We start from the raw sequence: 115,343 nt of genomic DNA on the forward strand, positions 1-115,343 counted from the left end.
CTCCCTGAAAACGTCGTTGATTTGCTCTTCAATAAAGGGGATTTGAATATTATTTATACGTCGAAATACTTCATCAGGAACCTCGACGATTATGACGATAGTTTTCTTTTCATCGGGCCACCTGTCTACAAGAAGCCATACGACGTAGCGTTTCCGTTTGACAAGTTGGAAGGAAAAAAAGTCATTTATATCTCGTTGGGAACCGTATTCGGTAACCATTCAGCCACCCTTAATCAGCTTTTCTTCGACAGTTTTGCGGATACGGATTTCGTGGTTGTAATGGCGGCTCATCACGTGGACGTTTCCGAATTTAAGATCCCCGACAACTTTATTATCCGGGACTACGTACCACAACTGGAGCTGCTGACATATACTACTGTCGCCATTACGCATGCGGGTATGAATAGCATTGGCGATCTGTTGTACAATACCATTCCGTTCGTCTCGATACCGCTAGGCGCCGACCAGTTTTATCTGGCCAACCGAGCAGCCGAATTAGGCGCTACAATTGTTCTGGACGCCAACACACTTACGGCCGAGCAAATCAAACAAGCTGTTGACAGTGTACTGACCGATCCGACATATCTTGGCAATATCAGGAAAATTAGCCAGTCGTTTATGGAAGCGGGCGGCTATGAAAAAGCAGCCGCAGAAATTCTCAAATTGGCCCAAAAGGCTTCTGTTTCGATTTAAAAGGAACACGCTACTGTTGCAAAAAAGCGGCAATTTCCATGCACCAGGCAATGCCTATGTGAATCAGTAACCCGCCCCATATACTGCGCGTGCTCAGTGCCAGCACGCCAAGAAGGTAACCGCCAAATATGGATGAAACGGCTTCGCCTAAAGGTCGCCCAAAGTGAATAGAGCAATACCAGACCACCATCGGTAAAACCGCCCCATGGCCTAACACTCGATTCATGCCAATGACCAGAAAGCCTCGAAATAGCAATTCTGTTGGTACAAAATCCCAGCCATAGCAGAGCTCATAAATGAAGGCAGTTACCCACTCTGACACACCGAAAAATTCATTAGCGTTTGTATCGTGATACGTTGGATACGATCGTAGAAAATCCGGCTGGAAGGAAGCGATGGTAATCAGCGGAATCATCAATGCCAGCATCAGGGCATAGAGCACTAAGCCTTTCCGTTTTGGCGTCATGCCATAGAAACTGCTCGGATACGGATCAATGAATTTATAGAACAGAAACAGAGGAAGCACAATCGTTAAGGCCGATTGCAGGTTATGCAGACAGTAGTAGGCAAATACATAAATCTGCCCATCGAAGATTTGACGACTCCATTCGCTATGTGCGTAGAATCCGGCGTAAATCGAATAGAAAACAAGGGCTACTCCACTCCGAAGCCAGAACCATCGATTTCGCCATATGTCGGGCCGACGGTGAAAATGCGTCCAGAGCCAAACGCTGACGTAATAAGTTGTAGCATATAACGCGAAATAGAGAACTGGCCAGAGGGGTTTTCCTTGATGCGAATCGATATAGGTATCCTCAACGTCGAAGGTAAAATTGACAATCAGGAGTATCGTAACCCAGATCGCTGTTGCGATGTAAAGATCGGGCCGGAAATCGATGCGGAAATGAGTACGAAGGTCTTGCCAGAGGGCTTTCATTGATTCATTTTTCAACAAAGTAGAAATCTAACTCTCAATTCTACGATTCCTACTTTGTTGAAACGACAAAAAATGCGCTTAAAACCCTTCTTTCTCTGCTTCCTTGTCTTTTTTCTTCTCGTCTTTCTTTTTCTCCTCCTTCACGACTTTCTGTCCGGGTTGGAGTTTGGGTTTTGGCGCGGGCTTAGCTTTAGTCTTATATTGATCCAGGTACCGATCCACAAACATTGTTTTCTCGTCGATCGTAGCGGGGACGACTTCCAGGGTTGCTTTGCCGGAATTTTTAGAACCGGCTACGAGTCGGTCGTTGATATCCTGTTCTGATGTAATGATCGCTAATTGACCAATTGCATTCGGGCCGTTTCCGCCCTTGTAATCGTAGAACACCCAGACATCTGGCGACGATTCGAGGTAGATACTCGCTTCATCCCCATTACCCGTTTTCCGGATTTCGACAAAACCATCCATCTGCGCGTTAATATCAGTCGCCATCATGTTCGAAACGCCGAGCTGACCGGTGCTGTAAAACGAATTGTATTTGGTTGACCAACGCAAATTAGCATTTGCCAATACCAACATGGCTGCTAATTTCGGCGATGCCTGGTTGAGCGGAACGTGCTGATTCTGCGCTTTAGTCCGGTACGCATCGACTGCCTGTTGGCCGATTAATGGGACTAGTTTATCAGAAAGCCGGTTCAAATCATCATCAGCGGCTTCGTCATTCTTTTCTTCCTGATTTGTCTTGACGATTTTGTCAGCAATACTGGCGTTAATTTGATCAGGAATTGGGAATGCGAAGGTTAATAAGGTATTTAACCGATACAAGCTGCTGTCAATGTTGATTCGTGCCGAACCGGAAGCTAGTAAATACTCATTCGGAGCCGTGTTCATCAGGTTCATCTTTCCTTTGAACGTCATTAGGCCACGAGGATCGTTGAAGGTGTATGCATTTTCTACGTCTGCATCGTCCGAACTATCAGCGGCTGCCGCCGAATCCGTTTGCGCGACAACTTCACTACCTTTTGACGTAATCCGATATACTTTGTCTTTCTCGTCATAGTGCATGATACCCGTTGCACTAAAGAGATCGTCATCTCTGGAATCCTCTTTCGGCGACAGGAATGTTGGGTATAAACCAGCTCCGCCCGCCCGGAAGTGAAGACCTGCTACAAGCTGTTGGCCGCCATCATTTTTCAGATTCTTATCGACCTTAATCTCAAGACGCTCGGCTACTTTTTCCTTAAACGGAATCCAGTCGCTTATTAAATCCTTACGTTTTTTCAGAGCAGGTTTGATGAATCCATCCATCGCCAGATCCTGCTCGGGGGCTTTCATCAGAATATTCCCTCTGAAAAGCATTTTGGGCGCTAGTTGCAGGTTATCAACTTCCTCCACTTCGGCACGGGCCACTGTAAAATAGGTTTTCGAGGGCCCCGACGAATTGCGTTTACCACGTTGCGACGTACGTCCGGCTTTCTTCGCATCAGCAACTAACGACCCCGTTTCGGGCTTCGCTATAGCATTGGCTGGAGCTTCCTGCAACTCGAAATTGCCCATTTTGATGCTGGCTGTATCGCCTTTTGCGGTGGCGAACAGATAAGTAGCATCACCTGCAAACTTCGTCCGGGAAAGGACCTGAATATTACCATTCTTGAGTTTATGAAATAAGGTAACGGTATCCAGTTCCAGTTTTGCATTTTTTAGCGCCATCATTTCGCCGTTGCGCCGAATCGCGACTAATCCTTTATCCGGATAAATCCGGGCATCGGCCGAGACGATGTAGGGAACTCCACTAATATTCAAGGTGCGTTTCTCAACGTCGTAAAGGGCGGCCGAGCCATTGAAAACTAGACCTTCCTGCTCTTCGGCAGTTGCCGTAAACGTCGATGTTTTTACATCTCCTTTCATGGCGATGGTTTTGGCGTTTACGTTCCATTGTGCTCGATTAATATTGGTTTTATAGGCAGCCGATGGAAATTCCATACTTGGCTGAATAGTATCGCCAATGCTTTCCTTTTTATTAATCGCGATTCCAACAATTCCTTTCGTCTGATTAAAATCAACATCAACATCGCTACCGAGCAGGATCGGCTTACCAACAGGAGTTCCAGGAGCTTCTTTGTCCGAAACAATCTTGAACTGTGCTCCGCTGGCCAGAAATCCTTCTTTGTTGAATTTGATGCCATTGGATACGGTCTCCGAATCTTTCCGACGCAAGGTTCCATGACCAAACAACCCCGACGAACGTAATACCAAACCACCTTCAAGATTGGTCGTTGCGTTGTAGAAATTGAAGTTATTTTTCTGGGTTGTGATGACCATGCTATCCGCTTTTGGCCACCATTTCATATTAAAATTGTTGAGCTGAACTTGCGGGAAATAGCCCTTTCCGACAAGACCTTCTTTGATTTCACCCTTATCGCCAGAGGCAATTAAGGAATCGGTCATAAATAAAATGCTCTTGGTATTGACGCTGGTAGTCAAGTGATTCAACACGCCTTCAGCTCGAAGTCCACTTTTATCCATCGTCAGATCGCCCGTAAACTTCACAGTTGAAGGGGCTGTTCCTTTCTTGCCGCTGTACACAGGATAGCCTGTGGCAGGTGCTTTATGCACAAAACCCAGGGTATTATCGGGCATTGTTACTAGCTGGGCCTTAAAGGGTGGGAAAATCCCATCGGAATAGAACGTACCCATAAAGGCAATTTCGCCTTGACCCAGACTATCGTTGTCAATAGCCGGAATCTTGAAATACACTTTCTGATTATAGGTTTTATCGCCACGAACAGGCTGGTTGAAATAAACCGTCATCCCCTCTGGCATCACCAGTCGCTGAGTTGTTTTCTTGCCCTTCATTTGGCCGGATTTATTATCCGCACCTGCTAAAAAAACTGTTCCCGGATTTTCGTATTTAATATCACCTCCAACTTCCCCTTCTTTCCCCTGCGAAGCTAGTTTTTGGGATTGAAAAGTAATCGAGTCGATTTTATTCAGACCCATCGAGAACTTGTCGTAATTGAATTTCAGATCACGACCCGCATAGCGTAAGGTTCCGGCTTTAAGTTGCCCATTCAACGTAAAATCGCGGCCTTTTCCAACCCGTAATATTTTGTCAGAGGGGAAACCGACGATTTTTAGCGAATCAGACATAGTGAACTGCTTCACACCCCGAATCGTCAGGATCTTATCATTTAAATCGATGGTTGCATTCTTGACGCTATCATTCGATGCAAACAGCGATTGTACCTGAAAATTGTCGTAGTCCTGTTTATGTGCATAGGCCAGTACATACAACACACCTTTGCGGCTCAGGCGCATGACACTGGTTTTCGGATCGCGGTCGATGTAGCCTTCCAGCACCATCCTATTGAGCGATCCTCGAAGCGCGCCAGCATTGACCGTTTTCGCAAACTGGGAGATATCGTCGTCTAAGAAGGTTTGCTGTTTTTTGGTCGAAACAAAGTTTGCGACAATTTGCAACGGGTGAAAACCGTAGTCAACCGTGAGATCAGAATAGCGTTGCGGGTGGAAATAATCGTACGATTCAAACCGAACTGGCACTTCCCGCTTGGCACCTACCTGATAAAAATCGACTTTTCGACGCGGTAAATCCCAGCGCACCACTTCGGGCATGATATAAAATTTGTGGTACGAATCGGCGTAGGGAATGTGAGCAAAGCTGGTACGTTGTTCCCGGTCGAGCCAGGCAATACGCTGAGCTTTGTCGTACCGGAATTTTACGGATTGGTGCGTAAGAGAATCCGTATCGATATACCCAACAAAGGCCGCCGAGCCGGACGAAATCATTGGTCTTGCTTTTGCAGACTTCGCATCCACTGTTTTGACAGGAGCCGTCGTATTAAAGCCCGTCGAATCCAGACCTGCTTGCGTAGAATCGGCTGGATTCAGATCGCCAACCGTAAAGTCAAATCGGCGGCTAATGGCTTTAAATGCGACTTTACCATTGTATTTCACCGTTACTTGGGCCGGTTGTCCACTCGCCGATGCGCCAACCATCTGCGTCCCCGACAAAGCTAATCCTCCTCTATACTCAACATCTGGACCTAAATCGGGCAGTTTTACATCATTCTGCCACGACATAAACCGGGGATACGTTACAGGGCCGCCTTTTTTCTTACTTACATATTCAAATACACCTTTTATCGGTTGTGTTTTTTCGTAGGTCAGCGTAACGTCGTCGGCTTGCAAGCGCGGGTTCATCGTTGTAAACGAATATTCGCTCAACGTCACGAAAATGTCTGGCCGGCCGGCTGTGGCCCAGGTGAACTTTCCTCCTTTCCCGACCAATACGCCATCCTTCAACATCAAATCGCCACTCGTATTCGCTAAAACGGCCGAATCGCCATTGGCAACCATAGCCAGCGATACATCTTTAAGCGTGATAACGGCTCCCGAAACAGAAGGAATGGGCCGTCTTTGCGGAGTGTATTGTACACCTAGTTGGCGAGGTTGTGTAGAATCGGATGGAGATGGAGTATCCCAGCCATCAAACCGCGACCGTTCGGCAGATGCTTTTACGGATGCAATGGAATCCTGAACGGTTTGAGGAGCACCCGGTGGCACCGGATTTACGCCGTCAACATAGCGTAACTCATAGCTACCGCCCAGACCATATAGTTTATTATACGTACTGGCATACAGTTCGTGTCGTTCCATAAACCGTCGAACGGTTTCGAGACTCCGGGTAAATGTCTTTGAGTCACCAGCCTCGAATAATTTTTCTGCGATGGTCAGCAGCCCGTCTATATTGGAAGCGGGTTGCTGCTGTGTAGCTAGAGAAAGTGATTCGTAGAAGGGCACAAAATGAGAAGCTGCGGGAAGTCGCTTCTGATTCATTTTCCGGCTCAGGCTCATTACACGCTCTTGTTGCTGCGTCGAAAGTCGATTTTCAGACCAAACTACTTGTAAGTTGGTACCTGCCCGAACACCTGCCGGGCCACCTGTTGCCATTAGTTTTTGAACATCGGCCACAAACTGCTCGGGTTTATCCGAAATTCGAACCGCCTGCCCAAACGAGGCAGAAAGCGTTAGGAAAAACAATAAACCAACCAAGGTCTGTGAAGACACAGACCTTTTACGTACTTCTTCCAGTAAAGATCTGTGAGGGCACAGACCTTGGATAAATGTGAGTATCAGGCTGTAATAAATACGATTCATATCCGAAGGTCAACCGGCGACAAATAAGCATCTTATCCTAAGATCGGCTTATTTTTACCCTATCAACGTTTATAAAATGACAAAGAAGTCCACTGATTTTTTGTTGTCTGCCTAACCAGCGTCAGGCCGGATTCGATTGCTTTTTGCTCAATATCGGGGGCGTCGTGTTCATAAAAACCACTAACGACCAGATATCCATTTTGGGTTAACAACTTCGTGTAGGTGGGAATTTCGGCCAGTAACACATTTCGATTGATATTGGCCAGCACAATATCGTACTGGCTCGTGGTATCAACCTCCGCAATGGTACCCTGAAAAACCGTAACTTGAGCAGAATCGTTAAGTTCGGCGTTTTCGCGAGCATTTTCAACGGCCCATTCTTCAATATCGAACGCTAATACGGCCTGCGCACCCATCTTTGCCGCCAGAATGGCTAAAATGCCGGTTCCACTACCTACATCCAGTACAGTTTTACCGGCAAAATTGAGGCCAAGCTGCTGCTCCAACATCATGGCGGTAGTTTCATGGTGGCCGGTTCCGAACGACATTTTTGGGTTGATCACGATGTCGTAACGAAACCGGGCGTCCAACTCGTGGAAGGACGCCCGGACCCGGACTTGGCTCGCCACTTCGATCGGCTCATAATCGCGCTCCCACTCGGCGTTCCAGTTTCGTTTTTCTAACGAACTAACTTCATAGGCTATTGCAGTCTGATCTGTGTATTTCGCAATCAATTCTTGTAAGGCTAATTCGTCAAAATCAGGCTCAATGATATAGGCATTTAAGCCTTCGTCTGTTTCAACAAAGGATTCAAAACCGATCTCGGCGAGTTCGGCGGTAAGGATGTCCGTATAGTCGGGCGATAGTTGTACTTGGAGTTCAATGTAATTCATAGATCAAAATAACGAAAAAGGGCAAGCGATTCGCTTATCTCTAGTGGATTTAACCTCAACCCTAACTCCTCTCCTAAAACAGGAGAGGGGAAAATTCGTCGTTTGCAGTCTGCCGATTCTCATTTTTTATCATACTCTCTTACATTTGAAGCGTGCTATGTATCTTAACTTTCTGACAAATTGCACTCCGGCTTATGAAAAATGCGTTTCTTATTATTGATGCTCAGTTCGACTTCTGTCATCCTGACGGAGCTTTATTTGTGCCAGGTGCTGAACAGGATGTTGATCGGATGGCTACGCTGATTCGTCAGCATGGCGATCAGATCGATCATATTGTTGTTACGCTCGATACGCATCATATTTTAGACATTGCCCATCCGGGGTTCTGGGCGAATTCAGCCGGTAATCATCCTGCTCCGTTTACACGAATTACGGGCGATGACGTTGATTCAGGTCAATGGACACCACGCTTCTCGCCAGAAAAAGCCAAGAAGTACGTTCATGATCTGGAAGCCGATGGGCAGTTTGATCATTTCATCTGGCCAGAGCATTGCTTAATTGGTTCGCGTGGAGCGGCCTTGCATGACACTTTATTGGATGCACTTAAAGATTGGTCACATAGCCGAAACCGCGATTACGTGGCAATACAAAAGGGGTTATATTCACTTTCTGAGCATTTCGGCATTTTTCGGGCGCAGGTTCCCGATCCGGCGGTTCCTGCCACGCAACTAAACACCATGCTTATTAATGATCTGAATCGGTTTGAGAAGGTGTATCTAATGGGCGAAGCCAAATCACACTGTGTTGCCAATAGTCTCAAACAGATTCTGGATTTTGCCCCTGAATTAGTTCCAAAACTGATTGTCGTCACTGATTGTATGTCGGATGTGACGGGGCTAGGGTTTCTGGGCGATCCAATTTATGCCGAAGCTCGTGCTCGAAATGTTGGTTTTATGGAATCGAGTGCGGTTTTTAGTTAAAAAAACGTACTTTCGGGCGTATGCAAAAAACGCTCTCTTTATTCCCACTCAACTTAGTTGTCTATCCAGGCGAGGATTTGAATTTACACATTTTCGAACCGCGCTATCGGCAGTTAATTAATGAATGCCTGGAAGAAGAGCGGACATTTGGTATCCCGGCCTTTATCGACAATAAATTGCCCGGTTACGGAACCGAAATGCACGTAACTACGCTGCACAAACGGTATCCTGATGGCCGGATGGACATTAAATCGAAAGGATTAGGCGTTTTTCGGCTTGTCAATTTTGAGAATCCTGTATCTGGAAAACTCTATGCAGGTGGCGAAGTCGAATTGGTCGAACCCGGCGATAGTTTCAGCGCTCATGCGACTGCGCTAACTGAGCGACTAGAACGATTATATAAATTGCTACAAATCGAAACAGACTACTCACCGACCATTGCCAATCTTTCCTACAAAGTAGCTCATAAAGTAGGCTTATCCGTCGAACAGGAATACGAGCTATTGACTCTTGACAACGAAGCAGAAAGGCAACTATTTTTGATTCAGCACCTAAATAATGTTTTGCCCGTAGTATCAGACCTGGAGCGAACCAAACAACGTATTCGCATGAATGGTCATTTTAAGAATCTCGACCCGCTCAATTTTTAAAGAGCGATTGAAAAATCGCCATCTTTCCGTATCTGTGTCCTCACAGATACCTATGCGTCAGCAAGATTGACCTAGTGGAAAGGTGTTTGTGAGGACACAAACACGGGAGAAGTTGCTAAGTCTTTTCTTCTACCTTCCCAATTTTTTTGGTTCGCTTGGGTAATTGTTCGGCTAGTTCTTGTAGATTTTTGATGGGAGGTCGAGGTTTTTCGGCTTCCCCGATCAGAAAACCATAAGGTTTCAGTGGGTCGATCGCATCGAAAATAACTTTCAGAATAGCGGTCATAGGCAAAGCCAGTACGAGTCCCGGTAATCCCCATACGTTTTCCCATAAAATCAGGACGATAATCGCGGCCAGTGGGTTAATACTTACTTTGGAGCCGACGATATAAGGCGTAATAAAATTACCTTCCAGCGCCTGAACAAACAGAAATACACCAATGACCCCAAGCGCTTTCACCGGATTATCCTGTGTAACAAGTGTATAGGCTGCCGGAATAAGTGATCCCAATGATATTCCAAAATAAGGGATTAAGACTAGACAAGCGCCAAAAAAACCAAAAAATACGGCATAATCAACGCCCAAAATCAGCAGGCCGACTGTCATTAGGGTACCAATAATAATAATGACCAACACCAGTCCGGCCAGATAATCTTTGACAACCTGATAAATCCCCGCCATTATTCCATCAATTTTTGATCGGCGCGTACTGCCAAAAATTTTGTAGAAAAACGTCCGGAAAAAATCCCGATAGAGCAGGAAGAAAAACGCAAAAAGTAGTATCAGCAACATATTGCTGATGATATTCGTCGTCGCTAACAAGGTTGTTGTTACGATAACGCCTGCTTCGGCTAATGCCTGATTTAAGTACTTTTTAACTTCAGCAACCTGCCGTTGCTTATCAATATTTAAATGCTCATCAGCATACGTCTGGATACTATTAATGTATTCACCACCTTTTTGAACAAACTTCGGAACGACTTCTGAAAAATTACTGATCTGGACTGAAATGCCGTAAAACAATCCTGACAGTACCGCCAGGGCCAGTAACAGACAAATTAGAATAGCACCGATTCGTGGCACTTTCCAGTTTTCAAGTCGCTGTACGAGCGGAAACAGCAGAACGGAGAATAGAATAGCAAAAACTAAAGGAATGAGTAGACTTTGCAGCGCGTGTAACCCATAAACGATTATAACCAGCGAAAGCAGGATAAAGGTAATTTTAGCATACGAAGGGAATTGAACTTCCGGGGAACGAGTATCCATAGTAGACGATAACAACCAACGATCGCATAGGTATTAATTTAGATCATTTGGCAGGGTTATCCACCTAGCCAACTATCTAATACCAGCTTTAGTTTAGGAATTGTCTTTCTTTATTCCGAATTTGATGTGCCTGTTTTCGGCAAACCTTTTGAGCAAAAATACTGTGCCAGTCTATTAAGTTTTTGTTAAGGATGCATTTAGGATTGGTAACGTTCGGGATAAGCCACGTAACTTCGGGTTGTCAATCATAAAGACAAGCTACAAAAACTACGCGTAAAGTAGTTCATTCTCACCAACTTTACCTCGCATGAGTGCTGCCAAAGCCGCTCAACAACTCCACCGCGTTTTAGTCGTTGATGACGACGCCGACATCGTAGAGATGCTTGAATATAACCTCATCAAAGAAGGCTATGAGGTTCGTACTGCCATGGATGGCCGAAAAGCCATCGAAACCGCCAAAACGTATCTGCCCGAGTTAGTTTTGCTCGATATTATGATGCCCCACATGGATGGCATCGAAACAGGTCGGCAGTTACGCGACATTGCTGAACTGCGCCAAACCTATATTATTTACCTGACAGCTCGTTCAGAAGAATACTCTGAAGTTGCTGCTTTCGATGTGGGGGCCGACGATTACATTACAAAACCCATCAAGCCGCGTGCGTTGATGAGTCGTATTAATGCTTTGTTCCGTCGCGAAGCTCAAAAAGCTGACCCTGGCGAGCAAATTTCGATTGCCGATCTACTCATCAACCGCAAAAACTATTCGGTCACGCAGAACGAGAAATCGGTTATTCTCCCTAAGAAAGAATTTGAACTGCTGTTTTTTCTGGCTCAGCACCCTAACAAAGTCTGTAGCCGCGAAGAATTGCTTCAAAAAATCTGGGGTGCCGACATCTATGTACTCGAACGCACCGTAGACGTCCACATCCGTAAACTCCGCGAAAAAATCGGCGATACCCACATACGCACTCTAAAAGGCGTAGGTTATATGTTCACCGATCAAAATGAATGAGCGAATGAGTGAATTAGTAAATGAGCGAATTAATTTTATAGTGACTTCTGGGCCTGAGTGTTTTATTCACTCATTCACTCATTCGCTCATTCACTAATGTCTCTGAGTCCCCGCATTATTGCTCTTTTGCTGGCTTGCCTGATTTCGGCATTGACGCTCGCCTTTCTGACGTTTGTAGAGGGTGTTACGAGCAGCATGCTGTTTGTAGTGGGAATTTCTTCATTTGCGATCTCTTTTTTTCTGGTTCTGTACGCGATTGAACTACTCGTGTTTCGGGAGGTCAATAAGATGTATAAAACGATCCATCAGCTTAAGATTCGCGACTTCAGTATCACCCGAAAATCGATCATCAAAAACAGTAATCCATTCAAAAAGCTTAACGACGAAATTTTCGTTTATGTCGCTCGAAAGCAGAAGGAAATTGATGAACTGAAGCGGCTGGAGCAATTTCGACGGGAATTTCTAGCTGACGTATCGCATGAACTAAAGACTCCTATTTTCGCAGCACAGGGTTTTATTCATACACTCATTGACGGGGCCGTTGATGACGAGATGGTTCGAGATAAATTTCTATCGAAAGCGGCCAAAAGTCTCGACGGTTTGGATGCCCTTGTCAAGGATTTGGTTGCACTCTCTCAACTAGAAACCGGCGAGGTGAAAATGAGCTTCGAGCGGGTTAATCTAGCGCAGATTATTCAGGAAGTTTTTGATCAGCTCGAGACTATTGCTGATGCAAAACAGGCATCGCTTTCGTTAAAAACAGAACCGTCTGGCCCAATTTGGGTAAAAGCTGACGTACAGCGTATTACGCAGGTAATGACCAATTTGGTCGAGAATGCGGTCAAATATGGGAATGAGAAGGGAAAGGTGATCGTTAACCTTGAAGAAGATAAAAAACACATCCTCGTCTCCGTTCGAGACAATGGCCCCGGCATACCTCCCGAGCATTTAAGCCGAATTTTCGAGCGATTCTACCGCGTCGAAAAAAGCCGTTCGAAAGAGCGGGGTGGTACGGGACTTGGGCTAGCGATTGTGAAACACATTCTAAATGCTCATAAAGCGAAGATCACCGTAATGAGCAAAGTCGATAAAGGAACCACCTTCCGATTTAAGCTGGAACGGATGGATTAAAATTGCCTAGAATTAGCTGGATTATGCCGCTAGATTAATCGCTTGAGCGCGAAATGGGCGATAACTAACTGACCATTTCGTCGGGCCACCAATGACACTTCGCGCCCTTCTCCCCTCTGGAGTATCTTATAAATTTCGCTGATTGTCAGATCACGAACCGAACTGTTATTCACAAACAACAATTCATCACCTTCTTCCAAACCCGCCTTCGCAGCTGGCGATTCATCGACAATTTTATCGATGTAATAATTGCGAAAATGGTCGCCTTGGGCTCGAAGCTCCATTCCACTCATGTCGTGCTCAAAACTCTCCCGCATCAGTCGCTTGATGGGTTTCATCACGACATATTGATCGGGATAATTGAACGTAACATTAAATCGACGCAGCAATTCGCATCCTACATTTCCCTGACGCTCGGGCATATTCACCAGCTTCATCCCGAACGCCATACTGTCGGGAAACGACGCCAGAATATTATCCATTTCGTAGCGGCCAAAACGGATTTTCTGAATTCGGCCAACACTACCATTAATTACGCCATTGAGTCCCCGACCTAGTTGCGCCCGAATGCTTTTCTCTGGAACAGGCATCGCAGCCGCACTACGCGACCGATCCAGTAAGAGTGCATGACCCGCTCCTGTATCCAGAACAACCCGTAACGGCAACGTTTTTTCACCATCGAACACCGAGAGCGCATCGGTATAGGCTTTCGTATCCTGGATGGTAATCGGATATCGGTCGCCTTTATTCTTTTTGTATTTGTATTTGCTAGGTCGCATGATCATCAGCTCATGGCGCTGAAAATCAACATTTACGACGAAGTTGGAAAAGATTTCGTAGCCAAAGATGCCGTGAACAGGTGCTCCTACATATTCGGACAGCTTCAATATATCTTCATCCAGAATAACAATATTATGGTGCGACGCTCTAAGTCCGCCCATTGTCAGATTATTTTCAATGGCAATCGAAGCGGTCAGGCTGCCCCCTTCGCCAGCACCACTGATTTTAACTTTGCGGGTTAATTGAAGTTTTTGCTTTTTAAAAGCGACTGGGTCGGTAATAATCGTATTGCTAACGCCCGTATCCAGAATAAAATTGAGGGTATCCGAATCATTGATTCGGACTGGAACGACGATCAGGTTCGAGTGAAGCTGAAAGGGAATACGGGTCCAGGTTCGGTTGCCCGCAATAAAAAAACCATACTGATCCTTTTCTGGAGTGCGATGTTTATCATCTCCTCCTTGTACGGGTAGGAAGCCCAGCACCAGCCCAAAAAACAGTAATAGTGTTTTCATCTCTCCTCTCGCTTTACTACATTACTACATTGAAATTACGCATTTTTTATCCGAATAACACAAAATTTTTACACTTAGTTTTTGGTAAGAATATATAGTTACTCTCTCGTATTCAGGCTATAACGAACTTTCATACACTCAATCGAACGCATTCGACCGAAAAGCCCTATTTTCGCTGGAAAATAGTCAATAATCGGACCATTTATTTGGCTATAAAAATAATTTCTTCCCTCATTATTAATTGATTATGCGTAAGAAAATCGTTGCTGGCAACTGGAAAATGAATAAAACGTCCGATGAAGCTCAAGCGCTTCTGTCGGAAGTGATCAATATGGTTACTACCGAAGTTACAGGAGACGTTACGGTGGTTCTTTGCCCGCCTGCGCTTTACCTGGCTACGGCCCGTCAGACTGTTGCGGCTGGCGGAAAGATTGCTCTAGGTGCTCAAAACTGCCATGAGAAAGCATCAGGCGCTTACACAGGCGAAATTTCAGCTCCGATGCTAAAATCGATTGGCGTAGAATACGTGATCTTAGGCCATAGCGAACGGCGGCAATATTTTGGCGAAACCAATGCGCAACTGGCTGAAAAAGTAAATAGTGCACTGGAAAATGGTCTCACACCCATCTTCTGCTGCGGTGAATCGCGTGATCTTCGCGAAAATGGCGACTATATTGGCTTTGTAAAGAATCAACTAACGGAAAGTTTATTTCACCTTTCTCCTGAATCGTTCGCCAAGGTTGTCATTGCTTACGAACCTATTTGGGCAATCGGTACGGGATTAACCGCTTCGTCGGCCCAGGCACAGGATATGCATTTTGAACTACGCCAACACATTGCCAGCCAATATGGTGACGAAATTGCACAGGACATCACGATTTTATACGGCGGCAGTGCAAACGCTCAAAATGCAGCCGAACTCTTCGCCCAAACGGATGTCGATGGTGGCCTAATTGGTGGTGCTTCGCTAAAAGCTCCTGATTTTTTAACTGTGGTAAAAGCAGCGCAGTAGATTCAATGATTGAGTGGTAGCACTCCTCAATTCTAATTTAAGATAAAAGTAGTCGTTCAGTACGGGTAAATCCGTGAGTTAATCATTGTGTTAGCTCACGGATTTACTCGTTTTATCCCAGCGAAACTAATTCTTTCAGTTCTGCGTCGCTTAAGTCACCTAGCCAGGTTTCGCCAGTTTTCACACTTAGATCGGCTAATTCTTTTTTACTCCGAATCATCGCGTCGATTTTTTCCTCCAGCGTCCCCTGATTCATCAGTCGGTAAACGAGTACGTTTTTCGTTTGGCCAATGCGGAACGCCCGGTCGGTTGCCTGCGCTTCAACAGCTGGATTCCACCACAAATCGTAATGAATAACGTGGTTCGCTTGGGTCAAGTTGAGACCCGTTCCGCCAGCTTTGAGCGATAAAATAAAGGTATGATCACTCCGATTTTTTTGGAATTGTTCAACCATGCGGTCACGTTCCGGGCGCGATGTGCCGCCGTGTAGAAAGAGAGGAGGAGTTCCAAAAGCCTGTTCAATGAACTTCGACAATAATTCACCCATTTCTTTATACTGGGTGAATATCAGCACTTTCTCATGGCTGGCGTAAATATTTTCGAGCAGGCTTAGCAATAGCGTCGCTTTCCCGGAAAGGACTGGAGCCTCGTTCCCACGCTTCAGATACTGATAGGGGTGATTGCCTATTTGCTTAAGCGCGGTCATTAGCTTGAGAACCAGACCACGTCGGGTAATATCATCTTTTTCAGAAATCGCCCGTAAACTTTCCTGTACGACACTTTCGTACAAAGCAGCCTGTTCGGTTGTGAGCGAACAGAACTGATTGTTCTCAATTTTATCCGGTAGATCGCTGATGATACTCCGGTCCGTTTTGACGCGACGAAGAAGGAATGGACTGGTAATGCGCCGAAACTGATCCAATTTCTGATGATCGCGTTCTTGCTGAATGGGCTTGCCAAACTCTTCGTTAAACTTGGTCAACCCACCCAGATATCCTTTATTCACGAAGTCCATAATGCTCCAGAACTCAGATAGCCGATTCTCGACGGGCGTTCCACTCAAAGCAATTCGAATCGGGGCTTTCAGTGCTTTTACCGCTTTTGTCTGCTCCGTATCTGAGTTCTTAATGTTCTGCGCTTCGTCGATGACGACAACAGCCCACGTAGATTTCTTGAGATTATCGAGATCGGAACGGACTACACCATAGGTCGTTAACAGAAGATCGTATTCATCAGCTTTGTCTGTTGGTAGTTTACGACTCGAGCCGTGATAGATTCGGGGCTGTAATTCAGGAGCAAAGCGAGCAATTTCTTTTTGCCAGTTAGTTAGAAGCGTAGTTGGCAAAACAACAAGTCCTTTCTGTTTTTTAAACCGCCCTTCCTGTTTGAATTTGAGCAGTAAGGCAATGATTTGCAGCGTTTTGCCTAAACCCATATCATCGGCCAGAAGGCTACCCATTCCGAGGGCTGTGTTTTTAATCAGCCAATCGTAACCGCGTTGCTGATAAGGGCGAAGGGTTGCGTTTAGCGAATCGGGTAAAGGCTGTGCTGCAATTTCAGTAAACTTCTTTACCAATTTTCTCACATCTGCCGATAAGCCCAATCGACCACCTTTATATTCTTCGGATAGAGCCGCTTTAAGAAGGTCTGAACCGGTCAGTTCTGGCGGATTTTCGAGTTGTTTATAAAGCTTGGTCAGTTCGTTTGGATCGACCAGTACGTATTGGTCTTTTATTTTAACCAATCCAGTACTGTGTCCGACTAGCTTTTGGAATTCCTTCACGTTAACCATCTCATCGCCAAGGGCTACCTGCCAATCGAATGTGAGCATATCGTCCAAACGCATAAAGGCATTATCAGCGGTAACCTTCGCTTTCAATCGACCACCCACCTGCGGACGAACCCAATGCTGAAGCGATTTCGGTAACCAGAGCGCAATGCCAAGTAATTGCATCCGGGGTAAAGTTTCGAGCAATACCTCGACAAATAAGCTAGGTGAATACGACAAATAAGAAGGGCCGCCTACCCTGGTTAGTTTGGCTAAATCCGGAAAATGCCGTGAGAGGACCAGCAAATCCTGTAGAACCGCCATCCGAATTGATTCATGCTTTTTCTTAGTTAGCAAATCCGGCAGCGGAATTGGCGGGTCAGGCGTTCCTTTCGTCGAATTGGCATTGCGGTCACGAATGAGCAGACTTAGCCGAAATTCATCACCAAGCTCATTGTCTTCGACCGCTAGAATCGGTACAAATCGTTTGTGAGTCAGGAAGAAATCGTTTAGCCAAAGCTGCATGGCCAGCGGCATTTCTTTGCGGCCAAAGCCTTCGAATCGCAAGGTTTCAACACCAAAAAACAGCCGGTCGGCATCTTCGAGTGGCCAGCGTTCCCAAAGTTCAATTGTCGTTGGTTTGATGACCCGACGCAGAAACAGTGAACAAAGTGTTAATACTAATTGATCATCGGGCAAAGCCAGCCATTCCTTTTGCCAGCGAACGGTAAGCAACGTAGGCGGAATTTGCGTGGCTAACAAATCCGTCTGCCGTTTGACCATGTCGTTCAGCGTAGCCGGTAGCCATCGAACCCGGTATTGATCTTCAGCTGGCGTCACGCGCAGTAATTGAGGAACGATTGCTCCCCGTCGTAGTAAAGCTGCCGAAAACTGATGTGTAAGATACAAGGAACGCACTGAATCACTCATTTCAGCCCAATCAGCTTCGGTAAGTGTACTGATCCAATGAACCAGATTGCCCATTTTGAATCCGCTCAGCGATCGGGGTTCGCCATGCTCGCTGAAGATGTTGATTTTTTTCACCGACATGACTTCATCGAGCTGCAACTCAATGCTGTCACTAAATTCAGGTTTCCCCTCAATTGATGAGTGATTCTCTTCGTCAACAGGTTTACTAAATAACTTGTACGCGCGAGTCAGCGATTTGTGAAAATCGCCTTTGGTAAACGTAACATCGGGCGAAAGTAAGCCTAACAATTGCTCTGAGAGGGCGGGAATCGTAGCAAAATCCAGGCTGCCGCGCACTTTTTCGGCAGGTTGCCAATCTTCATCGTCAGGCAGTTCATCAGTACATATGTCTTTAAAGGAAGGCACGGTCTCCATACTCCCTCCTATTACATTCGCCTGATCTTTCTGAAGCTCCTCCAATATATCCAGCCCTTTCAACTGAAAAACCAGAAATGGATTTCGATCAATCTCATTCGCAATAATGTAAATAACGGCCGCCAGGTGTTTACAGGGAACGGCCTGGTCGGGGCAGGAACAGCCCATAGATAAATCCTCGAAGGAACGGGGAAAGAGCCTGATGCTCTGTTTGCTTACAAAATCGGTTAATTCAGGAGGTAGCTGACGGTTCAGCAATTGGGCTAGTGTTGCCGGGTTTTCTCGAATTTCGGTTAGAAGTGCTTTCTTTTCCGGTTCGTCAAATAGTGGAACGGATAGTTTGATTTTATACGGTCTGGGAGCCGTTCCTTTTACGGATGCACTAATCTGATTGTTAGAAATCAATAACCCCATGACCGCACCTTTGTTCGCGTAGGTTTTTCCGCGAGGCAGCCGGTTCGTCATGTCGATGCGTGCCAGCGCATTGAGCCATTCCTGACCCCACCAGGTTTTTCCGTAAGCGATCCGTTCTGCCATCTATGCCGAAAGATTTATTCGGGTACAAAAGTAGAGTATTAACGCTTCTACGACGGAAATCGCGTACATTCTGAGTTTAAACGATCTTTGTTTGCTGTATTCATTGTATCAAAACCACTCGATCATTAATAAAAAAGAAACAGGCGCCTGCATAATAGTAACTTCAGCTCAAACGATCAAAAAGGTAATTAGTACGAAAATCGTAGCTCGTAAATCGGGTGATAGGCGAAGCGAAGACATATAGTGAAGAAGAAGTGGCTAGTCAAATGTAATGGATTCTAACGCTTTGGGAAAATAAACAAAACAGACTGATTCTGGCTTTTTGAACAGAACGACTATTCTGTATTAATGAGGAAAGAAAGTAGCCGAACAAACAGATTATAACTGAATTAACTGCTCACTAAGTAGTTGTTTTTTATTTACTTTTACTTACTCCCTATCTCTGTTCAATTCGTTCAATTGTTGGTATGGTTCTGGAAAATCTCCCCACCGAAACGCCACTTGGGCGAGGCATCAAACAGATTGGCATTGGCAAATACGGCAGCAAACCGCTTACGCCAGAATTACTAGCCGAATGCCGGATTGCGTTGACCGATCCAGGAACGCACCCGCTTCAAAAGGGTGCTTTCCTGGGGGCCTTACTGGCAAAAGGACCAACCCCAGAGGAGAAAACACTGGAAGAAGTAATTGGCAAAGGGGCGTTTTCGCATCCTACCTTTTTCATTAATAAAGTCTGCCCCGATTTACCAGGAATTTTACTGCCTATCGCTACTAAATTAGTCCGAGGTGACCATCTTCAGGTGACAGAAGCGGAGCAGTTAGGCCACTATCTCTACGGCGAAGAGCCCTGCGAAACTTTTCGTGGACTTGCCGCTAGCATTATGCGCGTTCGCCATGAAACCAATGATGAGTATCTGGGATTGATGCGTGCTGCCGAACGAACTTTTTCGCCAGGTTTTGGACCAATTAGCTGCGCGGATCGACCGCTAATTCAACTAGCAGAACCATTTGATGGCGTAGAGAATAGCTATCTGATTACGCCTTTACTGGCGCATTTTTTTCAGAAACGTGGCTACGGATCCATATCACTAGTTGGGCGGTCAGGTGGACCAAAATTTACGCTTAATGCGCTTGATCTGTATATGCATCTGGGATGTCAGTTTTTACAGAGCAATCATGAACTCGATACGCCCCTGGACAAATTTGGTTGGGTACTCGATCAGAAAGCGTTGTCACCTTCGCTAAACCGATGGGTAGATCGTCGTCAGATAATTCTTAAACGACCTTTTCTGGCAACTCTTGAAAAAGTCTTAAATCCTTGCCACGCCCGAATTCTGGTAACATCCGTCTTTCATATTACGTATCAGATGAAAATGGCCGAACTAGCTATGATGGCCGGATTTGACGGGGTTATGATACTAAAGCGGGGTCAAGAGGGAAGTTTGGCTCCATCAACCAGCCGCGCATGTGGTGTGTTGTGTGCCGTTAGAACAGCACGCGGTCATTTATTTTACCAGCATTTCGAAGGCGATTCAAATGCTTTTACATCGTTTCGTACACAAACAGAACCGGAATACGATCAGCCACAAGCGCTCGAGAATGCCCGACTCATTCGCCAGTTTATGAAAGAAGGGCTAACGGATAATTCCGATTTTGATAATCGTGTTCGCTTCGCTCACGCACTCTATGGTCGTGGCCTCGACTGGATAGAAGGTCAGTTGCGGTAAGCCGCCGTTTATGTAGTGAAGGCACCTTTCATCCGAATTCGGGCTTAGAAAGCGTATTTCGCCCTCTTTGACTAAAATACAACCAGGGAACTCCCGTTAAAAGCAAGGTACTGGAACGGTAAACAACAGCTAAAGGATAGTGGGCGTAGCGATAATTTCGTTACGCCTATTTTTTTGATTGCGCTGTATCTTTGTACCAATATGACAGACGTAGTAATTATTGGTGGAGGGATTGTCGGACTGGCGACGGCTTTGCAATTGAAACAGCAACGCCCCGAATTAAAGGTCATTCTGCTGGAAAAAGAGTCCTCTGTGGCTCGCCATCAAACCGGCCATAACAGTGGTGTTATCCATTCTGGACTGTATTATAAACCGGGTAGTCTGAAAGCAACCAATTGCATTCAAGGCTATCGGATGCTGATCGATTTCTGTGATAAGGAAGGGATTCCGTATGAACTATGTGGCAAAATAGTTGTCGCGACTAAACAGGAAGAGCTTCCCCAATTGGAAACGCTTTATCTGCGCGGTCAACAAAATGGCTTAGGTGGTTTGAAAAAGCTAACCGTAGCCGAAATGCGGGAGATTGAACCTCATGTAAATGGCGTAGCAGGCATGTTTGTACCGCAAACCGGTATTATTGATTATAAACAGGTTGCCGATAAATACGCTACCAAATTTCAGGAGTTAGGCGGAGAAATTAGATTTAATCAACGCGTTACCCAAGTAACGCCCGGCACAAGTCTAAGTATCGTGGTGACGGATAAGGGCCGTTACGAAACAAAATTGGTCATAAACTGCGCCGGACTATATTCGGATAAAATCGCTCAACTCACTCAGCCCGTCGACGTTCGTATTGTGCCTTTTCGGGGAGAATACTATCAACTTAAAGCTCACAAAGAATATTTAGTTAAAAACCTGATTTATCCTGTCCCGGATCCGAATTTTCCCTTTTTGGGTGTGCATTTTACACGTATGATTCACGGAGGAGTAGAAGCCGGGCCAAACGCCGTTCTGGCGTTTCAGCGCGAAGGTTACAAAAAATCAGACATTGATCTGAAAGAACTCTTTGAAACGCTTTCATGGCCGGGCTTCCAAAAAGTAGCCGCTAAATACTGGGAAACGGGTTTAGGCGAAATGTACCGTTCGTTCTCTAAATCGGCATTTACGAAAGCTCTACAAGCCTTAATTCCCGAAATTCAGGAAGCTGATCTGGAACCGGGCGGAGCGGGCGTTCGCGCCCAAGCCTGCGACCGAACCGGGGGATTATTAGATGATTTTGCTATTCTGGAAACCGACAAAGCGATCAACGTTGTCAATGCCCCATCGCCAGCCGCTACATCGTCACTATCAATTGGGAAAACAGTTTCGGAGAAAGCACTAGCTCGCTTTTAAGTAAGAATTATAAATTACAATGGTTGAATATTCGCTTGAAACCACTCCTGAACAGTTTCAAGCGAATGTTGACCTGATGCTACTTCCAGCGTAAACTGAATTAGTGGCTCATCGTCCATCACCAAATCATAGTTATTCAGCTGTAAAAAAAGTAAGGCTGCTTCTAGACCTGTTCGTTTATTACCATCTTGAAAGATATGATTGCAGATGATATTGTACATATATAGACCCGCTTTCTGATGGATTGTAGGGTATAGTGGCTCACCGAACATTTCAGCCTGCACGGCTTCCAGCAGATAATCTAGGTTTTCTTCATGTAGAAAATTGCTCGGCAGGACAAAATTGCCACCCACATGCTGAATGGTTAAGAAATTGATATGTAAGATGTCTTCTTTCTCCAAATACTCCATTATGCTAGTGCTTTGAAGACATTTTCATAACGTTTAAAATCTCGCTTTACAATAGCATCAATTTTAGCCTTTCGATCGAGCTGAGAGGTCTCGGTGTCTTCTTGAATAATCTCACGTACGATATCTTTGAAGAAATCTTTATTCTCCTGCATCAACTCGCGAACAATACTCTTCACTTCTTCTCGGTCCAGGGCTGTCATAGCAGTTGTATTTTTACAAAGATAGTAACATTGTGGTAGGGCAAGCGGTTCGGTTTATGGCTCGAACAATACGATAGCAATTGATGTTTGTATGGAGCAGTTTTTAGCCTAAAACACAATCACTATGAAAGCTATCAATCAAGTTGACGAGTTGGATACTCCTTCCGATTTAAAGGAGAAAGGTCGGGAAAAAGTCGCTGAATCCTTAAATCGGCTGGTTGCCGATGCCTTTGCGCTTTACATCAAAACCAAAAATTTCCATTGGCACGTATCTGGTCGCCATTTCCGTGATTATCATTTGCTATTAGATGAACAGGCCGATCAAATTTTTGCTACGATTGATCCCTTAGCAGAACGTGTTCGGAAAATTGGCGGGAATACCATACGATCCGTGGCGCATATTGCTCAGTTACAGCGGGTAAAAGATAACGACGAAGATTTCGTAGCGCCAATCGATATGCTCAAAGAGCTGGAAAATGAGAATAGAAAAATGGCAAAAAGTATGCGTGATGCACACCAGATTGCGGATGACGCCGAAGATGTAGCCACAGCCAGTTTGCTTGAGAATTTTATTGACGAAACCGAACGTCGTGTCTGGTTCCTTTTTGAAACCAGCCGAGATTTGAATTAAACCGCTTAGGTCTTAGAGACCTAAACAGTTTTTATGTTAAGCGGTCGTTTTTTCCAGCTATAAGTTGGGAAAGACGACCGCTCTTTTATAAGTTGGCCCTATGAAAGTTCGACCATCCGCACTAATCTGGCGTCAAAATGCCAATCAAATAGAGATATTATTCATGCGTTATTGCTATAGCGGTCAAGACGTGTACGCCTTACCCGGCGGCAATCCTGATCGCAACGAGATTCTTCCTGAAACGATTTTTCGGGAAATTCGAGAAGAACTAGGCGTTTCGGTTGATGTGGGTGAAATGATTCTGGCGGGCGAAATGCTTCTCTCACAACGGAACGATGATGTATTGCATGTTGTCTTCGCTGCCCGAAATTTACAAGGAGAGCCCACCCTGAATCCTGCTGAAACTACGGCGCTGGAGATCGTCTGGAAATCGCTGGACGAATTGCCTAACCTAAATTTATACCCCAATGTCGGTAAAAACATTCAGGACTGGTTTAATAGCGCAATCAATTTAGGGTATATTGGGCGAATCGAGCAGCAATATTTCGGGTAGATACCAAAAACAAATTGTATGCTTATCCAAACCTTGAAAACGCTATTTCAGCGTGACCTTATTAAATTAAGGCAGGAAATAAGTCTGTATAAAGACGAGAAAAAGATCTGGTATATCGAAAAGAATATTGCCAATTCAGCAGGTAATTTATGTCTTCACCTGATCGGAAACTTGAACACTTATATTGGTGCTGAATTCGGTAAAACGGGTTATATCCGCAATCGTGAACTGGAATTTTCGCTAAAAGATATTCCTCGTACTGACCTCATAACGAAAATTGAAGAAACGATGGAAACGGTTGAAAAAGGGTTGTCAAACTTAACCGATACCCAACTTGAAGCCGAATATCCGATGCTGGTTTTCGATAAACCGACATCGACAGCGTATTTTCTAGTTCATTTAATGACCCATCTAACCTATCATCTGGGCCAGATTAATTACCACCGACGGTTGCTTGATGTGTAGTTGCGGTAGAGGAGCTTGCTAAACTACCAGCTACCATTCCAATCGTACTGGTTAGCAATCCCCAGAGCATAGGCGAATGTTCGGTTTCCTGCCACAGGCAAAATAACCAGACAACAAAACCGATACCCATTGAGCAAAGGCAACCCGTCAAATTCGCTCGTTTCCAATAGATTCCGGCAGCTAAAGGAACAAATAACGATACCAAGCTAAAGGCCGACGATTCGCCAACAAGATCGAAAATATTCGTGTTGCGCATGGTACTGATCAGTACGCAAACGACTGTAATAATAACTACAGCCCAACGGATAGTTTTCAATAAATCCTTATCGCTAATATCAGGTCGAAAGAATTTCATAACATTCTCGCCAAAAACTGTAGAAGGTGCCAGAATTGCCCCGCTTGAAACGCTCAAAATGGCAGAGGTAACGGCTCCGAAAAATAGTACCTGTAACGGTAAACTACCATGTCGCATTACCATATTTGGAATAATAAGCTGATTGTCCTTGGGTAAATCAGGGTGCAGGAGCTTTGCACTTAGGGCAATAAATAGCGGGAGCATGGCTATCGTCAGATACATACCTGAAGCTAAATAAGAGGCCCGGACGGAAATCGTTTCAGTCTTGGCTGACATTACCCGCTGAAAAACATCCTGTTGAGGAATTGACCCTAGTCCGATTGTTATCCAGGCGGCAATATAGGCAAGCCAATCTTTACTTGTCGAATCCGGTAGAAAACGGAAAAAGCCGCTTGGTGTGCATTTCTGAATCGTTTCCCAGCCACCTACATCATTCCACAGCAAAACAGCTAATACGGCTAGTGCTAGAATGATAATGAGATTGTGAAAGAAATCGGTTACCGAGATAGACCACATGCCCCCCAGCAGGGTATAAATCATCACGATAGTTGCACTTGCAATAATGCAGTATTCACGGGGTACATCCGTCACGACACTCAACACAATGCCAATGGCTACAAGCTGGGCGGCAATCCAACTAAAATACGAAGGAATCACCATGATTGCGGATAAAAGCTCGGCTGCTCGCCCGTAACGAATTCGGAAGTAATCGCAGAAGGTGGTGATATTAAGTTTGTAAAGAGGGCGAGCGAAAAAAGCCCCCACCAGAAATAAGCATAAAGCCGATCCAAACGGCTCCTCAATGACTGCCAGAAATCCCCCCTCAACAAACATAGCGGGTGCCCCCATAATGGTTTCGGAGCCAAACCAGGTGGCAAAGGTTACAGAAGCTGCCAAGAACAAAGGTAATCCCCGGCCTGCCAGTACAAAATCCTGCGACGAAGTTACTTTTCGGGCGGCCCAGGCACCTACAGCTACATTTGAAAGCAAATAAAGACCGATTAAAAAGAGGAGCATGGTAAGTGGCTAAAAACACTGAGTCCCAAAGTACATAAATATTCTTTATGTACTTTGGGACTCAGTAATTTCTGACCGCAAGTTGATACGTCTAAGGTAATTTCTCGTGCAAGTATGTTAGTACTAATTGCAGCGTCTGCTTAATTGTCCCCACATCCTGCTTTAATTCGACAATATCCTGTTCAACTTTGTCTAGACGATTCTCAACTTTGTCAAAACGGGTATTAATCTGCTTAAAACCTTCAGTTTGATCACGACGGATGGTTCTAACATCAACTGTAAGATCAGCTACAGCGCGTGCTGTGGTTGCATTTTGACGTTCAACTTGCTCAATACGTTCTTCAAGATACATAGGTAGAATTCACTTTCGATGGGTACTAATTATCGAAGCAAGTTTACTTATATACTTTTACAACCGCAACTTCGTTGGCAAATACTTCGCGATCAAATCCTCATAATAAGGCTTCAGTTCGCTAACAACCGGTGGCTTTGGGCTCTTCGAATACAAATCGTATGGATTGAATTTTCGCACCCATTTGAACATCTCATGGTCATGATCGTCCATCAGGTGATTATAAGCCTCTTCGCGGTGTTGCGAATAAAACGAGTGATAGCGCATCATGTATAGAGCTGGCTCAGGCATGTAATCCTTCATGATCTGATACAGGTACTCATCGTGGCCCCACGACATATGTACATTACGAAGTCCGCAATTGGGTTCGTAAACACCATATTTCGTGTTGAAGCGCTCGTCGTAGCTGTCGGGGTTATTTGCGAAATATTCTGGATAAACGATTTTATCTGAATGTGCGCATCCAACTGGGAATGTATCACCGACAACAGCCCATTGTGGCTCGCCGAACAGGCACAATACTTTGCCCATATCGTGCAGGAATCCGGTCAACACGAACCAATCTGGGTGACCATCCGCGCGAATGGATTCAGCAGTTTGGAGAAGGTGTTGAAGCTGGTCGAGATCGGTATCTGGGTCGGAATCATCGACGAGGGTGTTCAGGAACTCCATGGCGCCCCAAACGGGTAATTCCTTTTTATCGAATTTAAGAAACTCACGCTCCTTCTCCCGAACGAAGTCGTACGTCTGGTACGTGTGGTTCAGTCGGTAGAACTCCCGAACTGTATCACGCTCGGGCGTATCGTAGTTTCGGTAGTCTTCCTTCGCTTTATGCTCTGGTTGGGGGTAACGGCTCAGTACGTCATCTTCCCACACATCAAGACTGGCAAGAGGGGCGGTTTCGCTAATCATGGTTAATAAAATTTAGACAACAAATTTCAAAAAATTATTCCTGTAAACCAATATGATAGAGCAAAGGTTAAGCCAGAAGTTACTATTGGGTCAGCTTATCCAATGCGAGTATATCTATCAATTCAGACTGACCACTATCGGCCAGAAGTTTTAATACGGCAGCTGCGTTGGCTTTGTTATCGGCTTTGTTGGAAAAATACGCCATTAAAAACTTTTTATCGGGTATCAGCACTACGAAATTGTTAAAGCCGCAGGTGCTACCTGAATGGAATAAAACGGGATTTGTTGGCTGTCGGAAAAACCAGCCAGCCGTATAATAACTACCTTTCGCTTGCGGAATAGTATGTTCAGTACGAGCCAACGCTGTTTTTAAATCGAGTAGTTGGTTAGTACGCAATGCATCTGCCCACTTCTGATAGTCTTCCAACGATGTATACACTCCTCCATCGCCTTTTGTTGCACTAGTTACGCTCTGGTCCGAAAAAACAAATGCGCTTCCCTTTTTTCGATAGCCCGTTGCTCGATTTGCGATTGGTTTTCCCGCTTCGTAAACCGTTGAATTTACCATCTTCAACGGCTGAAAAATACGCTCCCGAATAAATTCTGCGAACGATTTTCCAGATACACGCTCAATCAATAAGGCTAATAAACAATAGGCAGAATTACTATAACGAAACTGGCTTCCTGGCTCAAAGTAAAGCGAATCATGATCTTTCAGCAGCGTAAGTACGTCAGCGTCCAGCAATTGAATCTTTTGCCTGGGATTCATCACCGATTCATAGTCGAGAATCCCAGACGAATGGGTTAGCAGATTACGGATTTGTACCTTTCTGCCCACCTCGCCGTTAAATTCTGGAAAGTACCGAATAAGAGAATCATCCAACGATAATTTCCCGTCTTTTTCCAACAATAGAATTCCTATCGCTGTAAATTGCTTCGAAACGGAAGCCATTCGGAAATTGGTCGTTGGCGTTATAGGTGTTTTGGTTTCTACGTTCGCCAAACCATACCCGTTACGGTACACGATTTTTCCGTCGATTTCAATCAGCAGTGCTGCACCGGGTTGGTTCGGCTGCGTCATCGCTTTCATCAGCGAGTCGAGCCGTTGGCGGAGTTGCGCTACGGCTACTGTCGACAGCAGAAGAAAACCAGCCATCAGAAATTTTAGCATTAATTTCTACCAGAAAACGGTGTACAATACCGCCAAAATACTGAAAATTCCAACTGAGCCAACCACGAAAGAAGGGGTTACGCGGAAAAGACTTTTATCGACAATAATGTCCTCGTTGGGTGTATGACTCGCCGGATCAGTTAAGGAAACAAGAACCATCAACACGACGTCAATACAGAAAACCCAGGTTGTCCGGTGCAGAAACGGAATAGGATCGGCTTCAACATTGACCATGCTCATCACTTCCGGCCAGAATTTGAGTAGCGTTGAAAGCGGAAGCGTTAGAATAGCTACAGTTAGCGCAGCTCGGTTTGTTGCCCGTTTCCAGAAAAAGCCGAGCAGAAAAATAGCGAAGATGCCTGGTGTAACGAAGTTGGTGTACTCCTGAATGTATTGATACACCTGATCGAGCGACCGGAGCATAGGAGCCAGACCAATCGCAATGGCAAACGATACGATAACGGCCCAGCGTCCAACATTGACCAGCTTCCGATCGGATGCATTTTTATCGACGTATTTCTTGTAAAGATCGAGGGTGAAAATTGTCGAGATCGAATTGCATTTGCTGGCTAACGAAGCGACAATCGCGGCTGTCAACGCGGCAAAGGCTAGCCCTTTCATACCTACAGGCAGTAAATTCATCAATACAGGATAGGCATGATCAGGTTTGACAACGCCTGAAGCGTCGGTCATGGCGTCGCGAAATGTACCTTCCTGATACAAAACGAAAGCGGCAATGCCTGGGATAACGACAATAAGCGGGATCATCAGCTTTAAAAAAGCTGCGAATAAAATGCCGCTCCGGGCCGTTTTGAGGTCCGACCCCAATGCACGCTGAACAATGTATTGGTTGCAACCCCAATAATACAGGTTATTGAGCCACATACCGCCCGTTACCAAGGCCATACCAGGCAATACATCATAATATTGATGACCTTTTGGGAAGAACATGTGAAAGTGATCGCCAGCCTGATTACGAAGTGATAGCAGCCCTGCCCAAACATCAGTTGTAGAGCTACCACTGGCAATTGTTTTCTGAAATACCAACTCTAAGGCTAGATACGTAACAACCAATCCACCCAAAATAAGCACGAGTACCTGAAGCGCATCCGTATAGCCGATCACCTTCATACCGCCAAGGGTAATGAAAATGGCGAAAATAGCCAGCCCAATCGTACAGGCCGTGAAGGAAATGCCAACTAGTGATTCAATGGCAATCGCCCCCAGATACAGGATCGACGTAAGATTGACGAGTACATATACGACCAGCCAGAATATCGCCAAAATTGTACTGACCGTATCGCTATAGCGTTGGGCCAGAAACTGCGGCATGGTGTAGATATGATTTCGAAGATAGATCGGGATGAAAAATACGGCTACGATGATTAAAACAGCGGCTGCAAACCATTCATAGGAGGAAATGGCCAAGCCCATCGCAAATCCCGAACCAGCCATGCCGATGAAATGCTCGGCTGAAATATTCGATGCAATCAACGATGCACCAATAGCCCACCAGGTTAACGAACCTTCAGCCAGAAAGAAGTCGGTCGTGCTCATTTGCGCCGAACGTCTTCGTTGGTAAATCCAATATCCGTACCCTACAACGATGATGAAATAAGTGAAGAAAACAATGTAATCGGCTGTCGCGAGATGATTCATGAAGGCGGGTAAAACGAAAAAAACGAGGTGTCTTACGCTCTAAAGCAAGACACCTCGTTTTTTCTAACCTATTCGCGACTTTATCGTCGAGTGACTTCCCGTGTCTGTGTCCTTACAGACATGTTTCCAGCTGGTAACTGCTGCTGGCGCACAGGTATCCGTGAGGACACAGATACGAGGATTTTTACAGTTTACTAAAATCAAACGTTTCCAAAAACGCCGTTGTGAACTGACCAGATTGGAACTTCGGATCGTCCATTAATCGAATATGGAATGGAATCGTCGTTTTAATTCCTTCAATTACAAATTCCTGAAGCGCACGTTTCATACGAGTAATAACTTCCTCCCGAGATTGGCCCGATACAATCAATTTCGCAATCATGGAGTCGTAATTCGGCGGAATGGTATATCCCGTGTATACATGGCTGTCGATCCGAACGCCGTGTCCGCCGGGGAAGTGCAGATTGGTGATTTTACCGGGTGATGGGCGGAATCCATTGGCGGGATCTTCGGCATTGATCCGGCACTCCATCGCGTACAGTTTTGGGGTGTAGTTACGTCCCGAAATCTCGGTTCCGGCAGCTACTTTGATCTGCTCTTTAATCAGATCGAAATCCGTTACTTCTTCCGTAATTGGGTGCTCGACCTGAATCCGGGTGTTCATTTCCATGAAATAGAACTCCCCATGCTTGTCGACCAGAAACTCAATCGTACCAGCACCTTCATAGCCAATGGCTTGCGCGCCTTTAATAGCCGCTTCACCCATTCTCTGACGAAGTTCATCGGAAACAATCGGCGAGGGAGTTTCTTCAACTAGCTTTTGGTGCCGGCGCTGAATCGAACAATCACGCTCCGATAAGTGGCAAACTTTACCGTATTGATCACCAACAATCTGGATTTCAATATGGCGAGGCTCCTCTACGTATTTTTCCAGATACAACCCGTCATTCCCAAAAGCTGCACCGGCTTCCGTACGAGCATCGTTCCACGCTTTTTCGAATTCGCCTTCTGACCGGACAATCCGCATACCGCGACCACCACCACCGGCGGTAGCTTTCACAATGACCGGATAGCCCATTTCAGCCGACAATTTCTTGCCCTGCTCAACGGATTCAAGCAATCCATCTGATCCAGGAATAACTGGAACGCCAGCCATTTTCATGGTCGCTTTAGCGGTCGCTTTGTCGCCCATGCCGTTGATTTGTTCGGCAGTAGCCCCAATGAATTTGATGCCGTAATCGGCGCAGATTTGGGAGAATTCAGCGTTTTCGGATAAAAAACCGTAGCCAGGGTGAATTGCATCGGCACCAGTGACTTCGGCCGCCGAAATAATATTAGGAATGCTTAAATAAGATTGCTTGCTGATAGGCGGGCCAATGCAAACGGCTTCATCCGCAAAGCGTACATGTAAACTATCTCGGTCGGCAGTTGAAAAAACGGCCACCGTTTTAATGCCCATTTCACGGCAGGTACGGATAATTCGCAACGCGATTTCTCCGCGGTTGGCAATGAGAATTTTCTTGAACATAAAAACTGAATGATTGAATGATTGAATGGTTGAATGATTGAATAAATAAACTGCATCAGCCATTCAATCACTCAATCACTCAATCATTCAATCATTAATTAGATGGGTTCTACCAAAAACAGCGGTTGGTCGTATTCGACGGGGGTTGCATTTTCAACCAGGATCTTCACGATACGGCCAGATACTTCTGACTCGATTTCATTGAAGAGTTTCATGGCTTCGATAATACATACCACTTTTCCTTCCGAGATGCTATCGCCGACTTCAACGAACATTGGTGATTCCGGATTCGCTGACCGATAGAAGGTACCGATCATCGGCGATTTGATGGTAATGTAGTTTGACGTATCTGCTTTGGGCGCAACCGCTGGCGTAGATACAGCTGGGGCTACAGCTTGCTGCTGAACAGCAGGTGCTTGAGCGACGGGAGCCGAAATAGCTGGCGCAACAGGTGCAGGAGCAGCCACAGGAGCACTTCCACCAAACCGTTTAACGCTGATTTTCAGGTCGTTTGTTTCAATGTTAACTTCGTCTAGTCCTGATTGTGAGATGAAGTCAATAAGTTGCTGTATGTCTTGTGTTGTCATAGTTGGGCAGTCACACAGTTTGAGTGATAGGTAGGTTAGGAAAACGTGGTTTTATTCTCTAACTGTCTTGTGAACGAACTGTTTAATGATCTTTATTTCACTCGTTCAACGTATTCGCGGGTACGTGTGTCAACCCGAATTTTTTCACCAGAATCGATGAAAAGCGGTACCATAATTTTAGCGCCCGACTCCACTTCAACGCGTTTTTTAGGACTGTTGGCCGTATCACCTTTAATTCCGGGCTCTGCATAAGTTACTTCTAGTTCAACAAAAGGAGGAAGCTCACACGATAACGGCGTTTCATTCTCCGCGTTGATCAGCATTTCAACTTCTTGACCTTCTTTCATTAAATCAGCGCCTTCAACGATTTTTTCGTCGAGGTTAATCTGATCGAACGACTCCTGATCCATGAAATTATAGCCAGCTTCGTCCTTGTAAAGAAATTGGAATTTCCGACGCTCAACACGAACTGGATAAATCGTTACCCCAGCATTGAACGTATTATCGATAACACGTCCGGTTGTCAGACTTTTTAGTTTCGTTCGAACGAATGCCGCGCCTTTTCCAGGCTTTACGTGTTGAAATTCAGTAATTTGAAAAAGGTCGTTGTTGTAGTTTAAGACCAGTCCGTTGCGGATGTCTGCGGTCGTTGCCATGTTTGAAATGTATGATATAAGATGTATGATGTATGAAGTAGGAGAAATTAACTTTCTATATATCCTATATTCTACATCATATATAAAATTAATACGCCCACTTCACGTAAGCGGCTCCCCAGGTAAAGCCACCACCAAAAGCAGCAAGTACCAGATTATCTCCTTTTTTTAATTGCGATTCGTAATCGAATAAGCAGAGTGGAATCGTTGCTGCGGTGGTATTTCCATATCGTTGGATATTCACCATCACTTTATCCGATTCAATACCCATTCGATGAGCCGTTGCGTCAATGATGCGTTTATTAGCCTGGTGGGGGACCAACCAGGCCACATCAGGACCAGTCAGGTGATTCCGTTCCATGATTTCGGCCGATACGTCGGCCATGTTTTTCACGGCGAATTTAAACACAGAAGGCCCGTCCTGATAAACGTAATGCCAGTGTTTCTCAACGGTTTCGTGCGTGGGTGGATATCGACTGCCGCCCGCTTTCTGAAACAGATGATTCTGTCCGATACCATCCGATTTAATAATCGAGTCCAGAATCCCGAAACCTTCATCATTTGGCTCAAGCAGCACGGCACCAGCGCCATCGCCAAATAGAACGCAGGTAGTACGATCCGTATAATCGATGATCGAAGACATCTTATCGGCACCAACAATGATGATTTTCTTGTATTTGCCGGTTTCGATAAACTGCGAACCAATCGTTACTGCGTAGAGAAAACCGGAACAAGCCGCCTGAATATCGAAACTGCCAATATTTCGAATACCAACCATATCGCAGATCAGATTGGCCGTACCCGGAAACACATAATCAGGCGTAGTGGTGGCACAGATGAGCAGGTCGATTTCTTCAGGTTTCGTCTGGGTTTTGTCCAGCAATCCTTGAACTGCCTTCGCCCCCATATGAGACGTGCCCATGCCTTCGCCTTTGAGAATGTGCCGTTCCTTGATGCCCGTACGGCTTGTAATCCATTCATCATTTGTATCCACCATGCGCTCCAATTCAGCATTGGTCAGCACATAGTCGGGAACGTAGCCGTGGATTCCTGTTATGGCAGCTTTACTCATAAGTGGTTTTGCATAGTTTTCTGTTTACGATTTACGGTGAACAGAAAACTAACTCAGTGCTTGCGCAATTTTAGTATAGGCGCCGGACTCAACCTGTCGGATGGCCAGACCAATCATATTTTTTATCGCTAATGGCGAGGAAATTCCGTGGGCAATGATCACGTTTCCATTCACACCCAAAATCGGGCTACCGCCTACTGATTCGTAGTTGGTTTTGTCTAAAAACTCATCACTAATGCCCCGTTCCTTGGCCATCACATAGAATGATTCTCCCAACTTGAACATCGTATTGCCTGTAAAACCATCTGTGACAATCACATCTGCTTTTCCGGCAAAAAAATCACCCCCTTCCATGTTGCCCACAAAGTTTATTCTGCGATTTTCTTTCAGGAGTTGATAGGCAGCCTGAGCAACTAATGAACCTTTTTGCTCCTCAGAACCAATATTCATGAGAGCCACGCGAGGTTGGTTAATCCCGAATGTGTATTGCGCGTAAATCGAGCCGATCTGACCGAATTGGGCTAACATTTCAGGTTTACAGTCAGCGTTGGCACCAATGTCGAGCATGACCGCGTGTCCGCCAGTAATTTGCGGAACAAATCCGGCGATACTAGGACGGAGAATGCCTTCAATCGATTTGATACTGAACAGGGCTCCTACGTGCATGGCACCTGTATTGCCAGCACTACAAAACGCATCGACCAATTTATCTTTCAAAAGCTTAAACCCAATTCCGATACTGGAATTGGGTTTCTGGGAGAGCGCCTTGGTTGGGTGCTCACTCATGTCAATAACATCGTCGGCATTAACCAATTCAACATTGGTCAACGCAGTGCTGTTGTGCTTTTCCAATAACTCCTGAATAACTGCCAGCTTACCGATCAATACAATCGTCACATGTTCCGGCAATTCCGCAGCAGCCAGTATAACCCCTTCTACAATTGCTTCGGGAGCAAAATCGCCACCCATTGCGTCCACTGCAATTTTCATTGACTCGGTTTTTGAATACTTTCCAGCAATCTGGATTGTAAATTAAGTACCTACCAGAAGGTCATTGTTTCCTGTAAAGGACTGATAATAAGTCAATGACTAATTCGGGCTGTACTGAACACGGGTCGACTGCCCGTTAAAACACCCGTAAAAATAGGCAGGTGACGGGCAATAAAAAAGTATTTCGCGTTCATCTTCGGAAAGACGTCGGCGAAATACTCTTTAAAAAACACGACGATTTAGGCCGTTTTGGCGTAATTCTCGATGATCATTTGTCCTTTGTAGAACAAATTGCCTTCAAAAACGTGAGCGTGATGGCGCTGATGCACTTCGCCAGTCTGAGCGTCGGTCGAGAGCGCTACTGGAGTGGCCTTATAGTGAGTTCTGCGCTTATCGCGCCGGGTGCTTGAGTGGCGTCGTTTGGGGTGTGCCATTGTCGTAAGTTATACAGTTGTATGGTTATACCGTTGTCGAGTTAACTGCCGTAGTGGCTATAAAACTTTATAACCCTACAACTCTATCACTCTACAACTTCATTTAATTATCATTCAATTTTCGCAGAGCGGCCCAGCGGGGGTCAATGTCCGACTGTTGATCTGCATTATCGTTCGTTTCTGCATCAGATCGGTAAATTAGCTTCCCGTTCTGATCAGTATCGTCTGCATCCTCTTCGTCCCGGAAACGCGGGTGAAGGCGTTTCATGGGGAGCGATAAGCTGATAAACTCAAAAATGTAGCGGGCTACATTGATGGTTGCCGTATTTCGTTCGATGAGTTCGATCTCATCAGTCAATTCCTCGTTGTGATCGCCAAACTTGAGCAACATCGTCTGTCGCGTGTCGACTGGCTCATCGTATTCATCAAGGCTACGATCACAAGTTTGCTCAACAGTACCGGTAATCTGAAAATCCAGCCGAATCATGGTTTCAGATTTATCGAGCAACAAATGCGTATGCACCGTTCCTTTGCTAATCAAATCCTGATCCAGCGCGGCAAAAAACGCATCGTCCGACGTAAAGTCGTACTCATATCGTTTATTTTCCAGCCCGACAATGTGAATGTCGTATGCGCGTAGTATGTTCACTGCTTTACCCTCCTCCCAAAAAATAGGAGCGCAAAGGTACGAAATGTTTGTGAATCAGGAAAGTGAAAGCTAAAAAAAGGTTTGCCGAATTGAGTATATCAGGCAAATTGTCCAAATTTCTTACCGTTCTAGGCGAGGTTATTTATGTTATTAACCATGATTTCTCTGACTGCCGTTGCGGTTTGTATTCGGATTGTTGCCAACCCGCTCGCCAACGTATTTCAGAAACAGCTTACACAACAAGCTGCCGACCCATTATTTGTTACGTCGGCTACTTATGGTTTTCTGGCAGTAGCTTGTCTGGGTTTCTGGCCGAAACTTACATTTTTCGGTTTGTCGGATGAGTTTTGGTATTATATGATGGTTACCAGTGTGCTGGCGATGTTTGGAAATGTGTTTCTGGTGAAAGCACTACATCTTGGTGACCTGTCGGTTTTAGGACCGATCAATGCGTATAAATCGGTAGTTGGGCTGATTGTCAGTGTATTTTTGCTGAATGAAATTCCGGGTTGGTGGGGCTTAGCTGGGGTTTTACTGATTATTGTAGGCAGCTATGTCGTTCTTGGAAATGGAGACTCGCAGAAGGGGTTGTCTTTGCATGTATTTCAGCGACCGGCAGTAAAGCTCCGGCTGGCCGCGTTGGTTTTCTCGGCGATTGACGGCGCATTTCTGAAAAAAGCCATTTTGGTTTCCACGCCAATCACGGCATTTTTCTATTGGTGTCTATTAGGTTTCGTCTGTACACTACTCTGGATTTTATTGAGTGTGCGAAAAAAATGGCGCCCACAGTTGGCATTGCTGGCATCTCAAAAAACCATTTTTATCGCGCTGTGTGTCGTTGTAGCGCTCACACAACTTGCCAGCAATGTTGCACTGGCAGGAATGCCTGTAGGCTATGCGTTGGCTTTATTCCAGACTTCTGCTTTGCTTAGCGTATTGTTTGGCTATCAATTTTTTCGTGAGCAGCATATTCTCCGAAAATTGATTGGGGCCAGTATTATGGTGACTGGAGCCATATTGATTACCGTTCTTGGTTAAACATCTCTTTCTAAACTGGGTTATCGTACCATATAAATTTTTTATTAATCATGGCCAAATACCAACTCGTCGAAAAACACGCTATCGAACACCACAACGAATATTACGAGGTCCGCGCCACGCAGGATAATGATCAGGCTAAAAGTCTTTTCTTTACCACGAACGAAGAGAACTTAGAGGAGGTCGCTGATGCGATTGCTGCAGAACATATGCCTGGCGTAAAACACTGGACTGTTATACCTCATCGGAAGGATAGTTAAACAAAACCTACTATTTCTCCTGTACATATAGGCTAACACGAAATTTTTAAGAAGTTTTAAACATTCTTCATTGATTCTAGTTGCGCGAAATCGTATCTTCACAAACGAATATTACCAGTTTGTGAAAAATTGGTTTCTACCGTAACGTGTATAGATGAAGATTGGACGAATTCTGCTTTTCGCAGGCTTATTGCTCAACCTGAATTACGTTTTTTCAACTGCTCAGTCGCTCACTCCCGAGCAGACCCGTGCCGATTTAAATTACCTGAAGCGTAAACTCGATTTGCTTCATCCGGGTATGGGTTATTATACGCCCGAGTCGCGTATGGAGCAACTCTACGATTCGCTGTATAATCGGTTGACGGCCCCCATGAATTATTTGGGATTTTATCATCACGTCAGTCCGTTAGTTTCGGCGATAAAAGATGGGCATACAAATCTGAATCACCGGAAAAATTACATCGGAAAGAATACGCGCTACCTGCCATTTTATATCCGTCTGGTTGATTCCAGCTATTTTATCAGCCACAACGTATCATCTGACACAACCCTTCAGCGTGGTACTGAATTACTGACTATAAACGGTCGTATTATTGCGGATCTGCATCATGAATTAATGAACGCTGATCATTCAGGTTCGGATGGCGATAATCTAACAGGTCGTCGCTATTGGAGCCTGGTGCAGTTTGCCGATTACTATGCCGCCTGGTTTGGCTCGCCCGATTCGGTTCGTATTACGTATAAACTGGCCAATGATACGACTGTTCGCCAAAGCCGAATCGCTTGTTTATCACTGAATGATTTCAGAACAACGATTCAACGGCGCTATGGCGTTGATATTGATCGGCGTCCAAATCTATCTGTGAAAATGGTTGATACACTGACACATACGGCTGTACTAAGGGTATCGACCTTTATGGGTTTCAAGAAGAAAGACCCCTTCCAATGGGTCTTTAATCGACGGTTGAAAAAGGCGTTTAAGGAAATCAAAGACCAGAATGTGCAGAATTTGGTCGTCGATATGCAGGGTAATGGCGGGGGGATTGTGCTTAATTCGGCTCGGCTGTTACGTTATTGGATGCCGAAATCATTCCGAATGATGGAGCAAGAGGAAATGAAAAAGGCAGCCCGCGCCGAACTGATTAACCGTTGGAATCCAATTTCGGCCTTAAATTTCAGCTTGCAATATAAATCAGATCCTATCGGATTTGCCAGCCGATCCTCGCAGCGACGCTATCGTCCGCGTCGGAAAGATTTCTTCGATGGAAATCTGTATTTTCTGGTTAATGGCGCTTCGTTTTCGGCTACGACAACCGTTATGGCGAAAACACTCGATGCCGGTTTAGGTACATTTGTTGGCGAAGCGAGCGGAAGTGCTTATTGGGGTGATTTCGCGGGGCATTTTAAAACGATAACGTTGCCTAACTCAAGATTGCAGGTTCGGATTCCGCTCAAAAAGATGACGCATGCTGTTACGGCCGATCGGGCCAATGGATTCACGATTGAGCCAGATTATACGGTTACGCGTAACCACGACGATCTGATGGGCAACCGCGATTATATGTTAGATTATGCGCTTCGACTCATTCGCCAGGGAGTTGTTGCTCGAAAACAAGGACAGACACAGCCCTTGCAAGTATCTGTCCTTCAGGAATAATCAATTTCGACGCTTGTAACGCGAACTCATTCTTGGCGAATAACTGTTGGCAGTGGTAGTGATAACTGATTTTTTGTGTACTGTATCGTTGACGTTGAAACAACCGGGGGTATAAAAGGCCCAACCCGACTTACTGAAATAGCCATCTTCCGTCACGATGGTCGGCAGATTGTCGACTCGTTTCACTCGCTATTAAATCCTGGTTGTCCAATTCCGCCTTTTATTCAGCATCTGACCGGTATTTCAGAGGAAATGGTTCAGGATGCGCCCACGTTTGCCGATGTGGCCCGTGATGTCTTGTCAATTACGGAAGACGCTATTTTTGTCGCGCATAACGTTAGCTTCGATTTCAACTTCGTCCAGAAAGAATTGAATTGGCTGGGATATGACTTCTACCGACGGACAGTCTGTACGGTTCGGACAAGCCGTAAACTGATTCCGGGCTACCCATCGTATAGTTTAGGTAAGCTTTGTAACTCCTTAGGCATTCCCCTTAATGGACGCCACAGAGCGCAAGGAGATGCGGCTGCAACCGTGCTTCTGTTCGAGATGTTGCTCCGGCATGATTCGCGTGGACTAATTCCCCGGCCCTCTCCGCTGTTTGATTTTCCTCTTTAATAATGAGTGGCGTAGGCAGTTTATTAGACTATTTTTTTGTCATCCTGACCGTAGGGAAGGATCTTATAATTTCTTAGCCTTGAAGTAAGGATACATTGAGATCCTTCCCTACGGTCAGGATGGCAAATTGGTCGATAATTAGTTATTTGTCCTATATATTATTGTTTGCGTTAATTAGAATTTGGGAATTTGGCCATCGATTTAAGAAGTGAGGGGTGATTAATTGGGTGAACGGGAATATCAATAATTGTCTGAACGCCTTGGCCGGGTTTACTTTCCCAGGAAATTCGTCCACCCAGAAGTGCAACTCGCGATTCGATATTGCTAATCCCCAAGCCCGTTGATTTTTTTTGCGCTTGATCGTAATTAAACCCTAAACCATCATCCTGGTATGTCAAAATCACCCGATCAGCTTGTAGGATAATGCGGAGATCGATTCGGCCGGGATTGGCGTGTTTGAGCGAATTGCTGACCAGTTCCTGCGTAATTCGATACAGCATCACTTCGGTATCGGTCGGCAGGCGACTCTCATTTTCAAGTTCCTCATTTCCTTCAAATTGGGCGTTGATGACGCCACTGGCACTGATTCGTGAAAACAATTCATCGACAGCCGCTATGTAGCCATGTCGTTCCAGCGTTTGCGGATTTAATTTCCGAAGCAGATTTCGTACATCGCTGATCGTATCGTTAATGAGTTGAAAAATGGTCGATTTAATGGATAAAATGGTAGGCGTTTCGACAGTTTGCTGCGTCAGCTGAGTTGTGTACAGTTTGATTGTAGCTAGGCGAGTGCCGATTTCGTCGTGCAAATCGCGGGCTATGTCTTTTTTTACCTGTTCCTGAATATCATAAGCCAGCCGAAGTCGATCGGTCTGCTGCTGACGGATAATATTCTCGCGCCAACGAATCCAGGCCCAACTTATTAAAATTAGTAGTAAGACAATGCCTACAATAAACGGAATCGTTTGCCAGAATGGTGGCTCGATATGAATGGCGAGTTTTCGAATCCGGTGACTCCAATACCCATCCTGGTTAGCCGCTTTCACCTGAAACGTATAATCGCCCGGTGGTAGATTGGCGTATCGCACATAGTTCCGTTCGCCAGCCATTACCCATTGATCGTCGTAACCCGTCAGTTGATATTGATACGTATTGTGTCCATTGCTGAAGAAATCAAGCGCGGCAAATTCCAGCGCCAATGTATTTTGCGTATGATCTAGTTCAATCTGAGCGGTTTCGCCTACGTAAGGATCTGCTGTATAGGGTACTTCGTTAATTGCTAATGAATAAATATGGACGTAGGGGTTATACGTACTACTCCGAAAGCCATCTGGTCGAAACCGGTTAAATCCGTTCACTCCACCGAAATAAAGCTCACCATTAGCCGTGCGTAGGAACGCATTGCCATTGAATTCGTACCCCTGAAGTCCGTCATTAGGCGTAAAGTTTTTAATATTCTGTGTGTTTGGGTCTAATCGAGCAATTCCTCGATTCGTACTCATCCAGATTTTACCCTGAGCGTCTGGAATAGTGCCGTACACGAAGGAATTAGCCAAGCCTTGTTGCTCTGTGTACAATCGAAATTTTCCTGTTTGTACGTTCATTGCCACTAAACCACGGTCGCAGGAAAACCAGACGAGCTGTCGATTTGCATCTGGTCGAATATGCAGTACCATATAGCCTTTTAGTCCTGATCGGATAAAGCGCCATGTTGAAGTGTTTGTAACAGCTATTTTCGGTTGAGAGGTTGTTGATGGAGCAAAGCCATAACAGTAATATCCATTTAGATACGTACCAGCCCATAATTGCCTGGTAGATGCATCGTAGCGCAGGCTAAAAATATTTTGGTTGTTCAGAATCGGCAATTTAGCCCATTGCCGTCGGACGGTATTCAGAGCGTATAGGCCATCCTCTGTCCCTGCTATTAGCAACGAATCCGCAATGCTAACTAGATTTCGCACATAATTGCTATTGATCGACTTAGTCGAGACTGGAAAGGGAATGGATTCAAATGTTCGCGTTTTCGAATCGAAAGCTAGTACGCCACCAAGAGCACCAACCCAAATTTGGCGTTGTGGATCGCGATACAGACTTTTAGCTGAGGTCTTTGGAGAACCGTTTGTTGGCGAGGTTGCATTAAAGAAGCGTTCTGTAATTTGGTTCGTTTGCGGGTTTACAACGTCGATCCCCGTTTGGGTAAGTACCCATAGTCTATCAAATCGTTCTTCCAGAAATCCCCGAATTGTATAGTTGGTGAGTTTTTTATTGGCGGATAGTGTATCCGAAGCCTGAGGTTTGACAAAGCCACTAAATAAAAACGATTCAGGAATGATGCGCGCAAGGCCATCTGGATCGGTATTGGCCCAGACGATCTCCTGATTATCCACGTAAATTTTGCTGATCTTGAAATCGCTCAGTGGCTGCGTACGCTTCAAAAAATCAGCCACTTTGCTGAACGTCCTTAACCGTTTATCGAAGCAAAGAACCCCATCGTGCTGGGTGCCCAGCCATAATCGCCCACGTTGATCGCCCGCAATACTGTTAATTGTACTAACCGGACGATTAGCAATAGCGCCGTATAGTTGATAGGTAATGCTTTGATAATCAAAACGGATCAGACCTTTGTTGGTGCCTAGCCAGGCAATACCCTCATCAATGCAAAAAGAGGAAATAGCTAATGGGGGTCCGAACTGATTTTGTGGATGATTACTGAAGTAGCGGGAAAGCGTGCGACTTTCAAGATTGTAGCGCAGTACGCCCGTTGAATCCTGAAGCCAAATATCGCCAGCCGACGTTCTGACAGTCGAGCTTTGCAGATCATATTCACGAGTCGGGTGGAGGTCTGGCGCCAGAATGGTTTTCGAAAGCTTCCGGTAATTAAACTGCACCAAACCTTCCGAATCACTTAGGTAAAGCAGGTCGGTTTGGTTAATATAAAAAGGCAACGTTCGGCTACTCAGGCGTGAACGTCCGGGTTTTGCTCCGTTCACAAAGAAGCAGTCAAATTGATCGCGTTTTCGGTCGTATCGATTAAGGCCGACTTCAGTGCCGATCCACAAGTTTCCGTCGGAATCTTCAACGATGCCGAAAATATTGATTCCCTGAATAGTACCTGGTTGAACTGAGCCATCTTTCCCTAAAGCCGGTCTATAGGTCTGAAAGTGATGCCCGTCGTATCGATTAAGCCCATCCTGCGTACCAAACCACAAAAATCCACGGGTGTCTTTGAGCATATAATATACCGATCCCTGCGTCAACCCGTCGCTGACGCCAATGTGATCGACTCGAAAAGCAGAGGAATTGCCCGTCATCGCTGGTTGTGCCCATCCTGATTGAAGCCAGATGCTCCAGAAAAATAAGGACAGATATAACTGGCGAAGTTTTGTCACGACGATAGGTAGTCAGATTAATGGAAGTTATTGTAAATGAGCTATCTATTTACTAAATATCCAAGTTTATGCGCTAATAATTCAGAAATGGTAACTTTATTATATACACTGTTAATTACTCCTAAAGCGTCAATAATTGGGTTTTTCACGCTTCGGGGCGTAATTCGTAGTCTTTACGAATCTTTCTACTAATCATCAGACAAACGATGCGGCATTTACTGGCTATTCAATTGTTTCTTATGCTAAGTTCATCTGGAGTATTGGGTCAGGGAACCCAACCACTTACGTATCCCAAAGCGCGCAAAACCGATCAGGTCGATACTTATCACGGTACGCAGGTTGCCGATCCGTATCGCTGGCTCGAAGACGACCGCTCTGCCGAAACCGCTGAATGGGTTAAGGCTGAAAATAAAGTCACATTTGATTACTTGGCGCAAATTCCGTATCGCAAGCAATTCCAGACACGGCTCGAACAGGTTTACAATTACCCAAAATATTCCGCGCCGAGCCGGAAAGGCGAATGGTTTTATTTCTCCAAAAATGATGGATTACAAAATCAGGCCGTACTCTATCGCCAGAAAGGACTTGATGGCAAACCTGAATTAGTACTCGATCCAAACAAATTATCGGCTGATGGGACTACCCGATTAGGCGCGTTTTCGCTTTCGAAAGATGGTAAATACGCTGTAGTCGGTTTATCAAAAGGTGGCTCTGATTGGCAGGAGTACCAGATTATGGATCTGGCGACGAAGGGCTATTTGCCCGAAAAAATCGAATGGGTGAAAGTATCGGGAGCTGCCTGGCAGGGCGATGGTTTTTATTATAGCCGCTACCCGAAACCTGAAGGAAGCGCATTGGCGGCTAAAAATGAGAACCATCAGGTTTTCTTCCACAAGCTAAATACTCCACAATCGGCGGATAAGCTGGTGTATGAAGATCCGAAAAATTCCCAACGTTTTCATACACTCAGTACGACTGACGATGAACGATTTGCGCTGCTAACAGTGAGTGATCGGGGACAAGGGAAAGATGGAAATGCGCTCTTTTTCACCGATGCGAAATCTGGAGAGAAGACGTTTGCACCCGTTGTTTCCGAGATTACTGATTTCAGCTACAGCGTAATTGATAACGATGGCGATCGGCTGCTGATTCTGACCAATGAAAAAGCGCCAAACAGTAAGGTCGTTGCGTTTGACGTTAAGAAACGAGCTTTTTCGACACTGATTCCCGAACAACCCGAACCAATTGCCGAAGGAAGCGTAAGTGCCGCCGGTGGTAAATTATTTGTAGAATACAGCAAAGACGTTACGTCGAAAATAGACGTGTTCGATTATGCTGGTAAGCGTGAAAGCCAGGTACAACTGCCCGCAGTAGGATCGGCTGGCGGATTCGGTGGTGAAAAAGACGACAAGTTTGTGTTTTACACCTTTACTTCATTCACATTTCCACCGACCATCTATCGATACGATATTGCCACTAAGAAAAGCACTGTTTTCAGAGCTCCAGAAGTCGATTTCAAACCCGATGCTTACGAAACGAAGCAAATCTTTTATACTAGCAAAGACGGTACGAAGGTGCCTATGTTTTTGACGTATAAGAAAGGCTTGAAACTCGACGGAACCAATCCAACACTTCTGTACGGTTACGGCGGATTCAACATTAGCTTACCACCGAGTTTCAGTCCGTTCCGAATTCCGTTTCTGGAGCAGGGAGGTGTTTATGCACAGGCCAATTTGCGTGGTGGCAGCGAATACGGCGAAAAATGGCATGAACAGGGTATGAAACTCAAAAAACAAAACGTATTTGATGATTTCATTGCCGCTGCTGAATACCTGATTGCGCAGAAATACACAAGCACAGCCAAACTAGCGATTCAAGGCGGCTCAAACGGTGGGCTATTGGTGGGCGCTGTTATGAATCAACGGCCTGATTTATTCCGGGTTGCCATTCCGCAAGTAGGCGTAATGGATATGCTTCGATTTCACAAATTCACCATCGGCTGGAACTGGATTGCGGATTACGGCAGCAGCGATAACCCGGAAGAATTCAAGGCCATTTATGCGTATTCACCAATCCAAAATATCAAACCAGGCCTAAATTATCCGGCAACGCTAATCACTACCGCCGACCACGACGACCGGGTTGTGCCTGCGCACTCATTTAAATACGCAGCTACTTTGCAGGAAACGTATAAAGGCACCAATCCTGTATTGATCCGAATCGATACAAACTCGGGTCATGGAGCCAGCAATACCAAAAAGAACATTGAAACAGCGGCTGATATTTATTCCTTCATTCTCTGGAATATGGGTTATCGGAGCTTGAAAGAAATCGCTAGTAAATAGAATATGATCCGTCAACGCCGATTATGACCGCTTCCTATTACGTTCAGACGCTAAATATGCTTCCTCATCCAGAAGGCGGCTACTTTGTCGAAACCTACCGATCTGATGAAGCCATAGCCAAATCAGCTTTACCGGATCGGTTTAGTGGGGAGCGGTCGTTCGGAACGGCAATTTATTTTCTACTGGAAAGCCATCACATTTCAGCTTTCCATCGCATCCAGTCCGACGAAATCTGGCATTTTTATACGGGTGGCCCCTTAGAGGTTTTTATGATCTTTCCCGATGGTTCGCTAAAAATTATGCGCTTGGGTACAAATCTTGAGCAAGGTGAGGTATTTCAGGGAGTCGTTCCTGCTGGTTGCTGGTTTGGATCGAAACCCGCTGAAGGTACCGCATTTTCGCTAGTGGGTTGTACCGTTGCACCAGGCTTCGATTTCGCCGATTTCGAAATGGCGAATCGAGAACAGCTACTAACCGAATTTCCCCAGCATAAATCAGTAATCGAGAAGCTGACCGGGATTTAACGGATTGAGGGATTAAACTGATTTTGAACCGCCGGGCGGCCCCGCGGGATTTATAGGATTTAACTGATTAAGCTGATTTTGTTTTCGCTTCAGAGAAGCGTTGTGTTCATCTACAAAATCATAGTCGGTCAGTTAAATCCTATAAATCCCGGTTCTTACTGAAAATTCACATTACCAAACTTAGCGACTACCCGAACTTTCGTACCAGAACCGCTCCCCACTTTGCCAACATATTGCTTGGTAAGCTTTGGAACACGACGATTATTAGCATCTTCCGGCGTTGTTGTGAAATGCCAGGTTGAGTTGGAAGGGTAATTGAAATTGCCATAACTAACCGTCACATCGAAATCACAATCATTATTTCGGTCTACGGGTAAGGCTACAGACGAATAAGAGGCCTGAATTTCAATATTTTCGGCTGTTTTTGGCAATTGATCGATTCGGAATCCTCCTGAGAAACCTAGTTTAATCTTTCCAGATTCGCGCACTGTTCCAATTTTAGCCCCTGAGTAATTAATATCGGCATTTAGTTTACCTACATCGCCAATCGTCATTTTACCAGCCTTATTGGTTAATACAAGTACATTGGCTTTTAATAGCTCAAGACTAGCATAAGCGATGTCTAACTTACCCTCATCAAGATTACGAATGTTCGCTTTTCCATAAGCAACATCAATATCATTCTGACGACTGGTCAAATCTTCTGCCGTGAAATTACCATAGCGACTATAAACCGTTAATGGAGCCTGAAATGTCGCGATGCTCGTATTACCAAATTTGTTTCGAATGGTCAACGCGTTCTGCTTGGGCATCATGACGGTGTAATTGATGTTGACATAATTTCGATCGCCCCCATCTTTCCATCTATTTAAACTCCAGTTAGACGTATTATTCTGACTGAAATTCGTCCGAACGAGAATCTGGTTACCAGACCGTTTTTCCTCGATTGATACGGCATCCAGGTATTTTTGGACTCGTTCATCGGAATCCGAATTGGCGACAATAGTGATTTGCAGCTTAATTTCGGCCTTATCCCAAGTATCCACCGACACCTGACCGTATTGATTGTCGATGACCAGATGATCTTTACTATCTACGTCGAAAAGTTTGATGATGGTTTTCTTTTTTTCGATTGCCGTACCATCGATTGGATAATTAGCCCAAGTAACGAGTGGTATAAGGCATAGAAAAACGCTATACAGGACTTGTTTCATGGGTCTGTTGTTTAATACGCTTAATAACTTGTAACTGCTCATTAAGCAGATTGATTTGAAGTTGCAGATTCTGAATCATAGCCTGAATCAAAACTTCCTGATTTGGATTTTTAGGCAGATCTGCCTTTAGCGACCGATACGAATTTTCGAGCCGATCGAGGTCAATCGCAAATTCCTGATACAGCGCAGGGTTGCCTTCGGTCATCTGTTTCAGTTCAGCACGTTTGTCATCAATGGCCTGCATGTACTGAACGACTTCTTTAGCGTAGGTCGGACTGGCCGCTACGATTTCTGGTTGTTGAGTAACACCATATTGTTTATTCATATACAGAAAGCAACCGGCCAGTAATAAGACGGCGATGGAAGCGGCTACTCGCCAATCCAGGTTAGGCCAGCCTATTTGCCGCCCACCCGAAGCCGATCGATTTGTATGGACCTGAACAAACGGCGTAATGGTGCTCTGGGCAATCTGTGGATTATCCAGGCTGGCTTTATCCAAACCAGCTTCTATCTTTTTCCACAGATCAAACGGAGGCTCTTTATCTTCAAAAGCCTCGCGATTGTCGCGCACAAAGCGTTCTAGATTATCCTTTTTCATAGTTAGCAAGCGACGAATGACTGATGCTCTGTCATTTCATTGTTAATTCGCATTTAGTTTAATAGTTCAAGTAACCGTTTTTTCCCTCGTAAATATTGTGTTCTGGATGTCGTTTCACTGATATTCAACACACTCCCGATTTCTTCGTGGTCGTACCCCTCAAATAAATACAACGACAACACGACCCGATACCCCTCTGGCAGCAACTGCATCGCCCGCTTCACCCGATCCACCTCCAGTTGAACTCCCTCTTCGTCAAAGGGTTCTGTATCAGCGTAATCTGGCCCATCATCTTCGCCAAACCGATTCGATTCCATATCGACCAACTCTAATCGCCTAGTACGCAAATGATTGATCGCCCGATTCACCACGATCTGTTTTAGCCAGGCCCCGAATGTACTTTGTCCTCTAAACGAACCAATATGGCTGAACGCATCCATAAACGCTTCCTGTAATACGTCTTCCGCTTCGGCTTCATGGTTTAGAATCCGTAGGCAGACGTTATACATTGCCTTCACGTAGTGCTGATAAAGCTCATACTGAGCCCGTCGCTCTCCCTGTTGGCAGCGTTTGACCAAGTCCGTATGACGATCAGGGTATGGCTTCGATTCCAACAAGATCTGCAACAAATGGCGTTTAAGTTATTATCGACAGAAAGATGCAGTAAAAATCAGAATGTTGCACAATAATTCAGAAAAAGTCGTCGTTTCTGCTTTCCTGCGCTGTAGTGGCTGTTTTTCTGTAATTTAGCCCAAGCAACAAAGCTGATTCACTATGTACAATCACACCTATAATTCGCCGTTTCTGGCTCATGATGACGGAACCAATTCTCCACTGGAACATCAATTTATCATTAGCAGATTAACCGTCGAGTTAGGAATTCTATGTTATCACAAACGCCAGATATCACTTCTACCACTTCCTGAAACACCCCTAAATGAAGGCCCTGGTCATGCTGTACCGGATGTTATACTCTACGACAATGTAGCGGAAGAAACAAAGATTGTCATTGAGGTGTGTCAGAACAACGGGCAACGCAATGATTTAAAAAAGATTATCCGACTTATTGAGGATGACGACTACGGTATTCTGGAAGGCTTTGTCTACAACTATAAAACGCATGAATGGCTACGTTACCGTAAAGGCGATGGCGGTGTCGCTACAAATTCGTCGTTTTCGGAAGTAATGGGCGTTGATTTGGGACCCATGCTATAGCTCTTATCTCAACAACATCACAAGGAGATACAATCCGCTTTTCGCTCAACCGCTACCAAATTATTTCGTAGTTTTGATTGTTATAGAAGGATAGAGACGAGCTGAATGGTTGATTATATTTCTGGATTAAATGACCCCCAGCGGCAGGCCGTAATGCACGGCAATGGACCGCTCATGATTATAGCTGGTGCTGGCTCCGGCAAAACCCGCGTATTGACGTATCGAATTTCTTACCTGATCGAAAACGGCGTTGATCCGTTTCGGATTCTAGCCCTGACGTTTACGAACAAAGCCGCTGGCGAGATGCGTCACCGGATCGAAAAAGTGGTGGGCACGGAAGCGCGTAATATCTGGATGGGTACGTTTCACTCCGTATTTGCCAAGATTTTACGGATCGAAGCCAAAGCACTTGGCTACACCAGTAATTTCTCGATTTACGATACCGACGATTCGAAATCGCTTCTGCGCAGTATTATCAAGGAAATGGGATTGGATGACAAAGTGTATCGTGTCAATCACGTTTTCGGACGGATTTCAGGTGCGAAAAACCGACTCATAGGCCCAGATGATTATCTGAACAATGCCATCATTCAGGCTGACGATGAATCGGCTCGTATGCCGCACATTGGTCGGATTTATAAGCAATACAGCGTTCGTTGTTTTGCTGCGAATGCGATGGATTTCGACGATCTGCTGTTCAACACCAACGTACTTTTCCGCGATCATCTGGATATTCTGAATAAGTACCAGCACAAATTTCAGCATGTGCTGGTCGATGAGTTTCAGGATACCAACGTTTCGCAATACCTGATTACGCGCAAATTGGCGGCTGTTCATGAGAATATCTGCGTGGTTGGTGATGATGCGCAGAGTATTTACGCGTTCCGGGGGGCCAATATTGAAAACATTCTGAATTTCCAGCGCGACTATGGCAAAGAGAACGTTAAAATCGTAAAGCTGGAGCAGAATTATCGCTCAACCAAAAACATTGTCGAAGCCGCTAACTCGATCATTGCTCGGAATAAAAACCAGTTAGACAAGCACGTTTTTACGGATAATGAAGAAGGGCCGCTGATTGAAGTCATCAAGGCTTCGTCGGATAATGAAGAGGGTCGATTAGTGGCTTCGGCCATTTTTGAGACCAAGATGAACGAGTCGCTGACGAACAACGACTTTGCCATTTTGTATCGGACCAATGCTCAGTCGCGGGCGTTTGAAGAAGCGTTGCGCAAAATGAGTATCAAGTACCGGATCATTGGCGGCTTATCCTTCTATCAACGTAAGGAGATTAAAGACCTGATTGCTTACCTACGCTTTACGGTCAACCAACAGGACGAGGAAGCCTTCAAGCGGATTATCAACTTACCGAAACGCGGTATTGGCGATACGACCGTAGCGAAAATTAGTGTGATTGCTGCCGAGAAACAGGATTCCATCTGGGAAATTGTAGCCGAAATCAGCAAGCACGTTGCGGGTCGATCAGCTATTGCGATTGAAGGATTCGCAGATTTGATCAAGAGTTTTAAGTTGTTGCTCGATCAGAAAGACGCGTTTGAAGTGGCTTCGCACATTGCCAAAGCATCTGGGCTTTTGAAGGAGTTATACGACGACAAAACCGTTGAAGGGCTCGCTCGCTACGAAAACGTTCAGGAATTGTTAAACGCCATCAAAGAATTTGTCGATAATCCGGACAATGACGAAAAAAGTCTGGCTGCGTTTTTGCAGTCGGTTTCGCTGTTGACGTCCGCCGATGAAAAAGAAGACGATGGCGACAATGACAAAGTGACGTTGATGACGATTCACGCAGCAAAAGGGCTGGAATTCAAGAACGTACACATCGTTGGAATGGAAGAAGATCTATTTCCAAGCCAGATGATGCTCGAAAGTCGCAATGATCTGGAAGAAGAAAGGCGATTGTTTTACGTAGCGATTACGCGAGCTGAACGACGTTTATCAATGTCATACGCAGAAACTCGCTATCATTACGGACGACTGAAAATGTGCGAGCCGAGTCGCTTTCTGATGGAAATGGATCAGCGGTATTTGAAAATGTCGAAGCTACGTTCGGCCCCAAGCCGGATGGATTTTGACCGACCCGAACGCGACCGTAGTGAGAGCACGTCAACCGGCTCGATGTCTTTTGTTCGATCATTAGCACAAAAAACAGCCCGGACGCAGAATCCACAAACGGCAGCAACACATACGCCATCACCTGACTTTGCTCCGACCAGCACTGCCGATCTGGCTTCTGGTCAGCGAGTTGAGCACGCGAAGTTTGGTTTCGGAATTGTGAAGCAGGTTGATGTAAACGGTACCGAACGCAAAGCCACGATTCTGTTTGACGTAGTAGGCGAGAAAACACTGTTGCTGAGCTTCGCGAAGCTGCGGGTGGTAGCGTAAAAATTAGCTACGTGATAAATTGCTTTTAGGAATTTTGAAAGATGCAGAGATTGATGTAAAACATGTTGACACTTTCGACAATAGATCAAAAATGAGCGTTTTTGTCATTCTGACGAAGGAAGAATCTTAAAAGTCCTTGACACTCTAACAAGGAGAGTTTAAGATTCTTCCTTCGTCAGAATGACAAAATCTGTTCCTAAACAAAAGTTCAAACAGGCTCATAAGCAATTTAGATTAGCAGTACTGGTATTCTGAGGCCACAAAGGTTATATACAAAACCCTCCTCTCCTATCGTTCTGCTATAAGGTATCCCACTCCCTTTGTCTAAAACCACATGAATGCCCACGGTATTATTGCCGCCAGCTTGATTAGCCTGATTAGTTCCATGCACGCCTTTGGCCAGTATGGCAAAGACTCAACGGCGTCGAAAGAGACAAAAGTTGAGAACCTTGGTAATCAGGTCAATTCGGAATATAATGAGGTGAGTCCGTTTATATCGCCGGATGGGAAAACACTATATTTCGCCCGAATCAGTCACCCGAATAATACACATGGGGCGAAAGGTAGTCAGGATATCTGGTACTCGGATGTTGATGCGCCCAGCGGCAAATTTGGTCCAGCCCGACGCATGGGCTTTCCGCTCAATAAGGATGAATACAATTGTGCCTATAGCATAACTCCCGACGGAAATACAATGCTTATTAAGGGCCAATATAACAACGGCACCTATGAGACGCGTGGTTTTTCTATCAGTAAGAAAACAGCTACGGGCTGGTCACCACCGCAAAAGTTAGCGATTCCGAATTACGTCAACATGAGCAAGGGTCAGTTTGACTGTGGCTTTATGTCGGCCGATGGGAAGGTGTTGCTTATGGCGTTCAGTGAGAAGAAAAATAGCAAGGAAGACGACCTCTATATAACCTTCCGCCAGAAGGATGGCTCCTGGTCGAAACCAATGGATTTGGGACCAGAAGTAAATACCAAGTTTACCGAAACAACCCCGTTTCTGGCTCCTGATGGTGCTACTTTGTATTTTTCTAGTGATCGTGAAGGTGGGTTAGGAAGCAACGATATTTACGTAACCAAGCGCGTCGATAAAACCTGGAAACACTGGACGAAACCCGTTAATCTTGGCCCAAAAGTCAATACGGATGGATACGATGCTTATTATTCGCTGGCCGCTTCGGGTGATTATGCTTACTTGACCACATTTAAAAATACAATTGGCAAAGGCGATATTGTACGTATTAAACTTACCGAGGATCAGCCCTCTAATCAGCCAGGTAAAGTAGGCGGGGGGGACGATGTAGCTAATAAAACCGATGTAACTCGCCCTGATCCAGTCGCGCTCATTAGCGGACAAGTTATTGATCAGGCAACTGGCAAACCTATTGAAGCGCGCATTATCTACCAAACCTTGCCCGACGGTGCCGAAGTAGGTGAAGCAACGTCTGATCCGGTTACGGGTGAATACAAAATTGTATTACCCTATGGGCAGAAATATACGATGCGAGCTGTTGCCAAAGACTTTATTGCAATTGGCGAGAACATCGACTTAACGCAAACCAAAGCCTTTCAGGAGATGAAAGGACGAGAGCTAAAACTAGTACAGATTAAAGAAGGGAGTGTAATTCCGCTTAACAATATATTCTTTGATACGGGTAAAGCCGAATTGAGGCCCGAATCCAGCCCGGAGTTAGATCGTTTGGTTACGAATCTGAATGAGTCTCCCAAAATGACAATTGAGGTGCGCGGTCATACGGATAACACGGGCTCTAATGAGATAAATAATAAGCTCTCACAAGACCGAGCCGATGCCGTTCGCGAATACTTCATTAGTAAGGGGATTGAACCTGACCGAGTGGCCAGTAAAGGTTTCGGTGAATCAAAACCGATTGCTACGAATGATACGGAAGCTGGTCGTCAACAGAACCGGCGTGTAGAGTTTGTTATTGTGAAAAAATAACAAATTTACCATCTAATTTATTGGTAAAAACCCTCAGCGTTGAGTAACTATCGGAGAACGTTTGAGTTAATCAATCAGATCATTCTAAAACGTCTCTCAAAACTCATTTACCAATAAATTATGCAACTCAATGCGGGCTGCGAACTTCTCTTTGAAGCAGAAACGCCAACACCTCTAGTTTTAATGTTACGCCCTCGTTCAGGCGCAGGGCAATGGATAATTCGCGAAGAATACCAGATTACGCCGATCGTTAATGTCACCGAGTTTACAGACATGTACGGCAATTTATGCCAGCGGGTTGTCGCTCCGGCTGGTCCGTTCTCTATTCATTTTTCGGCTACCGTTCAAACCGCTGATTTGATCGATGTTGCACCAGGGGCTCCCTATACGCCTGTTGAAGACCTACCCGACGATGTGCTTCATTACACGTTGCCCAGTCGCTATTGTCAATCCGATCAGTTGGGCGATTTAGCTACTCAGATTACTACCAATATAGAACCGGGTTACGATCAGGCGGAAGCGATTCGCAAATGGATTCACGAAAATGTTAAATATCAATACGGTACGAGCAATGCAAGTACATCGGCTGTTGACACAGCTAATAGCCGCATTGGCGTTTGCCGCGATTTTACACATCTGGGAATTTCTCTTTGTCGTGCCCTAAATATTCCAGCCCGAATGGTCGTTGGGTATTTATATCAGCTCGATCCGATGGATTTACACGCCTGGTTCGAAGCGTATGTAGATGGACGCTGGTTTACGTTCGACGCTACGCAGGAGCAACCGCGCGGCAATCGGATTACGGTTGCTTATGGTCGTGATGCGGCTGATGTAGCTTTCACGACGCAGTTTGGGCCAATGCAACTCAATGATATGAAGGTCTGGGTCGATCTGGCTCAGCCGGAGACAAATGAATCTGAAAAAAAAGGCGAGGAAGCACCAACCCTTTCAGCCTCAGTAGGGTCTAATCAGCAAACGAACAATACGTAATGGATAAACGACTGCTTTTCTGCTCGATCCTCGGCATGCTAACTGCCTGCCATGGTGAAGATGATATTCAGCCCGACGCATTATCGCTTTCCAGAGAAGCAGCCGGTACCTATCGTACAAACTTCTACCTTGATCCATCCAGTGCGACTCTCCCGGCCAGTCAAATGCCTTTTACGGAGTTAAAAGCGGAGTCGGACAGTAGCGTTACATTAGCTTATACCAAGTTATACCCGTCGAGAGAAACTCAGGTACTTAAGCACGTGCTTCTCACACGTCAAACGGAAGGTATTCAACTGCGGCTGGCTGACTCAAGTATTGGAACGTTACAAACGGATCGAGTTTTTACTAATAATGGGATGGAAAAACAGGGGCAACTTCTCCGAATAAATGCTCAGGTTAATCAACCGAATTCGGTGAACTTCACTGGCTCAAAAGAATAGGTATCAGAACGAATTAACGTTAAGAATATCGACTCAATGCTCTTATAACAAAAAGCGCGATACCGTTGAGTACCGCGCTTTTTTAATGAGGGTTTCTAACTGCTTACCGGATAGCGAATTCGCCTGAACCGATACGGAAGCCTTCAGAGTACAGCTCTACAGTATATTTACCAGGTTTGTAAGGAATACCCCGGCTATATAGCAGTTCAACATTCTGGTTGTTGTTGGTGTAGGTAACGGTTTGTTTGGTCGTATAAATGGTTTCGCTACCATCTACATTGAATGTACCTGAACCATTAGCCATATCCGATACAACAGCACCACTTGGATCAAGAACCCGAACATAAACGTCTTTAGGCTCTTCTTTCGTCAGAGGGTTGTCCAGAAGCGTATAAACCAGTTTGATTTTGTCCAGCTTCTTCGCTTTGTAGGCATCGTCTTCTTTCACTTTACCTTTCGAGTTAACTGCAAACACTTTCACGTTCTGTGCTTTTAAAGCTGCAGCGCGGGTTACTTTCGTATTAAGCTCTTCGTTCTGCGACTGAACCTGCGTTACAACAGTACCTATTGAATCACGGAACTGCTGACCTTTCACTTTCAGCGTTGAATTCTCCTCGTCCAGTGTTTTAACGTTGGTAGCCAACGTTACGTTTTCACGTTGCAGATTAGCGATAAGCGTATCTTTCTCAACCAGGAAAGCTTCGTATTGCTTGATTTTGGCTTCATATTTAGCCATCGAAATTCGGTTACCTCTTTTCAGAGCGGCTTTATCTTCGGTCAACTGGGCTTTCATTTTTTCCAGTTCTGAAACGTCACCACCTAATTTCTGTACTTCAGCAATTTTAGCATCTAATGCAGTCGAAATCGAATCAAGTTTTACACGGGTCGTTGAAAGCTCTTCAACACGCTCGGATATAGTCACTTCCTGATTCTCAGAAACTTTTTTCTGATCAAAATACAGATAGCTTGAAACGCCCGCCAGGCCTGTCATAATGATCAGAGCCGCTAATAGAGCACCATTTGTTTTCGACTTTGGCGAATTATTTTCCATTGTAAATTTTCAGTTTAAATTAAACATGCACAAACTTAAAAAAGCCGCTTTCGCGGTTGTGTAGAGGTTGTTGCATCTGAAATCCGATTGGATAAAACTCGTGAGACAACATAACCGGAACGCCAGTGTATGCCGTGCTATTGTGAATCAAAACTCAACAATCTAAAAAAAGGTTTCAAGCCTCCCCGCAAAACCCCCTATTTTCACCTATTGATTATCAACAAGATATGCCGTAAGATAAATTTGAAAAGTATACTTTATCTTTAAAAGTTACACAAAACACTTATTTAATGGGATAAAAACAACCTGAAACTAGATTGGTTGATAGTGCAAACAAATGACGAATGCCAGAACTTCCAGAAGTCGAAATCCGCCGACAGTACCTCGAAACGTCATCCCTTCATCAGCCTATTGCTCATATTGAAGTGGAGGATCGTAAGCTGCTAACAACAGATTATACTACGCTTCTTCACACGTTAGTAGGCAGTCAATTCATCGAAACACGTCGAGTTGGCAAAAATCTATTTATTCTGACTGATAAGCCCGACGTCGTCGTTCATATGCATTTCGGAATGACGGGTGATCTGGAATATTATCACTCTTCACTGGATCGACCCCGGTTCGCCCGGATCGTATTTGAATTCACAAATGGGTTTAATCTTGGATTTCTTTGCCCTCGCAAATTTGAGCGAATCGGTCTAATTGATGATATCGACTCGTTTCTTAAACGAAAGAAAATTGCAGAGGATGGACTCGATATTTCTGAAGCTGAACTCGCAGCGCACATTCGCCCTAAAAAAGCGTTTATTAAACCTGTCTTATTAGATCAGAGTGTTGTAGCTGGCCTAGGAAATTGGATCGTTGACGAAGTGTTGTTTCAGGCACGTATTCATCCTGAACAACGGGCGAATACACTTACGGATCATCAGATCAATCAACTTCACGTAGCTATCCGATTAGTTCTCGAAACAGCCATTCGCTATGAAGCCACCTACCGGGATTTCCCTATCAATTTTCTGATTCACGTTCGCGAGTGGGACGATTCGCCGTATGATGACGTAGAAGCGCATAAATTCTGTCCCCGTTGCAAAACACGCATTGAACGTTCAGAAGTTGGTGGGCGTACGACTTTCTTTTGTCCAAAGGAGCAGATCTTGCCGTGAATTAAACTACAAATCCTTGATATTTCCGAAGCCGATTACGTCTCGATATATAGGATTGTCGCGCAGTTCAGTAGCCCGTATCAATTTGTCAGCACCGAATTTGGTTTTCAGATCGTAGAGTGTTTTCCGGAGTTTATTTTTGCGCGTGTCGGGATCGAATAAATTGAGCGGCACCATCTCGGCGGGTATAAATCGAAAAACGGCTACGCACATACTTCGCAAGTGTTCATTCAGAACTGGCTCGCACCGATGCGCTGTCTGAAATCGCTCTAGCCGTTCCCGAATGATTTGATAGAGTTCTGGCCCATCCTGTTTTGGCTCGGGAAAATGTACTTCAAAATTGTAGGTCCTTCCGGTCTGATAACGACAGGAAAAGGATAAGTCCTGGCAAAAAATGTCTTTACGCACCATTCGCCGTTCGAGCGTTAGGCAAAGTGCTTGCAACAGTTCATCCAACCGTTCGGGCGAGCAGCGTTGTTCCGTCGAAATCGTGCGCATAGCCGACATGCTTTTATTGTCTTCAGCGGTATCATAGTCGACTTCTCCACCGAAATTCAATCGGATATGCCAATGCCAACCTATAATACTTCGGCAGACCGCTTTTAGATGTTGGGGTGACGCATAACGCAAGTCAAGAGGTGTATAAATACCGCCATCTTCCAGCCGAGCCGCCATACGTTGACCGATACCGGGCAAATCTGTAAGGGCTAGTTTACGAAGGACATCATCAATGGTTTCGGGCGTTATAACAGTCAGACCATCGGGTTTTTGGACATCCGAAGCCAGTTTGGCCAGAAACACATTGGGCGCAATGCCAATCGAGCATTTCAACCAGTCACCAACCTGCTGCCGAATTGCCTGTTTGATCGCCATCGCGGTTTGCTGCATATCTTTATAGACTAGCTGGTAGTTCGTTAAATCTACCACAGCTTCGTCTATGCTTTTGGGCACTACATCATCCGAAAATGTTCGGAGTACGTCAATAATTTTGACGTGAAATTCCCGATACCGATTCGGATGCGTTTCTATCGGAACCAGTTCGGGGCAGATTGCAATAGCCTGATCCAGACGCATTCCTGTTTTGACTCCTCTTTTTTTAGCCTCTATCGACGGGGCTATAATACACCCATGCCGCCCTGTATACACACATATACCCACCGGACGACCACGAAGCCAATAATTGACTTGCTGTTCGCAGGAAGCGAAGAAACTGTTCATATCGATAAACAGTACGGTTGGTAATGTATGGTTGCTTAGACGGTTTCTTTTCATTAATTTTTAGTGACTAATGTGGCTTTTAGTCATAGCATACGTCTATATTTGTAGTATGATTTTTTATAATACAAGTGCAATATATTTTACTTATATTGTAATAGTCAACTATCCAGACATTAATTCACCAAAATTGTTTTAAAAATTTACCCAAACTGTGACTATCCAGGATCGACTAAAGCAGGTTTTCGACGCATTAGGCATAACGATTTATCAGATTTCTAAAGAGTTAGGCGAAAATCCATCGAAGTTTTACAACATATTGAACGGTCGTGCTAAACCATCGTACGATACGATCATGAGTTTGCTAACCTGTTATCCGCAAATCAGTGCTGATTATCTGATCCGTGGTACGTTGCCTATACTCAATGTGCCTGAAACAAACGTCCGTTTAGTTCAGTCTGATTCTGACGAGAATACAATCGAGGTACCCTTTGTACCGGTTAAATTCTACGCCAGTTTTGTAGAGAGTTATGCCGACGGGATTGCGACGACAGATACCGAGTCATTCCGAGTCAGAAAAGCGCTGATGAAGGGCTATAAACAGGCTGTAGTTTTGGAGATTTCTGGCAATAGTATGAGCCCGCAGCTCATACACGGAGCCAAAGTACTAGCCATTCCTGTTAGTGATAGCAATTGGGAATATCAGTCAGGAGGAGTTTATGCGGTAATGTACCGCGACTATTTCGTTGTGAAACGTATCCGCGATAACGAACTCATAACCAAGCGTTATCTAACTCTTCACTCCGACAATCCAAACGGTGGGAACGTAACCGTACCTTTACAGGACATCCGCGGCATCTGGAAGATTGTCTCCATCGTCGAAGCCCCGGTAGAATAGATTGATTCTGTTGTTTCCATATTCTGCCAGAACTGACTAGCCTTTTTGTCATTCCGACGCTAAGAGGAATCTCAAATTCGCCAATAAGTCAAGATTGAGATTCCTCTTAGCGTCGGAATGACAAAAAAATAACTCTTTTCAGAAAGGGAATTGTCAAACAGGTTCGCTACAAACTTTCCTCTTTAACTGACTGATTCAGCACTTCTTTCTGGTGCGCCCACATATCCTGAAAAATAGTACTATGCCTACTAAGGGATAAAAAAGTCCCTTCATCCACAATTCGACCATCCTTCATTATATATACGTAGTCGAAAAGAGGTAGCAGGTGAAGTCGGTGTAAAGTCGAGACAACTGCTTTGTCAGCAAATTCACGCAGAAGTTCGCGGTAAATTTCCAATTCCGTTTTTGGGTCTACACTACTGGTTGGCTCATCCAGCAAAACGATATCGCTGGTACGAGCCGCGAGCACTCCACGTGCTAACGCTAATCGTTGGCGTTGACCGCCTGATAAATTTACGCCCTTTTCCTGAATATTGGTTTCCAGTCCGTTTGGCAAGTGTTTTATCACTTCCTCAAATCGGGCAACGCGGCAAACCTGTTTTACTTCATCCTCTTCAAAGGGTAAACCAAGGGTAATGTTATAGGCGATTGTATTTTCAAATATTTCTGGCTCTTGTGGACAGAGGGTTACTGTATTCGCAATCGCATTCAAATCCGGAAATGATTGTCCGTCAACCATAACCGATACACCCAGTTCAGGTTGATACAAGCCTCGCAATAAAGTTAGAAGCGTGCTTTTACCGGATCCGCTTTCACCAATAAATGCGATACGTTTACCTCGACTTAATCGGATGTGCAAATCAGCTAGATTAGCTACTTTTTGCGATGAGCTGGCAGGACGATTATGCGAGAAATTAAGCCCTTTAATATCAATTATCTGCCAATCATCTGGCAACGTTTCATGTTCGGGACGTTCATGTTTGGCGTAGGCTTCCCGAATGCTGCGGACTGTCTGTACATCGGTATTATATTGAACAATCTGCGTGTATTGCCAAGCAATGTCATTAAATACGCTTGTAAACTGATTGACATAGCCTAACAATGTCACGAGTCCTCCAATTAGAAATACTTGCCCCGGTACATAGTGCTGATAAATGTAGCCCATGGCTAATACGATATAAATGAGTGCAACCAGCATGGAAGCCACAAACCACTTCCACTCATTAATTTTCACCTGCCGCATGAAGGGCGGGAAAACAGCTGCTACTTTACTCTGCAAACTTTCCTGAATACGCTGTTCGAGCCTGAGCGTAATCACCGTAATAATATTGGAAAGGCTATCGAACAACGTGGACGCAACGACGTGTTCCCGCTCGTTGGTTTCGTCCAAAGCTTTGATAAAAGGGCGGTCAAAACGCAGAATTACCCAGATTGTTAATGCCCCTAATGCAACACCAACTAAGCCAAAAGCGGGTGAAAAATAGAGCATAGCTCCGAACGAAAACACAAATTTTGCCAATGCCTGAAGATAGATAAAGCCGTCCTGAAAGAAGGTTTTCAGTGCATCGTACGCCTTACGAACTCGATTAATTGTAGCTCCGCTATGGTGATCTTTGTGCCAGCCAACGGGCAGATGCAAGGTTTGGTGAAACAATTCGTCCAGAAAATTCCGACTTAGGTTGAAGGCCAATCGCCGTTCCATTATCCGCGCTGGGCCATGAAAAGCCCATTCCAATATTTCCAGCGCTACATAACCTCCGACGTAAAGCCATACTAATCTCAGAATCGACGTATCTTGTTTTTGTAGTTCGCCAATAAACCAACCAAACAATAATGGACGCAGAGCAGCAACCAGATTTGCCATGATGAGTAAGGCATAAACCAGCATATACTGTCGCTTCTCATGCCGTGCATACGTCCAGGCTGTTCGAAGTAAGGCTATATATGGATTTTGCATGATTCTATGGCTGTTGAACACATTCCAAAGCCGTAACAAAAGCAGATTGGCAAGGTTCCCGTTTATCCAGTACGTCTGTAACGAGGTTGTTTACGTAATCTTGCAAAGTACCATTTAATGAAAAGCTCTACTGAAATCTTGTTTAGGATGCAAGATTTCAGTAGAGCTTTTGCTCAGATACTCAGAAATTCTGAATGCTATCTACGTCCTCCCCCTAAATCAAATCCCAGGCGAAAGCCTGTGTATGAGCTTTTTGTTGCGAAGTCAATAGTGGTATTGGCTAATCGGTAGGTGTGGGCCGGGACGGCATTATAGTCAATGCTAAATACGAAATGCCCTACTTTGATTCCGGCGCGCGCTAATCCTCCAATTGTGCTATAATCAGCTATATAGAGTTGTCCTGTTGTTTGACCCTGATCGAAAGAAACAGTCCCACCTGAGGAAACTGAGAATATACCGAGCCCTGCTCCCAGAAATGGGCGAAAATTTGAATCGCCAAAGGGGCCGAATAAATAATTCGCGGTGAGGAGAGCGGAAGTAAATCCTGATGCCACACCAGTAGCTTTATTATTGTCAAAAGAGACCCCGCGAACCATCAATGCGGTTTCCAGACGAACTCCTAAATCAAGCCGGGGGCTCACACTATACTTTGGTTCAATACCAAACAGAAATCCACCGGAAAGGCCGCTACCAGCAGGTTGTGCATAGCCAACTGAAACATTTACTTTGAATGGTTTGTAATCCTGGGCTTGTGCCAGCGTAGTAAGTAACAGAGCAACTACAACAAGTAATTTTTGCATTCGAACACATATTTGGTGAATATGTAGAGACGACAATTCAGCCAAAAAGTCGTGCCTTAATTATACCAATTGAACGATACATACTACTAACTGATCAAATCAGCGTCCTGAACGATCAAGTAGCCCCTATCTGGCATCGTTGAGTTTGTTTGCAATCGCAATTACTGGCGGCATGTGCTCTTTTTTCAAGAAGCAATCGCTCATAAATGAGCCCAAAAGGAGAATAGTTTCTCGTTTATTCTTTTATAAATCAGTTGCTTTTCTGATTGAATTTCAGTAATTTTGCGTCCTGATTTACAAAGGGGTAATTCGGTCAGCCGTAACGTCCCTTTCCTTCTGGATTAGAAAAACATAACTTTCAGTATAACAAGCTAATGGCTCGCGATTTAAATTTCACGAGAAACATCGGTATCGCTGCCCACATCGATGCGGGTAAGACGACTACCACCGAACGGATTCTCTATTACGCCGGGGTAAGCCACAAAATTGGTGAGGTACACGACGGAGCTGCCACCATGGACTGGATGGAGCAGGAGCAAGAGCGGGGTATTACGATTACCTCAGCGGCTACGACTGTTGACTGGACCTACCGCGACCAAAAGTATCACATCAACATCATCGACACCCCAGGTCACGTTGACTTCACGGTAGAAGTAAACCGCTCCCTGCGCGTACTTGATGGACTGGTGTTTCTATTTAGCGCCGTTGATGGCGTTGAACCTCAGTCGGAAACCAACTGGCGTCTGGCTAACAACTATAACGTAGCTCGTCTGGGCTTCGTAAACAAAATGGACCGTTCTGGCGCCGATTTCCTCAACGTGTGCAAGCAGGTTAAGGAAATGCTAGGTAGCTATGCCGTTCCGCTCCAATTGCCAATTGGTGAAGAAGATAACTTCAAAGGTGTTGTCGACCTCGTTAACTTCCGGGGTATCGTTTGGAACGAGTCTGACAAAGGTATGACCTTCCAGGTTGTTCCGATCCCTGACGATATGCTTGAAGAAGCGACAGAATGGCGCGAGAAATTGCTCGAAGCTGTTGCTGAATTCGACGATCATCTCATGGAGAAATATTTCGAAGATCCAGAGTCGATCACAGAAGCTGAAATGCTGGCTGCTCTTCGGAAGGCAACCATTGCGATGAAAATCGTTCCGATGCTTTGCGGTTCTTCGTTCAAAAATAAAGGTGTGCAAACCATGCTCGATTACGTGATGGCGCTATTGCCTTCACCATTGGACAAGGAAAGCATCAAAGGAACAAATCCTGACACGGGCGAAGAAATCTCGCGGAAGCCATCGGCATCGGAGCCTTTTTCTGCTCTGGCGTTCAAAATCGCCACTGATCCTTACGTAGGTCGGTTGTGCTTCGTACGCTCGTACTCTGGTGTGCTGGAATCGGGTTCTTACATCCTGAACAACCGTTCGGGTAACAAAGAGCGGATTTCTCGTATCTTCCAGATGCACGCCAATAAGCAAAACCAGATCGAACGTCTGGAAGCGGGTGACATCGGTGCTGTAGTTGGTTTCAAAGACATCAAAACTGGCGATACGCTGTCAGATGAAAAGAACCCAATCGTTCTTGAATCGATGGTATTCCCAGATCCAGTTATTGGATATGCTATCGAGCCGAAGAAAACGGCCGATCAGGACAACTTCTCGAAAGCAATTGGTAAGTTGATCGAAGAAGACCCAACCCTTAAAGTTGAGTCGAACGAAGAAACTGGCCAGACGATCATCCGGGGTATGGGTGAGCTTCACCTCGAAATCATCATCGACCGTATGCGTCGTGAGTTCAAGGTTGAAGTAAACCAGGGTGCTCCACAGGTAGCTTATAAAGAGAAGCTGACCAAGAGCGTTGAACACCGCGAAGTTTACAAAAAGCAATCGGGTGGACGTGGTAAGTTTGCTGATATCGTATTCGAACTGGGGCCACGTGACCTAGAAGAAGATGGCAGCACGAAAGTTGGTTTACAGTTCGTGAATGGTATTGTCGGCGGTGTGATTCCAAAAGAATTCATTCCTGCCGTACAGAAAGGCTTCGACGAATCGCTGAAAAACGGTCCGCTGGCTGGTTTCCCGCTCGAAAGCATGAAAGTCCGGTTGTTCCACGGTTCCTACCACGACGTTGACTCCGATTCGCTTTCGTTCGAAATGGCCGCTCGGTTAGGCTTCCGGGAAGCAGCTCGTCAGGCTGGTCCGAAACTGCTCGAACCAATCATGGCTGTCGAAGTTCTGACACCAGAAGAATACACCGGTCCAATCACAGGTGACTTGAACCGTCGTCGTGGTGTAATGAAAGGTATGGACACGAAAGCTGGATCGCAAGTGATCAAAGCAGACGTTCCTCTTTCTGAACTGTTCGGTTACGTAACGGATTTGCGTACGATGTCGTCTGGCCGTGCTACGGCTAACCTGACGTTCGCACATTACGAAGTTGTACCACAGAACATTTCAGACGCCGTTGTTGCCAAAGAAAAAGGTGCTGTGAGGGCGTAAGCCTTTTAGATATTGGGCAACGATTCATTGAATCGTTGCCCATTTTTTGTGTCGTCGGAGTAAATGGTTCTTTCGGCGTACACGTTTAACTTAACGAACCACAACACAATGAGCCAAAAAATTCGCATTAAACTGAAGTCGTTCGACCACATGCTGGTTGACAAGTCGGCAGAGAAAATCGTGAAAGCGGTTAAATCGACAGGGGCTGTTGTTAGCGGCCCTATCCCCCTGCCAACCAACAAAGAAATCTATACGGTTCTGCGGTCGCCCCACGTCAACAAAAAGGCGCGGGAGCAATTCCAGCTTTGCACCTACAAACGTCTGGTTGACATTTATAGCAGCAGCGCAAAAACGGTTGATGCTCTGATGAAACTGGAACTGCCTAGTGGTGTTGATGTAGAAATCAAAGTCTAATGAATTTAGCTTAAAGGCTTAAAAGCCGCTGGTTCGAACCAGCGGCTTTTTTTATAGTTTCTTATTGAGAACCCATCTTTAAACCAATGGGTTAAGAAATGAATCCTTACTCAATAAACTCTTCCATATTTTATTCGAATTATACGATCTATCTACCCGTTATTTTTGTATATTGTATAGATACAGTGAACAACAAGATCAGTAGATTTCAGTCGTTATGTTAAACGTCATTCAGCTACTACCCGACTCGATAGCGAATCAGATTGCCGCTGGTGAAGTTGTACAACGACCGGCCTCAGTTGTAAAGGAATTGCTTGAAAACTCGGTCGATGCTAAAGCGAAATCCGTACAGGTGATCATTCGGGAAGCGGGTCGCAATCTGATTCAGATTGTAGATGATGGCGTTGGTATGACTGAAACCGATGCTCGCATGAGTTTTGAGCGCCATGCAACTTCAAAAATTCGCTCCTCAGACGATCTCTTTAAAATTCGCACGATGGGTTTTCGGGGCGAAGCACTGGCCTCCATTGCAGCCGTAGCGCAAATTGAAATGCGTACGCGCCGGGCTGAAGAAGAGCTGGGAACGCTTATTCGTATTGAAGGATCGGATATCAAAACGCAGGAACCCATCACTTGTCTGCCGGGTACAAATCTGCTCATCAAGAATTTATTTTTTAACGTTCCGGCCCGCCGTAACTTCCTTAAGTCAAACTCGGTTGAGATGCGTCATATCATCGACGAATTTCAGCGCGTTGCCTTAGCGAATCCAGAAGTAGCGTTTTCATTATTCCATAACGATCAGGAAATCTATAATCTGCCAGCCGGAAAGCTGAGCCGGCGGATTGTAGATATGTTTGGGAAGAGCTATCGGGAGCAATTAAATCATTGCGAAGAAAAAACGCCTTATGTAACTGTACATGGGTACATCGGCAAACCCGAATCAGCCAAGAAAGCGCGAAACGAGCAGTTTTTCTTTGTCAACAATCGCTATATCAAACATAATTACCTGCACCACGCCGTCATAGGTGCTTATGAAGGTACACTGCCCGAAGGAAGCCATCCTTTTTATGTTTTGTTTATAGATATTGACCCGTCACACATTGACATCAATATTCACCCGACTAAAACTGAAATAAAATTCGACGATGAGCGGTCAGTGTATGCCATTATGATGGCTGCCGTTCGCAAAGCCGTCGGGTTGTATAATCTGACGCCTTCGCTTGATTTTGATTCGGATGTAAACTTTTTAGCAGGAGTAACTCCTGCTATACCCAAGTCATCGTCCATTGTCGGAAAATCAGGGGGAGAATCTATTGTTGCCAAGTCAAAGGCAAATGCTACAGATGGAGGCTTTCCTCGGCCGATTACGCCTTCCTGGGCATCGGGCGGTTCTCAATCACAGCCTGTCAACGAGCGGAGTTCCCGACGCAATGAATCCCTGGACAAGGCAGCAGGAAGTAGTTTTGATTTACCGAGCAAGGCAACGCCAAAGCCATCCGTTAATAATTGGCAAAACTTGTCAGACGGAAATACAGGAGGGTCCAATTCGAATGATTCATCCGAAATTACCGGCGATTGGCTGGGCCCTGCTAAACAGGATGACTCCTCTACTAGTCAGCCATCAGACGAAAACGAACCGATTACGCTTGGCAGTCGGGCGAATCAACTAAAAGTCGATTTGGTCTCGACAGAGCGGTCAACACCAACGCTGGTTGAAGATGAAAATATCGTTCAGGTACAGAATCGGTATCTTTTAGCTCCCATCAAATCGGGGGTCTTGCTAATTGATCAGCGGAGAGCTTACGAACGAATTTTATATGACCAATTTCAGGCTGCCCTAACCAAGCAGAATGGTGTTTCGCAGCAATTACTATTTCCGAAAACAATCACGCTATCACCTGTTGATTTTCAATTAGCTCTCGATCTCCGCGAAGACCTGACAAACCTGGGGTTTGAATTCGATGAATTAGGGGCTAATACCTTTGTTATTCGGGGCGTTCCGGCGTTGACAATGGGCGAAAACGAAGAAGAACTCTTTGCGAATTTATTAGCGCAGTTGCGTGCCGATACAGGCCGATTGAAATTGGATAAAATTGAATCGATGGCTCGTTCGCTGGCAAAACGGTCTTCTTCACACCACGCCGTTCGTTTGGGCGCTGCCGAATGTCGAACGTTAGTAAACCAATTGTTTGCCTCAACCAACCCCAGTTATACGCCCACAGGCGAACCAATAACGGTTGTGCTTACGTTGGATAAAATTGCAGGTCTTTTGCGCTGATAATTAAGTAAATCAGCCTAATTTAGTTGATATAACGATGTTTAACTTTACGCCGGTAGTTCGGGCTCTATTAATAATAAACGTTCTGGTTTTTCTGGTTACGAATAATGCCATTATTGAACAATTTGGTCTTCATTCGTTTCTGTCTGACCGGTTCAATCCAATTCAGTTATTGACGCACATGTTTTTACATGGCAGCTTTAACCATATTTTGAGTAATATGATTGGGTTGATCGTTTTTGGGCCAATGCTCGAGCAGTTCTGGGGACCGCGTCGTTTTACGTTCTTTTACTTTTTTTGTGGATTAGGGTCAGCTTTCTTATTCTCAGGTGTAAACTATTACGAGATGCACGACGTATATGAGTCAGTTCAAGCGTATCGGGCAGCTCCTGGGTATGATAACTTTTCGGCATTTGTTGATCAGCATGCGGCTTCGTATTATGATCAGCTACTGCCATTTATGGAAAAATTTAGGAGTAACCCGACTAGTAGTCAGCTGATTCAGACTAGTATTGGGTTTGTGAATCAGCTATTTACCAACCAGGTCGATGAACCCATGGTTGGTGCCTCTGGTGCAATTTTTGGTGTAATAATGGGTTATGGACTGTTGTTTCCGAACACTCAGCTATTTTTATTGTTTCCACCTATACCGATCAAGGCAAAGTGGCTCGTTATCTTCTACGGAGCCTTTGAACTATATTCGGGTATCTATCGGGCGCAAGCCGACAATGTCGCTCATTTCGCACATATCGGCGGCATGTTGTTTGCATTTATATTGGTGAAATACTGGGGGTCCCAGCGAAAAACGTTTTATTAGTGATGAGCGGGTTGTTCGAGGATTTTCGAAGCGAATTCAATAAGCCCAACAATACGTTGGTGCAATTGATCTTAATTAATACGGTTGTCTTTCTGGTGCTCCTGCTAACGAAAGTTGGTCTGACCATGGCCCAGAATGAACCCATTTATTATTTCATTCTGGAGCAATTAACAATTCCTGGGGATATAAAGGCCTTTTTGCATAAACCCTGGACATTATTTTCCTACTTTTTCACCCACGAGGATATTTTTCATATTCTCTACAATATGCTTTTCCTATACTGGTTCGGTCGGTTAATTGACGAATATTTAGGCAACCGACGCCTGGTAGGTCTTTATATTATGGGCGGCTTAGCTGGCGGTTTGCTTTATCTGACCCTATTCAATTTAGTACCTTACTTTCAAATGCGGGCGGCTACAGCGCAGATGTTGGGCGCTTCAGCAGCTGCGTTTTCGGTTGCAGTGGGGGCGGCAACATTGTTGCCAAACTATACATTTCACTTACTCTTTTTTGGCCCCGTCCGAATTAAGTATATCGTTTTCTTTTTTATCGTTCTGTCAATTGCTCAGTCAGCAGGAATCAACGCGGGTGGACATCTAGCTCACTTAGGTGGCGCTTTAATGGGATTCTTTTATGTTAAATTGCTCCAGAACGGTACAGATCTAGGCCGTCCAATTTACTGGATCGCAGATGGCTGGAGTAATTTACTGAAACCAAAGCCACCAATTAAGGTTTCATACCGCCAGCGCAGTAATGCCAGTACACAGGGGAGCTCCTACGTATCCTCATCAGGAACAGCATCAACTATGTCGACGCCGGATCAGGATGAAGTCGATAACATTTTGGATAAGATTTCACGCTCTGGTTACGAAAGCTTAACTCGCGAAGAAAAGCAGAAACTTTTCCGGGCTAGTCAGCGTAATTAGCGGGTATGTATCCTGAATAATAAAATCATTTCTTTATAAAATCTAATCCTCTGCGTTCTCCGTATATATACAGAGGCCCAGAGGATTAGATTTTTTATAGTTATCAAAAAAATGTAGTAGCTTCGTTGCCTAAACACAGTGAGCAAGTTTCTGACAGAACATTCTATTCTGTACAGGTGTTGTAAGACAGACGTTTACCTGCTACCATCATGCTGATTACCCCTGGCAGCCTTCTGGCCACTATCAATACCCCCGACGATCTTCGTAAACTCGATAAATCTCGCTTACCTCAAGTTGCTGATGAACTTCGTCAGTTTATTATTGACGATGTTTCAGTCTACGGCGGCCATTTCGGCGCTAGTTTGGGCGTAGTGGAGCTGACCGTTGCCTTACATTATGTTTTTAATACACCTGACGATCAGTTAGTTTGGGACGTTGGCCATCAGGCTTATGGACACAAAATTCTGACGGGTCGGCGCGATAAATTTCATACCAACCGGTTCTATAAAGGACTTTCGGGTTTCCCGAAACGCAAAGAAAGTCCTTATGATTCGTTTGGCGTTGGACACTCATCTACCTCTATTTCAGCGGCTCTAGGCATGGCTGTTGCTTCGCAATTGCAGGGTAACACGCAGCGAAATCACATTGCCGTTATCGGCGATGGTGCTATGACGGCCGGTGAAGCTTTCGAAGGGATGAATCATGCGGGTGCAACTGACAGCAATCTGCTGATCGTGTTGAATGACAATTGTATGAGCATCGATCCGAACGTTGGTGCGCTACGCGAGTACCTGACTGATATTACGACTTCGCAAACCTATAATCGGGTAAAAGACGAAGTCTGGAATTTGCTCGGTAAGATGGATAAACTGGGCAAAACCGCTCAGGAGCTCGTCTCACAGGTTCAATCGGGAATAAAGAGTTCGTTGCTGGAGCAAAGCAACTTATTTGAATCGCTGCATCTGCGCTATTTTGGTCCTATTGATGGGCATGATATCGATCACTTAGTAAGTGTTTTAGCTGATCTTAAGCATATCCCCGGTCCCAAGCTTCTGCATGTTCTAACGGTAAAAGGAAAAGGATACGCTCCTGCCGAAAAAGATCAGACGAAATGGCATGCGCCCGGCCTATTCGACAAGGTTACGGGTGTCATTCAAAAGAAAATATATGATACACCTCAGCCGCCTAAATATCAGGACGTATTTGGCAACACACTCGTTGAATTGGCTGAGCAAAATCCTCGAATCGTTGGTGTAACACCCGCTATGCCATCGGGTTCGTCGATGAATATCATGATGAAAGCCATGCCAAAGCGTGCTTTCGATGTAGGTATTGCTGAACAACATGCCGTAACCTTCTCGGCAGGGATGGCTACGCAGGGAGAAGTTGTCTTCTGCAACATCTATTCGACGTTCATGCAGCGAGCCTACGATCAGGTTATTCACGACGTATGTATCCAGGAGTTACCGGTTATTTTCTGTCTCGATCGAGCCGGATTTGCGGGTGCTGATGGCCCAACTCACCACGGAGCCTACGATCTGGCGTTTATGCGCTGCGTTCCCAATATGATCGTGGCCGCACCGATGAATGAGCAGGAATTACGGAATATGATGTTCACCGCTCAATCCGACGAGATACAACAAGGGAAACGAGCATTTACGATCCGATATCCACGGGGTGAAGGCGTTATGCCTAACTGGCGTACTCCACTCGAAAAGCAGGTAATTGGGAAAGGGCGGATGATTGCCGATGGCGAAAATGTTGCCATTCTGACAATCGGCCATATAGGAAACTATGCTGTTGAGGCTTCTCAAATGCTAGCCAAAGAAGGCATTCGACCTGCCCATTTCGATATGCGCTATGTGAAACCGCTGGATGAAGAGTTGCTGCATAAAATTTTTAGCCGTTTTGATCGCGTTTTAACTATTGAAGATGGTTGTTTGATGGGCGGCTTTGGTAGTGCAGTTCTGGAGTTTATGGCCGAACACGGTTACACCGCTCGAGTAAAACGCCTGGGTATTCCTGATGCCGTAATCGAGCATGGCGAACAACTCGAACTCCACCGAGAATGCGGTTTTGATCCACAAGGCATTGCCGAAGCTGTTCGGGAATTGCTCTTTACAGGTCAAAAAGTAGCAGTTTAATCATTTATTTCTGACAGGATTACAGGGTTATTGGACATTAGTCTGATAAGCCTGTAATCCTGTCTTTTTTGCTTATGAATGTTTTCAAGTTTGGTGGGGCCTCCGTAAAAGATGCAGCGGGTGTTCGTAATGTAGCCGAAATAATTCGCACGCAAGCCCAAAATACCGTCGTTGTTATTTCGGCAATGGGTAAAACAACGAATGCGCTGGAGACGCTGGTTCGGGCCTACGTAGCTCAAAGAGCTGAAGAAGCCCGTGAGATTCTAGCGTCTATTTATAGCTACCATACTACTATCATAGCAGAATTAATAGGTGATTTTAGTGCCGTCTATCAAACGTTTACCGAATTAGAAACCTATTTATCAAACCCTATTGCTGGCAACTACGATGAAATCTATGATCGGATTGTTGCGCAAGGGGAAATCATATCAACTCAGATTGTTACAGCTTATACTCAACAATTCGTAGCTGTAGAATGGGTAGATGCACGTAAGCTTATTTCCACAGATACAACCTTTCGGGAGGGACGAATCGATTGGGATAAAACAAAGGTATCGATTCAGCAATACGTAAAACGGGATGGTATTACAATCACGCAGGGATTTATTGGTCACACTGCCGACGGTCGGACGATTACGCTTGGTCGCGATGGATCAGATTATACGGCCGCTGTTTTTGCGCATTGCCTCGATGCTGAAAGCGTTACAATCTGGAAAGATGTACCAGGAGTATTCAATGCCGATCCTAAATGGTTCGATCAAACGGTTCGACTAGACCAATTGACTTATCAGGATGCTATTGAACTAGCCTATTACGGGGCAACCGTAATTCATCCGAAAACTATTAAACCGCTGCAGAACAAGAATGTTCCTCTTTATGTGCGGTCCTTCATAACGCCAGATTTGCCTGGATCGGCAATTGGTAATTACAAGCAATCACTATCAACACCATCATTCATTTTCAAAATCAACCAGGTGTTGATTTCGCTTCATCCAAACGATTTTTCCTTTATCGCTGAAGAAAATCTAAGCCGGATTTTTGGGCAATTTGCCAAGGCAGGCGTTAAAATGAATTTAATGCAAAATACGGCGATTAGTTTTTCGGTTGTTGTGGATAATAACCCTGATCGCGTGCCTGCTTTATTAGATCAATTGAAACAGGATTTCAAGGTCAATTATAACGAAGGATTGGAGTTGATTACCATTCGCCACTATGACCAAAAGACGATTGATCGCGTAGTAGTCAATAAAAAATTATTGCTGGAACAGAAAAGTCGCTATACGGCTCAGCTGGTTGTGAAGGATTTGGGATAACGTAACTGCTGTCTTTTTAGTTGGTATAACTTTACCACCTTCCCTATCTTTGAACTAAGTAAAATATCATTTTTATGCACTACGGCTATTTCAACGGCACCATCGCACCCACCGACCAACTGGCCGTCGGCGTTACCGATCTGAGTCTATTACGTGGATATGGTTTATTTGACTACTTCCTAACGTATAATGGCCGGCCATTTCAGTGGGATTGGTATTGGGAGCGATTTCAGAATTCCGCTTCGAGAATGCATTTGCCTTTACAACTCGGTAAAGAGGAAACGTATAGCATTCTGATGGACTTAATTGAGCGCGGTGGCGGATCTGATGTCGCGTTTCGATTTATTATGACGGGTGGTTATTCAGCTGATAGTATTACAATTGAACGGCCTAACTTACTTATTCTCACCGAATCGATTCATCCTGTATCACCTATCCAATACGAACAAGGCATCAAGGTCATTTTGGATGAGTACGTCCGGGAAATGGCGGAGGTGAAAAGTACAGATTATAAACGGGTGATTTTGATGGCTCAGGCTATTAAATCGGCTGGTGCATCTGATTTATTGTACCAAAAAGGTGGACAGATTAGCGAATTGAGTCGGAGTAATTTCTTTCTGGTCAAAGGAGATCGGCTGATTACACCAAACCAGCATATTCTGCACGGAATAACTCGCCGAACGATTATCCAACTGGCTCAGTCTGATTTTTGGGTTGAAGAGCGCCCTTTGCTGCTGTCCGAGCTTTACGATGCCGATGAAGCTTTTACAACCAGCTCAACAAAAAAAGTACTGCCTATTGTCCAGATTGGTGATTTAACCATTGGTGATGGCAATCCCGGTCCAAAATCAAAATTTCTCCTGGAACGCTTCAACGATCTGATTAAGACCTGGTAATAGAGATGTCGCGTATTGATAAATCACCTCTGGCGTGATTGTCTGCTCCTGCCCTATTCTCCCGATGCAGGGTAAACCCGTATAATTCAGAATAAAGGATTCCGTTGCCGGAACGGTTGGTCCATTAAATAGAATACCCAGTACATTAATCCGACGACTTAGGCAGGCTTCAACCGACAAGAGTGTATGGTTGATACTGCCCAAATAGTTTCGGGATACCAGCACGACAGGCAAATTTAGTCGCTCGATCAGGTCAACATTTAAGTCTTGATTGTTGAGCGGAACCATCAATCCACCAGCCAATTCAACAACTAGCGCATTCGTTGTCTGTGGTAAATTAATCGTATCTAATTCGATTTCTACACCATCCAGTTCAGCAGCAGCATGAGGTGACAACGGTTGTGTCAGTCGATAAGCTTCCGAATGAAACTGGGATTTTGAATTACGAATAAGCTGACGAACTGTATTCGTATCTGAATCCTCTAAAGCTCCTGACTGGATCGGCTTCCAATAATCTGCCTGTAATGCTTCGACTAGTGCAGCCGAAGCTACAGTTTTTCCAATTTCCGTCCCGATACCTGCAACGATGAGTTGAGTAGCCATAATCAAAATTTATTCATTGGATTAGCGACTAATGTCGCTTTCAGCACGTCAATTAATTGATCAATTTGTTCTGTTGTATTAAACGCATGTACGCACAACCGCAACCGCTCCTGACCAGCCGGAACAGTCGGGCTTAAAATGGCGCGTACATCAAGATTCACAGCCTGCGCTTCAGTAGCAATCAATCGAGCCTGATCATTCCCCGGAACGAGCAAACATTGAATCGGCGATTGACTGTCTATCCAGACAGAAGCAGGTAATTTTTTGGCCACGCATTGCTGGAAATACCCGAGTTGCTTGAAAACTTGTGTACGATTACTCGGCTGTCTTGTTAAGTATTGGTGTGCACATTGAATGGCTAGCAGGCTATGTGGAGGCAGGGCTGTTGTATAAATAAATGGTCGGGCAAAGTTGATTAGGTATTCGCGCAGTACCCCAGGGCCAAGAATTGCAGCACCGTGCACGCCCAAGGCTTTACCGAATGTATGAACCCGCGCCAGTACACGATCCTGCAAACCCATAGCCACGACTAATCCTTCCCCATTTGGCCCATACAAACCGCTCGCGTGTGCTTCATCAACCAATAAGCCTGCTTCATATCGGTCGCACAGATCAGCTAAGGCGGCTAGAGGAGTTACATCGCCATCCATTGAATAGACTGACTCTACGGCTACAAATATTTGTCCGTTTTGCCTGGTTAAGTTGGCTTCTTTTAGCTTCGTTTCTAAGTCATCCAGATCATTATGCCGAAAACGATGTCGGGTAGCATAACTAAGTCTTGCCCCATCAATCATACTGGCGTGAATTAGCTCATCGGTTAGAAGTGTATCACCTGATTTAGGAAGGCAGGATAGCAAGCCTAGATTCGCGTCATAACCGGAATTGAAAATAAGGGCAGATTCGGCGCGGTAAAAGGCGGCTAGTTCTCGCTCAACCTGATCCGCTAGTGCTGTCTGACCAGCTAAAAGTCGCGAACCCGTTGCACCTATACCTGACTCCACATGGGCGGCATCCGCTTGTTGAAGTAAAACTTTAAGTTCCGTTGATCGGGCAAACCCGAGGTAATCGTTTGAGCAGAAATCAACAAACCCGTCGGCTACGCGTAGTTGGCGTAAAAGCCCATTCTGTTGATACGTTGCTAATCGTTCGGATATGGCTTGCGTAGTTGAATAAGTCAATGTAAACATAATTACAAAGGTAAATTAGCTTTTATATACTAACCGACCTTCCCGAGCCAAAATGTGCATAAGCTTAAAGTTATCCACAAAGTAAATGTGGATAACTTTCTCGTAAACAGGAAAATATCTATATCTAGCGTTTAATCGATGATAGTTATCCACAAGAGCATGGCAGAAATCTTGTCACTACTCCGAAATAGAAAGAACAATTTTGCCAAATTGATGCCCACCATCCATTTTTTGCATGGCTTGTTCGATAGCTGACAGAGGAAAGATTTCGTCAATTACAGGTACAATCCGTTTGTCGTTTACCAAATTAATCATCGCCTTAAATTCGCTTTCTGTACCCATCGTCGTTCCGAAAATTGATAACTGTTTGAAGAAAACTTTTGGCGGCACGATGTCGGTAATATTGCCAGTCGTTCCGCCAAAAAAAGCAATTCGTCCACCTGGTGCTGCCACATCGATCAATTTCGCAAAACTTGGCCCGCCAGCACTGTCGATAATAACATCGAAATAGCCCTGCCGACCTCCACCAGTTTGTGCCATTAAGGCTTTATGCCAATCAGGTTGGCGGTAATTCATACTTCCACGTATGCCCATTTTCTGTACGTCGGCCAGTTTTTCCTCGGAGCCAGACGTAACCCAAACTTCGGCACCAACAGCCACAGCAAACTGTAAGGCAAACAAAGCTGCCCCCCCGCCAATACCCGTCACCAGCACCTTTTCCGGAATACTCCCTTGCTGAGAATTTAAACTCGCCCGCGTAATAAGGGCCCGCCAGGCAGTTAGGCCCGCTAAAGGGAGTGCAGCGGCTTGTTCAAACGAAAGATGGGCTGGTTTAGGATGGATGTATTCAGCACCGACGGCCACATAGTCAGCAAATGTACCGTTCTCCGGCATACCTAGTATTCGAAAATTAGCCCCGTAAAATTTCGGATTATCTCCCCAATACATAGCCGGATTGATCACAACCGATTGGCCAATCCACGACTGATCAACGCCTTCTCCAACTTCCTCTACAACACCAGATCCATCTGAGCCTAAAATGACAGGGAGTTTTATAGCTGGATACAAACCTTGCTGAATGTAAACATCCCGGTGATTGAGCGCAGCGGCTTTCAACTTTACAAGTACCTTTCCGGGCTCGGCTACAGGTATAGGCGCATCGATAAGCTGAACAGGCTGATGAATGGCGGGAAGAAGGATGGCTTTCATAGGTTCATTCAGAATTAAAACCGGAAGTTGTGAGACCATGTCTGACCATTTACATTTGTCCAACTAAATTTTGGGACGATGATAACGTATCGATCAGCTACTTCGGCCGATGCTGAGCCAATTGCTCAACTACATAGTCTTAGCTGGCAACAAAATTACAGAGGTATTTGGAGTGATGACTTCCTGAATGGGCCTGTTTCTGAAAATAGACGAACGGTTTGGCAACAACGACTACAGCAGCCTACGCCCGATCAATACGTTGTCGTAGCGGAATCCGACAATAAACTTTGTGGATTTGTCTGCGCTTATTCTGACGAGCACCCCGTTTGGGGAACCTTACTTGACAATTTGCATGTACATAAAAACCAACAAGGTCAGGGTATTGGTGGAGAACTTGTCCGGTCGGCAGCTCGTTGGTCTTTCGACCAATTTCCCAAAATGGGGCTTTATTTATGGGTGTTGGTGGACAACACTCGTGCACAGAAAGTATACGACGCTTTAGGTGGCGTTAATCATGAATTAGTTTCGATGCCAAACCCCGATGGTAGCTTTTCGGACTGCTATCGATATGTTTGGACTGACATAAAAACATTAGTATGATTCGTTTTTTTAGTGAAGATGCGCCCTATAAACTTGCCCAAAAACCAGTCGTTCGCCAATGGCTGAAACAGCAGGCAGCCAAAGAAGGCTATAGTGTAGGCGATTTAAACTATATTTTCTGTTCGGATGAATACGTATTGCAGGTCAATCGGGATTATCTCGAACACGATTATTACACGGACATTATTACATTCGATCAGAGTGAAGAGGAGGGAAAAATAGAAGGTGATATTTTTATTAGTGTCGATCGGGTAGCCGATAATGCAACTCAATTAGGCGTTCCGGTTGAGCAGGAAATGCATCGGGTGATCGCGCACGGTCTTCTCCATCTGTGCGGCTACGGCGACAAAACTGATCAGGAAGAAGCTCAGATGCGGGCTAAAGAAGAGGAATGGCTTAGCCAATATAAATCCTGACTACCAGGCATTTATAGTCATTTCCGATTAACCAGCCGTTAGGCCACCGTCTAACTGAATAGCCTGGCCGGTGAAAAAGCCATTTTCATCGGAACATAACCATAGAATCGCCTGAGCAATTTCTTCAGGCTCTCCCAATCGGCCAATGGGAATCCGCTTGCGCATTTTTTCTTCCATGCCAGGAGCGGTCAAAAATAATTCGTCTACCATTGCGGAGTGTGTGTAGACCGGGCAAATGGCATTAATACGTATGTTCTGGCGGACATATTCCAGCGCGGCTGTCTTGGTCAATCCAATTACTGCGTGTTTTGATGCACTATAAGGCGCTCCCATCGCCATTCCGCGTACGCCTGCAATGCTTGATACATTGACAATTTTTCCACCTGTATCCTTTTGGGTCAACATTTGCCGAATTTGCGCTTTCATTCCGTAAAAAACGCCCCCCACATTTACAGCCATCATCTGGTCGAAATCTTCTTTTGTCTGCTCAGTCAGTCGTCCGTATTTTCCCCCAATACCGGCATTGTTAATGCCTATATCCAGCCGTCCATAGTGCGTAACCGTCTGCTGAATAGCCGATTCTATTTGTATTGGATCAGCTACATCGCAGGAAATAAATAGAGCCTCCCCTCCTATTTGGCGGATTTTCTCGACCGTTTCCCGACCACTTACTTCGTTGATTTCAGCGACGACAATCCGTGCTTTCGCATGAGCAAACGCTAATGCTGTGGCCCGGCCTATTCCAGATCCTGCTCCTGTAATAAACACAACCTGATTAGTGAAATTTGTCATAAGTTCTGACGATAAGGTTAACGGTATAGCAAAATAAGATTAATTGGCCGCTTTTGGTAACGTATAGATCGTTAGGTGACTTGCTATTAAGATGTAATACGTGAGTAAAAAATGAAAGTTATTAATTTTTTAATTTGTATTTTTCTAAGAAGTTTTTACCTAACCAATAGATATAACTATAGTTAGTAGCGTATTACGATTGCAATTTTTTAGGATTTATACTCTTTTATAAAAAAAGCAAAATCCTTTATTTCCAAGGTCGCGTAGATATAGCCGTCTTCGTTGATAAACGACTAAGACTCATCTCCTAACAAAATTCACTCAATGGAAAACGTTACTAATCGACCCGACACAACCCCATCAGGGATCGCGGCTAGTCGGCGGTCGTTTTTGCGGACAGCGGGAGCGGCAGCCGTAACCGGTGGTCTGCTAACGGCCTGTTCTCAAGCAAGCGACAATTATTTGATTCCTTCTGGCAGTGCTCGTGCAGCTGGTGAAACAGTTAAATTACCAACTGGTGATGTTGGTATTCTTGGCTTCGCCTACGTTCTGGAACAGCTCGAAGCTGCTTTCTACGAAATGGTTCTTGCCAAGCCATACCCCAATATGTCGTCGGCAGACCGGCAACTTTGGACAGATATCCGTGGCCACGAAATTGTTCACCGCGAACTGTTTAAGTTAGCCTTAGGTGGTGCCGTTCCAACGCTTACGTTCAACTTCAGTAGCATTGATTTCAACGACCGTAACGCTGTATTGATTGCGGCTTCGGCCTTTGAAGATACGGGTGTCGGTGCCTACAACGGCGCTGGTAAATACATCAAAGATGCTGGCTATCTGACCCTGGCGGGTAAAATCGTTTCGGTTGAAACGCGCCATAGCTCGATTATCCGCGAAATGCGCTTCCCAAATATGACGGCCTTCGCTGGGGAATCGATCGTAACACCAGAAGGTGCTCTTCACTTGGCTATGGAGCCAACGAAAGTATTACCAATTGCACAGAGTTACATTCTTGAAACCATCGACGCCAGCGCATTAGTGGCTAGCCTCGCCTAAATCTCTCAATTCCAATGAACTTACAAAATCTTATTAGCGAACTTGAGAAAGTGGATGGTGAGGTTCTAGACCGCTTAGCCCACGTCTCGCGTCGGGGTTTGTTTAGTGCTCTGACGAAAAAAACCATCGCTGTTGCAGCTCCTGCTGTAATGGCTTCAGCTCTGAATAAAGCCTATGGCCAGGGTAGCACCTTGTCGGACAAAGTTGCCGATGTGCTGAACTTTGCCCTTACGCTGGAGTATCTGGAATGGCGTTTCTACGATGCGGGAACTAACCTTTCCATGATTCCTAACATGTATAAACCCGCGTTCGAATATATCCGTCGTCATGAATTAGCTCACGTTGTTTTACTGAAATCTGTATTAGGCTCAAAAGCAATCACAGAGCCTAGATTCGATTTCACGGCGAAAGGCACGTTTTCGGACGTATTCAGAAATTTCCAAACCTTTGCTGCTGTTTCTCAGGCATTTGAAGATACTGGCGTACGGGCCTATAAAGGTCAGGCTGCTAATCTGATGGAGAATAAGCCTATTCTGGAAGCAGCTCTTCGAATTCACGCTACCGAAGCGGCTCACGCGGCTCGGGTGCGTAATATCCGTGGACAAAAAGGCTGGATTACAGGTGGAACAGCTGCTATGTCAGGGCTTCCAGATGTTACAAACGCTGTTTATGCTGGTGAAGACAACACTACCCAAGGTGGTGCCAACCTGGTAACGGCTTTGGCTGGTAATTCGCTGATCACTACTGATATGATTACAGAAGCTTTTGATGAGCCACTAAGCAAAGAGGATGCAACTAAAATCGCAAGCCTTTTCATTGTTGCTTAATAAATCGCAGTAATTCGTTCAATAAAATAAGCCGCTAGTGTGATCTAGCGGCTTATTTTATTTATTGGATGTATAAAATACGTCAATTGAGGCCGAAAGCCGATAGTGTAACAAACTCAGCTACTCGCGCCTGAATTTCCTCCTGTGTCAGATTCATAATGCGCTCTGTACCAAACTTTTCAACGCAGAACGACGCCATGGCTGAACCGTAAATGATGGCACGTTTCATATTGTCGAACGACGCATCGTCGGTTTTAGCGATATAACCGATAAATCCTCCGGCAAACGTATCGCCCGCGCCGGTTGGGTCAAACACTTCTTCTAATGGCAGGGCTGGAGCGAAGAAGATTTTCCCTTCACTAAACAGCAGCGCACCATGTTCACCTTTTTTGATAATAACTGTTTTGGGGCCCATACCCTGAATCTTGGCTGCCGCCCGTACTAACGAATATTCGTGAGTGAGCATACGCGCTTCCTCATCATTCAGCACCAGCACATCAACTCGTTTGAGCAACGCCATAAGGTCTGGATTAGCAATTTCAATCCAAAGGTTCATTGTATCTAGCACAATCAGTTTTGGGCGATTGTGTAAACGATCGATCACCAGGCTCTGAACAGCTGGAGAGGTATTGCCCAACATCAAATAGTCGCAATCCTGATACGAATCGGGAACAATTGGATTGAAATCACCCATCACATTCAACTGGACTTCCACCGTATCGCGGGAGTTCATGTCGTTGTGATATTTACCCGACCAAAAGAAGGTTTTTTCTCCTTTCCGAATTTCAAGCCCTTCAGTGTTAATGCCGTGGTTCTGAAGATCGTCGATCATGGATTGTGGAAAATCATCACCCACAACAGCAACCAAGTTATTTTCCTTAACAAAATAGGATGCCGATAAAGTAATGTACGTAGCAGCACCACCGATAATCTTGTCAGTTTTGCCAAATGGGGTTTCCAGGGCGTCGAACGCGACGGAACCAACGGTCAGTAAGCTCATATTTATAAGTTTTCAGTTTATAGTTTACGGTATTCCATAAACTTATTTTTTCCGCCCGATGACGGGGCAGCGTTTAAACGGTTTGCTTTCGTCGAACAATTTCCGGTAGGTAATATGGGTTTTGACAATCTTCGAGCCTAATTGACTCACAAAGCGTACCATAATTGGATTGAAATCGCCGACCCAGTTCATTTCCAGCTCAGTGTATTGAAAATTAGGATTATGATCGGCTTCGTGGGGCATCCGAAGTGCAATGGCGGCTTCGACGCCTTTTCCCTGATGCTCTGGCGCTACACCAAACACTACGCCAAAGGCTTTATGATTGGTTTTCAAGACCATATGCCAGAGAAACTTCAACTTCCCGATTAAATCAAGCTTCCCATTTACATGTTTGAATACCTGATTGAGTTCGGGCAGGCAAACAAAAAAGGCAACCGGCTCATCCAGATAATACGCGAAGTAGATGATTTTTTCGTCGATAACAGGTTTCAATTTGCTCATCAACAACTGTGCCTGCTCGGCTGACATCTCTTTTACGCCACTGTGCCCTCCCCAAGCGGCATTGTATATATGTCGAAATTGCTCAGCAGCTGCCGGAAGATGCTTTTTATCAATCGTTCGAAAGCTATAATCCGGATTTTGATAGATCCGTTGCGCCCGGTCTTTCACCGCCTGCGACATATCGACAAGCTTCGACCAGGTTGTAGGAATCCCAAACGTAAACTGTTTGAAGTAATCCTGAAAGCCGTAGTTCTCAAAAAACGGAATGTAATAGGGCTTTGTATACGGCATGCAATAGTTCGGCTCGCGATCAAACCCGTCGACCAATAGCCCCCACCATCGGTCGCGATCACCAAAATTGATTGGTCCATCCATCGCTTCCATCCCCTTGCTCTGCAACCAGGCTTTTCCGGCGTCGAACAGCGCAAAAGCAGCCTTTTGATCATTTATACACTCGAAAAAGCCAACTCCGCCCGTTGGCTGATCATTGTCGAGATTGGCAATTTCGTAATCAACGAAGGCCGCTATTCGCCCAAGGGTTTCTTTTTTATCGTTTAATAGTAGATAGCGAATGCATTCACCATGTTCGAAACGCTTGTTCCGAGCAGGATCAAAGATTTCTTCCACATCAGTATCCAGCGGACGAATCCAGCATGAATCGGCTCGATAAAGTCGTACGGGAAACTGAATAAATTCTTTCTGATATTGGGCATTTGCGCCCACCTCAACTACCTGCATTCCTGAATTCAAGCGGGTCGATTGTCAAAAACAAAACGCGAATATAGCCAAAACCTTCGGGTCATATGAGTTAGCTACTGTTTTCCGCTGAACAATCCGTAACTTCGCCGTCATGAACCGAAGCATTTCGTCTATACAGATTGAGGGAAACCTCTTTACCTCAACAAGCTGTTGTTGTTGAGCACAGTATTTGCTTTCATATAGCCATCCGGCAGTAAAATTCTGTTATCTGTATCTCTGAAATAGTCAAGCAACAATGCAACCCCTCCATCTTTATAATACGCTTTCCCGCAAAAAAGAACTGTTTGAACCGATCAACGCGCCTTACGTAGGTATGTATGTCTGCGGCCCAACAGTTTATAATTACGTTCACCTGGGTAACGTCCGTACGTTTCTCACCTTCGACACGCTCTATCGCTATCTGACATTTATCGGCTATAAAGTCCGGTACGTGCGTAACCTGACCGACGTAGGCCATTTGGTTGGCGATGGCGACGAAGGTGAAGATAAAATTGGGCGAATGGCCAAGCTGGAAAAAGTAGAGCCAATGGAAATTGTCCAGCGCTTTACGAATGATTTCCATAAGGTTATGGCTCAATTTAATACGTTTTCGCCCAGTATCGAACCGACAGCTACGGGCCATATGGTCGAACAGATTGAAGCGGTTCAGGCTTTGTTGGCGAATGGATTAGCCTATGAATCCAACGGTTCGGTTTATTTCGATATTGAGACTTATAATAAACGAGGAGGTAATTATGGAAAGCTCTCAGGCCGGATTCTGGATGATCTTCTAAACGAAACCCGCGAACTGGACGGCCAATCGGAGAAACGAAATCCGCTCGATTTCGCGATCTGGAAAAACGCAGCACCCGAACACCTGATGCGCTGGAATTCGCCCTGGGGTGAAGGTTTTCCGGGTTGGCATCTTGAGTGCAGTTGCATGAGTACCAAATATTTAGGCAAGCAATTCGATATTCACGGTGGTGGAATGGACTTAAAATTTCCGCACCACGAATGCGAAATTGCACAGGGAGCAGGCTTAACCGGTCACGATCCCGTTCGCTATTGGATGCACTCTAATATGCTGACTGTCAACGGACAGAAAATGTCGAAATCATTGGGGAATTCATTTCTGCCAGCCGAGTTATTTGCTGGTAGTCACCCCCTACTCGACCAGCCCTACAGCCCAATGACGGTTCGGTTCTTCATGCTTCAATCGCACTATCGCAGTACGCTTGATTTTTCGAATGACGCCCTGAAAGCCGCTCAAAAAGGCTACCGCCGATTGGCGAATGGGTTACGCATCGTCAAAACGTTGACCTATCCAGCCAGTCAGGATGATTCTGGCTCGGTAAGCGAAGAAAAGCAACAGGACATCCGGCAGGCAGTTCAGCAGTTCTACGAGGCTATGAATGATGACCTCAACACAGCCGTTGGTATTGCGCAGTTGTTTACGTTGCTGAAATACATCAATATGCTGTACCTGAATCAGCTTCAGGCGTCTGCTCTTGGTGAAGAAGTATTCAACTTGCTGAAAGAGTCGTTTGTATCGTTCATGCAGGACGTGCTCGGGCTAACCGAAGAGGGGACACAAAATCAGCCTGTTCTGGAAGGTTTACTAACCCTTTATCGGGAATACAAAGAGCAACGCCAGTATGATAAAGTAGACCAGATTCGCTCGTATTTCAAAGCCCAGGGGTTAGCGATTAAAGACATGAAACACCAGATCGACTGGGCGTATGAAGAGTAACCAAATGACTAAATCCATTCTTGTTTATTCAATAGCCCTTGTGCTATTAGCAACCAGCGCCTGCAAAACCAAGCAGTCGCAAAGTGATACGACGCAGACAACTGAAAAAAAGACCGTTTCAGCACCAGCGTTTAATGCTGATTCAGCTTACGTTTATATTGAGCAGCAAGTAAAATTTGGCCCGCGCGTTCCGAATACACCTGCTCATACGCAGACGGGTAATTATTTGGTAAACAAATTGAAACAGTTCGGTTGTGAGGTGACTCAACAATCCTTTGTTGCCAGTACCTGGGACGGTAAGAAATTGAACGCGCTTAATATTATTGGCAGCATCAATCCGAAAGCGACCAAGCGAATTGTACTGGCATCGCACTGGGATTCGCGCCCGCATGCCGACCAGGATCCCGATAAGGCTGATCAGTCGAAACCGGTTACAGCCGCCAACGATGGAGCGAGTGGTGTTGGTGTTTTACTGGAACTGGCCCGCACGATTCAGCAAAGTACTCAAAAGCCAAACGTTGGTATTGATATCATTTTCTTTGATGCTGAAGATTGGGGAAATGGCGAAAAAGCCAGTAACGATTTTGAGCAAGCTAGTGGTAATCAATTCGATTACATTGGTTTCTGTTTAGGTTCTCGCTATTGGGCAAAGAACCTGCATAAACCGGGTTATTCAGCCTATTACGGGATTTTATTGGACATGGTTGGGGCTAAGGGAGCTACGTTCGCAAAAGAAGGTCTTTCGATGCAGTTTGCGCCAAGTGTAGTTAACAATGTTTGGCAAACAGCTAGTCAGGGTGGCTACAGCCAATATTTTGTCGATACGCCCGGCGGGCAAATTACAGATGACCATGTAGCGCCGAACACAATTGCTAAAATCCCCATGATCGACATTATTCACACGAACATTGGTACGGGTGGGTTTTTTCCAGCCTGGCACACGGCAGAAGACAACATGACCAATATTGACCGGGGAACATTGAAAGCAGTTGGCCAAACGCTATTGCAGGTTCTTTATAATGAAGAGTAACCAATGAGCGAAAGAGTGAAAGTGCGAAAGAGTGATCGCCAACAACAAGGCTATTTGTTCATTATTACTTTACTAATAAGCTGCTTAGGCTGTAGTTCAGCACCTGATCAGTTTGGTAAGCTTGATCTGAAAAAATGGCGGGGAGATCGTGGTGGCTGTAATGACATTCGAGCCACGCTCCTATCCGATTTTAAAGCAGAAGTTCAGAACTTGAAAGGCAAAAGCGCAAACGAAATTGGCGACTTACTTGGTCGACCTGACATTAATCAGCTTGTCGACCGTAATCAGAAATTTTACATTTATTTTCTGGAGAAAGGCATTCACTGCGATCAACCAGCAACGAAATCCACTAGCCGATCTGTAGCCATTCGGATGAGTGCCATTGGTTTAGCTACAGAAATTACGTTTCAGAATGGAATCCCATAAATAGAGTTTTCAAGTCTGAAATTTTACCGAGCCCTTAAGTCGTTTTCAACAACGATTTAAGGGCTTTTTTATACCTACCTCTACCCGTCGATTGACGAGAATGGAGAATACATATTCAAGAAATATATACAGCCAAGTATCACCTCTGCTCTGGTTTTTATAGCCAAATAAAATACAAAATAGTGACCAAATTTCAACTCGTTGTCTAATGGGCTGGAAGGCAGAAACATCAGTCGTTTTGCTCCTAAAAACAGAGTTAACTTATCCTCTTTACAGTTAAAATACAGCTACTTAAATTGATTTTAGTATACTCTTACTCGCTGAATTAGGCTTACTTAATCACTCTGTATTTTACAATCACAGTACCAACTATTTCTTGGACATTTTTTCTGGCTGGAGTCAAAAGATATCCATCCAGCGTGAGACTGTTCTGCTATCATTTAGCCATAAACCGATCTTAAAATCCTCTTCTCAATCATTTTATGAAATCGTTTAACCCCAAAACCCCAGGTACTTATTTAGAAGCGAATGACTATGGTGAAAAAATTAGTTACGAGGAATTTGTTGTACTTCTTTGGCTTCTGGCTAATAGCAAGTATGGCGTTTGCCCAGGAAATGACTGTTTCAGGACGTGTAACTGACGCAGCTACAGGAGAAGGATTACCAAGTGTTACCATTCGAATAAAAGGAACAGGTTCAGGTGTAGTCAGTGATATTGATGGAAACTACACGATTAAAACCTCACTCAGAGCAACATTAGCTTTTTCGTTTGTCAATTACCTGCCAACTGAAGTGGTTGTAGGGAGTCAAAGCGTCATAAATGTAACGCTGCAAGAGGACGCCAAAACTTTAAACGAAGTAGTTGTCATTGGCTATGGCACGGCCAAAAAACGAGATTTGACCGGCACCGCTGTAAAAATCAACGGCGATGAAGTAGCCGAAAAGCCGAATGTTAATCCGTTAAGTTCGTTACAGGGAAAGGCATCGGGCGTACAAGTAACAAATAGCGGTACACCCGGTCAGGGACCTGACATCCGAATCAGAGGGACTGTCAGTACAGGGACCACCCGGCCCTTATACCTGGTCGATGGAATTTTCAACGACGATATCAGCTACATTAATCCTAGTGATATTGAGTCGATTGAGGTTTTAAAAGATGCATCCTCACTGGCCATTTTTGGTGTGCGCGGAGCTAATGGTGTCATTGCTATTACGACCAAAAAAGCGAAAGCAGGTAAGTTGTCGGTAAACATTAATTCAATGTATGGCTTCAAAAAACTGAGCAAGCGAATTGAGATGGTTGATGCTGCCCAGTTTCGGGAATTGTATGAAGAAGAACGGAGAAATATAGGCGATGCCAGCGTATTCGATTACACGCCCTGGACCGGCAATACAAACTGGATCGATCAGGTTACCAGAACCGGCATATTCAGCGCCAATAACCTGAGCATTACCAGCGCGACAGAAAAAAACAGGCTGAAATTTGGCATCGGCCACACAAGCGACGAAGGCATTATTAAAGGCCAGAAGCTGACGAAGGTTCTGCTTTCCTTCAACGACGAAGTAACGTTAACAAAGTTCTTTAAGATGGGCGTAAATGTTTCGGCAATGCGCCAAAACAGCCCCTGGAGTGATGCCAATGCTCAATTAGAGCAGGCCCGACGAGCCGTACCAATTGCCAATCCCTATGGGCCGGATGGCGTAACTCCGTCGATGTTGCCACCCTTTCAAAACTCAGGTATCGTCAATCCGTTATTGGCAATTACAAATGAGCCACAGACACAAAAAATACTCGAGAATCGCATCGTCGGTAGCTTGTTTGCCGAAGTTTCGTTCCTGAAAAACTTCAATTTCAGAGCAACCTGGTATGGCGATTACAGCACTGTCAATAACAGAAATTACAATGGCCGCTACGATGCTTATTATCCGATCACGGGTAAAATTGAACCATTTTCAGTTGGTTTAACGCAGGTTGAACAAAGCGATGCCACCTACAAAAAGTTCCAGCAGGATTATATCCTGAACTACACCAAAACCATAAACGGCAAGCACAATATTGCCGGAACTGCCGGGGCAACTACCTATGAGGTTGATAATGTATCGACGGGCGGTATTGTAAAACAGGGAACGGATGCGGCTTCATTGCCCATTCCAAACGACGAGCGATTTTGGTATTTGAATAACGGTTTTGGCGATCCCAACTCCATGCGAATTGTGGCCGGAAGTACCTGGCAAAATCAACGAAGCACCTTATCATACTTGTTCAGGGGTATGTATAATTACGACCACAAGTACTATCTATCAGCGTCTTACCGACGAGACGGTTCTTCGGCGTTCCTACCTGATTACAGATGGCAAGACTTCTATGCAGTCGGTGCTGCCTGGGAAGTGACCAGCGAAGACTTCCTGAAAAACAACCGATATATCAATTACCTGAAAGTCAAAGGTTCGTACGGCCAGTTAGGTAATCAAAATACGTATGGGTATGATTATCCAGCTTATCCGGGTTTAAAAAGCAGCAACTCGGGCGTATTTGGCGGAAACCTCTATCCAGCCTATTCGCAGGAATATCTTCCAGATCCCAAGCTTCATTGGGAAACCATTTTGTCGACCGAATTCGGCCTAGAATTGGTAGCACTTAATAACCGATTAAGTGTTGATGCTGCCTATTACAATCGGGAATCAAAAGATTTGATGACGATCATTCCGGGTGTAAACGGTGCGCAGGATGGACTAACCAACATTGGCAGCGTTCGAAGTCGAGGCTTTGAATTATCCGCAACCTGGACACAATCCATCGGGAAAGATCTGTCGATGAGCATTGGGGGCAATTTCACAACCCTGAATAACAAAGTTCTTTCGTTGGTTTCTAATGACTTTGCTATCGTGAATGGCGTAAACCGCGTAACCCAGGGACTTCCACTAGCCTATTTCTATGGCTATACGGTGGACGGCTTATATCAGTCAGAAGCAGATATCGCAGCCTCGCCCGATGTCGTCGGATTAGGTGCAGTAAAACCCGGCGACGTGAAATTCCGGGATGTCAATGGCGATGGTAAAGTAGATGCCAACGACCGCACGATGATCGGTAACCCCACCCCCGACTTTATGTACGGTGGTAATGTAAGTGTCAAGTACAAAGGATTTGATCTGGGCGTTAAAGTTCAGGGCGTTTATGGTAATGAAATTTACCGGCTCTGGAACAGTACTGAGTCAGAGTTCCAACGCGTGAATTATGCTGCCTTCCAACTGAACAGATGGCACGGGGCTGGAACATCTAACTGGCAGCCCATTTTAGGAGCCGACCATCGGATCAACTACCAAAACTCCACGCTAGCCGTTGAAGATGGCTCCTATTTCCGAATACGAAATCTGCAATTGGGATACAACTTCCCCCGTCTGGTTTTGGATAAGCTCAACATGCAGAATCTGAGAGCCTTTATTAACGTCCAGAATGTGAAAACCTGGGCAAACAATTCTGGATATACCCCTGAATTTGGGTCAGCGAAAACGTCAAATGGGGATAAAAATGCATCGATCAGCATCGGTAATGATTCTGGTGGTGGAGCCATACCTGTTATCACCACCTTTGGCATTAACCTCACCTTTTAAGCTAAAACCTTCAAGAAAATGAGAGAAAAATTTAGACTCATACCCTATCTCCTGATCATTCCGATGATCTACGCAGCAGGCGCTTGTAAGGAGAATTTTTTAGATAAAAAGCCATTAACCGCTACTCTTCAAGACCTTAACCAGGGCGGTGTAAGTGGCCAGATTTACGGTTTGTATAGTTTTCTGAGAGGCAATGTCATCAGTGTTCTTCCGGCCATGACGTTCGAAAACTTTCGCGACGACGACTCAGAAAAAGGAAGCAGTCTATCTGATGGTAAAGATTACGGCTCGATTGCTGACGATTTTCAGTATACCAAAGACCACTGGGCAACCAACAATTATTGGGCGGATCACTATACGCTGATAAATCAAGCCAATACAGCGTTGCAGGTAGCCAAGGAGCAAGATCTTACCGATGATGCAACAAAAGTTAATCTGGCAGAGGCTCGGTTTTTTAGAGGTTGGGCGTATTTCAATTTGGTTAGAGCGTATGGCGAAGTGCCCTTAATCGACTTTCAGGTCAAAAAAGCGAGTGACGCAAATGTTGCCAAATCTCCCGTCACAGCGATCTATAAATTAATTGACGATGATCTGGACTATGCCGCAACTACGCTGCCCTTAAATTGGGAGCCCAAATTTGCGGGGCGCCTAACGAAAGGGGCCGCTAATGCACTCCGGGCGAGGGTCGCTTTGTGGACTAAAAATTACCCTCTCGCGCTAACGTCCTCTGAACTAGTCATTAATTCAGGGCAATACGCTCTACTGCCGACCTATCATAAGGTATTTAAGGAAGAAGGCGAAAATTCATCTGAATCGATTTGGGAGTTGCAAAACGATGTCTTTACCAGCGGAAATGGTGATTATGGGATGGCTTGGGCTACCTCGCAGGGCATACGAGACCCTGGTATTCCATCATGGAATTTAGGATGGGGCTGGAACGTGCCTACACAAAAACTGGTGGATGCCTATGAAAAAGGCGATATCCGAAAAAATTCGACCGTTTTGGTTTCTGGCGAATCCGACGATCCAACGTATGGAGGGTACGGGCGCATATTACCTGCATCGAAATTCGACAATCCTGCAGGGCCTATGGAACGCAAGTACTGGAACAAAAAAGTTTATGTTGACGAAGCCTACAAAAAGTCGTTAGGCTTCAATACCTACGATGCTCCCTGGCCAAACAAACGAATGTTACGGTATGCCGATGTGCTGTTGATGGCTGCCGAAGCCGCAAACGAAACGGGAGCTGGCGGAAAAGCCGAGCAGTATTTGGAGCAAGTCAGAGCTCGGGCGCGAGCCGGGAAAACGGATGTTCTCCCCAAAGTTGTTTTCAGCGATCAAACACAAATGCGAGCGGCCATAAAGCACGAAAGACGAGTGGAGTTGGCCATGGAAGGAGTACGCTTCTACGATTTAGTCCGATGGGGTGATGCCCTTAAAGAACTGGGTCCTTTAGGGTACACGAACAGACACCGTTATATGCCAATCCCCCAGCCCGAAATCGACAAGTCGAATGGGGTATTAATTCAGAATCCGGAGTGGTAATTTCTAATCGACGATCAACCATGAAAACATCATTTTGCAGTTATACTCTCCTGGCAGGCCTGTCGCTGGTTGCATTTACAGGTTGCCAGAAAATGGACAAACCCGTTTTAGGCGATTATCAAACCGATTCTCCTATCGCAGGCGACTTAAAGTTTTATGCTCCTTTAGATAATAACCTTGTCGAGGATCTTAAAAAAGCGATTGGTAGCAGTACCGACGTGGCTTTTGTTGATGGTGTAAATGGAAAAGCTATTGAACTGAAAAAGAGCACCAGTGCAGCCCTGTTCAAAACCAGTAATGACTTTAAAAACTCTACTAGTTTTTCGGTTTCGTACTGGGCAAAAATGGGAGAGCCGACCTTAGCCGGAGCGCACTTCTTTTTCTCGAATCCATCGACAGCGGGCGTTTTTAGTACGTCCAGCTTTTTTCAATTGCATGAAGATAAAGGGCAATCGAACGGTGGTCTTTTAACAACGAAATTCTACGTATTTGATAACTGGTGTACGTTTGAGGGAGAAGATCGTATTCTCGGTGTAATGGACAACCAGTGGCATCACTGGGCAATGACGTATAACGAAACAACATCGTTATTATCGATTTATGTGGATGGAAAATCACTGCCTAAAACATTTACGTTGAAGAAAGGCGATGCGAATTTGGGTAAGGCGGATTTATCTAAATCAACAAAATTTGTGATCGGTTCTCCTCCCGGTATCGCAACAGGCGCAGCTAATGATAGCTGGATGGTGCCTTTTGAAGGCTCTATCGATCAATTCCGATTATATAGCAAAGCGCTTTCTGCAGCTGAAATAACTGAGCTATATATCAAAAAACAGTAGTTCTTCATTTCATAAAAAAAGAGACTGCTAATAACAGTCTCTTTTTTTATTGGCTTACTCCGCTAAAATGAAAAAGGGTATTATTTTTTTCAGTCTTTTCACTTCACTAGTCGCTTCCTGCAAATTCAACAAAGACCAGACTAGTTTATTTACCGAACTACTGCCTTCCGAAACGAACATAGACTTTGTTAATAACCCTCTCGAAAAACCGCTATTTGGTATCCTCTACTACCTCTATTACTATAACGGTGGCGGAGTAGCTATTGGCGATATAAATAACGATGGTTTGCAGGATGTCTATTTCTCTGCGAACAACAAGGGCGGCAATAGGCTATATCTGAATAAAGGTGAGTTTCAATTTGAGGATATTACAGCCAAAGCCGGGGTTAGTGGCACCGCTGATTGGGCTACGGGCGTCACGATGGCGGATGTAAATGGCGATGGGTGTTGGATATTTATCAGTGTGCAGTAAGCCAGCAACGGGGTTTACAGGGGCATAACGAGCTCTTTATAAATACTGGCAAAAGCAGTAAGGGGGTACCAAGCTTCAGCGAAAAATCGGCAGAATATGGACTTAATTTTTCAGGACATTCTACCCAGGCTGCCTTTTTTGATTTCGACCACGACGGTGATTTAGATTGTTACCTGCTCAATCAATCATTACAACCCAATCAAAATATTCGTCCCGCTACCAATCGAACCGAATTTAACCCGCTTTCGGGCGACCGATTTTATAGAAATGAGGGTGGGAAAAAGTTTACCGATATCAGTAAAGATGTCGGTATTTATCAGGGAAATCTGGGCTATGGGCTAGGTATTTCGGTGGGCGATTTTAATAATGATGGCTGGGACGATGTCTATATCGGCAATGATTTTCACGAAAACGATTATTACTATTTAAATAGTGGCAAAGGCTTTTTTGTAGAAAGTGGGGAAAGTCATTTTCGGCATTACAGTCGCTTTAGTATGGGTAATGATGCAGCCGATTATGACAACGACGGTGATTTAGATCTTATAACCGTTGACATGCTGCCTGACGACGAAAAAGTACTTAAAACGTACGGGAGCGACGAAAATTCTGACTCGTATCAATACAAAATTATCTCGAACGGTTATCAGCATCAATCTTCCAGAAATTGCCTTCAACAAAACAATGGAAATGGCGAAAGTTTTAGCGAGGTTGGTTTAATGGCGGCTATATCGGCTACCGACTGGAGTTGGTCGCCATTATTTGCCGATTTTGATAATGATGGCAACAAAGATTTAGCCATTTCCAGCGGCATTGTTAAACGTCCTGTCGATTTGGATTATGTGAAATACATATCTGATTTATATATCCAGAAGGGTATGGATAAATCGGATAAGTACGATGAAGACGCCCTTGATAAAATGCCAGACGGTGCTTCGCATCCATTTATTTTTAAAGGTGATGGAAAAGGGGCTTTTAAAGATGTAAGCGAAGCCTTTGGTACAGCTGATTTAAAAGGCTATTTCAACGGCACTGCCTACGGCGATTTAGATAATGATGGCGACCTGGATTTAGTCATCAATAGAATTAATGCGCCAGCAACTATTCTAAGAAATAACTCAACACAAAAAGGATTTTCCATTGCTTGCGAAGGAACAAAATTGAACCGCTTTGGGATCGGTACAAAGGTCTACGTTTTTGCTAATGGGCAGATGCAGCACCAGCAACTCATGGCAACTCGTGGGTTTCAGTCGTCTTCTGAAAGTAAGTTACATTTTAGCGTTGGATCTAACTCAACTTTAGATAGTGTATTCGTCGTATGGCCCGATCAAACGTATCAGGTTTTAAAAAATATAGCCTTTCCAAAAACAATCGTAGTCAAACAGAGGGAAGCAAAAGGCACTTTTTCACAGAGCCTTATTTTTAAGCAAACGCCAATTATTCTAGAAAATAGCACGGCTCAATACAAAATAGATTGGCAACACACAGAAAACCCGTTTAACGAATACAACACCCAACCACTGATTCCCCATAAACTAAGTACCCGAGGGCCTAAAATTGCCGTTGGCGATATCAATGCCGACGGCTTGGATGACTTCTACGTTTGCGGAGCATCAGGACAAGCAGGAGCTTTGTTTTTGCAGCAAACCAACGGCTCATTTAAGCGAATAAGCGAGGCCGTTTTTTCTGCCGATGCCCTTTGCGAAGACGTTGATGCGGTTTTCCTTGATGCTAACAATGATGGCAAGCAAGACTTATATGTAGTCAGTGGTGGCAACGAATTTGAGACAGGTAATACGTTACTTGGCGATCGGCTTTATTTGAATCTTGGCGGAGGAAAATTTCAAAAAGCAATCAATGCTCTTCCCTCCATTCTAGTCAATAAATCGTGTGTATCCGTAGCTGACGTTGATAAAGATGGCGACAGTGATTTGTTTGTAGGAGTAACTGCCGAAACGAATAAGTATGGTCTTATCAGCGAATCGTATCTGCTGTTAAATAAAGGAAAAGGGCATTTCAATAAAGCCGACGAATCTATTATTTCACTGAAAAACGCGGGTATGATTACCGCTTCGGCCTTTGCCGACATAAATAAAGATGGCTATAGCGATCTACTTGTAGCGGGTGAGTTTATGCCAATTACTGTATTTATAAATCAAAAAGGCAAATTTTCGGCAACTACTCTCCCCAAAACCACAGGCTGGTGGCAGTCTATTTATCTCGATGATGTAAACTCAGATGGAAATCTCGACATTTTAGCGGGTAACTGGGGCTACAATTCAAAGTTCTGGAGTAATAAAAACGGTCCCGTAAAACTCTATGCAAAAGATTTTGACCAAAATGGAAAAATAGACCAGCTTCTATCCTACACGCAACATGGTAAAGAATACCCGTTTTTGGCAAAAGACGAACTAGAGCGTCCCTTACCCGTTCTTAGAAAACACTATACTCGCTACGCGGATTTTGCTGGCCTGGAAATGAAAGATGCCTTTTTAGGTTTTGTCGAACAGGTAAATCCACTAGTTGCCGAAAGAATGGGATCGGTAGTTTGTTACGGCGATGGAAAGGGGGCTTTTACCGTCGCCGATTTGCCTACGGATTTACAAAAAGCCCCTATATTTTCCTTTCAAAAAATTAAGCCGACTGTTTATCTATGCGGTGGTAATTTTCTTGACTCAACCCCTTACGAGGGACGTTATGATGCGCAGCCTTTAGCACTTCTTGACGCGTCAAAAAAGGCGATACATTATATGCATCAGCCTAGTTTGTACAACTACAACGGACAAGTGTGGGATATCAAATGTTTAAAGACAGCGAATGGTAAAGAGTTGGTTTTGGTAGCCTTCAATAATAAGCCTTTAGAAATATTCAGGGTGAAATAAATTTCGCATTATTTCAGATACCTTTTTTGTCATGCTGACGCAGGAAACATCTTACAATTTCCTGACTCGAGAATAGGAATATTTTAAGATGCTTCCTGCGTCAGCATGACAAAAGCGCTGTATATATACCCCTACAAATAAAACTTTTTCCGCTCAATCATTTCCTCGACTACTTCGGGCACCATATAGTGAATGGAGCGATTCGCTCGGATACTATCGCGAATAAAGGTTGCTGAAATATCTAGTAAAGGGGCATTAACTACCAGAACGTTAGCATGTGTTTTAAATGGACTTTCTACTGAACGTGGGCGCTCATACACATACAGCCCGTAGTATTCCAGAATCTTATCGTGGTTCTTCCAATTGGCGAATTGCTCCAGATTGTCCTCGCCCATGATTAACCGGAAAGTATGCTGAGGGTATTTTTCGCTTAGCCGCACCAGCGTATCAATCGTATAGCTGGGCTTGGGCATGGAGAACTCAATATTGGTCGCTTTCAGCCGACTATTATCAGCAATGGCACGCTCGACCATATCGAGTCGGTCAAATTCGTGCAGCAGGCTTTTCGTTTTCTTGAACGGATTCTGGGGCGATACAACAAACCACACCTGCTCCAAATCAGTCGTTGTAGCCATCGTATTAGCAATAATCAGATGGCCGATGTGAATGGGATTGAACGAACCGAAGAATAAGCCGATTTTCATAAGCAGAGGGCATGGGGGCAGAGAGCATGGGGCAAAGATTACCCTCCGCTCCATGCTCTCTGCCCCCATGCTATATTACCGTTCCTTTTGCTGGTACTTGATTATTATTTACGAAATCATCGACTAGCTTTTGCGCCTTTTGCAGAGACGTTTCCAGATCGTCGTTCATTAAAATTACATCGAACCGATCCTGGAAACTCATTTCAAAATGGACTTTAAATAATCGTCGGGATAGGCTTTCTTCGGTTTCGGAACCTCGGCCAATTAGCCGTTGGCGAAGAGTATCTTCATCAGGGACTTTCACGAATACGGCTAAGGCTTTATCGCCGTAAAAATTTTTTAGCTTCAGCCCGCCTTGCACATCTACATCGAACAGCACGTGTTTGCCACTATCCCAGACGCGCTGAATTTCTGACTTCATGGTGCCATAAAAAGCGCCAGTATACACTTCCTCCCACTCGACAAACTCATTATCGTCGATTTTTTGCTTGAATTCTTCAGGGGTCAAAAAGTAGTAATCTTTCCCGTTTTCTTCGCTTCTCCCCCGGCGATCGCGGGTGCAGGCTGAAATGGAAAAGCCGAGATTAGTATTCTCGGCCAGCAAATGCTTAACAATGGTCGTTTTCCCTGATCCTGAAGGGGCTGAAAAAATAATAAGCTTACCGTCCAAGTGATGATTGGTTTACGGCCTGTAGTCTGACTACAAACTACAAACTCTTTAAAAAATTAATTAGGGTAATTAAGGGTGCCTACGTAAAGCATTTCCTTAATTACCCTAATTTCGTCAGGTTACTACTAACTAAAACTTAGAATTTTAGATTTAATCGTTGCTACCAATTGATCTGGGCAACATCTTTTCTCTATTCGTTTGGTTAACAGTTCTTTAACCTCTTGCTCGAGTTGATACATCTCAATGCAGGGCTTGCAGGATTCAAGATTCGCTTTTACTCTAACAAGTTGTTGTTCGGTGGCTTCTCCATCCAAAATCAACTGAATTAGCTTCAGGCAGTCTGCCCGGTGACTGCAATGTTCTTTCATCTCTGGCTTAGTGCCCGACGAGGATGGCAACGGCGTTTGCATTGGAAAAGTTTAATTTATTCCAAGAATATTTATAAAGAATAAGTTATTAGCAGAACCAATTTTGACTTAGAAAAAGTTCGGTTTATTCCTCATTTTCTTCTTTATAGCCCATCGAAGATGCGTAATCGCGTAATTTTTCTTTCAACAGGTTGCGGGCTCGGTGCAAACGGGATCGAACGGTGCCAATCGGGATATCCAGGATTTTGGCCATTTCCTCATACGTGAATCCTTCGATGTCGCAGAGAATAATGACCGTTCGGAAATCGACGGGCAACGAGTTTAGAGCCGTTGCGACTTCATCGCCGATCAGGTCAGAAACGGATTCGGCCCGGAGGTCGACCGTATGTTCAGATTCAGCATCTTCGGAGTTATAGGTTGTCTCAACATCCTGATAATCTACCTTTGCCGGCTCTTTACTTTTTTTCCGATAATCGTTGATGAAGCTGTTCTTCAGAATCCGAAACAGCCATGCCTTTGCGTTAGTTCCTTGCTCAAAGGATGAAATGAACCGAAACGCCTTAAGGTACGTATCCTGTACCAGGTCGTTCGCATCATCTTCGTCCATTGTTAGCCGGAAGGCAAAGTTGTACATTGAGTCTATGTGGGGCATAAACTCTTTGTTAAAAATCTGATACTTCTGCTCATCAGTATAGCCGCGGGCTGGCGTATCAGCCAGGGGCTGCTCGGCAGAATTGCTGTCGGGTAACAATTGGTCGTCGTCGCGGGTTGGCGTATCTGACATAACTTCGGGAATAGTCGCCATAAAAATAAGAGTTAATTGCCGTATCCTATCGGCAACACTCAACGAATTCGATAATTACCCGAACCAAATCGCTGAGATGTATTAAAAGTGACTGCAAAAATTAATCCTTTGTTTAAAAAGTATGTTTAAAACTTAGTAAATATGACTATTTGGCAGGGAACGTTTCACTTCCTGACAATGTTAAAGCCGATCAATCGCTCCAAGATAGGTGGCGACTGATCGGCCTTTGTTTATTTACTAACTTTTTAGGCAGTAGTAGGCTTAAAATATCGCTTTAACCACGAGTTGGCTGCTTGAATACGCCAGTCTGCCAAAAACTCCGATTTCGTTTTCACCAGTGTATTAAACACAATTGTGTCAGGTGTTAGTACGCCATCTATAACAGCAGTTTTAATAGCAGGTAAAGCAAACGTGGTTAACGATCCATCAGCTAACTGAACAGCGGCTGACCGATCGAAGAAACCTACACCAATCTGAGTGCCAATTGTTTGCACCGTACGTACCGATGAATCAATCGAACAACCACTAGGAAGGGTATATCCTTCATCGACGCTTACAACTACAAATCGATTCTCAACCACTTTTGCGGATGCCAGCAACGGCTGTCCATGCGCAGCCCACTGATTTAGTGCCGATTGTAGCGATTCCTGAATCGTGTTTACTTCACTATCTGTCAGCGCACGATTAGCCTGATAAACCCACACACGGGCATGATCTGGCAGATTATCAAAATCGATGTACATTACTTTAACGATGAATGATAAGTGATGAATGATAAATTCCAGAAAATAATTCATCACTTATCATTCATCACTCATAATTGTTTTAAAGTCCTTCTTTCTGGGCGATGAGTTCCGCAATATCGAAGACACGGACGGAATCTTCGCGGTTCTTATTCTTGACTCCATCCGACATCATTGTCATGCAGAAAGGGCAGGCAACCGCGATCGTATCAGCGCCCGTAGCAAGAGCCTCTTCGGTACGTTCAACGTTTACGTCTTTTTTACCGGGTTCCGGTTCTTTAAAATATTGTCCTCCACCAGCTCCACAGCATAGGCCGTTGGCCTTAACGCGCTTCATTTCGACCAAATCCGCATCTAAAGCAGCCAGAACCTCACGTGGAGCTTCGTACACTTTGTTCGCTCGCCCTAAATAGCAGGAGTCGTGAAACGTGATCTTACGTCCTTTGAACGATTGGCCTTCTTTAACCCGAATTCTCCCTTCATTAATCAGGCCTTGTAGGAACTGCGAATGATGAATTACTTCATAGTTACCGCCCAGCTCAGGATATTCATTCTTTAGCGTATTGAAACAATGCGGACAAGCCGTCACGATTTTTTTGACATTATAGCCATTCAACACCTGAATATTGGATACCGCCTGCATCTGAAACAAAAACTCGTTTCCAGCCCGACGTGCAGGATCACCCGTACAGGTTTCTTCCGGACCTAACACGGCAAACTTGATTCCTACGTGATTCAAAATTCTGACGAAGGCGATTGTAACGCGCTTGTATCGATCGTCGAACGAACCTGCACAACCTACCCAAAATAAAATTTCCGGTTCGTCGCCAGCCGCAGCCATATCAGCCATAGTTGGGACGGTATATGTTTTTGATTCCATTTAGTGAGTTGTAGCGTTATAGAGTTGTAAGGCACTAGAGTTGAAAAGTTGTTCTAACTCTAGTACCTTACAACTCTATAACTTCATTTTACAGGTTCATTAACTTGCTCGGCCCAGTTGAAACGATCGCTTGGTGAGAATTTCCATGGAGCCATATTATTTTCAATATTGCTAAACATCGCATTCCAAGACGCGGGTGCCTGCGATTCTTCCATTACTCTGTATCGACGCAATTGCAGAATAATATCCAGCGGATTGATATTAATTGGACAGGCATTTACACAAGCCTGGCAAGTTGTACAGGCGTTGAGTTCTTCGGCCGTTATGTAATCGTTCAGAAGCGATTTATCATCCTTGTAATCAAATCCGTTTGCTTGCCACCCACGTTGAATTTCTTCAAGTCGGTCACGAGTGTCCATCATGATTTTACGGGGTGATAATTTTTTCCCCGTAATATTTGCCGGACAAGCGGCTGTACAGCGTCCACACTCTGTACAGCTATACGCATTCATGAGGTTAATCCATTTCAAATCCTGCACATCTTTAGCCCCAAATCGACCAATTTCTGCTGGCTGCTCACCATTATCGTTTGCTTGAGATCCATCCGCTTCGGTTGTAACAGGTAATCCTAAAGCAAGTTGTACTTCCTTTGTGATCTCAGGCATATTCTGCATTTCGCCCTTCGGTTGCAGATCAGAGAAATAGACATTTGGGAAGCCCAAAGCGATATGTAGGTGTTTTGAATAAGTGACGTAAATCGCAAAAGCCAGAATACCTAGAATGTGAGCCCACCAAGCCACGCGCTCATACACCATCAAAGCCGTGTCACTAAAATTGGTAAAAAGCGGTTTCAGAAACTGACTAATTAAAAAGTCTGGTACGATACCTCGCAATTCTCCATAATGCCCAACTCCTCGGTCACGAAGTACGCTATCTGATGCATTCCAGGTTAAGAACGCAATCATAAGCAGAATTTCAGCGATTAGGATAATAGCGGCATCGGTACGTGGCCAGCGAGTCATTTCGCGATGTCGTTCTGGTTGAAATCGATTGACTTTTGCTATAAACCGGCGACAGAGAAACACAACGCAAACAGTTAAGACACCTACAGCTAGTATTTCAAAGACAGCAATCAGGAGTGGATAAATCGGCGTGATATAAAGCGCAAATAGACGATGCGTACCCAAAATACCATCTAAAATGATTTCAAGAACTTCCAGATTGACAATCAGAAAACCTGCGTAAATCACAAAGTGCATGACACCAACCAACAGATTGGTAAACATCTTCTTCTGACCGAAAGCAACCAGCAACATTGTTTTCAGTCGCTCATCCGCATGATCAAACCGATTCTCTGGCCGACCGAGTTTGATCGCTCGACTAATGAGTCGAACGCGTTTCGTTATATACCAGGCCGTTGCGCCAAGCGCTATAACGAACAAAATTTGTTGAACAATCTCCATGCGAAACCACAATTTATTTCATCTGAGAATCAACCAAGTAGATTCGATGAATGCTATTATTTAAATTTTTTCTGATCAACCTATTGCAAAAAGGGACAGAATCCGTACTTTTGCACCCACGTTTCGGTGATGTAGCTCAGTTGGTAGAGCAAAGGACTGAAAATCCTTGTGTCGGCGGTTCGATTCCGTCCATCACCACCGCTAACGTAAGCCTTCCCAATTGGGGAGGCTTTTTTTATTATACTGATTTGCAACCGCTTTACTATTCATTAGGTTTATATTAACTAATTCTTCACCTAAATAGTATGCAAGCATACTATTTATCACTTGGCAAATATAGCGTTTTCGATACATCTAGCAAGTAGTGTATCTCCTAAAAGAAAACCTTTGTCAATGGAGAAAATAGTAAAACGTAAAGGCGCAGGAAATTAACCTTTACTGTTTCTGAACCGCATTCATTTCTATACCAATCGCTTGCATGAGTTGGCTGGCATTGAAACTTTCGCAGATGCCGTTGCGCAGCTTATAATCGAAAATAAGTTCGCCATTCTGGAGGTCTGACTGGAAGTGAAAATTCCTGACGAAATTATCTGCATCTGTAAGCTGACCCAGTTCAAGATCATGCGTTGATACAAAGCCGGAAGCGGTTGTCTGATGCAATTGACGGATCAATGCTTCTGCACCTCGGTGGCGATCTGCTGAATTGGTTCCTTTCAGAATTTCGTCCAGAAAGTAGAGAACAGGAATCTTATTGTGCTGTTTTGTCTGCTGGATGAGCGTCTGTAGGCGCTTCAGTTCAGCGTAGAAAGACGATGTGCTTTCCTCAAGCGAATCTTGCGTACGCATGCTTGTGAACACCAGAACGGGTGAACACCAGAATCGTTCGGCACTGACAACGGCACCTGCAAGCGCCAGTACAACATTTGCACCAACAGTACGTAGGAAAGTACTTTTACCAGACATATTTGAGCCAGTAATCAACACAGTTTGTCCGGAGCCAGTCAATTTTAGGGAGTTAGCGACACTACGGTCAGGCGCTAATAACGGATGAGCCGCAGCTGTAAAATCCAGTACAAATTCATCATCGACGATATCGGGAGTAGCATAACTGGGATGCGCAAACGCAAAACCAGCCAGACTATTCAATGCTTCCAGTTCACCTAAAGCCTCAAACCAGCGACCAAGATGGGGACCATGCGTTTTACGCCAATATTCGAGCCGATATAAATAGTGAATATCCCAAAGTGTGGCGATTCCGAAAAACAAATAGAAATAGGGATTACGCCGATAATTTAACCCTTCGGTTAGTCTTGACAATTTGCCAATGGCTTCTGAAGCGGATTGATCGTCAGATGTTAACGCCTTCCGAATAGCTTGTAGCCGAATAGCATCGCTTTTTAACTGTTCAGCTTTCTCAAATAGAGACCGAAAGGAACGCAGGGCTGTCGAAATCTCAAACGTTTGTTCACTGACTTCTTTAGCACGGGCTGAAGTTTGACTAAGGATCAATCCATGCACGGCTAAGCTTAATAAAACAGCTGTACCAGGAATATAGCCCGCCAGCCAGGCTATGAATAAACTCAGCGTGATGGCCGGAAATAAAAACCGGATAATAGCCATATAGCCAGGCAAAGGCGTAATCTCAGCATTTGCCCATTTAACAAGATTAGCCGGAGAGTGGCTTACCGTTTCTTCTACATAGGCCAATGCTTCAAACTCTTGTCGCCAATCAATCTGAGGTTTTAACTCAGCGACTACTTGATGGCGTAATCGCACCGCATCAGGTGCAGATGGCGATTTGAGCCAGTTAGTCAATCGATTCTGTCCTTCGTAGGTATGCGTCCGATTCAGCAGCCGGAAAAGTGAATGTTTGCCGAATACGTCTAAATCGCCAGAATAATAGTGCGTTGGACTACTAAATTGCTCGCCCGTTTCAGGCCGAAGATATTGGCGTTTCAGACGGGCAGCTTCGTCCTGATTGATAAAGGCTAATTTTTGATTTAAATCGCGCTTTTGTCGAGCAGCTTGATGTCTTTTCAACAGAACTAAAAACCCGACGATACCAATTAACAAGCTAGCAATAGCAGCAAGTTGCTGATCTAGTCGAATAAATAGCCAAATAGCCGCAACGCTACCTACGAACCACACAAGGCGCGCAAAGGCCAATTGATTAAACTGTCGTTGAGCTGCTTTTTCAGCTTCAATAAATTGCTGCTGACGTTGAGGAAAAAGGGTTTCGGGAGTCATTCTATTTGTTGCAATCGAGGCAAACACCCTGAATTAACAGGTTCATTTCCTTGCGGCTATAGCCTTCAGGTAAGGCAACAGATGGAATACTAACCTTATCTAAACAAGTTGTTTGGCCACAAGCTTCGCATTTAAAATGTACGTGGTCGTGATGGTGATGTCCGTCGGTGCAGGTTTCGCGGCAGAGCGCGTATTTGGTACCGCCTTCATCATCCAATACCTTATGCAATAATCCTTTATCCAAGAAAGTTCGAAGAGTGCGGTAGATCGTTACTCGATCATGATCGGGACCGAGGCCGCTTTCTATATCGTTGTGCGCCAGTGCATGACCGGCACTCAGGAACAAATCAAGTACCTCCTCACGCCCATTTGTATGGCGGAGGTTGAAGTCTTTCAGGGTTTTAGAAGCCAGTGACATAACTATTGATTCTTTTTATTCAATCGGTTCGAATTGCAATTTAACCAGATTCGCATAGATACCGTCTTCCTGGATAGCCAGCTCATCGTGCGTACCTGATTCAGCGATCTGACCTTCGCGCAACACATAAATCATATCTACTTTCCGAATCGTTGCAAGCCGGTGCGCAATAATTATCGTCGTCCGATTTTGCATCAATTCATCCAGAGCTTCCTGAACGAGCCGTTCCGATTCGGCATCTAATGAACTCGTTGCTTCGTCCAGAATCAGAATGGCGGGGTCTTTTAAAATGGCGCGGGCAATGGCAATGCGTTGCCGCTGTCCACCCGATAATTTAACGCCCCGTTCGCCAACAATTGTTTGTAAGCCTTCTGGAAATGAATCGATAAACTGCAACGCATTAGCCTTACGAGCTGCTTCACGCACTTCAGCCTCCGTAGCACCGGGTTTACCGTATTGAATATTTTCCAGAATCGTACCGCCAAACAACATAACCTCCTGCGGAACGACGGCAACGTTCTTCCGTAACTCCGTCACGTTGAAACTTGACAGATCGCGGCCATCAACTGTAATTTGTCCACCACTGATCGGGTAATAGCGCATGAGCAATTGTACGATAGTTGATTTCCCAGCTCCACTCTGCCCGACTAACGCAATCTTTCGGCCTGCCGCTACATTCAGCGAAATTCCTTTCAGAACAGGTAATTCAGGACGAGATGGGTATGAAAACCGTACATCACTAAATTCTACATGGCCTTGAACAGGAACAAACAAAGGCAATTCGTCGGCCGTATTCACTTCGGATGGTTCATCCAGAATTTCCAGAATCCGTTCTGATGCGCCTACTGTTTTTTGCACCTGCGCATACATATCACCCATCCCCGCTACGGAGCCGCCAATGAAAGCGGTATAGAAAATAAAGGTCAGCAAATCAGCAAAGGGGATTTCGCCGGATTGGACCAAGCTACCGCCATACCAGACCACGCCCATAATTCCACCGAACATCGCGAAAATGATGAACGACACAAATACACCCCGAAAACGGGCCGTTTTAAGAGCTATATTAACCATTTTCTGTAATGACGCACCATAACGACCAATCTCAAGGCGTTCGTTGGTAAACGCTTTCACTACATTAATCGATTGCAATGTTTCTTCCACAATCACACTAGCTGCGGCCAGTTGATCCTGCGCCTGTTTCGACAGTCGGCGGATAAATCGTCCGAAAAATATGGCCGCTACAATAATCACCGGAAACGTCGCCAGCATAAAGAGTGTCAGCTTCCAGGAGACGTATAGGATAAACAATGTACCACCAATCAGCGTAGCGACTTGCCGGAAAAGTTCAGCCAGGGTAATAGATAGGACATCCTGTAACTGCGATACGTCGGCCGAGAGTCGGCTGGTGAGTTCACCCACGCGCCGTTTCTCGAAAAAAGGAATTGGTAGCGTTATGATTTTGCTGTATACATCGCGTCGGACGTCGGCCATTGACCGCTCGCTGACCTGCGCGAAAAAGTAGATTCGACAGAAGGAGAAAACAGCCTGTAAAATCAGGATTCCCCCAAATATCAAAATAACCTGATTGAGTGTAAAGGGCGATTTTCCCTGAATAACGCTCGTTACCTGACCAATCAACGCCGGAAAACTTAGCGTCGTCGTCGTCGATAAAATCAGGAAAATAAACCCGATCACGAACTGCATTCGATAAGGTTTTACATATCGAAATACGCGTAAGGTCTTTTTGTAATCCTCGCGCGTGTATTTCTTTTTATCTGCTTCACTGGCTTCTTCGCCAAAGCTTCGTCCTCGTTTTGCCATTTCTTTTCTTGTAGAGACGCAATAGGATGCCTCTTTACTCTTTTTGTCCTTTATATCCCGACTGTTCAAAAATCTGCCGGGCATCTGCGTTTCGCATCAGGTCAGTGATGCTAACGTTTGAATGTTCATCGTGATACATACCCACAATCCGCCAGCCCAACCACCGACCAATCGCGCCAGGACAATCTTTTCCGATTTCGGCCGTAAAAGGGCGTTCGTTCATGTATCGTTGCTTAATCGCCGGATTTGTCTGGTATAAAAGCTGGTTGTCAATAAAATGTCCCCAAACAAGATCCTGCGCATTAAACGTTTGGGTCAGTTGTTTGTCAGAGTAACCGATGACGAGGCTATCCGCTACGTTTGGCAACATCGTTTTGGTAAATACGTACCCTTTCCCGTAATAGACCATATCGGCAATCATCGTTTGATCGGCCCGGTTTGTGGCATTGTATTTGTCAGAGATGGCAAAGATTATTGCGGGAACAAGATGATCTTTGTCGTAGCGACGTAAAATGTACTGTGGAAATTCATCTTTGGGCGGTAGGTATTTTGCTTTCGGCCCAACAAAATAGTCAAGGCCAATAACAATTAGACTATCTGAGACGACAAGATCAGGACCCATAAATCCAGTGACAACCGTAGCAATTTTGGGTGATTTGAAGTCTGGAAAGTCTTTTTTAATCGTTGTAAAGGCTTCACTTAATTGTTTACGTAAGTCAGAGAGGTCGCCAAATTGGTCCTGAATCTGATTATTAAATTCGTTGAGCGACGGATTATTGATCCGGTTTATCAATCCATTGACAACAGTTGTATCATTTCCGGCTCCATTCGCGTTAAAGTACAATTGAGCGATAGACGGATTTCGGTTTAATAATGCCTTGACACTATCAGCCGATTTATTGGAAAAGAGTTTTTGATCGAATCGGATAAGCGTAACCTCTTCGTTTTTTGTACACGAAGCCAGTAAAAACAAGCAAAAAAGCCCCGCAAGGGCTGTCCGTAGTTGCATGCAAATCAGAAGTTTTCAATATAGAAAACGTGCAAAATTATGAAAAAAGTTGCAGGGTTCGGGATGATTTTGATTCTGCTCACGACTGGCGTTGGTTGGGCACAATCTTCTTCGCCTGCTCTATACAATATGCGTACAAAGGAATCGAGCGTCACCGAAAGGCGATTCCGTAAAATTCTGGGCGACAATTACGACGGCCAGGATCAAAATCGACGCGACTATGACGATGATCGCAAACGTCGCCGTCGCAAGCAAAATCAGTCGTCTGATACAGAAAACAATGGCTACGGCGCTGGCCCTGATTATTTATGGACAACGCATCTTATTGAGATGAGCATCCACTTTGCTCCTTCACTTGATATGAATACTGCCGAAGGAACAGGCAATTACTTAGGTTTTCGTACGAACGGCGCAGGTGTTCGGATGAGTGTCGGGCCTTCGCTCGATTATTTTTTCTTTAAAGATCGTTACGCATTCGGAACAGGGCTTTGGTATACGATCAAACGGTCTGGTTTTCAGATGCCTGGTACGTTTGGCGAAACTCGTTGGAATCCTAGCGCACCAGCCAAAGAATCCGTTTATAATCTGCAATACCTGCAAATTCCGTTAACAGCCAAAATGTTTGCGAATAACATCGCTCCGAACATGCGCTTATACGTGCAAACAGGTGGTTTGTTAAGTATTAAGCTGGCGGAGAAAGCGTTAGACCAAGCCCGAAATGGTTTGTACACCGCTGAAAGTGGCGGAAATCAGCGTCAGTACGGATTTGGGGATATTGAGTTATTGCTCGGCGCGGGGATTCAATACAAAATCAATCAGAACAATGCATTTAACCTAGGAATGAGTTATCAGCGCGGACTGATTAATATTGCTCGGGGTAGCGAACTAGTATCTAAAAGCCGGGTTGTTTCGCTGGATTTAGGCTTTAAGTTTTGACAGACCGTTCTTGTCATGCTGACGCAGGAAGCATCTTAAGGTATCCAGATAGTCAAGCTATGGAACGCTAAGATGCTTCCTGCGTCAGCATGACAAAAAATTAGATTCGCATTTCAATTCCTTTCTCACGCAAATACCCCTTTAAGGCTGGAATTTCAATTTCTTTGAAGTGAAAAATACTGGCGGCTAATCCTGCATCAGCTTTGCCCGTTGTAAACACATCCACAAAGTGATCCATTGAACCAGCTCCACCCGATGCAATCACGGGGATGTTAGCCGTTCCCGAAATATGTGCGGTCAATTCAAGCGCAAAACCTGCTTTCGTGCCGTCGGTATCCATTGAGGTTAATAGAAGTTCACCTGCTCCCCTTTCTTCTACTTCTTTTGCCCAGGCAATCGTACGCAATTCTGTAGGCTTACGACCACCGTGTGTATGCACAATGTGTTCACCATCGACATAGCGTGTATCAATGGCTACGACGACACACTGACTACCAAATTCCAATGCTAACTGATTGACCAAGTCAGGATTGCGAACAGCTGATGAATTAATGGAAATCTTGTCGGCTCCAGCGTTTAGTAACGCAGATACATCGGCTACAGATGAAATCCCTCCACCGACAGTAAACGGAATATTGATCGTATGCGCTACGTTTCGAACTAACTCAATAAGGGTTTTTCGCTCATCGACAGTAGCGGTAATATCCAGGAAAACCAGTTCGTCGGCGCCCTGCTCGGCGTAGATTGCGGCCAAGGCAACGGGATCGCCAGCATCGCGCAGGTTTACGAAGTTGGTTCCTTTTACAGTCCGCCCGTCTTTAATATCCAGGCAGGGAATAATCCGTTTGGTAAGCATTAGTAAGCAATAAAAGCTTTGATAGACATTGTATTTTGAGGATTATCAACCGGCTGGAAGCCGAATTGGCTATATAATCCATGCGCATCCAGCGTAACCAGCATCATCCGGCGCAAACCTTGTAAAGGTGGATAAGCCATAATAAAAGCCATCATCTGTTTCGATAGGCCTTTTCCCCGATGATCCGGCAAAATGAATACATCAGCCAGATAGCCAAACGTAGCTAAATCGGTAATGACTCGGGCAAAACCAACTTGTTTATCTCCTCGATATACACCAAAGCAAATCGAGTTTTCAATTGAGCGCTGGACAACCTCAAGCGGAATATTCAGACACCAATACGCTTCCTGGCTCAGAAAACGATGAATAACATCCAAATCAAGTTTGGTTTTATCGGCACTTATCGTGTATTCCTCGTTCATTGTTCAATGAATTTGCTCAATTCTTTCAACGAAATTCGCCCTTCATAGATCGCCTTACCGACGATAACGCCGAAGACATTCATATCGGCCAAGGTTTCGATATCTGCCATATTACTGACTCCACCGCTGGCAATGACATTTAATTTAGGAAACTGATCCTGTAGATTCCGGTACAAATCGAACGAAGGTCCTTGCAATAGACCGTCTTTCGCTACATCCGTGCTGATGACATATTTGATTCTTTTTTCCACCCATTTCTCTACAAAATCATAGACCCAAACTTCGGTTGATTCTTCCCAGCCACTGACGGCGATTTTTTCATTTTTGGCATCAGCCCCCAAAATGATTGATTCAGAGCCGTGTCGAGAAAGCCAACGTTCCATTACGTCGGGCTGCTTTACCGCAACACTACCGCCCGTAACCTGTTTAGCTCCGCATTCAAATACAACTCGCAAATCCTCATCCGATTGAACGCCACCGCCAAAATCAATATGCAAATGAGTTTTGGATGCAATCAATTCCAGCACTTTCCAGTTGATAACCCGTTTTTCTTTCGCTCCGTCCAGATCAACCAAATGCAATCGAGTCAATCCGGCATCTTCAAATTGTTGCGCTACCTCCAGCGGACGAGCATTATATTCTTTCTTCTGATTATAGTCGCCCTGCGTTAGGCGAACGGCTTTCCCTTCGATAAGGTCAATTGCGGGAATTATGTACATGTTACTGGTATATGGGGTTTAGCCGCCTTATAATTTCAAAAAATTCTCCAGAATCTGTTGCCCAACATCGCCACTGATTTCAGCGTGAAATTGGGCTGCGTAAAAATTATCGCGATGCAGCATAGCGCTAAATGGCCGGACGTAATCACAAACAGCCGTCGTTTCTGAGCATACATCAGCTGCATAGCTATGGACAAAATAGACATAAGCATTTTCTGACAAACCTTCTGTAAGCGGCCCCTGTAGGTTATGAATACTATTCCAGCCTGTATGCGGTACTTTAAAGCCCGGTTTAGCTGGAAATCGTCGAACGTCAATATCGAAAATTCCCATGCAGGTAGTGTCGTTCTCTTCAGAATAGCGGCACATGAGCTGCATACCGACGCAGGTTCCTAACACAGGCTGTTTCAGCGACGGAATCAGTTTATCCAAATCGCGTTCGCGCAGATAGGCCATTGCCGTGCTGGCTTCGCCCACGCCCGGAAAAATAACTTTATCTGCCGACCGAATTTCAGCTTCATCATCTGTAAGCAAATAGCTGGCTCCTACCCGCTCCAGCGCGTACATGACCGACTGAACGTTTCCCGCGTTATATTTAATAATAACCGTTTTCATAATGCAAAAGCCCGGCTCGTTAGCAGAACCGGGCTTTGTATATTGTGTAATTAGGATTATCTCTCTAAACTCACAAACACGTGCATCTCGCTCTGCTGCGTTACCGCCCAGAATGATAATGCCGATGATGAATTGCTTGCGAAGTCATGAAGCAAAGGTAAAGGCTTGCGTCTTTAAATCAAAACAAACTCCCCTGTACGACCTTAGGTTGTAACACAGGTTCACGCAAATTTAGACCGCAATGTTTATTCAATTCACGAATCCAGTATAGAATCAGTTCGGGAGCCGTATCGTTTTCGCCACCGCCGTGAATGAACAGATACGCAGTTTGTAAGCCTTTTTCGAACCAGGTTTTGAGCCGCTGTATCCAGGCATCGGTGCGGATGTAATCGGTCGGGTGCCCTTCATTGGCAATGAACCGTAGCGTCAGAACCGGGCTACTCAAACCCATATGCAATACATCGCGCCGACCGGCTACATCAGTAATAACTACGTGACGGCGAAGTAAATAAAGCCTTTCAAGAGTTTGCTGCCAAACCGTCGCTTTACTAAACCAATCCGGATGGCGGAATTCAACAGCTACATCTAATTCATCGGGCAAACTTTTCAGATAAGCTTCCAATATCGGCCATTTATCAGGCCCAAACGCAGGTGGAAGTTGAAGAAAAGCCATTCCCAGAAATTCTTCCAGACTCAATACGGCATTAACAAACTCTTCCGTTAACAGCTCTGTGGCTACTAGTTGGCGCTCGTGGCTGATAATTTGTGGAAATTTCGGGCAATACGTAAAACTCGGACGATCGGGGGAACCAGCCGCTTCGGCCTTCCACTTTTCAATCATACCGGCCGTTGGTATTTGATAATGCGTCAGATTTAGTTCGATCGTATTGAACTGACGTACGTAATAATGCAGAAAATCCCGCTCTTTTGCATTGAAGGGATATACTTTGCCGACGTAATCTTTATTCGCCCAGATCGGCCCGCCAATAAATACGGTCGGACGATTTGTTGGTTCGACACTTGCCCAGATACGCGCGTTGAAAGCCGCACCGGGGGGTAAGGTAAGATTAACGGCGTCGAGGTTATGTATTTTTCCGAATTCCATAGGCTACTTAAATCAGCCCGCCGAAGCGGAAGTATTGCAGTAAAACGGTCAAAGACAGGCTTTCGTTTTTTCGCCCTATCCAATTTAGCTAATTTTGTCTTTTATCCGTAATTCCAGCGTTGGTTTTTACCATGTCGTTCTTATAAAATGGCAAAAATCAAACCAGATTTCTATTGATCGTATGATTTCGAAAACATATGCCCCCCAGGAAATTGAAGAAAAGTGGTATCAATATTGGCTTGATAACCAGTTTTTTAAGTCAACACCCGATGATCGTGAGCCTTACACGATCGTAATACCTCCGCCAAACGTGACGGGTGTGTTGCACATGGGCCATATGCTCAATAATACGATTCAGGATGTATTAATCCGGAAGGCGCGTATGGAAGGCAAAAATGCTTGTTGGGTTCCCGGCACCGACCACGCCAGTATCGCGACTGAAGCTAAGGTGGTTGCGATGCTGAAAGAAAAAGGCATTAGCAAACAGGACATTACACGCGAAGAATTTATGAAATACGCCTGGGAATGGACGCACAAATACGGCGGAATCATTCTTCAGCAACTTCGTAAACTCGGCGCTTCCTGCGATTGGGATCGTACGCGATTTACTATGGAACCCGCTCTATATGATTCGGTTATCGACGTATTTGTTGATTTATATAACAAAGGGCAAATCTACCGGGGTGTTCGTATGGTGAACTGGGACCCGCAAGGTCGTACGGCGGTTTCTGACGAAGAAGTTATCACGAAGGAAATACAGCAAAAACTGGTCTATATCCGATACGAAATAGCGGGGAGCAAGGAGCAAGGAGAAGCAGATTACATTACAATCGCCACAGTTCGACCGGAGACGATCATGGCTGATGCGGCCATTGCCGTAAATCCAGCCGATGAGCGGTATAAACATCTGCATGGCAAAAAAGCATTGATTCCGCTCATCAACCGTGAGATTCCCATCATTACCGATGACTATGTAACGATGGATTTCGGTACGGGTGGATTAAAAGTTACTCCTGCGCACGATCCTAATGACTATGCGCTAGGTGTTAAGCACAATCTGCCAGTAATCGATACGATCAACGATGATGGTACGCTGAATGAAAAAGCGCAGATTCTCGTCGGTATGGATCGTTTTGCGGCTCGGAAAGCGATTATCAAGCTGCTGGAAGAATCCGGAAACTTGGTCAAAACGGAAGATTATAAATCGAACGTTGGTACATCTGAGCGAACGGGTGCCGTGATTGAGCCTAAGCTATCAATGCAATGGTTCCTGAAAATGGACGAGTTGTCGAAACCAGCTTTTGAGAACGTCATGAACGATACGGTTCAACTTCACCCATCGAAGTTTAAGAACATGTATCGCTCGTGGATGGAAAATCCGCACGACTGGTGCATTAGTCGACAACTTTGGTGGGGTCAACGTATTCCTGCCTTTTACATGCAGGACGGAACGGTTATCGTAGCGAAGAACAAGCACGAAGCGCTGGAAAAAGTACAGCACGAAATGTTACTTTTTGCCATGACTGAAGCCGATCTGACGCAGGACGAAGACGTTTTAGATACCTGGTTTTCTTCGTGGCTTTGGCCAATTTCGGTATTCGACGGGTTGAAAGATCCCGACAATGCTGATATCAACTACTATTATCCGACCAACACCCTTGTTACGGGTTTTGATATTATTTTCTTCTGGGTTGCCCGAATGATCATTGCCGGATACGAGTACCGAGGTGAGCGTCCTTTCAAGGATGTTTATTTCACAGGGATGGTCCGCGACAAGATCGGTCGTAAAATGTCGAAACAACTCGGTAATTCACCCGATCCGCTTAACCTCATTGAGCAATTTGGCGCTGATGGGGTAAGAACTGGAATGCTGTTCAGTTCTGCCGCTGGAAATGATTTGTTGTTCGATGAAAAGCTAGTTGAGCAAGGGCGTAATTTCAGCAATAAAATCTGGAATGCATTCCGATTGGTAAAAGGGTGGACAATTGCCGATGACAATACAGGTACGACACCTGTAGAGACAAGGCATGCCTTGTCTCTACCCATTACGTGGTTTGAATCGAAACTGAATGCAACCCTCATTCAAATTGAGAATGATTTCAGTAAGTTCCGTATTTCCGACGCATTACAGGCAGTTTACAAGCTGATCTGGGATGATTTCTGCTCACAGTATCTCGAACTCATCAAGCCCGGTTTTGAACAGCCAATTGATCGTGCTACGTACGACGCAACAATCAATTTCTTCGAACGACTGATGAGTCTGGCTCACCCATTTATGCCGTTTATTACCGAAGAAATCTGGCAGGACATTCGTGAACGAAAAGCGGGTGATAGCATTTGTATTGCTCCATTTCCCAAAGCCGGTGCTGTTGATAATCAGACTTTGACTGATTTTGACACGCTGTTTGAGATTATATCGAACATCCGGAATACGCGTAATGCCAAACAGATTTCACCAAAGATTGCATTACCATTGGCTATTAAAACCGCTTCCGCAGAACGGTTTAAGCCGCTGGAATCGTTGATTGGCAAAATGGCGAATGTCTCTGAAATTAGTTATGTTCAGGAAAAAACGCCGGGCGAATCCACGCCGGGAATTTCTTTTCTGATCAAAAGCGATGAGTTCTTCGTCAATGTCGCTGGCGAACTTGATACAGAACAGGAGATAGCGACTACACGTAAAGAATTAGAGTATAATATCGGCTTCCGCGATTCGACGCTCAAGAAGCTTTCTAACGAGAAGTTTGTAGCCAACGCTAAGCCGGAAGTCGTTGATCGGGAACGACAGAAACTGGCTGACGCTGAGGCAAAAATCCAGGCCCTCCAGCAACGTCTACAAGATCTTGGCGCTTAGAACAGTCTGCGAATTACTTCCTTAGGATAGATTTTAGTAATTTTAATAATAAATTTTAAAGCAATAATGCAATTATTTGGTTAAATAATTGCATTATTGCTTTTCATATAACCACATTCAATCTTCATGAACAAGTGCATCTTTCTTGATCGCGACGGGGTTTTAAACGAAGACCGGACGGATTATGTCTACCGGGTCGAAGATTTTATTATTCCTGACGGTGTACCTGAAGCACTACGCTTGTTAAAAGAAGCAGGCTATTTGCTCATTGTTATTACCAATCAGGCAGGTATTGCTAAGGGTTTATATACACGCGACGATGTAATGACCTGCTACAATTATTTGCAGGATCAATGCGGTAAATTGATCGATGATATTTACTACTGCCCTCATCATCCTAAATACGATACAGAGTCGCTTACACGCAAACCAGGCTCATTATTGCTCGAAAAAGCAATCGCTAAATACAACATTGAGCCAGAAAGCTCTTGGATGATTGGTGATGCCCTCCGCGACATTCAGGCAGGACGAAAAGTTGGTGTACGTACTGTGCGGATCGCTCAGGAAATGCAATCGACTTCCGATGCCGATGGCTATGCTTCTAATCTGTTAGAGGCATCACAGTTTGTACTTGAGCACGCTGCTTAAACAAAAAGGCGGCTAATCTATTCTGAATAGATTAGCCGCCTTTTATAGTCTAAATCTTCAATTAAGCACGTACCTGCGTTGAAGCAGGTTTCTGTACACTGCCATAGGCTGGACAATTCGCTTTACGCGCACACGATCCTAGTGACAACATCGCCAGTACAGAACTCAGAACCAGTAGCTTTTTCATGAAATAGTTGTCCAGATGTTTTGGTTAATCGTCAGTCTGTAAACGAAAATAATGCCAAAAACTGTACGATACACGCTTACCCGTTTACTAATTTTCTTCCTTCATTAGTTCAGCTTCTTCCTCACGTGTTTCAGCCGCTTCTGTAGCTTCTAATTCGGTCATACCGGGTTCAGCACCGCCATAGCCCAAAATCTTCAGCATAACCTCGCTATTTTGCTCAGGAGCGAATAATCGTGTACGTAGGTTACCTTCCTCATCTTTGTCAACGATAACGTGCTGAGGAGCCGGAATTAAGCAATGCTGAATACCTCCGTATCCGCCAAGCGATTCCTGGTAGGCACCCGTATGGAACAGACCTATGTACTGATCCTCGGCATCCTGATCGAAAATAGGTAGGTACAAATCAGCGCTATGGGCTTCCGTATTATAGAAATCATGCGAGTCGCAAGTCAGACCGCCCAGGTTAACTTTCTGATAAGGATTATCCCAGTTATTGACCGACAGCATGATATACTTCTGTCCCAAACCCCACGAATCAGGTAGTTGCGTAATGAACGAGCCGTCGATCATATACCATAACTCCTTGTCGTTCTGAAGTTTCTGATCAATTACTTTATAAATGACCGCGCCACTTTCACCGACCGTGTAAGAGCCAAATTCGGTAAAAATATGCGGAACTGGTACGTTGTTCTTATTACAAATCCACTGGATACTTTCCACAATCTGATCGATCATGGCTTGATAATCGTACGTAAACTGGAATGACGTCTGAATCGGCATACCACCACCAATATCAATCGAATCGAGGTCAGGGCATATTTTCCGTAGTTCGCAGTATTTGTACATGAACCGGCTCAACTCGCTCCAATAATACGCGCTGTCCTTAATACCGGTATTGATGAAGAAGTGAAGCATTTTCAGCTTAAACTTCTCATTTGGCTGAATTTTGGTGCGATACAGTTCATTTACGTCGCTATAGCGAATTCCAAGCCGCGAGGTATAGAACGCGAAATTGGGCTCTTCATCTGTAGCAATCCGTATCCCAAAGTTGACGGTATCGGCAGTAATTGAATTTTCGTACGCTTCAATCTCTTTTAGGTTGTCAAGAACAGGAATACAATTTGTGAACCCTTCGTTGATCAGCTCGCTAATGTATTGCGTGTAAAGCGGGCGCTTGTATCCATTGCAGATGATATACGTGCTTTTCGACACTTTATCCATCTTATACAATTCCCGAATAATAGGAATATCGTATGCCGACGAAGTTTCAAGATGGATATTATTCTTCAGCGCTTCCTCGATCACAAACCGAAAATGGGATGACTTTGTGCAATAGCAGTACGTATAACTTCCTTTGTAATTATACCGCTTCATTGCATTCTTGAACAGCAGTTTAGCATGTTCAATATGCTCCGTAATCTTGGGTAAATACGTGAGTTTTAAGGGTGTACCGTATTGTTTGACAATGTCCATCAGCGGGACATTATTGAACAACAGCTCGTTGTTCTCGACGTTGAACTCTCTCGTTGGAAACTCAAACGTCTGGTCAATCAGGTCATAGTATGTCTTCATCCCTTTGTTAGGCGCATAAAATGGGTAGTCCGGCTATCGGTTGTTGCAATGATACTTGTGAAAAAACAGGCGCGAATTTGGGTTCTAAAGTTGGGTTTTCCAAGTAAAGTTTATTCGCAAGATAGCCAACGAAAAAAGTGCCCATTTGATTCGAAATCTATAGAAATGAAACAGGATTAAATGCCTATTGGTTTACCTCTCACCACATTCGTCAGGCAAACCAAAAAGAAGCCGTACTTTTGCTGCCCGACACTGACTGATTTATCAAATGCCCCAGTCTATCCATTTTATTTCTATTGGCGGCAGTGCCATGCATAATTTGGCCATTGCCCTTCAGCAACAAG

The 115,343-nt window shown here is 44.9% G+C and carries 99 protein-coding genes and 1 tRNA gene (2 of these 100 cut by a window edge); 49 read left to right on the top strand and 51 right to left on the bottom strand.

Annotated elements, in window-relative coordinates; genetic code table 11:
* A protein-coding gene (locus ACYVE4_RS18025) for a macrolide family glycosyltransferase (RefSeq protein ID WP_461041586.1) crosses the window boundary here: on the top strand, positions 1 to 693 show its 3' portion. 519 nt of this gene lie to the left of the window's left edge; 693 of the gene's 1,212 nt are visible here — the last part of the coding sequence; its start codon lies off the left edge, out of view; its stop codon occupies positions 691 to 693.
* 10 nt (positions 694 to 703) lie between these two features.
* Here the strand turns inward: ACYVE4_RS18025 and ACYVE4_RS18030 are convergent, their stop codons facing one another.
* The 3 genes from ACYVE4_RS18030 to prmA all read right to left on the bottom strand — a co-directional run bounded on the left by ACYVE4_RS18030 (position 704) and on the right by prmA (position 7,701).
* Positions 704 to 1,630 carry a CPBP family intramembrane glutamic endopeptidase gene (locus ACYVE4_RS18030; protein ID WP_461041587.1) on the bottom strand — a complete coding sequence of 309 codons (927 nt, stop codon included), beginning with the start codon at positions 1,628 to 1,630 and terminating at the stop codon, positions 704 to 706.
* Positions 1,631 to 1,708: 78 nt separating this feature from the next.
* Entirely contained in the window at positions 1,709 to 6,808 is a 5,100-nt protein-coding gene (locus tag ACYVE4_RS18035) for a hypothetical protein (RefSeq protein ID WP_461041588.1), read from the bottom strand.
* A gap of 62 nt (positions 6,809 to 6,870) precedes the next feature.
* Complete coding sequence (gene prmA, locus ACYVE4_RS18040) at positions 6,871 to 7,701, bottom strand: 50S ribosomal protein L11 methyltransferase (RefSeq protein WP_461041589.1); 831 nt, start codon at positions 7,699 to 7,701, stop codon at positions 6,871 to 6,873.
* Positions 7,702 to 7,895: 194 nt separating this feature from the next.
* Here prmA and ACYVE4_RS18045 point away from each other — a divergent pair, with 194 nt between their 5' ends.
* Together ACYVE4_RS18045 and ACYVE4_RS18050 are read left to right on the top strand one after the other, a co-directional pair.
* Positions 7,896 to 8,681 (top strand): cysteine hydrolase family protein, encoded by a 786-nt coding sequence (locus ACYVE4_RS18045; RefSeq protein ID WP_461041590.1) that lies wholly within the window; start codon positions 7,896 to 7,898, stop codon positions 8,679 to 8,681.
* Positions 8,682 to 8,701: 20 nt separating this feature from the next.
* Complete coding sequence (locus ACYVE4_RS18050; protein WP_461041591.1) at positions 8,702 to 9,331, top strand: LON peptidase substrate-binding domain-containing protein; 630 nt, start codon at positions 8,702 to 8,704, stop codon at positions 9,329 to 9,331.
* A 115-nt stretch (positions 9,332 to 9,446) separates the two neighbouring features.
* Here the strand turns inward: ACYVE4_RS18050 and ACYVE4_RS18055 are convergent, their stop codons facing one another.
* Positions 9,447 to 10,598: an AI-2E family transporter gene (locus ACYVE4_RS18055; protein WP_461041592.1), complete on the bottom strand. Its 1,152-nt coding sequence runs from the start codon at positions 10,596 to 10,598 to the stop codon at positions 9,447 to 9,449.
* Positions 10,599 to 10,905: 307 nt separating this feature from the next.
* Here ACYVE4_RS18055 and ACYVE4_RS18060 point away from each other — a divergent pair, with 307 nt between their 5' ends.
* Positions 10,906 to 11,613 carry a response regulator transcription factor gene (locus ACYVE4_RS18060; RefSeq protein WP_461041593.1) on the top strand — a complete coding sequence of 236 codons (708 nt, stop codon included), beginning with the start codon at positions 10,906 to 10,908 and terminating at the stop codon, positions 11,611 to 11,613.
* Between the two features lie 96 nt (positions 11,614 to 11,709).
* A complete protein-coding gene (locus ACYVE4_RS18065; protein WP_461041594.1) occupies positions 11,710 to 12,744 on the top strand; it encodes a sensor histidine kinase in 1,035 nt (344 codons plus the stop codon).
* Positions 12,745 to 12,773: 29 nt separating this feature from the next.
* On the opposite strand, the gene ACYVE4_RS18070 is transcribed toward ACYVE4_RS18065, so the two are convergent.
* Entirely contained in the window at positions 12,774 to 14,039 is a 1,266-nt protein-coding gene (locus ACYVE4_RS18070) for a retropepsin-like aspartic protease (protein ID WP_461041595.1), read from the bottom strand.
* A 247-nt stretch (positions 14,040 to 14,286) separates the two neighbouring features.
* Between ACYVE4_RS18070 and tpiA the strand changes: the two genes are divergently transcribed.
* Positions 14,287 to 15,051, top strand: a complete 765-nt coding sequence (tpiA, locus tag ACYVE4_RS18075) for a triose-phosphate isomerase (RefSeq protein WP_461041596.1) — start codon at positions 14,287 to 14,289, stop codon at positions 15,049 to 15,051.
* A gap of 112 nt (positions 15,052 to 15,163) precedes the next feature.
* Here the strand turns inward: tpiA and ACYVE4_RS18080 are convergent, their stop codons facing one another.
* Positions 15,164 to 18,700 (bottom strand): SNF2-related protein, encoded by a 3,537-nt coding sequence (locus ACYVE4_RS18080; RefSeq protein WP_461041597.1) that lies wholly within the window; start codon positions 18,698 to 18,700, stop codon positions 15,164 to 15,166.
* A 467-nt stretch (positions 18,701 to 19,167) separates the two neighbouring features.
* On the opposite strand from ACYVE4_RS18080, the gene ACYVE4_RS18085 reads away from it, so the two are divergent.
* On the top strand, positions 19,168 to 20,427 hold the full coding sequence (locus ACYVE4_RS18085; RefSeq protein ID WP_461041598.1) for an anthranilate phosphoribosyltransferase: 1,260 nt from the start codon (positions 19,168 to 19,170) through the stop codon (positions 20,425 to 20,427).
* A 201-nt stretch (positions 20,428 to 20,628) separates the two neighbouring features.
* Positions 20,629 to 21,819, top strand: a complete 1,191-nt coding sequence (gene lhgO, locus ACYVE4_RS18090) for an L-2-hydroxyglutarate oxidase (RefSeq protein WP_461041599.1) — start codon at positions 20,629 to 20,631, stop codon at positions 21,817 to 21,819.
* A 14-nt stretch (positions 21,820 to 21,833) separates the two neighbouring features.
* Here the strand turns inward: lhgO and ACYVE4_RS18095 are convergent, their stop codons facing one another.
* Positions 21,834 to 22,229, bottom strand: coding sequence for a type II toxin-antitoxin system death-on-curing family toxin (locus ACYVE4_RS18095; protein ID WP_461041600.1), 396 nt, complete (start codon positions 22,227 to 22,229; stop codon positions 21,834 to 21,836).
* Complete coding sequence (locus ACYVE4_RS18100) at positions 22,229 to 22,429, bottom strand: hypothetical protein (RefSeq protein WP_461041602.1); 201 nt, start codon at positions 22,427 to 22,429, stop codon at positions 22,229 to 22,231. The genes ACYVE4_RS18095 and ACYVE4_RS18100 overlap by 1 nt, the downstream gene beginning before the upstream one ends.
* Positions 22,430 to 22,553: 124 nt before the next feature.
* Between ACYVE4_RS18100 and ACYVE4_RS18105 the strand changes: the two genes are divergently transcribed.
* The 3 genes from ACYVE4_RS18105 (at position 22,554) to ACYVE4_RS18115 (ending at position 24,078) form a co-directional block, all read left to right on the top strand.
* Positions 22,554 to 23,060, top strand: a complete 507-nt coding sequence (locus tag ACYVE4_RS18105; RefSeq protein ID WP_461041603.1) for a Dps family protein — start codon at positions 22,554 to 22,556, stop codon at positions 23,058 to 23,060.
* 100 nt (positions 23,061 to 23,160) lie between these two features.
* On the top strand, positions 23,161 to 23,613 hold the full coding sequence (locus ACYVE4_RS18110; RefSeq protein WP_461041604.1) for an NUDIX domain-containing protein: 453 nt from the start codon (positions 23,161 to 23,163) through the stop codon (positions 23,611 to 23,613).
* Between the two features lie 18 nt (positions 23,614 to 23,631).
* Positions 23,632 to 24,078 carry a DinB family protein gene (locus ACYVE4_RS18115; RefSeq protein ID WP_461041605.1) on the top strand — a complete coding sequence of 149 codons (447 nt, stop codon included), beginning with the start codon at positions 23,632 to 23,634 and terminating at the stop codon, positions 24,076 to 24,078.
* On the opposite strand, the gene ACYVE4_RS18120 is transcribed toward ACYVE4_RS18115, so the two are convergent.
* From ACYVE4_RS18120 to ACYVE4_RS18175, 12 genes are all read right to left on the bottom strand, one after another.
* A complete protein-coding gene (locus tag ACYVE4_RS18120; RefSeq protein ID WP_461041606.1) occupies positions 24,047 to 25,450 on the bottom strand; it encodes a high affinity choline transporter 1 in 1,404 nt (467 codons plus the stop codon). The two genes, ACYVE4_RS18115 and ACYVE4_RS18120, sit on opposite strands and share 32 nt — an antisense overlap.
* A 91-nt stretch (positions 25,451 to 25,541) precedes the next feature.
* Positions 25,542 to 25,802, bottom strand: coding sequence for a hypothetical protein (locus tag ACYVE4_RS18125; RefSeq protein WP_461041607.1), 261 nt, complete (start codon positions 25,800 to 25,802; stop codon positions 25,542 to 25,544).
* 57 nt (positions 25,803 to 25,859) lie between these two features.
* Positions 25,860 to 26,714 (bottom strand): inositol oxygenase family protein, encoded by an 855-nt coding sequence (locus ACYVE4_RS18130; RefSeq protein ID WP_461041608.1) that lies wholly within the window; start codon positions 26,712 to 26,714, stop codon positions 25,860 to 25,862.
* 82 nt (positions 26,715 to 26,796) lie between these two features.
* The gene (locus ACYVE4_RS18135) at positions 26,797 to 27,885 is read right to left on the bottom strand and encodes a serine hydrolase domain-containing protein (protein WP_461041609.1); all 1,089 of its coding nucleotides are present in this window, start codon (positions 27,883 to 27,885) and stop codon (positions 26,797 to 26,799) included.
* 6 nt (positions 27,886 to 27,891) lie between these two features.
* The gene (locus ACYVE4_RS18140; RefSeq protein ID WP_461041610.1) at positions 27,892 to 29,544 is read right to left on the bottom strand and encodes a sodium/sugar symporter; all 1,653 of its coding nucleotides are present in this window, start codon (positions 29,542 to 29,544) and stop codon (positions 27,892 to 27,894) included.
* A gap of 184 nt (positions 29,545 to 29,728) precedes the next feature.
* The gene (gene accC, locus ACYVE4_RS18145; protein ID WP_461041611.1) at positions 29,729 to 31,072 is read right to left on the bottom strand and encodes an acetyl-CoA carboxylase biotin carboxylase subunit; all 1,344 of its coding nucleotides are present in this window, start codon (positions 31,070 to 31,072) and stop codon (positions 29,729 to 29,731) included.
* A gap of 98 nt (positions 31,073 to 31,170) precedes the next feature.
* The gene (gene accB / locus ACYVE4_RS18150; RefSeq protein WP_461041612.1) at positions 31,171 to 31,659 is read right to left on the bottom strand and encodes an acetyl-CoA carboxylase biotin carboxyl carrier protein; all 489 of its coding nucleotides are present in this window, start codon (positions 31,657 to 31,659) and stop codon (positions 31,171 to 31,173) included.
* A 92-nt stretch (positions 31,660 to 31,751) separates the two neighbouring features.
* On the bottom strand, positions 31,752 to 32,315 hold the full coding sequence (gene efp, locus ACYVE4_RS18155; protein ID WP_461041613.1) for an elongation factor P: 564 nt from the start codon (positions 32,313 to 32,315) through the stop codon (positions 31,752 to 31,754).
* A gap of 88 nt (positions 32,316 to 32,403) precedes the next feature.
* Complete coding sequence (locus tag ACYVE4_RS18160) at positions 32,404 to 33,387, bottom strand: beta-ketoacyl-ACP synthase III (RefSeq protein ID WP_461041614.1); 984 nt, start codon at positions 33,385 to 33,387, stop codon at positions 32,404 to 32,406.
* Positions 33,388 to 33,435: 48 nt separating this feature from the next.
* On the bottom strand, positions 33,436 to 34,377 hold the full coding sequence (gene plsX / locus ACYVE4_RS18165) for a phosphate acyltransferase PlsX (RefSeq protein WP_461041615.1): 942 nt from the start codon (positions 34,375 to 34,377) through the stop codon (positions 33,436 to 33,438).
* 239 nt (positions 34,378 to 34,616) lie between these two features.
* A complete protein-coding gene (gene rpmF / locus ACYVE4_RS18170) occupies positions 34,617 to 34,811 on the bottom strand; it encodes a 50S ribosomal protein L32 (RefSeq protein WP_157587039.1) in 195 nt (64 codons plus the stop codon).
* Positions 34,812 to 34,914: 103 nt separating this feature from the next.
* Positions 34,915 to 35,460, bottom strand: a complete 546-nt coding sequence (locus ACYVE4_RS18175; protein WP_461041616.1) for a YceD family protein — start codon at positions 35,458 to 35,460, stop codon at positions 34,915 to 34,917.
* Positions 35,461 to 35,616: 156 nt separating this feature from the next.
* Between ACYVE4_RS18175 and ACYVE4_RS18180 the strand changes: the two genes are divergently transcribed.
* The 4 genes from ACYVE4_RS18180 (at position 35,617) to ACYVE4_RS18195 (ending at position 39,033) form a co-directional block, all read left to right on the top strand.
* Positions 35,617 to 36,498: an EamA family transporter gene (locus ACYVE4_RS18180; protein WP_461041617.1), complete on the top strand. Its 882-nt coding sequence runs from the start codon at positions 35,617 to 35,619 to the stop codon at positions 36,496 to 36,498.
* A gap of 50 nt (positions 36,499 to 36,548) precedes the next feature.
* Positions 36,549 to 36,758 (top strand): hypothetical protein, encoded by a 210-nt coding sequence (locus ACYVE4_RS18185; RefSeq protein ID WP_461041619.1) that lies wholly within the window; start codon positions 36,549 to 36,551, stop codon positions 36,756 to 36,758.
* A 154-nt stretch (positions 36,759 to 36,912) separates the two neighbouring features.
* Positions 36,913 to 38,415 (top strand): S41 family peptidase, encoded by a 1,503-nt coding sequence (locus ACYVE4_RS18190; RefSeq protein ID WP_461041620.1) that lies wholly within the window; start codon positions 36,913 to 36,915, stop codon positions 38,413 to 38,415.
* Positions 38,416 to 38,490: 75 nt separating this feature from the next.
* Entirely contained in the window at positions 38,491 to 39,033 is a 543-nt protein-coding gene (locus ACYVE4_RS18195; RefSeq protein ID WP_461041621.1) for a 3'-5' exonuclease, read from the top strand.
* 170 nt (positions 39,034 to 39,203) lie between these two features.
* Here the strand turns inward: ACYVE4_RS18195 and ACYVE4_RS18200 are convergent, their stop codons facing one another.
* Positions 39,204 to 42,422 (bottom strand): ligand-binding sensor domain-containing protein, encoded by a 3,219-nt coding sequence (locus tag ACYVE4_RS18200; protein WP_461041622.1) that lies wholly within the window; start codon positions 42,420 to 42,422, stop codon positions 39,204 to 39,206.
* 206 nt (positions 42,423 to 42,628) lie between these two features.
* Between ACYVE4_RS18200 and ACYVE4_RS18205 the strand changes: the two genes are divergently transcribed.
* A complete protein-coding gene (locus ACYVE4_RS18205; RefSeq protein ID WP_461041623.1) occupies positions 42,629 to 44,767 on the top strand; it encodes a prolyl oligopeptidase family serine peptidase in 2,139 nt (712 codons plus the stop codon).
* A 23-nt stretch (positions 44,768 to 44,790) separates the two neighbouring features.
* Positions 44,791 to 45,291: a cupin domain-containing protein gene (locus ACYVE4_RS18210; protein ID WP_461041624.1), complete on the top strand. Its 501-nt coding sequence runs from the start codon at positions 44,791 to 44,793 to the stop codon at positions 45,289 to 45,291.
* 155 nt (positions 45,292 to 45,446) lie between these two features.
* On the opposite strand, the gene ACYVE4_RS18215 is transcribed toward ACYVE4_RS18210, so the two are convergent.
* Genes ACYVE4_RS18215 through ACYVE4_RS18225 form a run of 3 tightly spaced genes read right to left on the bottom strand, consistent with a single transcriptional unit; the run spans position 45,447 to position 47,717 of the window.
* Entirely contained in the window at positions 45,447 to 46,505 is a 1,059-nt protein-coding gene (locus ACYVE4_RS18215) for a hypothetical protein (protein ID WP_461041625.1), read from the bottom strand.
* Positions 46,486 to 47,103, bottom strand: coding sequence for a hypothetical protein (locus tag ACYVE4_RS18220; RefSeq protein ID WP_461041626.1), 618 nt, complete (start codon positions 47,101 to 47,103; stop codon positions 46,486 to 46,488). The genes ACYVE4_RS18215 and ACYVE4_RS18220 overlap by 20 nt, the downstream gene beginning before the upstream one ends.
* Before the next feature lie 53 nt (positions 47,104 to 47,156).
* Entirely contained in the window at positions 47,157 to 47,717 is a 561-nt protein-coding gene (locus ACYVE4_RS18225) for an RNA polymerase sigma factor (protein WP_461041688.1), read from the bottom strand.
* Between the two features lie 160 nt (positions 47,718 to 47,877).
* Between ACYVE4_RS18225 and ACYVE4_RS18230 the strand changes: the two genes are divergently transcribed.
* The 5 genes from ACYVE4_RS18230 to ACYVE4_RS18250 all read left to right on the top strand — a co-directional run bounded on the left by ACYVE4_RS18230 (position 47,878) and on the right by ACYVE4_RS18250 (position 54,114).
* Positions 47,878 to 48,318 (top strand): hypothetical protein, encoded by a 441-nt coding sequence (locus ACYVE4_RS18230; RefSeq protein ID WP_461041627.1) that lies wholly within the window; start codon positions 47,878 to 47,880, stop codon positions 48,316 to 48,318.
* A gap of 105 nt (positions 48,319 to 48,423) precedes the next feature.
* Complete coding sequence (locus ACYVE4_RS18235) at positions 48,424 to 50,718, top strand: ATP-dependent helicase (protein ID WP_461041628.1); 2,295 nt, start codon at positions 48,424 to 48,426, stop codon at positions 50,716 to 50,718.
* A gap of 334 nt (positions 50,719 to 51,052) precedes the next feature.
* Positions 51,053 to 52,684 (top strand): OmpA family protein, encoded by a 1,632-nt coding sequence (locus tag ACYVE4_RS18240; protein ID WP_461041629.1) that lies wholly within the window; start codon positions 51,053 to 51,055, stop codon positions 52,682 to 52,684.
* A 120-nt stretch (positions 52,685 to 52,804) separates the two neighbouring features.
* Entirely contained in the window at positions 52,805 to 53,674 is an 870-nt protein-coding gene (locus ACYVE4_RS18245) for a transglutaminase domain-containing protein (RefSeq protein ID WP_461041630.1), read from the top strand.
* On the top strand, positions 53,674 to 54,114 hold the full coding sequence (locus tag ACYVE4_RS18250; protein WP_461041631.1) for a hypothetical protein: 441 nt from the start codon (positions 53,674 to 53,676) through the stop codon (positions 54,112 to 54,114). The genes ACYVE4_RS18245 and ACYVE4_RS18250 overlap by 1 nt, the downstream gene beginning before the upstream one ends.
* Before the next feature lie 103 nt (positions 54,115 to 54,217).
* On the opposite strand, the gene ACYVE4_RS18255 is transcribed toward ACYVE4_RS18250, so the two are convergent.
* Entirely contained in the window at positions 54,218 to 55,165 is a 948-nt protein-coding gene (locus ACYVE4_RS18255; RefSeq protein ID WP_461041633.1) for a hypothetical protein, read from the bottom strand.
* A gap of 344 nt (positions 55,166 to 55,509) precedes the next feature.
* On the opposite strand from ACYVE4_RS18255, the gene ACYVE4_RS18260 reads away from it, so the two are divergent.
* A complete protein-coding gene (locus tag ACYVE4_RS18260) occupies positions 55,510 to 56,328 on the top strand; it encodes an Fpg/Nei family DNA glycosylase (RefSeq protein WP_461041634.1) in 819 nt (272 codons plus the stop codon).
* Between the two features lie 6 nt (positions 56,329 to 56,334).
* Here ACYVE4_RS18260 and ACYVE4_RS18265 read toward each other — a convergent pair whose 3' ends face one another.
* Entirely contained in the window at positions 56,335 to 57,600 is a 1,266-nt protein-coding gene (locus ACYVE4_RS18265; RefSeq protein WP_461041635.1) for a DNA polymerase Y family protein, read from the bottom strand.
* Positions 57,601 to 57,757: 157 nt separating this feature from the next.
* On the opposite strand from ACYVE4_RS18265, the gene ACYVE4_RS18270 reads away from it, so the two are divergent.
* The gene (locus ACYVE4_RS18270; protein ID WP_461041636.1) at positions 57,758 to 58,441 is read left to right on the top strand and encodes a LexA family transcriptional regulator; all 684 of its coding nucleotides are present in this window, start codon (positions 57,758 to 57,760) and stop codon (positions 58,439 to 58,441) included.
* A 166-nt stretch (positions 58,442 to 58,607) separates the two neighbouring features.
* Here ACYVE4_RS18270 and ACYVE4_RS18275 read toward each other — a convergent pair whose 3' ends face one another.
* Positions 58,608 to 60,398, bottom strand: coding sequence for an ABC transporter ATP-binding protein (locus ACYVE4_RS18275; RefSeq protein ID WP_461041637.1), 1,791 nt, complete (start codon positions 60,396 to 60,398; stop codon positions 58,608 to 58,610).
* Between the two features lie 197 nt (positions 60,399 to 60,595).
* Positions 60,596 to 61,198 (bottom strand): hypothetical protein, encoded by a 603-nt coding sequence (locus ACYVE4_RS18280; protein ID WP_461041638.1) that lies wholly within the window; start codon positions 61,196 to 61,198, stop codon positions 60,596 to 60,598.
* A gap of 374 nt (positions 61,199 to 61,572) precedes the next feature.
* Here ACYVE4_RS18280 and fusA point away from each other — a divergent pair, with 374 nt between their 5' ends.
* From fusA to ACYVE4_RS18320, 8 genes are all read left to right on the top strand, one after another.
* Entirely contained in the window at positions 61,573 to 63,690 is a 2,118-nt protein-coding gene (gene fusA, locus ACYVE4_RS18285) for an elongation factor G (protein WP_461041639.1), read from the top strand.
* A gap of 108 nt (positions 63,691 to 63,798) precedes the next feature.
* On the top strand, positions 63,799 to 64,104 hold the full coding sequence (rpsJ, locus tag ACYVE4_RS18290; protein WP_020596417.1) for a 30S ribosomal protein S10: 306 nt from the start codon (positions 63,799 to 63,801) through the stop codon (positions 64,102 to 64,104).
* A 217-nt stretch (positions 64,105 to 64,321) separates the two neighbouring features.
* The gene (gene mutL / locus ACYVE4_RS18295) at positions 64,322 to 66,382 is read left to right on the top strand and encodes a DNA mismatch repair endonuclease MutL (RefSeq protein WP_461041640.1); all 2,061 of its coding nucleotides are present in this window, start codon (positions 64,322 to 64,324) and stop codon (positions 66,380 to 66,382) included.
* 37 nt (positions 66,383 to 66,419) lie between these two features.
* On the top strand, positions 66,420 to 67,199 hold the full coding sequence (locus ACYVE4_RS18300; RefSeq protein ID WP_461041641.1) for a rhomboid family intramembrane serine protease: 780 nt from the start codon (positions 66,420 to 66,422) through the stop codon (positions 67,197 to 67,199).
* A gap of 2 nt (positions 67,200 to 67,201) precedes the next feature.
* The gene (locus ACYVE4_RS18305; protein ID WP_461041642.1) at positions 67,202 to 68,125 is read left to right on the top strand and encodes a rhomboid family intramembrane serine protease; all 924 of its coding nucleotides are present in this window, start codon (positions 67,202 to 67,204) and stop codon (positions 68,123 to 68,125) included.
* Positions 68,126 to 68,334: 209 nt separating this feature from the next.
* Positions 68,335 to 70,269, top strand: coding sequence for a 1-deoxy-D-xylulose-5-phosphate synthase (gene dxs, locus ACYVE4_RS18310; protein WP_461041643.1), 1,935 nt, complete (start codon positions 68,335 to 68,337; stop codon positions 70,267 to 70,269).
* 74 nt (positions 70,270 to 70,343) lie between these two features.
* On the top strand, positions 70,344 to 71,582 hold the full coding sequence (locus ACYVE4_RS18315) for an aspartate kinase (RefSeq protein ID WP_461041644.1): 1,239 nt from the start codon (positions 70,344 to 70,346) through the stop codon (positions 71,580 to 71,582).
* A 74-nt stretch (positions 71,583 to 71,656) separates the two neighbouring features.
* Positions 71,657 to 72,478 carry an aminotransferase class IV gene (locus ACYVE4_RS18320; protein ID WP_461041645.1) on the top strand — a complete coding sequence of 274 codons (822 nt, stop codon included), beginning with the start codon at positions 71,657 to 71,659 and terminating at the stop codon, positions 72,476 to 72,478.
* On the opposite strand, the gene bioD is transcribed toward ACYVE4_RS18320, so the two are convergent.
* From bioD to ACYVE4_RS18335, 3 genes are all read right to left on the bottom strand, one after another.
* The gene (gene bioD / locus ACYVE4_RS18325) at positions 72,431 to 73,081 is read right to left on the bottom strand and encodes a dethiobiotin synthase (protein ID WP_461041646.1); all 651 of its coding nucleotides are present in this window, start codon (positions 73,079 to 73,081) and stop codon (positions 72,431 to 72,433) included. The two genes, ACYVE4_RS18320 and bioD, sit on opposite strands and share 48 nt — an antisense overlap.
* Positions 73,082 to 73,083: 2 nt before the next feature.
* On the bottom strand, positions 73,084 to 74,268 hold the full coding sequence (locus tag ACYVE4_RS18330) for an aminotransferase class I/II-fold pyridoxal phosphate-dependent enzyme (RefSeq protein WP_461041647.1): 1,185 nt from the start codon (positions 74,266 to 74,268) through the stop codon (positions 73,084 to 73,086).
* Positions 74,269 to 74,445: 177 nt separating this feature from the next.
* On the bottom strand, positions 74,446 to 75,477 hold the full coding sequence (locus ACYVE4_RS18335) for a zinc-binding dehydrogenase (RefSeq protein WP_461041648.1): 1,032 nt from the start codon (positions 75,475 to 75,477) through the stop codon (positions 74,446 to 74,448).
* 78 nt (positions 75,478 to 75,555) lie between these two features.
* On the opposite strand from ACYVE4_RS18335, the gene ACYVE4_RS18340 reads away from it, so the two are divergent.
* Together ACYVE4_RS18340 and ybeY are read left to right on the top strand one after the other, a co-directional pair.
* The gene (locus ACYVE4_RS18340) at positions 75,556 to 76,077 is read left to right on the top strand and encodes a GNAT family N-acetyltransferase (protein ID WP_461041649.1); all 522 of its coding nucleotides are present in this window, start codon (positions 75,556 to 75,558) and stop codon (positions 76,075 to 76,077) included.
* A complete protein-coding gene (gene ybeY / locus ACYVE4_RS18345) occupies positions 76,074 to 76,493 on the top strand; it encodes an rRNA maturation RNase YbeY (RefSeq protein WP_461041650.1) in 420 nt (139 codons plus the stop codon). Before ACYVE4_RS18340 ends, ybeY begins: the two co-directional genes overlap by 4 nt.
* A 27-nt stretch (positions 76,494 to 76,520) precedes the next feature.
* On the opposite strand, the gene ACYVE4_RS18350 is transcribed toward ybeY, so the two are convergent.
* A complete protein-coding gene (locus ACYVE4_RS18350) occupies positions 76,521 to 77,285 on the bottom strand; it encodes an SDR family NAD(P)-dependent oxidoreductase (RefSeq protein ID WP_461041651.1) in 765 nt (254 codons plus the stop codon).
* Between the two features lie 324 nt (positions 77,286 to 77,609).
* Here ACYVE4_RS18350 and ACYVE4_RS18355 point away from each other — a divergent pair, with 324 nt between their 5' ends.
* The gene (locus ACYVE4_RS18355) at positions 77,610 to 78,338 is read left to right on the top strand and encodes a ferritin-like domain-containing protein (RefSeq protein WP_461041653.1); all 729 of its coding nucleotides are present in this window, start codon (positions 77,610 to 77,612) and stop codon (positions 78,336 to 78,338) included.
* A 14-nt stretch (positions 78,339 to 78,352) separates the two neighbouring features.
* Positions 78,353 to 79,165 carry a ferritin-like domain-containing protein gene (locus ACYVE4_RS18360; protein WP_461041655.1) on the top strand — a complete coding sequence of 271 codons (813 nt, stop codon included), beginning with the start codon at positions 78,353 to 78,355 and terminating at the stop codon, positions 79,163 to 79,165.
* 82 nt (positions 79,166 to 79,247) lie between these two features.
* On the opposite strand, the gene ACYVE4_RS18365 is transcribed toward ACYVE4_RS18360, so the two are convergent.
* Together ACYVE4_RS18365 and ACYVE4_RS18370 are read right to left on the bottom strand one after the other, a co-directional pair.
* Positions 79,248 to 80,165, bottom strand: a complete 918-nt coding sequence (locus ACYVE4_RS18365; protein WP_461041656.1) for a PfkB family carbohydrate kinase — start codon at positions 80,163 to 80,165, stop codon at positions 79,248 to 79,250.
* A gap of 42 nt (positions 80,166 to 80,207) precedes the next feature.
* A complete protein-coding gene (locus ACYVE4_RS18370; protein ID WP_461041689.1) occupies positions 80,208 to 81,404 on the bottom strand; it encodes a hypothetical protein in 1,197 nt (398 codons plus the stop codon).
* A 256-nt stretch (positions 81,405 to 81,660) separates the two neighbouring features.
* Between ACYVE4_RS18370 and cysS the strand changes: the two genes are divergently transcribed.
* The 8 genes from cysS (at position 81,661) to ACYVE4_RS18410 (ending at position 93,957) form a co-directional block, all read left to right on the top strand.
* Complete coding sequence (cysS, locus tag ACYVE4_RS18375) at positions 81,661 to 83,154, top strand: cysteine--tRNA ligase (protein ID WP_461041657.1); 1,494 nt, start codon at positions 81,661 to 81,663, stop codon at positions 83,152 to 83,154.
* A 4-nt stretch (positions 83,155 to 83,158) separates the two neighbouring features.
* Positions 83,159 to 84,184, top strand: coding sequence for a M28 family peptidase (locus ACYVE4_RS18380; protein ID WP_461041658.1), 1,026 nt, complete (start codon positions 83,159 to 83,161; stop codon positions 84,182 to 84,184).
* Between the two features lie 3 nt (positions 84,185 to 84,187).
* Positions 84,188 to 84,610: a hypothetical protein gene (locus ACYVE4_RS18385; RefSeq protein ID WP_461041659.1), complete on the top strand. Its 423-nt coding sequence runs from the start codon at positions 84,188 to 84,190 to the stop codon at positions 84,608 to 84,610.
* Positions 84,611 to 85,144: 534 nt separating this feature from the next.
* Positions 85,145 to 88,222 (top strand): SusC/RagA family TonB-linked outer membrane protein, encoded by a 3,078-nt coding sequence (locus tag ACYVE4_RS18390; RefSeq protein WP_461041660.1) that lies wholly within the window; start codon positions 85,145 to 85,147, stop codon positions 88,220 to 88,222.
* A gap of 18 nt (positions 88,223 to 88,240) precedes the next feature.
* Complete coding sequence (locus ACYVE4_RS18395) at positions 88,241 to 89,767, top strand: RagB/SusD family nutrient uptake outer membrane protein (RefSeq protein ID WP_461041661.1); 1,527 nt, start codon at positions 88,241 to 88,243, stop codon at positions 89,765 to 89,767.
* Positions 89,768 to 89,787: 20 nt separating this feature from the next.
* Complete coding sequence (locus tag ACYVE4_RS18400) at positions 89,788 to 90,606, top strand: LamG domain-containing protein (protein WP_461041662.1); 819 nt, start codon at positions 89,788 to 89,790, stop codon at positions 90,604 to 90,606.
* Positions 90,607 to 90,673: 67 nt separating this feature from the next.
* Positions 90,674 to 91,078, top strand: a complete 405-nt coding sequence (locus ACYVE4_RS18405; protein ID WP_461041663.1) for an FG-GAP repeat domain-containing protein — start codon at positions 90,674 to 90,676, stop codon at positions 91,076 to 91,078.
* Positions 91,054 to 93,957 (top strand): VCBS repeat-containing protein, encoded by a 2,904-nt coding sequence (locus ACYVE4_RS18410; protein WP_461041664.1) that lies wholly within the window; start codon positions 91,054 to 91,056, stop codon positions 93,955 to 93,957. Before ACYVE4_RS18405 ends, ACYVE4_RS18410 begins: the two co-directional genes overlap by 25 nt.
* Positions 93,958 to 94,088: 131 nt before the next feature.
* Here ACYVE4_RS18410 and nadD read toward each other — a convergent pair whose 3' ends face one another.
* The 6 genes from nadD to ACYVE4_RS18440 all read right to left on the bottom strand — a co-directional run bounded on the left by nadD (position 94,089) and on the right by ACYVE4_RS18440 (position 99,590).
* Entirely contained in the window at positions 94,089 to 94,661 is a 573-nt protein-coding gene (gene nadD / locus ACYVE4_RS18415) for a nicotinate (nicotinamide) nucleotide adenylyltransferase (protein WP_461041665.1), read from the bottom strand.
* Positions 94,662 to 94,731: 70 nt separating this feature from the next.
* Entirely contained in the window at positions 94,732 to 95,331 is a 600-nt protein-coding gene (gene gmk / locus ACYVE4_RS18420; RefSeq protein WP_461041666.1) for a guanylate kinase, read from the bottom strand.
* A 492-nt stretch (positions 95,332 to 95,823) separates the two neighbouring features.
* The gene (locus tag ACYVE4_RS18425) at positions 95,824 to 96,483 is read right to left on the bottom strand and encodes a sigma-70 family RNA polymerase sigma factor (protein ID WP_461041690.1); all 660 of its coding nucleotides are present in this window, start codon (positions 96,481 to 96,483) and stop codon (positions 95,824 to 95,826) included.
* Between the two features lie 266 nt (positions 96,484 to 96,749).
* Positions 96,750 to 97,247: a hypothetical protein gene (locus ACYVE4_RS18430; protein WP_461041691.1), complete on the bottom strand. Its 498-nt coding sequence runs from the start codon at positions 97,245 to 97,247 to the stop codon at positions 96,750 to 96,752.
* An 82-nt stretch (positions 97,248 to 97,329) separates the two neighbouring features.
* Positions 97,330 to 98,127, bottom strand: a complete 798-nt coding sequence (locus ACYVE4_RS18435; RefSeq protein WP_461041667.1) for a (Fe-S)-binding protein — start codon at positions 98,125 to 98,127, stop codon at positions 97,330 to 97,332.
* Between the two features lie 83 nt (positions 98,128 to 98,210).
* Positions 98,211 to 99,590 carry a 4Fe-4S dicluster domain-containing protein gene (locus tag ACYVE4_RS18440; protein WP_461041668.1) on the bottom strand — a complete coding sequence of 460 codons (1,380 nt, stop codon included), beginning with the start codon at positions 99,588 to 99,590 and terminating at the stop codon, positions 98,211 to 98,213.
* Between the two features lie 125 nt (positions 99,591 to 99,715).
* On the opposite strand from ACYVE4_RS18440, the gene ACYVE4_RS18445 reads away from it, so the two are divergent.
* Positions 99,716 to 99,788 (top strand) — tRNA-Phe (locus tag ACYVE4_RS18445).
* A gap of 237 nt (positions 99,789 to 100,025) precedes the next feature.
* Here the strand turns inward: ACYVE4_RS18445 and ACYVE4_RS18450 are convergent.
* Genes ACYVE4_RS18450 through gldB form a run of 4 tightly spaced genes read right to left on the bottom strand, consistent with a single transcriptional unit; the run spans position 100,026 to position 105,085 of the window.
* The gene (locus tag ACYVE4_RS18450) at positions 100,026 to 101,837 is read right to left on the bottom strand and encodes a MutS-related protein (protein WP_461041669.1); all 1,812 of its coding nucleotides are present in this window, start codon (positions 101,835 to 101,837) and stop codon (positions 100,026 to 100,028) included.
* Position 101,838: 1 nt separating this feature from the next.
* Positions 101,839 to 102,255, bottom strand: coding sequence for a Fur family transcriptional regulator (locus ACYVE4_RS18455; RefSeq protein ID WP_461041670.1), 417 nt, complete (start codon positions 102,253 to 102,255; stop codon positions 101,839 to 101,841).
* Positions 102,256 to 102,270: 15 nt separating this feature from the next.
* On the bottom strand, positions 102,271 to 104,076 hold the full coding sequence (locus ACYVE4_RS18460; RefSeq protein ID WP_461041672.1) for an ABC transporter ATP-binding protein: 1,806 nt from the start codon (positions 104,074 to 104,076) through the stop codon (positions 102,271 to 102,273).
* Between the two features lie 34 nt (positions 104,077 to 104,110).
* Positions 104,111 to 105,085 (bottom strand): gliding motility lipoprotein GldB, encoded by a 975-nt coding sequence (gene gldB / locus ACYVE4_RS18465; protein ID WP_461041673.1) that lies wholly within the window; start codon positions 105,083 to 105,085, stop codon positions 104,111 to 104,113.
* A gap of 39 nt (positions 105,086 to 105,124) precedes the next feature.
* Here gldB and ACYVE4_RS18470 point away from each other — a divergent pair, with 39 nt between their 5' ends.
* Positions 105,125 to 106,021, top strand: a complete 897-nt coding sequence (locus ACYVE4_RS18470) for a porin family protein (RefSeq protein ID WP_461041674.1) — start codon at positions 105,125 to 105,127, stop codon at positions 106,019 to 106,021.
* Between the two features lie 100 nt (positions 106,022 to 106,121).
* On the opposite strand, the gene hisF is transcribed toward ACYVE4_RS18470, so the two are convergent.
* The 5 genes from hisF to ACYVE4_RS18495 form a co-directional block, all read right to left on the bottom strand.
* On the bottom strand, positions 106,122 to 106,877 hold the full coding sequence (hisF, locus tag ACYVE4_RS18475; RefSeq protein WP_461041675.1) for an imidazole glycerol phosphate synthase subunit HisF: 756 nt from the start codon (positions 106,875 to 106,877) through the stop codon (positions 106,122 to 106,124).
* Positions 106,877 to 107,299: a GNAT family N-acetyltransferase gene (locus ACYVE4_RS18480; RefSeq protein ID WP_461041676.1), complete on the bottom strand. Its 423-nt coding sequence runs from the start codon at positions 107,297 to 107,299 to the stop codon at positions 106,877 to 106,879. The genes hisF and ACYVE4_RS18480 overlap by 1 nt, the downstream gene beginning before the upstream one ends.
* Positions 107,296 to 108,018, bottom strand: a complete 723-nt coding sequence (gene hisA / locus ACYVE4_RS18485) for a 1-(5-phosphoribosyl)-5-[(5-phosphoribosylamino)methylideneamino]imidazole-4-carboxamide isomerase (protein ID WP_461041677.1) — start codon at positions 108,016 to 108,018, stop codon at positions 107,296 to 107,298. The genes ACYVE4_RS18480 and hisA overlap by 4 nt, the downstream gene beginning before the upstream one ends.
* A 27-nt stretch (positions 108,019 to 108,045) precedes the next feature.
* Positions 108,046 to 108,633: an imidazole glycerol phosphate synthase subunit HisH gene (gene hisH / locus ACYVE4_RS18490; RefSeq protein ID WP_461041679.1), complete on the bottom strand. Its 588-nt coding sequence runs from the start codon at positions 108,631 to 108,633 to the stop codon at positions 108,046 to 108,048.
* Positions 108,634 to 108,811: 178 nt separating this feature from the next.
* Complete coding sequence (locus ACYVE4_RS18495) at positions 108,812 to 109,738, bottom strand: DUF72 domain-containing protein (protein WP_461041680.1); 927 nt, start codon at positions 109,736 to 109,738, stop codon at positions 108,812 to 108,814.
* A 181-nt stretch (positions 109,739 to 109,919) separates the two neighbouring features.
* On the opposite strand from ACYVE4_RS18495, the gene ACYVE4_RS18500 reads away from it, so the two are divergent.
* Complete coding sequence (locus ACYVE4_RS18500; protein WP_461041681.1) at positions 109,920 to 112,592, top strand: valine--tRNA ligase; 2,673 nt, start codon at positions 109,920 to 109,922, stop codon at positions 112,590 to 112,592.
* A gap of 126 nt (positions 112,593 to 112,718) precedes the next feature.
* Positions 112,719 to 113,240 carry a D-glycero-alpha-D-manno-heptose-1,7-bisphosphate 7-phosphatase gene (locus ACYVE4_RS18505; protein WP_461041682.1) on the top strand — a complete coding sequence of 174 codons (522 nt, stop codon included), beginning with the start codon at positions 112,719 to 112,721 and terminating at the stop codon, positions 113,238 to 113,240.
* Positions 113,241 to 113,301: 61 nt separating this feature from the next.
* On the opposite strand, the gene ACYVE4_RS18510 is transcribed toward ACYVE4_RS18505, so the two are convergent.
* On the bottom strand, positions 113,302 to 113,427 hold the full coding sequence (locus ACYVE4_RS18510; RefSeq protein WP_461041683.1) for a hypothetical protein: 126 nt from the start codon (positions 113,425 to 113,427) through the stop codon (positions 113,302 to 113,304).
* Between the two features lie 87 nt (positions 113,428 to 113,514).
* Entirely contained in the window at positions 113,515 to 114,999 is a 1,485-nt protein-coding gene (locus ACYVE4_RS18515) for a type III PLP-dependent enzyme domain-containing protein (protein WP_461041684.1), read from the bottom strand.
* Positions 115,000 to 115,267: 268 nt separating this feature from the next.
* Here ACYVE4_RS18515 and ACYVE4_RS18520 point away from each other — a divergent pair, with 268 nt between their 5' ends.
* Positions 115,268 to 115,343: the 5' portion of a UDP-N-acetylmuramate--L-alanine ligase gene (locus ACYVE4_RS18520; protein ID WP_461041685.1), read on the top strand. Its footprint extends 1,289 nt past the window's final position; only the first 76 of its 1,365 coding nucleotides appear in the window; its start codon is at positions 115,268 to 115,270; its stop codon lies off the right edge, out of view.

It is taken from the genome of Spirosoma harenae (assembly GCF_054776975.1).

What these genes read in the sequence shown, in the direction of transcription:
- accC (WP_461041611.1), bottom strand. Translation starts at nt 31,072, where the DNA reads ATGTTCAAGAAAATTCTCATTGCCAACCGCGGAGAAATCGCGTTGCGA.
- ACYVE4_RS18330 (WP_461041647.1), bottom strand. Translation starts at nt 74,268, where the DNA reads ATGTTTACATTGACTTATTCAACTACGCAAGCCATATCCGAACGATTA.
- ACYVE4_RS18280 (WP_461041638.1), bottom strand. Translation starts at nt 61,198, where the DNA reads ATGCAAAAATTACTTGTTGTAGTTGCTCTGTTACTTACTACGCTGGCA.
- ACYVE4_RS18070 (WP_461041595.1), bottom strand. Translation starts at nt 14,039, where the DNA reads ATGAAAACACTATTACTGTTTTTTGGGCTGGTGCTGGGCTTCCTACCC.
- ACYVE4_RS18125 (WP_461041607.1), bottom strand. Translation starts at nt 25,802, where the DNA reads ATGTATCTTGAAGAACGTATTGAGCAAGTTGAACGTCAAAATGCAACC.
- ACYVE4_RS18205 (WP_461041623.1), top strand. Translation starts at nt 42,629, where the DNA reads ATGCGGCATTTACTGGCTATTCAATTGTTTCTTATGCTAAGTTCATCT.
- ACYVE4_RS18505 (WP_461041682.1), top strand. Translation starts at nt 112,719, where the DNA reads ATGAACAAGTGCATCTTTCTTGATCGCGACGGGGTTTTAAACGAAGAC.
- ybeY (WP_461041650.1), top strand. Translation starts at nt 76,074, where the DNA reads ATGATTCGTTTTTTTAGTGAAGATGCGCCCTATAAACTTGCCCAAAAA.
- ACYVE4_RS18230 (WP_461041627.1), top strand. Translation starts at nt 47,878, where the DNA reads ATGTACAATCACACCTATAATTCGCCGTTTCTGGCTCATGATGACGGA.
- ACYVE4_RS18250 (WP_461041631.1), top strand. Translation starts at nt 53,674, where the DNA reads ATGGATAAACGACTGCTTTTCTGCTCGATCCTCGGCATGCTAACTGCC.
- tpiA (WP_461041596.1), top strand. Translation starts at nt 14,287, where the DNA reads ATGCGTAAGAAAATCGTTGCTGGCAACTGGAAAATGAATAAAACGTCC.
- ACYVE4_RS18030 (WP_461041587.1), bottom strand. Translation starts at nt 1,630, where the DNA reads ATGAAAGCCCTCTGGCAAGACCTTCGTACTCATTTCCGCATCGATTTC.
- ACYVE4_RS18340 (WP_461041649.1), top strand. Translation starts at nt 75,556, where the DNA reads ATGATAACGTATCGATCAGCTACTTCGGCCGATGCTGAGCCAATTGCT.
- fusA (WP_461041639.1), top strand. Translation starts at nt 61,573, where the DNA reads ATGGCTCGCGATTTAAATTTCACGAGAAACATCGGTATCGCTGCCCAC.
- ACYVE4_RS18055 (WP_461041592.1), bottom strand. Translation starts at nt 10,598, where the DNA reads ATGGATACTCGTTCCCCGGAAGTTCAATTCCCTTCGTATGCTAAAATT.
- ACYVE4_RS18120 (WP_461041606.1), bottom strand. Translation starts at nt 25,450, where the DNA reads ATGCTCCTCTTTTTAATCGGTCTTTATTTGCTTTCAAATGTAGCTGTA.
- ACYVE4_RS18185 (WP_461041619.1), top strand. Translation starts at nt 36,549, where the DNA reads ATGGCCAAATACCAACTCGTCGAAAAACACGCTATCGAACACCACAAC.
- ACYVE4_RS18260 (WP_461041634.1), top strand. Translation starts at nt 55,510, where the DNA reads ATGCCAGAACTTCCAGAAGTCGAAATCCGCCGACAGTACCTCGAAACG.
- ACYVE4_RS18455 (WP_461041670.1), bottom strand. Translation starts at nt 102,255, where the DNA reads ATGTCACTGGCTTCTAAAACCCTGAAAGACTTCAACCTCCGCCATACA.
- ACYVE4_RS18245 (WP_461041630.1), top strand. Translation starts at nt 52,805, where the DNA reads ATGCAACTCAATGCGGGCTGCGAACTTCTCTTTGAAGCAGAAACGCCA.
- ACYVE4_RS18160 (WP_461041614.1), bottom strand. Translation starts at nt 33,387, where the DNA reads ATGAGTAAAGCTGCCATAACAGGAATCCACGGCTACGTTCCCGACTAT.
- ACYVE4_RS18130 (WP_461041608.1), bottom strand. Translation starts at nt 26,714, where the DNA reads ATGATTAGCGAAACCGCCCCTCTTGCCAGTCTTGATGTGTGGGAAGAT.
- ACYVE4_RS18515 (WP_461041684.1), bottom strand. Translation starts at nt 114,999, where the DNA reads ATGAAGACATACTATGACCTGATTGACCAGACGTTTGAGTTTCCAACG.
- rpmF (WP_157587039.1), bottom strand. Translation starts at nt 34,811, where the DNA reads ATGGCACACCCCAAACGACGCCACTCAAGCACCCGGCGCGATAAGCGC.
- ACYVE4_RS18065 (WP_461041594.1), top strand. Translation starts at nt 11,710, where the DNA reads ATGTCTCTGAGTCCCCGCATTATTGCTCTTTTGCTGGCTTGCCTGATT.
- ACYVE4_RS18140 (WP_461041610.1), bottom strand. Translation starts at nt 29,544, where the DNA reads ATGAATCATCTCGCGACAGCCGATTACATTGTTTTCTTCACTTATTTC.
- ACYVE4_RS18210 (WP_461041624.1), top strand. Translation starts at nt 44,791, where the DNA reads ATGACCGCTTCCTATTACGTTCAGACGCTAAATATGCTTCCTCATCCA.
- ACYVE4_RS18300 (WP_461041641.1), top strand. Translation starts at nt 66,420, where the DNA reads ATGTTTAACTTTACGCCGGTAGTTCGGGCTCTATTAATAATAAACGTT.
- ACYVE4_RS18110 (WP_461041604.1), top strand. Translation starts at nt 23,161, where the DNA reads ATGAAAGTTCGACCATCCGCACTAATCTGGCGTCAAAATGCCAATCAA.
- ACYVE4_RS18400 (WP_461041662.1), top strand. Translation starts at nt 89,788, where the DNA reads ATGAAAACATCATTTTGCAGTTATACTCTCCTGGCAGGCCTGTCGCTG.
- ACYVE4_RS18510 (WP_461041683.1), bottom strand. Translation starts at nt 113,427, where the DNA reads ATGAAAAAGCTACTGGTTCTGAGTTCTGTACTGGCGATGTTGTCACTA.
- ACYVE4_RS18360 (WP_461041655.1), top strand. Translation starts at nt 78,353, where the DNA reads ATGAACTTACAAAATCTTATTAGCGAACTTGAGAAAGTGGATGGTGAG.
- dxs (WP_461041643.1), top strand. Translation starts at nt 68,335, where the DNA reads ATGCTGATTACCCCTGGCAGCCTTCTGGCCACTATCAATACCCCCGAC.
- ACYVE4_RS18305 (WP_461041642.1), top strand. Translation starts at nt 67,202, where the DNA reads ATGAGCGGGTTGTTCGAGGATTTTCGAAGCGAATTCAATAAGCCCAAC.
- ACYVE4_RS18135 (WP_461041609.1), bottom strand. Translation starts at nt 27,885, where the DNA reads ATGCTAAAATTTCTGATGGCTGGTTTTCTTCTGCTGTCGACAGTAGCC.
- ACYVE4_RS18460 (WP_461041672.1), bottom strand. Translation starts at nt 104,076, where the DNA reads ATGGCAAAACGAGGACGAAGCTTTGGCGAAGAAGCCAGTGAAGCAGAT.
- ACYVE4_RS18350 (WP_461041651.1), bottom strand. Translation starts at nt 77,285, where the DNA reads ATGACAAATTTCACTAATCAGGTTGTGTTTATTACAGGAGCAGGATCT.
- hisH (WP_461041679.1), bottom strand. Translation starts at nt 108,633, where the DNA reads ATGAAAACGGTTATTATTAAATATAACGCGGGAAACGTTCAGTCGGTC.
- nadD (WP_461041665.1), bottom strand. Translation starts at nt 94,661, where the DNA reads ATGAAAATCGGCTTATTCTTCGGTTCGTTCAATCCCATTCACATCGGC.
- bioD (WP_461041646.1), bottom strand. Translation starts at nt 73,081, where the DNA reads ATGGCTACTCAACTCATCGTTGCAGGTATCGGGACGGAAATTGGAAAA.
- prmA (WP_461041589.1), bottom strand. Translation starts at nt 7,701, where the DNA reads ATGAATTACATTGAACTCCAAGTACAACTATCGCCCGACTATACGGAC.
- ACYVE4_RS18180 (WP_461041617.1), top strand. Translation starts at nt 35,617, where the DNA reads ATGATTTCTCTGACTGCCGTTGCGGTTTGTATTCGGATTGTTGCCAAC.
- ACYVE4_RS18380 (WP_461041658.1), top strand. Translation starts at nt 83,159, where the DNA reads ATGACTAAATCCATTCTTGTTTATTCAATAGCCCTTGTGCTATTAGCA.
- ACYVE4_RS18085 (WP_461041598.1), top strand. Translation starts at nt 19,168, where the DNA reads ATGGTTCTGGAAAATCTCCCCACCGAAACGCCACTTGGGCGAGGCATC.
- ACYVE4_RS18355 (WP_461041653.1), top strand. Translation starts at nt 77,610, where the DNA reads ATGGAAAACGTTACTAATCGACCCGACACAACCCCATCAGGGATCGCG.
- ACYVE4_RS18215 (WP_461041625.1), bottom strand. Translation starts at nt 46,505, where the DNA reads ATGAAACAAGTCCTGTATAGCGTTTTTCTATGCCTTATACCACTCGTT.
- lhgO (WP_461041599.1), top strand. Translation starts at nt 20,629, where the DNA reads ATGACAGACGTAGTAATTATTGGTGGAGGGATTGTCGGACTGGCGACG.
- ACYVE4_RS18370 (WP_461041689.1), bottom strand. Translation starts at nt 81,404, where the DNA reads ATGCAGGTAGTTGAGGTGGGCGCAAATGCCCAATATCAGAAAGAATTT.
- gldB (WP_461041673.1), bottom strand. Translation starts at nt 105,085, where the DNA reads ATGCAACTACGGACAGCCCTTGCGGGGCTTTTTTGCTTGTTTTTACTG.
- ACYVE4_RS18035 (WP_461041588.1), bottom strand. Translation starts at nt 6,808, where the DNA reads ATGAATCGTATTTATTACAGCCTGATACTCACATTTATCCAAGGTCTG.
- ACYVE4_RS18315 (WP_461041644.1), top strand. Translation starts at nt 70,344, where the DNA reads ATGAATGTTTTCAAGTTTGGTGGGGCCTCCGTAAAAGATGCAGCGGGT.
- ACYVE4_RS18190 (WP_461041620.1), top strand. Translation starts at nt 36,913, where the DNA reads ATGAAGATTGGACGAATTCTGCTTTTCGCAGGCTTATTGCTCAACCTG.
- ACYVE4_RS18450 (WP_461041669.1), bottom strand. Translation starts at nt 101,837, where the DNA reads ATGACTCCCGAAACCCTTTTTCCTCAACGTCAGCAGCAATTTATTGAA.
- ACYVE4_RS18105 (WP_461041603.1), top strand. Translation starts at nt 22,554, where the DNA reads ATGAAAGCTATCAATCAAGTTGACGAGTTGGATACTCCTTCCGATTTA.
- ACYVE4_RS18470 (WP_461041674.1), top strand. Translation starts at nt 105,125, where the DNA reads ATGAAAAAAGTTGCAGGGTTCGGGATGATTTTGATTCTGCTCACGACT.
- hisF (WP_461041675.1), bottom strand. Translation starts at nt 106,877, where the DNA reads ATGCTTACCAAACGGATTATTCCCTGCCTGGATATTAAAGACGGGCGG.
- ACYVE4_RS18385 (WP_461041659.1), top strand. Translation starts at nt 84,188, where the DNA reads ATGAGCGAAAGAGTGAAAGTGCGAAAGAGTGATCGCCAACAACAAGGC.
- ACYVE4_RS18265 (WP_461041635.1), bottom strand. Translation starts at nt 57,600, where the DNA reads ATGAAAAGAAACCGTCTAAGCAACCATACATTACCAACCGTACTGTTT.
- ACYVE4_RS18435 (WP_461041667.1), bottom strand. Translation starts at nt 98,127, where the DNA reads ATGGAATCAAAAACATATACCGTCCCAACTATGGCTGATATGGCTGCG.
- cysS (WP_461041657.1), top strand. Translation starts at nt 81,661, where the DNA reads ATGCAACCCCTCCATCTTTATAATACGCTTTCCCGCAAAAAAGAACTG.
- ACYVE4_RS18390 (WP_461041660.1), top strand. Translation starts at nt 85,145, where the DNA reads ATGGTGAAAAAATTAGTTACGAGGAATTTGTTGTACTTCTTTGGCTTC.
- ACYVE4_RS18365 (WP_461041656.1), bottom strand. Translation starts at nt 80,165, where the DNA reads ATGAGCTTACTGACCGTTGGTTCCGTCGCGTTCGACGCCCTGGAAACC.
- ACYVE4_RS18500 (WP_461041681.1), top strand. Translation starts at nt 109,920, where the DNA reads ATGATTTCGAAAACATATGCCCCCCAGGAAATTGAAGAAAAGTGGTAT.
- plsX (WP_461041615.1), bottom strand. Translation starts at nt 34,377, where the DNA reads ATGAAAATTGCAGTGGACGCAATGGGTGGCGATTTTGCTCCCGAAGCA.
- mutL (WP_461041640.1), top strand. Translation starts at nt 64,322, where the DNA reads ATGTTAAACGTCATTCAGCTACTACCCGACTCGATAGCGAATCAGATT.
- ACYVE4_RS18395 (WP_461041661.1), top strand. Translation starts at nt 88,241, where the DNA reads ATGAGAGAAAAATTTAGACTCATACCCTATCTCCTGATCATTCCGATG.
- ACYVE4_RS18080 (WP_461041597.1), bottom strand. Translation starts at nt 18,700, where the DNA reads ATGGCAGAACGGATCGCTTACGGAAAAACCTGGTGGGGTCAGGAATGG.
- ACYVE4_RS18430 (WP_461041691.1), bottom strand. Translation starts at nt 97,247, where the DNA reads ATGTACATCGATTTTGATAATCTGCCAGATCATGCCCGTGTGTGGGTT.
- ACYVE4_RS18220 (WP_461041626.1), bottom strand. Translation starts at nt 47,103, where the DNA reads ATGAAAAAGGATAATCTAGAACGCTTTGTGCGCGACAATCGCGAGGCT.
- ACYVE4_RS18275 (WP_461041637.1), bottom strand. Translation starts at nt 60,398, where the DNA reads ATGCAAAATCCATATATAGCCTTACTTCGAACAGCCTGGACGTATGCA.
- ACYVE4_RS18045 (WP_461041590.1), top strand. Translation starts at nt 7,896, where the DNA reads ATGAAAAATGCGTTTCTTATTATTGATGCTCAGTTCGACTTCTGTCAT.
- efp (WP_461041613.1), bottom strand. Translation starts at nt 32,315, where the DNA reads ATGGCAACGACCGCAGACATCCGCAACGGACTGGTCTTAAACTACAAC.
- ACYVE4_RS18480 (WP_461041676.1), bottom strand. Translation starts at nt 107,299, where the DNA reads ATGAACGAGGAATACACGATAAGTGCCGATAAAACCAAACTTGATTTG.
- ACYVE4_RS18320 (WP_461041645.1), top strand. Translation starts at nt 71,657, where the DNA reads ATGCACTACGGCTATTTCAACGGCACCATCGCACCCACCGACCAACTG.
- ACYVE4_RS18095 (WP_461041600.1), bottom strand. Translation starts at nt 22,229, where the DNA reads ATGGAGTATTTGGAGAAAGAAGACATCTTACATATCAATTTCTTAACC.
- hisA (WP_461041677.1), bottom strand. Translation starts at nt 108,018, where the DNA reads ATGTACATAATTCCCGCAATTGACCTTATCGAAGGGAAAGCCGTTCGC.
- ACYVE4_RS18425 (WP_461041690.1), bottom strand. Translation starts at nt 96,483, where the DNA reads ATGTCAGATACGCCAACCCGCGACGACGACCAATTGTTACCCGACAGC.
- ACYVE4_RS18255 (WP_461041633.1), bottom strand. Translation starts at nt 55,165, where the DNA reads ATGGAAAATAATTCGCCAAAGTCGAAAACAAATGGTGCTCTATTAGCG.
- ACYVE4_RS18240 (WP_461041629.1), top strand. Translation starts at nt 51,053, where the DNA reads ATGAATGCCCACGGTATTATTGCCGCCAGCTTGATTAGCCTGATTAGT.
- ACYVE4_RS18060 (WP_461041593.1), top strand. Translation starts at nt 10,906, where the DNA reads ATGAGTGCTGCCAAAGCCGCTCAACAACTCCACCGCGTTTTAGTCGTT.
- accB (WP_461041612.1), bottom strand. Translation starts at nt 31,659, where the DNA reads ATGACAACACAAGACATACAGCAACTTATTGACTTCATCTCACAATCA.
- ACYVE4_RS18115 (WP_461041605.1), top strand. Translation starts at nt 23,632, where the DNA reads ATGCTTATCCAAACCTTGAAAACGCTATTTCAGCGTGACCTTATTAAA.
- ACYVE4_RS18100 (WP_461041602.1), bottom strand. Translation starts at nt 22,429, where the DNA reads ATGACAGCCCTGGACCGAGAAGAAGTGAAGAGTATTGTTCGCGAGTTG.
- ACYVE4_RS18235 (WP_461041628.1), top strand. Translation starts at nt 48,424, where the DNA reads ATGGTTGATTATATTTCTGGATTAAATGACCCCCAGCGGCAGGCCGTA.
- ACYVE4_RS18050 (WP_461041591.1), top strand. Translation starts at nt 8,702, where the DNA reads ATGCAAAAAACGCTCTCTTTATTCCCACTCAACTTAGTTGTCTATCCA.
- ACYVE4_RS18495 (WP_461041680.1), bottom strand. Translation starts at nt 109,738, where the DNA reads ATGGAATTCGGAAAAATACATAACCTCGACGCCGTTAATCTTACCTTA.
- ACYVE4_RS18440 (WP_461041668.1), bottom strand. Translation starts at nt 99,590, where the DNA reads ATGGAGATTGTTCAACAAATTTTGTTCGTTATAGCGCTTGGCGCAACG.
- ACYVE4_RS18335 (WP_461041648.1), bottom strand. Translation starts at nt 75,477, where the DNA reads ATGAAAGCCATCCTTCTTCCCGCCATTCATCAGCCTGTTCAGCTTATC.
- ACYVE4_RS18405 (WP_461041663.1), top strand. Translation starts at nt 90,674, where the DNA reads ATGAAAAAGGGTATTATTTTTTTCAGTCTTTTCACTTCACTAGTCGCT.
- rpsJ (WP_020596417.1), top strand. Translation starts at nt 63,799, where the DNA reads ATGAGCCAAAAAATTCGCATTAAACTGAAGTCGTTCGACCACATGCTG.